The 115343-nt window shown below is 57.0% G+C and carries 98 protein-coding genes and 2 tRNA genes (1 of these 100 running past the window's edge); 57 read left to right on the top strand and 43 right to left on the bottom strand.

Going from position 1 to position 115343, the window contains the following annotated elements; translation table 11 throughout:
• Positions 1-1509 (bottom strand): RelA/SpoT family protein (locus J4D97_RS14300; protein ID WP_208308138.1); only part of this gene is annotated, 1509 nt, incomplete at its 3' end.
• A 204-nt stretch (positions 1510-1713) separates the two neighbouring features.
• On the opposite strand from J4D97_RS14300, the gene J4D97_RS14305 reads away from it, so the two are divergent.
• The 4 genes from J4D97_RS14305 to clpX all read left to right on the top strand — a co-directional run bounded on the left by J4D97_RS14305 (position 1714) and on the right by clpX (position 5587).
• Positions 1714-1795: transfer RNA gene (locus J4D97_RS14305), tRNA-Leu, on the top strand.
• A gap of 162 nt (positions 1796-1957) precedes the next feature.
• On the top strand, positions 1958-3295 hold the full coding sequence (tig, locus tag J4D97_RS14310; protein WP_185280764.1) for a trigger factor: 1338 nt from the start codon (positions 1958-1960) through the stop codon (positions 3293-3295).
• Positions 3296-3400: 105 nt separating this feature from the next.
• Complete coding sequence (locus J4D97_RS14315; protein WP_258048881.1) at positions 3401-4108, top strand: ClpP family protease; 708 nt, start codon at positions 3401-3403, stop codon at positions 4106-4108.
• A gap of 255 nt (positions 4109-4363) precedes the next feature.
• Positions 4364-5587 (top strand): ATP-dependent Clp protease ATP-binding subunit ClpX, encoded by a 1224-nt coding sequence (clpX, locus tag J4D97_RS14320; RefSeq protein ID WP_185280765.1) that lies wholly within the window; start codon positions 4364-4366, stop codon positions 5585-5587.
• 124 nt (positions 5588-5711) lie between these two features.
• Here the strand turns inward: clpX and lpxB are convergent, their stop codons facing one another.
• From lpxB to J4D97_RS14340, 4 genes are all read right to left on the bottom strand, one after another.
• Positions 5712-6824, bottom strand: coding sequence for a lipid-A-disaccharide synthase (lpxB, locus tag J4D97_RS14325; protein WP_208308139.1), 1113 nt, complete (start codon positions 6822-6824; stop codon positions 5712-5714).
• Positions 6825-6931: 107 nt separating this feature from the next.
• Positions 6932-7354 (bottom strand): 6-pyruvoyl trahydropterin synthase family protein, encoded by a 423-nt coding sequence (locus J4D97_RS14330; protein ID WP_185280767.1) that lies wholly within the window; start codon positions 7352-7354, stop codon positions 6932-6934.
• Between the two features lie 113 nt (positions 7355-7467).
• Positions 7468-8466, bottom strand: a complete 999-nt coding sequence (locus J4D97_RS14335) for a FecCD family ABC transporter permease (RefSeq protein ID WP_208308140.1) — start codon at positions 8464-8466, stop codon at positions 7468-7470.
• Complete coding sequence (locus tag J4D97_RS14340; protein ID WP_208308141.1) at positions 8463-9359, bottom strand: ABC transporter substrate-binding protein; 897 nt, start codon at positions 9357-9359, stop codon at positions 8463-8465. The genes J4D97_RS14335 and J4D97_RS14340 overlap by 4 nt, the downstream gene beginning before the upstream one ends.
• Positions 9360-9464: 105 nt before the next feature.
• On the opposite strand from J4D97_RS14340, the gene rfaD reads away from it, so the two are divergent.
• Entirely contained in the window at positions 9465-10430 is a 966-nt protein-coding gene (gene rfaD, locus J4D97_RS14345; RefSeq protein ID WP_208308142.1) for an ADP-glyceromanno-heptose 6-epimerase, read from the top strand.
• 68 nt (positions 10431-10498) lie between these two features.
• Here the strand turns inward: rfaD and J4D97_RS14350 are convergent, their stop codons facing one another.
• The 3 genes from J4D97_RS14350 to J4D97_RS14360 form a co-directional block, all read right to left on the bottom strand.
• A complete protein-coding gene (locus J4D97_RS14350; protein ID WP_208308143.1) occupies positions 10499-10765 on the bottom strand; it encodes a hypothetical protein in 267 nt (88 codons plus the stop codon).
• 140 nt (positions 10766-10905) lie between these two features.
• Positions 10906-11913: a zinc-binding dehydrogenase gene (locus J4D97_RS14355; protein ID WP_208308144.1), complete on the bottom strand. Its 1008-nt coding sequence runs from the start codon at positions 11911-11913 to the stop codon at positions 10906-10908.
• Positions 11914-11960: 47 nt separating this feature from the next.
• On the bottom strand, positions 11961-12365 hold the full coding sequence (locus J4D97_RS14360; RefSeq protein ID WP_208308145.1) for a thiol-disulfide oxidoreductase DCC family protein: 405 nt from the start codon (positions 12363-12365) through the stop codon (positions 11961-11963).
• A gap of 295 nt (positions 12366-12660) precedes the next feature.
• On the opposite strand from J4D97_RS14360, the gene J4D97_RS14365 reads away from it, so the two are divergent.
• Positions 12661-13059 carry a hypothetical protein gene (locus tag J4D97_RS14365; RefSeq protein ID WP_208308146.1) on the top strand — a complete coding sequence of 133 codons (399 nt, stop codon included), beginning with the start codon at positions 12661-12663 and terminating at the stop codon, positions 13057-13059.
• Positions 13060-13221: 162 nt separating this feature from the next.
• Positions 13222-14739 carry an HTTM domain-containing protein gene (locus J4D97_RS14370; RefSeq protein WP_208308147.1) on the top strand — a complete coding sequence of 506 codons (1518 nt, stop codon included), beginning with the start codon at positions 13222-13224 and terminating at the stop codon, positions 14737-14739.
• Positions 14740-14898: 159 nt separating this feature from the next.
• On the opposite strand, the gene J4D97_RS14375 is transcribed toward J4D97_RS14370, so the two are convergent.
• Entirely contained in the window at positions 14899-15612 is a 714-nt protein-coding gene (locus tag J4D97_RS14375) for an adenine nucleotide alpha hydrolase (RefSeq protein WP_243900324.1), read from the bottom strand.
• 101 nt (positions 15613-15713) lie between these two features.
• On the opposite strand from J4D97_RS14375, the gene J4D97_RS14380 reads away from it, so the two are divergent.
• On the top strand, positions 15714-16016 hold the full coding sequence (locus J4D97_RS14380; RefSeq protein WP_208308148.1) for a hypothetical protein: 303 nt from the start codon (positions 15714-15716) through the stop codon (positions 16014-16016).
• Between the two features lie 79 nt (positions 16017-16095).
• On the opposite strand, the gene J4D97_RS14385 is transcribed toward J4D97_RS14380, so the two are convergent.
• From J4D97_RS14385 to J4D97_RS14400, 4 genes are all read right to left on the bottom strand, one after another.
• A complete protein-coding gene (locus tag J4D97_RS14385; protein ID WP_185280777.1) occupies positions 16096-16644 on the bottom strand; it encodes a DUF4126 family protein in 549 nt (182 codons plus the stop codon).
• Between the two features lie 91 nt (positions 16645-16735).
• Entirely contained in the window at positions 16736-17374 is a 639-nt protein-coding gene (locus J4D97_RS14390) for a flavin reductase family protein (RefSeq protein WP_208308149.1), read from the bottom strand.
• Between the two features lie 120 nt (positions 17375-17494).
• Positions 17495-19339: a DUF885 domain-containing protein gene (locus tag J4D97_RS14395; RefSeq protein ID WP_208308150.1), complete on the bottom strand. Its 1845-nt coding sequence runs from the start codon at positions 19337-19339 to the stop codon at positions 17495-17497.
• An 83-nt stretch (positions 19340-19422) separates the two neighbouring features.
• A complete protein-coding gene (locus J4D97_RS14400; RefSeq protein WP_243900325.1) occupies positions 19423-19989 on the bottom strand; it encodes a glutathione peroxidase in 567 nt (188 codons plus the stop codon).
• A gap of 399 nt (positions 19990-20388) precedes the next feature.
• On the opposite strand from J4D97_RS14400, the gene J4D97_RS14405 reads away from it, so the two are divergent.
• From J4D97_RS14405 to ureG, 6 genes are all read left to right on the top strand, one after another.
• On the top strand, positions 20389-20997 hold the full coding sequence (locus J4D97_RS14405; RefSeq protein ID WP_208308152.1) for an urease accessory protein: 609 nt from the start codon (positions 20389-20391) through the stop codon (positions 20995-20997).
• Positions 20998-21187: 190 nt separating this feature from the next.
• Positions 21188-21934, top strand: a complete 747-nt coding sequence (locus J4D97_RS14410; protein WP_208308153.1) for an urease subunit beta — start codon at positions 21188-21190, stop codon at positions 21932-21934.
• A gap of 7 nt (positions 21935-21941) precedes the next feature.
• Positions 21942-22397 (top strand): hypothetical protein, encoded by a 456-nt coding sequence (locus J4D97_RS14415; RefSeq protein WP_208308154.1) that lies wholly within the window; start codon positions 21942-21944, stop codon positions 22395-22397.
• Positions 22398-22399: 2 nt separating this feature from the next.
• Positions 22400-24115, top strand: a complete 1716-nt coding sequence (gene ureC / locus J4D97_RS14420) for an urease subunit alpha (protein ID WP_208308155.1) — start codon at positions 22400-22402, stop codon at positions 24113-24115.
• Positions 24116-24283: 168 nt separating this feature from the next.
• Positions 24284-24949: an urease accessory protein UreF gene (locus J4D97_RS14425; protein WP_208308156.1), complete on the top strand. Its 666-nt coding sequence runs from the start codon at positions 24284-24286 to the stop codon at positions 24947-24949.
• Positions 24950-25055: 106 nt separating this feature from the next.
• On the top strand, positions 25056-25856 hold the full coding sequence (ureG, locus tag J4D97_RS14430) for an urease accessory protein UreG (protein ID WP_243900326.1): 801 nt from the start codon (positions 25056-25058) through the stop codon (positions 25854-25856).
• Between the two features lie 31 nt (positions 25857-25887).
• Here ureG and J4D97_RS14435 read toward each other — a convergent pair whose 3' ends face one another.
• The 3 genes from J4D97_RS14435 to J4D97_RS14445 form a co-directional block, all read right to left on the bottom strand.
• Positions 25888-26631 carry a YqjF family protein gene (locus J4D97_RS14435; RefSeq protein ID WP_208308157.1) on the bottom strand — a complete coding sequence of 248 codons (744 nt, stop codon included), beginning with the start codon at positions 26629-26631 and terminating at the stop codon, positions 25888-25890.
• Positions 26632-26840: 209 nt separating this feature from the next.
• The gene (locus tag J4D97_RS14440; RefSeq protein ID WP_208308158.1) at positions 26841-27695 is read right to left on the bottom strand and encodes an urease accessory protein UreD; all 855 of its coding nucleotides are present in this window, start codon (positions 27693-27695) and stop codon (positions 26841-26843) included.
• 53 nt (positions 27696-27748) lie between these two features.
• Positions 27749-28435 (bottom strand): HAD family hydrolase, encoded by a 687-nt coding sequence (locus tag J4D97_RS14445; protein WP_208308159.1) that lies wholly within the window; start codon positions 28433-28435, stop codon positions 27749-27751.
• Between the two features lie 302 nt (positions 28436-28737).
• Here J4D97_RS14445 and J4D97_RS14450 point away from each other — a divergent pair, with 302 nt between their 5' ends.
• Positions 28738-29100 carry a hypothetical protein gene (locus tag J4D97_RS14450; RefSeq protein WP_185280789.1) on the top strand — a complete coding sequence of 121 codons (363 nt, stop codon included), beginning with the start codon at positions 28738-28740 and terminating at the stop codon, positions 29098-29100.
• A gap of 77 nt (positions 29101-29177) precedes the next feature.
• Here J4D97_RS14450 and J4D97_RS14455 read toward each other — a convergent pair whose 3' ends face one another.
• From J4D97_RS14455 to J4D97_RS14465, 3 genes are all read right to left on the bottom strand, one after another.
• Positions 29178-29846, bottom strand: coding sequence for a phosphatase PAP2 family protein (locus J4D97_RS14455; RefSeq protein WP_208308160.1), 669 nt, complete (start codon positions 29844-29846; stop codon positions 29178-29180).
• 101 nt (positions 29847-29947) lie between these two features.
• Positions 29948-30029, bottom strand: a tRNA-Leu gene (locus J4D97_RS14460).
• A 119-nt stretch (positions 30030-30148) separates the two neighbouring features.
• Positions 30149-30865: a phosphatase PAP2 family protein gene (locus J4D97_RS14465; RefSeq protein WP_208308161.1), complete on the bottom strand. Its 717-nt coding sequence runs from the start codon at positions 30863-30865 to the stop codon at positions 30149-30151.
• A gap of 171 nt (positions 30866-31036) precedes the next feature.
• Here J4D97_RS14465 and J4D97_RS14470 point away from each other — a divergent pair, with 171 nt between their 5' ends.
• The 3 genes from J4D97_RS14470 to J4D97_RS14480 are packed head-to-tail and all read left to right on the top strand — an operon-like array spanning position 31037 to position 34799.
• Positions 31037-31660, top strand: a complete 624-nt coding sequence (locus tag J4D97_RS14470) for a class I SAM-dependent methyltransferase (RefSeq protein WP_208308162.1) — start codon at positions 31037-31039, stop codon at positions 31658-31660.
• Between the two features lie 60 nt (positions 31661-31720).
• Positions 31721-33580 carry a M61 family metallopeptidase gene (locus tag J4D97_RS14475; protein ID WP_208308163.1) on the top strand — a complete coding sequence of 620 codons (1860 nt, stop codon included), beginning with the start codon at positions 31721-31723 and terminating at the stop codon, positions 33578-33580.
• Between the two features lie 52 nt (positions 33581-33632).
• Positions 33633-34799: a glycosyltransferase family 4 protein gene (locus J4D97_RS14480; protein WP_208308164.1), complete on the top strand. Its 1167-nt coding sequence runs from the start codon at positions 33633-33635 to the stop codon at positions 34797-34799.
• 276 nt (positions 34800-35075) lie between these two features.
• On the opposite strand, the gene J4D97_RS14485 is transcribed toward J4D97_RS14480, so the two are convergent.
• The gene (locus J4D97_RS14485; protein ID WP_208308165.1) at positions 35076-36554 is read right to left on the bottom strand and encodes a PA14 domain-containing protein; all 1479 of its coding nucleotides are present in this window, start codon (positions 36552-36554) and stop codon (positions 35076-35078) included.
• Between the two features lie 301 nt (positions 36555-36855).
• Positions 36856-38247: a PA14 domain-containing protein gene (locus J4D97_RS14490; RefSeq protein ID WP_208308166.1), complete on the bottom strand. Its 1392-nt coding sequence runs from the start codon at positions 38245-38247 to the stop codon at positions 36856-36858.
• 402 nt (positions 38248-38649) lie between these two features.
• On the opposite strand from J4D97_RS14490, the gene J4D97_RS14495 reads away from it, so the two are divergent.
• The 11 genes from J4D97_RS14495 (at position 38650) to J4D97_RS14545 (ending at position 52164) form a co-directional block, all read left to right on the top strand.
• Positions 38650-40077, top strand: a complete 1428-nt coding sequence (locus tag J4D97_RS14495; protein WP_208308167.1) for a Glu/Leu/Phe/Val family dehydrogenase — start codon at positions 38650-38652, stop codon at positions 40075-40077.
• Between the two features lie 157 nt (positions 40078-40234).
• Positions 40235-40819: a hypothetical protein gene (locus J4D97_RS14500; protein ID WP_208308168.1), complete on the top strand. Its 585-nt coding sequence runs from the start codon at positions 40235-40237 to the stop codon at positions 40817-40819.
• Between the two features lie 126 nt (positions 40820-40945).
• Complete coding sequence (locus J4D97_RS14505) at positions 40946-41965, top strand: MBL fold metallo-hydrolase (RefSeq protein ID WP_208308169.1); 1020 nt, start codon at positions 40946-40948, stop codon at positions 41963-41965.
• A gap of 311 nt (positions 41966-42276) precedes the next feature.
• A complete protein-coding gene (locus tag J4D97_RS14510) occupies positions 42277-43296 on the top strand; it encodes an ABC transporter transmembrane domain-containing protein (protein ID WP_208308170.1) in 1020 nt (339 codons plus the stop codon).
• Entirely contained in the window at positions 43289-44671 is a 1383-nt protein-coding gene (locus J4D97_RS14515; protein WP_208308171.1) for an HlyD family secretion protein, read from the top strand. The genes J4D97_RS14510 and J4D97_RS14515 overlap by 8 nt, the downstream gene beginning before the upstream one ends.
• 3 nt (positions 44672-44674) lie before the next feature.
• Complete coding sequence (locus J4D97_RS14520; RefSeq protein WP_243900327.1) at positions 44675-46198, top strand: TolC family protein; 1524 nt, start codon at positions 44675-44677, stop codon at positions 46196-46198.
• Between the two features lie 115 nt (positions 46199-46313).
• Complete coding sequence (locus J4D97_RS14525) at positions 46314-47798, top strand: sodium:solute symporter (RefSeq protein ID WP_208308172.1); 1485 nt, start codon at positions 46314-46316, stop codon at positions 47796-47798.
• A 67-nt stretch (positions 47799-47865) separates the two neighbouring features.
• Complete coding sequence (locus J4D97_RS14530; RefSeq protein ID WP_208308173.1) at positions 47866-48345, top strand: energy transducer TonB; 480 nt, start codon at positions 47866-47868, stop codon at positions 48343-48345.
• A 211-nt stretch (positions 48346-48556) separates the two neighbouring features.
• Positions 48557-50383 (top strand): ABC transporter ATP-binding protein, encoded by a 1827-nt coding sequence (locus J4D97_RS14535; protein ID WP_185280804.1) that lies wholly within the window; start codon positions 48557-48559, stop codon positions 50381-50383.
• Between the two features lie 188 nt (positions 50384-50571).
• Entirely contained in the window at positions 50572-51105 is a 534-nt protein-coding gene (locus tag J4D97_RS14540) for a hypothetical protein (RefSeq protein WP_208308174.1), read from the top strand.
• 180 nt (positions 51106-51285) lie between these two features.
• Positions 51286-52164, top strand: coding sequence for a DUF2911 domain-containing protein (locus J4D97_RS14545; protein ID WP_185280806.1), 879 nt, complete (start codon positions 51286-51288; stop codon positions 52162-52164).
• A gap of 216 nt (positions 52165-52380) precedes the next feature.
• Here the strand turns inward: J4D97_RS14545 and J4D97_RS14550 are convergent, their stop codons facing one another.
• The 4 genes from J4D97_RS14550 to J4D97_RS14565 form a co-directional block, all read right to left on the bottom strand.
• A complete protein-coding gene (locus tag J4D97_RS14550; RefSeq protein ID WP_208308175.1) occupies positions 52381-54087 on the bottom strand; it encodes a sodium:solute symporter in 1707 nt (568 codons plus the stop codon).
• A 242-nt stretch (positions 54088-54329) separates the two neighbouring features.
• Positions 54330-55631, bottom strand: coding sequence for a hypothetical protein (locus J4D97_RS14555; protein WP_208308176.1), 1302 nt, complete (start codon positions 55629-55631; stop codon positions 54330-54332).
• Between the two features lie 15 nt (positions 55632-55646).
• On the bottom strand, positions 55647-56186 hold the full coding sequence (locus tag J4D97_RS14560) for a hypothetical protein (RefSeq protein ID WP_208308177.1): 540 nt from the start codon (positions 56184-56186) through the stop codon (positions 55647-55649).
• Between the two features lie 143 nt (positions 56187-56329).
• Positions 56330-58897: a PIG-L family deacetylase gene (locus J4D97_RS14565; RefSeq protein WP_208308178.1), complete on the bottom strand. Its 2568-nt coding sequence runs from the start codon at positions 58895-58897 to the stop codon at positions 56330-56332.
• A 324-nt stretch (positions 58898-59221) separates the two neighbouring features.
• Here J4D97_RS14565 and J4D97_RS14570 point away from each other — a divergent pair, with 324 nt between their 5' ends.
• Both J4D97_RS14570 and J4D97_RS14575 read left to right on the top strand, forming a co-directional pair.
• Positions 59222-59605, top strand: a complete 384-nt coding sequence (locus tag J4D97_RS14570; RefSeq protein ID WP_208308179.1) for a DUF6660 family protein — start codon at positions 59222-59224, stop codon at positions 59603-59605.
• 72 nt (positions 59606-59677) lie between these two features.
• A complete protein-coding gene (locus J4D97_RS14575) occupies positions 59678-61873 on the top strand; it encodes a TonB-dependent receptor (RefSeq protein WP_208308180.1) in 2196 nt (731 codons plus the stop codon).
• A 191-nt stretch (positions 61874-62064) separates the two neighbouring features.
• Here J4D97_RS14575 and J4D97_RS14580 read toward each other — a convergent pair whose 3' ends face one another.
• The 4 genes from J4D97_RS14580 to J4D97_RS14595 all read right to left on the bottom strand — a co-directional run bounded on the left by J4D97_RS14580 (position 62065) and on the right by J4D97_RS14595 (position 64384).
• Positions 62065-63312, bottom strand: coding sequence for a serine hydrolase (locus tag J4D97_RS14580; protein ID WP_208308181.1), 1248 nt, complete (start codon positions 63310-63312; stop codon positions 62065-62067).
• An 87-nt stretch (positions 63313-63399) separates the two neighbouring features.
• Positions 63400-63651, bottom strand: a complete 252-nt coding sequence (locus J4D97_RS14585) for a hypothetical protein (RefSeq protein ID WP_185280813.1) — start codon at positions 63649-63651, stop codon at positions 63400-63402.
• Between the two features lie 12 nt (positions 63652-63663).
• Entirely contained in the window at positions 63664-64044 is a 381-nt protein-coding gene (locus tag J4D97_RS14590) for a hypothetical protein (protein ID WP_185280814.1), read from the bottom strand.
• 31 nt (positions 64045-64075) lie between these two features.
• Positions 64076-64384, bottom strand: a complete 309-nt coding sequence (locus J4D97_RS14595; protein WP_185280815.1) for a hypothetical protein — start codon at positions 64382-64384, stop codon at positions 64076-64078.
• 159 nt (positions 64385-64543) lie between these two features.
• Here J4D97_RS14595 and J4D97_RS14600 point away from each other — a divergent pair, with 159 nt between their 5' ends.
• From J4D97_RS14600 to J4D97_RS14610, 3 genes are all read left to right on the top strand, one after another.
• Entirely contained in the window at positions 64544-65638 is a 1095-nt protein-coding gene (locus tag J4D97_RS14600) for a hypothetical protein (RefSeq protein ID WP_208308182.1), read from the top strand.
• 9 nt (positions 65639-65647) lie between these two features.
• Positions 65648-66499 carry a rhomboid family intramembrane serine protease gene (locus J4D97_RS14605; protein ID WP_208308183.1) on the top strand — a complete coding sequence of 284 codons (852 nt, stop codon included), beginning with the start codon at positions 65648-65650 and terminating at the stop codon, positions 66497-66499.
• 112 nt (positions 66500-66611) lie between these two features.
• Positions 66612-67577, top strand: coding sequence for a T9SS type A sorting domain-containing protein (locus tag J4D97_RS14610; RefSeq protein WP_208308184.1), 966 nt, complete (start codon positions 66612-66614; stop codon positions 67575-67577).
• Positions 67578-67736: 159 nt separating this feature from the next.
• Here the strand turns inward: J4D97_RS14610 and J4D97_RS14615 are convergent, their stop codons facing one another.
• Positions 67737-68600: an aldo/keto reductase gene (locus J4D97_RS14615; RefSeq protein WP_208308185.1), complete on the bottom strand. Its 864-nt coding sequence runs from the start codon at positions 68598-68600 to the stop codon at positions 67737-67739.
• 208 nt (positions 68601-68808) lie between these two features.
• Here J4D97_RS14615 and J4D97_RS14620 point away from each other — a divergent pair, with 208 nt between their 5' ends.
• Positions 68809-71022: a xanthine dehydrogenase family protein molybdopterin-binding subunit gene (locus J4D97_RS14620; RefSeq protein ID WP_208308186.1), complete on the top strand. Its 2214-nt coding sequence runs from the start codon at positions 68809-68811 to the stop codon at positions 71020-71022.
• 169 nt (positions 71023-71191) lie between these two features.
• Here J4D97_RS14620 and J4D97_RS14625 read toward each other — a convergent pair whose 3' ends face one another.
• Positions 71192-71512, bottom strand: a complete 321-nt coding sequence (locus tag J4D97_RS14625) for a DUF2809 domain-containing protein (RefSeq protein ID WP_347879348.1) — start codon at positions 71510-71512, stop codon at positions 71192-71194.
• A 152-nt stretch (positions 71513-71664) separates the two neighbouring features.
• On the opposite strand from J4D97_RS14625, the gene J4D97_RS14630 reads away from it, so the two are divergent.
• Entirely contained in the window at positions 71665-72483 is an 819-nt protein-coding gene (locus tag J4D97_RS14630) for an oxygenase MpaB family protein (RefSeq protein WP_208308188.1), read from the top strand.
• A gap of 52 nt (positions 72484-72535) precedes the next feature.
• Here J4D97_RS14630 and J4D97_RS14635 read toward each other — a convergent pair whose 3' ends face one another.
• A complete protein-coding gene (locus J4D97_RS14635; RefSeq protein WP_243900328.1) occupies positions 72536-74971 on the bottom strand; it encodes a glycoside hydrolase family 31 protein in 2436 nt (811 codons plus the stop codon).
• Between the two features lie 199 nt (positions 74972-75170).
• Here J4D97_RS14635 and J4D97_RS14640 point away from each other — a divergent pair, with 199 nt between their 5' ends.
• Positions 75171-76094 carry a glycosyltransferase gene (locus tag J4D97_RS14640; RefSeq protein ID WP_208308189.1) on the top strand — a complete coding sequence of 308 codons (924 nt, stop codon included), beginning with the start codon at positions 75171-75173 and terminating at the stop codon, positions 76092-76094.
• 73 nt (positions 76095-76167) lie between these two features.
• Here J4D97_RS14640 and J4D97_RS14645 read toward each other — a convergent pair whose 3' ends face one another.
• Complete coding sequence (locus tag J4D97_RS14645) at positions 76168-76566, bottom strand: hypothetical protein (RefSeq protein WP_208308190.1); 399 nt, start codon at positions 76564-76566, stop codon at positions 76168-76170.
• Between the two features lie 301 nt (positions 76567-76867).
• Between J4D97_RS14645 and J4D97_RS14650 the strand changes: the two genes are divergently transcribed.
• Positions 76868-78469: a family 43 glycosylhydrolase gene (locus tag J4D97_RS14650; RefSeq protein WP_347879349.1), complete on the top strand. Its 1602-nt coding sequence runs from the start codon at positions 76868-76870 to the stop codon at positions 78467-78469.
• A gap of 49 nt (positions 78470-78518) precedes the next feature.
• Positions 78519-78971, top strand: coding sequence for a YdeI/OmpD-associated family protein (locus tag J4D97_RS14655; protein ID WP_208308191.1), 453 nt, complete (start codon positions 78519-78521; stop codon positions 78969-78971).
• 166 nt (positions 78972-79137) lie between these two features.
• Here the strand turns inward: J4D97_RS14655 and J4D97_RS14660 are convergent, their stop codons facing one another.
• Together J4D97_RS14660 and J4D97_RS14665 are read right to left on the bottom strand one after the other, a co-directional pair.
• Entirely contained in the window at positions 79138-81195 is a 2058-nt protein-coding gene (locus tag J4D97_RS14660; RefSeq protein WP_208308192.1) for an alpha amylase C-terminal domain-containing protein, read from the bottom strand.
• A 73-nt stretch (positions 81196-81268) separates the two neighbouring features.
• On the bottom strand, positions 81269-81697 hold the full coding sequence (locus tag J4D97_RS14665; protein WP_208308193.1) for a hypothetical protein: 429 nt from the start codon (positions 81695-81697) through the stop codon (positions 81269-81271).
• A 143-nt stretch (positions 81698-81840) separates the two neighbouring features.
• Here J4D97_RS14665 and ggt point away from each other — a divergent pair, with 143 nt between their 5' ends.
• Positions 81841-83586 carry a gamma-glutamyltransferase gene (gene ggt / locus J4D97_RS14670; protein ID WP_243900329.1) on the top strand — a complete coding sequence of 582 codons (1746 nt, stop codon included), beginning with the start codon at positions 81841-81843 and terminating at the stop codon, positions 83584-83586.
• Positions 83587-83622: 36 nt separating this feature from the next.
• Complete coding sequence (locus J4D97_RS14675; protein ID WP_208308194.1) at positions 83623-84096, top strand: hypothetical protein; 474 nt, start codon at positions 83623-83625, stop codon at positions 84094-84096.
• Between the two features lie 82 nt (positions 84097-84178).
• Here the strand turns inward: J4D97_RS14675 and J4D97_RS14680 are convergent, their stop codons facing one another.
• From J4D97_RS14680 to J4D97_RS14695, 4 genes are all read right to left on the bottom strand, one after another.
• Positions 84179-84745 (bottom strand): hypothetical protein, encoded by a 567-nt coding sequence (locus tag J4D97_RS14680; protein ID WP_208308195.1) that lies wholly within the window; start codon positions 84743-84745, stop codon positions 84179-84181.
• 78 nt (positions 84746-84823) lie between these two features.
• Positions 84824-85354, bottom strand: coding sequence for a hypothetical protein (locus J4D97_RS14685; RefSeq protein ID WP_208308196.1), 531 nt, complete (start codon positions 85352-85354; stop codon positions 84824-84826).
• A gap of 59 nt (positions 85355-85413) precedes the next feature.
• Entirely contained in the window at positions 85414-87009 is a 1596-nt protein-coding gene (locus tag J4D97_RS14690; protein ID WP_208308197.1) for a hypothetical protein, read from the bottom strand.
• Between the two features lie 281 nt (positions 87010-87290).
• Complete coding sequence (locus tag J4D97_RS14695) at positions 87291-87626, bottom strand: hypothetical protein (RefSeq protein ID WP_185280830.1); 336 nt, start codon at positions 87624-87626, stop codon at positions 87291-87293.
• 158 nt (positions 87627-87784) lie between these two features.
• Here J4D97_RS14695 and J4D97_RS14700 point away from each other — a divergent pair, with 158 nt between their 5' ends.
• The gene (locus tag J4D97_RS14700) at positions 87785-88225 is read left to right on the top strand and encodes a hypothetical protein (RefSeq protein WP_208308198.1); all 441 of its coding nucleotides are present in this window, start codon (positions 87785-87787) and stop codon (positions 88223-88225) included.
• A 72-nt stretch (positions 88226-88297) separates the two neighbouring features.
• Here the strand turns inward: J4D97_RS14700 and J4D97_RS14705 are convergent, their stop codons facing one another.
• Complete coding sequence (locus tag J4D97_RS14705; RefSeq protein ID WP_208308199.1) at positions 88298-90295, bottom strand: M1 family metallopeptidase; 1998 nt, start codon at positions 90293-90295, stop codon at positions 88298-88300.
• 193 nt (positions 90296-90488) lie between these two features.
• Between J4D97_RS14705 and J4D97_RS14710 the strand changes: the two genes are divergently transcribed.
• From J4D97_RS14710 to J4D97_RS14750, 9 genes are all read left to right on the top strand, one after another.
• Positions 90489-91979, top strand: a complete 1491-nt coding sequence (locus J4D97_RS14710) for an alpha-amylase family glycosyl hydrolase (protein ID WP_208308200.1) — start codon at positions 90489-90491, stop codon at positions 91977-91979.
• 225 nt (positions 91980-92204) lie between these two features.
• Positions 92205-93554 carry an alpha-amylase family glycosyl hydrolase gene (locus J4D97_RS14715; protein ID WP_208308201.1) on the top strand — a complete coding sequence of 450 codons (1350 nt, stop codon included), beginning with the start codon at positions 92205-92207 and terminating at the stop codon, positions 93552-93554.
• Between the two features lie 141 nt (positions 93555-93695).
• Positions 93696-93983: a barstar family protein gene (locus J4D97_RS14720; RefSeq protein WP_208308202.1), complete on the top strand. Its 288-nt coding sequence runs from the start codon at positions 93696-93698 to the stop codon at positions 93981-93983.
• Between the two features lie 77 nt (positions 93984-94060).
• Positions 94061-95014 carry an aldo/keto reductase gene (locus tag J4D97_RS14725; protein ID WP_208308203.1) on the top strand — a complete coding sequence of 318 codons (954 nt, stop codon included), beginning with the start codon at positions 94061-94063 and terminating at the stop codon, positions 95012-95014.
• 89 nt (positions 95015-95103) lie between these two features.
• Positions 95104-95808 carry a DUF421 domain-containing protein gene (locus J4D97_RS14730; protein WP_208308204.1) on the top strand — a complete coding sequence of 235 codons (705 nt, stop codon included), beginning with the start codon at positions 95104-95106 and terminating at the stop codon, positions 95806-95808.
• A gap of 49 nt (positions 95809-95857) precedes the next feature.
• Entirely contained in the window at positions 95858-96727 is an 870-nt protein-coding gene (locus tag J4D97_RS14735; RefSeq protein ID WP_208308205.1) for an AraC family transcriptional regulator, read from the top strand.
• Positions 96728-96880: 153 nt separating this feature from the next.
• Positions 96881-97291, top strand: coding sequence for a DUF983 domain-containing protein (locus tag J4D97_RS14740; protein WP_243900330.1), 411 nt, complete (start codon positions 96881-96883; stop codon positions 97289-97291).
• A 57-nt stretch (positions 97292-97348) separates the two neighbouring features.
• Complete coding sequence (locus J4D97_RS14745; protein WP_185280839.1) at positions 97349-97738, top strand: VOC family protein; 390 nt, start codon at positions 97349-97351, stop codon at positions 97736-97738.
• A 393-nt stretch (positions 97739-98131) separates the two neighbouring features.
• Positions 98132-99469, top strand: coding sequence for a discoidin domain-containing protein (locus tag J4D97_RS14750; RefSeq protein WP_208308206.1), 1338 nt, complete (start codon positions 98132-98134; stop codon positions 99467-99469).
• A gap of 80 nt (positions 99470-99549) precedes the next feature.
• Here J4D97_RS14750 and J4D97_RS14755 read toward each other — a convergent pair whose 3' ends face one another.
• Positions 99550-103041: a carbohydrate-binding protein gene (locus J4D97_RS14755; RefSeq protein ID WP_208308207.1), complete on the bottom strand. Its 3492-nt coding sequence runs from the start codon at positions 103039-103041 to the stop codon at positions 99550-99552.
• 298 nt (positions 103042-103339) lie between these two features.
• Here J4D97_RS14755 and serA point away from each other — a divergent pair, with 298 nt between their 5' ends.
• The 4 genes from serA to J4D97_RS14775 all read left to right on the top strand — a co-directional run bounded on the left by serA (position 103340) and on the right by J4D97_RS14775 (position 109237).
• The gene (gene serA, locus J4D97_RS14760; protein ID WP_208308208.1) at positions 103340-105244 is read left to right on the top strand and encodes a phosphoglycerate dehydrogenase; all 1905 of its coding nucleotides are present in this window, start codon (positions 103340-103342) and stop codon (positions 105242-105244) included.
• A 140-nt stretch (positions 105245-105384) separates the two neighbouring features.
• Positions 105385-106863, top strand: coding sequence for a TlpA disulfide reductase family protein (locus J4D97_RS14765; protein ID WP_208308209.1), 1479 nt, complete (start codon positions 105385-105387; stop codon positions 106861-106863).
• 42 nt (positions 106864-106905) lie between these two features.
• Positions 106906-108027: a TlpA disulfide reductase family protein gene (locus J4D97_RS14770; RefSeq protein WP_208308210.1), complete on the top strand. Its 1122-nt coding sequence runs from the start codon at positions 106906-106908 to the stop codon at positions 108025-108027.
• Between the two features lie 76 nt (positions 108028-108103).
• Positions 108104-109237, top strand: a complete 1134-nt coding sequence (locus J4D97_RS14775) for an AhpC/TSA family protein (RefSeq protein WP_208308211.1) — start codon at positions 108104-108106, stop codon at positions 109235-109237.
• Between the two features lie 169 nt (positions 109238-109406).
• On the opposite strand, the gene J4D97_RS14780 is transcribed toward J4D97_RS14775, so the two are convergent.
• Together J4D97_RS14780 and J4D97_RS14785 are read right to left on the bottom strand one after the other, a co-directional pair.
• Positions 109407-110756 (bottom strand): D-alanyl-D-alanine carboxypeptidase/D-alanyl-D-alanine-endopeptidase, encoded by a 1350-nt coding sequence (locus tag J4D97_RS14780; RefSeq protein ID WP_208308212.1) that lies wholly within the window; start codon positions 110754-110756, stop codon positions 109407-109409.
• A gap of 366 nt (positions 110757-111122) precedes the next feature.
• Positions 111123-111533, bottom strand: a complete 411-nt coding sequence (locus J4D97_RS14785) for a VOC family protein (RefSeq protein WP_208308213.1) — start codon at positions 111531-111533, stop codon at positions 111123-111125.
• An 854-nt stretch (positions 111534-112387) separates the two neighbouring features.
• Between J4D97_RS14785 and J4D97_RS14790 the strand changes: the two genes are divergently transcribed.
• A complete protein-coding gene (locus tag J4D97_RS14790; protein WP_208308214.1) occupies positions 112388-114034 on the top strand; it encodes a CTP synthase in 1647 nt (548 codons plus the stop codon).
• 194 nt (positions 114035-114228) lie between these two features.
• On the top strand, positions 114229-115343 hold the 5' portion of the coding sequence (gene yidC / locus J4D97_RS14795; RefSeq protein ID WP_208308215.1) for a membrane protein insertase YidC. Its footprint extends 712 nt past the window's final position; 1115 of the gene's 1827 nt are visible here — the first part of the coding sequence; it begins with the start codon at positions 114229-114231; the stop codon falls past the right edge of the window.

The raw sequence follows: 115343 nt of genomic DNA on the forward strand, positions 1-115343 counted from the left end.
CCCGTCTTCCGACTTGGCTTTTTTATCATCGCGCAAGTATTCTTTGATGCGGGAGCGCGCCTTGGAAGTCGTCACATATTGCAGCCACTCCTCGGTAGGACGCTGCTTGTGTGAGGTAAGTATCTCTACCTGGTCGCCGTTGCGGAGCTGGTAGCTGAGCGGTTGCAGCTTTTGGTTGACTTTGGCACCGAGACACTGTAAGCCAATATGCGTGTGAATCTCGAAGGCAAAGTCCAGCGCCGTTGATTTGTCGGGTAGGATAATGAGCTTGCCCTTCGGCGTGAAGGCGTAAACCTCCTTCACAAACAGATTCTGCCGGAACTCGTCCATGAACTCCAAGGCGCTGGAGTTGTTGGTTTCGAGCATTTCGCGCACTTTGTTTATCCAAGCCTCCAAGCTCGATTCAGCCTGTGAGGTAGCGGCGTCTTTGTATTTCCAGTGGGCGGCATAGCCTTTCTCAGCAATTTCGTCCATGCGCTTGGTGCGTACTTGCACCTCTACCCATTGCCCGGAGCGCGACATCACGGTGGTGTGCAACGACTCGTAGCCGTTGGTTTTGGGTGTGCTCACCCAGTCGCGCAGGCGGTCGGGATTGGGTTGGTAGAAGTCCGTGACGATGGAATACACCTGCCAGCACGCCGCTTTTTCCTGCTCATAGGGTACATCGAGAATCACGCGGATAGCAAACAAATCATACACCTCCTCAAAGGAGACATTCTGTTTGCGCATCTTCCGCAGAATGGAATAGATGGATTTGGGTCTACCCTTGATTTCGTAATGAAAGCCCTGAGCATCCAGTTCCTCATCAATAGGCGCTACAAATTCTTTGATGAAGCGGTTGCGGACACTTTGGCTCTGGCGCACTTTCGTGCGCAACTCATTATAAATATCGGTATCCGTGTATTTCAGGTACAGATCCTCCAACTCGCTCTTGATGGCATAAAGGCCTAGGCGGTGCGCCAGCGGCGCGTAGAGGTAAATGGTTTCAGAAGCAATCTTGAGCTGTTTGTGGCGCGGCATCGAGTCGAGCGTGCGCATGTTGTGCAAACGGTCGGCGAGCTTGATGAGAATGACACGCACATCTTCCGAGAGCGTGAGCAGCATCTTGCGGAAATTCTCGGCCTGCTCAGACGTACCATAGTCGAACACGCCCGAAATCTTGGTTAGCCCGTCTACAATGCGCGCCACTTTGAAGCCAAACTCGCGCTCTACGTCGCTGATTTCCCACGGCGTGTCCTCTACCACATCGTGCAGCAGCGCCGACACGATACTGGTAGTACCCAGGCCAATTTCCTCTACCACAATCTGCGCCACGGCCAGTGGATGCAGAATGTATGGCTCGCCAGACTTACGGCGCATGTTTTTGTGCGCTTCCAGCGAAGTATTGAATGCTTTTTTAATCAGCTTGGCATCGCCTTCCTTAAGAATAGGCTTTGCCGTGCGTAATAGCCGACGGTAGTGACGCAGAATCTCATTACGTTCTGCTTCGGGGTCGATAGGGGTAGCCATAGATGCAAGTGGAGCACCGCTCCGGGTAGGCAGAGTAAGAAACGAAGGTACAACATAGACCAACAGCGGAGAGCCTGTAAAAGGTTGTCTTTTCGGCTTGCGATGCTTTTGTCTGCACTCGTATTACACAAACACTTTATTTTGCTTTTGGATTTTCAAAACAGTTGCGTAGCTTTGCGCCCCCAAGGCAGAAGGCCGAGGTACGCGGATGTGGCGAAATTGGTAGACGTGCCAGACTTAGGATCTGGTGCCGCAAGGCGTGTGGGTTCGAGTCCCTCCATCCGCACTTATTTTATAGTATTCGTTTCTAGTTTGCACTAGAAACAACAACAGAAGCCCTCAACCCACCCGTTGGGGGCTTTTCTTTTTCAACCACGTATTCATCCGCCGTGGGGAAAGGGCCGGGCATACTACGGCTTCCTACCCCACTTCTAACCGACGACCTGTTTTGGACATTACCCTCGACAAGAAAGACGACCAGCTGAGTGCCATCCTGACAGTAAACCTGACGGAAGCCGATTATGCTGCCAACGTAGACCAAAAGATTAAGGACTACGCTAAAAAAGCGCAAATCAAAGGTTTCCGGCCGGGTAAGGTGCCTGCTGGCTTGGTGCGCAAAATGTACGGCAAAGGCTTGCTGGCCGATGAAATCAACGAGCGGTTGGGCAAATCGGTAGACGCGTATATTAAGGAGAATAACCTGCGCATTCTGGGCGAGCCGATTCCGGTGCCGACGGATGTTGACTTCGACAACCAAAAAGACTTCAGCTTCCAGTTTGAGCTGGGCCTGCTGCCCGAGATTGAGCTGCCTGCTGATCAGAGCATTACGGTAGACCGCAACCAAGTGTCGCTCGACGAGGCTACCCTCACTGAGACCTACGACCAGATTGGTCGCCAGTTTGGCGAGAGCACCAACCCCGAGGTTTCGGAAGCTAACGATTACCTCTATGGCCGCCTGAAAAAGGCTGACGCTGAGGAAGAAGGCAATGTGGTATTGCTACCCATCAACAAGGTGAAGAATGGTGTGGAGCGCTTCATCGGTGTGAAGCCAGAAGACAGCATCACTTTCGATCTGAAGGATGCTTTTGACGGTGACGTATCGGCTGTTGCCAACTTCTCGGGTCTGAGCAAGGACGAAGCTGCTGAGGTAAGCGGTGACTATACGCTAACGGTAGAGAAAATCAACCGCACCGACGCTGCTGAGTTCAACCAGGAGCTGTTTGATAAAGTGTTCGGCAAAGACGTTGTGACTTCGAAAGAAGAGTTCGACGAGAAGGTGCGTACTACCATTCAGGAGAACTACGACCGTGAATCCGACAACCTGGTGAACCGTCAGATTATCGACAAAGTAATTGATAGCCTGCAAGTTGAGCTACCCAAAGAATTCTTCAAGAAGTGGCTGGTGCGTGCCAACCAGGGCAAATTGACGGCTGAGCAAGTAGAAGAGCACTACAACGACTACGAGCGCGAGCTGAAGTGGTCGATGGTGCGCAACAAGGTAGTGGAGACGGAAGGCTTGAAGGTGTCGAACGACGAAATCGTAGACCGTACCATTCAGAAAATCATGGGCCAGTTCAACCTGCCCGAGGTGAACGAGGAGTTGCAAGCTTCGATGCGCAGCTTTGCTGATAACTACCTGCGCCAAGACAACGGTAAAAACTACGTGGACGAGTATGAAGCCATTCTGGCAGAGAAAGTACTCGAAAACCTGCGCGGCAAAGTTGTTGTTAACGAAACACCGATTACGGCCGAGGACTTCCGCAATCAAAACCAACAAGCGAGCTAATTTGCCGCTCTAGGTTTTCAGGTCAACAAAAAAGCCCTTACTTGCCGTGAGGGCTTTTTTGTTGACCCTTAGTTTTCGTTGAACTCATACTACCTTATTTTTCCCATGCTGAATAAACAAGAATTCCGCAAGTTTGCTGTGAAAGGCCAAGGCATGAGCAGCCTGGGCGTTGACCAATACATCCAGCACGTAGAGGGCCAAACCCGCAACGGGCTGATGTTGCCTACCGGCATGACGCGCTCAGTAATTGAAGAGCGTCCTACCCGCTTCGCTGAAATTGACGTTTTCTCGCGCCTGATTATGGACCGCATCGTGTTCTTGGGCACGGGCGTAGACGATTATATTGCCAACATCATCACGGCGCAGTTGCTGTTCTTGGAGTCGGCCGATGCGAAGAAGGATATCCTGCTATACATCAACTCGCCCGGCGGCTCGGTGTATGCCGGCCTGGGTATCTACGATACGATGCAGTATGTGAATCCTGATGTGGCTACCATCTGCACCGGCTTGGCGGCTTCGATGGGTGCCGTATTGCTGGCTGGTGGTGCCAAAGACAAGCGTTCGGCCCTACCCCACGCCCGCGTAATGATTCACCAGCCTTCGGGTGGCGCGCAAGGTCAGTCGTCGGACATTGAAATCACGGCCCGTGAGATTCTGAAGCTGCGCAAGGAGCTGTACGACATCCTGGCCATGCACACTGGCAAAACCTACCAGGAAATCCACGATAACTCGGACCGCGACTACTGGATGCGCGCCGATGAGGCCAAAGAATACGGCCTGATTGACGAAGTGTTGGAAAAGAAGAAAGACTAACTTTTCCGGTTCGCACTACATAGAAAGTCATGGTCCGACACGTATGCCATGACTTTCTACCAACCTGACGTTCTATTGGCGTCATGAAATAAAAGCCCGCTATTGGCCTCAGGGTCAATCGGCGGGCTTTTTGCTTCGGGCAGATTTCCTTTTTGCGGCAACTTTTTTTTGCTCGCTAGGCGTTGGCCTTTTCGTACCTTTGATAACCGGTTGCATTTCTACCGGTTCTACCCCCCTATTTCTGAGAGTCCTACAATGGCAGATATAACGTGCTCCTTCTGCGGCAAAGCCAAAAAAGAAGTTTCGGTCATGATTTCCGGCATCAATGCGCACATCTGTGAGCGGTGCGTGGGTCAGGCCCAGCAGATATTGAACGAGGAAAATAAGATTCGCTCGAACAGCAAAGCGCCCAAGTTCAATCTGGTGAAGCCGCGCGAGATGAAGGACTATCTCGATCAGTACGTGGTAGGGCAGGATGAGGCCAAAAAGGTGATGTCGGTAGCAGTGTACAACCACTATAAGCGCCTGATGCAGAAACCGCAGAAGGATGATGTGGTGATTGAGAAGTCGAACATCATCATGGTAGGCGAAACCGGTACCGGCAAAACCTTCTTGACGCGCATGCTGGCCAACATTCTGCAAGTGCCCTTCTGCATTGCCGATGCTACGGTGCTAACCGAAGCCGGCTACGTAGGCGAGGATGTAGAAAGCATTCTGACGCGTCTGTTGCAAGCCGCTGACTATAACGTGGAGGCAGCCGAGCGCGGTATTGTCTACATCGACGAAATCGACAAGATTGCCCGCAAGAGCGACAACCCCAGCATCACGCGCGATGTGAGCGGCGAGGGTGTACAGCAGGCCATGCTGAAGCTGCTGGAAGGCACCACCGTGAACGTGCCCCCGCATGGCGGCCGCAAGCACCCCGAGCAGAAGATGATTACGGTGAACACCGAGAATATTCTGTTCATCTGCGGCGGTGCCTTCGTGGGTATTGAGCGCATCATCAAAAACCGCTTGAATACCAAGCCGATTGGCTTTGCCAAAACGCAGCTAGAAGAGAATATCGACACGCAGAACTTCCTGCGCTACGTAACGGCTCAGGACTTAAAAGCATTCGGTTTGATTCCCGAGCTGATTGGTCGCCTACCCGTGCTCACGCACCTCAACCCACTGGACCACGCTACCCTGCGCAAAATCCTGACGGAGCCCAAGAACTCTATCGTGAAGCAGTACCAGCGTCTATTTGAGATGGAAGGTATTCAGCTAAGCTTTTCGGAAGATGCCTTGGAATATATTGTAGTGAAAGCCGACGAGTACCGCCTTGGTGCCCGCGGCCTGCGCAGCATCTGCGAAAGCATCATGACGGATGCTATGTTTGACATGCCATCGGATGCGGATGCAAGCGAGCTGGTAATTGACGCAGATTATGCACGCAGCAAGTTTGAGCAGTCGCCGTTGAAGCAATTGCGGGCGGCTTAACACGCCACCTGACAAAGAAAAAGCGAAGGTCGGAAAACAAGCTGTTTTCCGACCTTCGCTTTTTCTTTGTCAGGTGTTTTTTGAACCTGAAGCGCTACTGTTTTAGTAACGAATATGGTTTAGCTTATTTCTGGCTCAAATACCCTACCATCAACTTTGCTGCTTTTGCTGCTGCGTTGTTCCTGCCTAGTTTCTCACGTAATTCGGCGTAGCCGGCTTTCTGCTGAGCAATAAATTCCTCATCTGCCGTAATTTTCTTTAATTCAGTGACGAGGTTTCGAGAGTTGAATTCGCCTTGGATTAATTCTTTTACTACCTCGCGGTCTGCAATAAGGTTGACTAACGAGATGTAACGCACTTTAATAAGGGCTTTGCTGATAGCATACGTTACCGCACTGGTACGGTAGCAAACCACCTGTGGCACGCCGAAAAGAGCTGTTTCTAGCGTGGCCGTGCCGCTGGTAACAAGGGCAGCAGTGGCATGCGCCAGCAGATCGTACGTTTGGTCGAAGAGGATGCGGACGTTGTTGCGCTCGAAGTGGGCGTAGTAATTGGGGTCGAGGTTATCAACCCCAGCCACAATGAATTGGTAGTTGAGGAAAGGCGGTAGAATAGCCACCATCTCGTAAAGCATTTCCTCAATCTCCTGCTTGCGCGAACCGGGTAGTACGGCAATGATTTGCTTCTGCGGATCGAGGTTATTGCGCTGGTAAAAGTCGGGGGCGGCAGGATGCTCGGCTACGGCATCGGCCGTTGGGTTGCCAATGTAGTCGACCTTGTATCCGAAGCGTTGGTAGAACTCCTCCTCGAAGGGTAGGATAACAAACATCCGGTCGACCAAGGCTTTCACCTTGTGCACGCGGCCTTGGTTCCAGGCCCATATCTTGGGCGAGATATAATAGAACACCTTAATGCCTTGCTCCTTCGCAAACTTCGCCACGCGCATATTGAACCCCGCATAGTCGACTAGGATTACTACGTCGGGTTTGTATTCGAGCATATCGCGCTGGCACTCCTTGAGGTAGCCTCGAAACTTAAGCAGACTGGTAGCGGCCTCCCAAAAGCCCATAATGGCCATCTCCTGGTAATGATGCACCATCGTGCCACCCGCGGCCTGCATCAGGTCGCCGCCCCAAAAGCGGAAGTCTGCGGCACTGTCTTGCTGTTGCAATTGCCGCATTAGGTTGGAGGCGTGAAAATCGCCGGAACGCTCACCCGCAATTAGGTAGTACTTCATGTTTTAATTAACGATTAGGCATTATTAATTAGGAACTGTTAATTAAAATCCGACCGTAATTGAAAAGACAATAGCTCGATTTTTAATTAGTAATTCTTAATTAAAAATTACTCGGACTCGCCGTAGTATTCGACGAAGTTGCGGGGCGTTTCGTAGAGTTTGAGGCAATGTAGCTGAGCCGTAGTGATACGAGGTAGCTCACGGGCCAGAATTTCCCAAAAGGCTATTACCAAGTTCTCAGTGCTAGCCATTTTGTCGGCCATGAAGGGAACATCCAGGTTGAGGTTTTTATGATCGACCTGGTCGATAATGTGCTGCTTGATGAGCGTGCTCAGGGCTTTCAGGTCTACTACGAAACCTGTATCGGGGTCGGGGTTGCCGCGTACCGTCACAATCAATTCGTAGTTGTGGCCGTGCCAGTTTACGTTGGCGCAGGGGCCGAATACCTCGTGGTTGCGCTCGTCGCTCCACTTAGGGTTGTACAGTTTATGAGCGGCGTTGAAGTGCTCCTGGCGGCTGATGTATATCATGGGTTTGGGTTCTTGGAAGCTTAGGGTCTTGGACGCGGTGTAACTGGGCGCACGGTTTTTCTGACGTATCCGAAGCGCAATACACGCAATAGAATATTCGTAACAAGACTCTACTACCCTTTTTTTCGCAGCAAATATACGAAGAACGGTACGCCGAACAGGGCCGTGACTAACCCAACAGGTAGGCCAGCGGGTGGGTAGAGCAAGCGGGCTAGCAAGTCGCAGGCCAGCAGAAAATCAGCCCCTATGATGGCACAGAATAGGAGGTTTAAAGGCCCCGTGACGCCCAGCACCCAGCGCGTGATATGCGGAACCATCAGCCCAACAAAGCCAATAGGCCCGCAAAGCGCTACCACACAGCCGGTAAGCCCTGAGGCTGTGAGTAGCAGCAACCAACGCGTGCGAGCCACCGGGACACCCAACGCCTCGGCGCGCTCCTCCCCTAGCAGCAGAATATTCAGCTCGTGGCGGCGGAACGAGAACAGCAGCAAGGCCCCGGCCAATGCCACCGCCGGGTAGGGAAGCAGTTCCCAACCCGCCCGCTCGAAGCTGCCCATCGCCCAGAAAACAACGGTACGTAGCTTTTCCTGGCTGCTGGCCATAAACGTGAGTACGCCCCCAATAGCCGTCGTAAGCGAACCCACTGCTACGCCCGCCAGCAGCAGTTGTGCGGGTAGCAGCTGTCCGCGGCGGGTACCCAGCAGCACCACTACCAGGGTGGCCGCCAGAGCGCCTACTAGAGCCGCCAGCGGTGGCAGATAAACTCCAGCTACCGTGAGGGTAGGCACCAGCACATAACACAAAATAGCTCCCAGCGAAGCCCCCGAGGCCGTGCCCAACAGGTAGGGATCAGCCAAGGGGTTGTTGACCATGGCCTGCATGAGGTAGCCACTAAAGGCCAGACCACCACCGGCTAGCAGAGCCAGCAACATACGAGGCAGGCGCAGCTGTACCAGCACCAACTGGGCGGGGTCGGTGGGGTCGTAGTGGAGTAGGGTGCGGCCGATGAGGGCGTAGCTGGTATCGTAGCTGCCAATGCGTAGGCCGACGGTGAGCAACGCCAGCAACAGCAGCAGGCTACCCAGCAGCCAGGGCGCGGGGTGGCGGCTCATACGGCGGGCGGCGCCCAGATCAGCCGACGAAGCTCCCGCACCGATTCTACGACGCGCGGGCCGGGCCGACTCATCAGGTCGTCGGTGGCGTCGTATACGCGGCCTTGCTGGTAGGCCCGGATGCGGCGCAGCTCGGGATAATTTTTGAAAAAGGTGCTGTCCATTTTCCCGAATCGGCCGCCCAGCAACATAGCGGGATTCAGCTTCAGAATGTACTCGCGGGTGAGGGCTGGGTAGGGCTGCGCAAACTTTTCCTGTACCGCATTCTGCCCGCCCGCTAGTCGAATTTTATCCGTGAATAGCGTATTCTGGCCATACACGTAGATGGGGTCTTGCCAGGTGATGGCCAGCACGGCCGGGCGCGGGGTAGGCGCGGGCAACTGTTGCACGGCTTGCAGGGCGGCCGACAGCGAATCAGTGAGGTGGCGGGCGGCGGCGTCGCGGTGCAGGATGTGGCCCAGGTCGCGCAGGCCGCGCAGAATGTCGTCTACTTTCTCGTAGCGCTGGTAGTACACGGGAATGCCCAGCTTTTCCAAGCGGGCCGCGTCGTCGAGCGAGGTGATGCCTTCCACGGTAAACACTACGTCGGGCTTCAGGCTGACCAGCCGTTCCAGATCCAGGGGGTAGCTGTTGACGATGGGTTTGCTCAGTGCCGCGGCGGGGTAGTCGCACACCTGCGTGCGGGCCACGATGGTAGCTGTATCGGCTACGGCAAACAGCATCTCGGTCATGGACGCGGCCAGGGACATGATGCGGCGCGGCTGGGCCGGCACTGTAACGGGGCGGCCTAGGTCGTCGTGAAGTTGCTGGGGTGCAGCAGCGGTAGTGGCTGGTGGCCGGTCGGGCTGGCAGGCCAGCAGAAACAGAAGCGAAAGCAGGAAGCAGCGGGACATACGGTAAAAGTAAGGAGCCTGCGGCGGAGGTCAACTTCGGGACGCCGATTCCGTTACGGTAGCACTCTGCGCTACTTTCTTACTTTTGTCGCAAATCCTACTCTTATGATCGTAGTTACTGGCGCAGCCGGCTTCATTGCCAGCTGCCTCGTCACCCGCCTCAACGCCGCCAACTTCAACGACATTGTGGTGGTCGACAATTTTGCCGTGGAGCACAAGCTGCCTAACCTGAGCGGCAAGCGCTTAAAGCAGTATGTGGACCGCAACGAGTTTTTCGACTGGCTAGACGAGAACTACGAGCAAGTGGAATTTATCTTCCACCTTGGCGCCCGCACCGATACCACCGAGCAAAGCCGCGACGTGCTGAATTTGCTGAACCTCGACTACTCCAAGCAGATGTGGCAAGCGTGCTGCCGCTACCAACTGCCGTTGGTATACGCTTCCTCGGCGGCTACTTACGGCCTGGGCACGGTGGGCTACGATGATGATGAAGCGCTACTGCACCTGTTGCAACCGCTGAACGCCTACGGCGACTCCAAAAACGACTTTGACAAGTGGGCCGTAGCGCAACCCGAAAAGCCGTTTTTCTGGGCTGGGCTGAAATTCTTCAACGTGTATGGCCCCAACGAATACCACAAGGGCCGCATGGCCTCGGTGATTCAGCACGCCTACCAGCAGATTCAGCAAACGGGCTCCATGACGCTGTTCCGCTCCCACAACCCCGACTATGCCGATGGCGAGCAAAAGCGCGATTTCGTTTATGTGAAAGACGTGGTGGAGGTTTGCTACTTCCTGATGCAGACCCGCCAGCACTCCGGCATCTACAACCTGGGCACCGGCGAAGCGCGCACCTTCCTCGATCTGGCCTTAAACACCTTCGCAGCCCTCGGTCGTACTGCCGACATCCAGTTTCAGGATACGCCTGAGGTAATTCGCGACAAGTACCAGTACTTCACCCAGGCCAATATGGAGAAGCTGCGCAGCATCGGCTACGACCCTCCTTTCACGCGGCTGGAGGATGGCATTGCCGACTATGTGCAGAACTACCTAGTGCCCAACCAGTATATGTAACCCTGCTGCCTACCTACTTTCAATAGCAAAGGCCCTGGCGATACGCTTATCGCCGGGGCCTTTTGTAGTTATGCGGCCAACTCCTGGTTGTCGTCTGTTGGAAATAAGGGGCGCACGGTAGCTTCGGTAGCGGGTGCTATTTCGGCTTCGGGCGTCACTTGCCGGCGCAGCGCACGCAGCAACAAATATTTGTACTCTGCCGCGTCGGCCAGGGCGGCTTCTATGGCGCGCACGGCTTCTTCGTAGGCTACTACCGGTACGTTTTCGGCTTCTTCGCCAGTAGGGTAGGTCAGATAGAAAACTGGTGCTTCGAGGTACTCAGCAGCTGATTTCATACGGTATAGTAAGTGGAATGTGTGTACGTTTTCTGGGTTGCTTATAAAACAAATGCCTTAGCCAAATCATTCGATTTTGCTAAGGCATTTAGTAGTATTTTTTACATAAAACAAACGCACCGTTTGCTGCTGGCTACCAGTTACTCTGATATGATTTGCAGAGCAATTTTGCCGAATTGGGCGCCGTCGTCCATGTGGCGCAGGGCGGCTTCGCCTTCCGCCAGCGGAAAGGTTTTGTCGATGATGGGCTCTAGCTCTTTGTCATTTACTAACTGCAACAGCCCGGCAAAGTCTTGCTCCGTGCCCATGGTAGAGCCCAGTATCGACAGCTGTTTCCAGAAAATCTTGCGGGCTGGCACTTCTGGAATATCGCCCTGGGTAGCGCCGTAGAATACGATGCGCCCGCCGGGCGCGGCGGCATCAATCAGGTTATTGAAACCCGGCCCGGCCGCACTATCGATGATAACGTCGAAACCGCCGTTGGCTTGCTTGGTGAGGGTAGCGGGCCAGTTTTCGTCCTGGTAGTTGATGCCGCCCTTGGCACCCAAGGACTTGGCTTGCTCTATTTTCTCGGCTGAGCTAGATGTTACCCACACCTCGGCGCCACTGGCCACGGCCATTTGCAGGGCCAGCAGGGCCACTCCCCCGCCTACCCCCGACACCAGCACCCGCTCGCCAGCCTGTAAGTTGGAGCGGGTGAAAAGTGCCCGGTAGGCCGTAAGGCCGCCTAACGGCAGCGCCGCGGCTTGCGCAAAACTTAGATGCTCGGGCAAGGAATGCACGTAGCGGGCCGGCACGCACACGTACTCGGCAAAGGTGCCATCGTGTGGTAGACCCAAAATCTGGAAGTCTTTGGCCTGCGCGGCGGGATTATCGCCCCACTGCATGCCAGGGTTGATGAGCATGGATTGGTTGCGTAGCTTCTCATCGGTGCCTTCGCCTAGTTCCGCAACAGTACCGGCACCATCGGAGCCTAAGATGCAGGGAAACTTCAGGCCGGCGTACTGGCCTTTCTGAATCCAGACATCGCGGTGGTTGAGGGCGGCGGCGTGCAGCCGAATGAGCACCTCGCCGGGGCCGGGGGTAGGGGTAGGAACTTCACGAAGTTGTAGGGGCTGATTGACCCCATCCAAGACAAGAGCTTGCATAAACTGGATTGTGGTGAGCTATGAGAACAAAAAAATAGCAGAAATGCCTACAGAAAGCGGGCTTGCAGCGCCGGGGTAGGGAGCCAACAAGCTTCTTCCTGCTGGCCAAACCACTGGTAGCGGTGGCGGGCCACCCACCGGTAGGCCGCATCGCGCAGCCAGCGTGGCACTATCCGAAAAGCATACACCCACCGCCAACCGGGCAGCTGCCGCAGGATGCGCAGCACGGCCTGTGAGTGCGTGTAGGCGCGCTCATCTTCTACCAATACCACCGACTCAGGTGTGGCCACCACCACGATGCCGTGCGCGGCCAGCAACGTCTGCCCTACCTCCGATTGCAAGGAGGCGAACTGAAAGCGAGCCTGCGCGTCGCGGGCAATAACGAACTGCACGAAGCCATTGCACAGGTTGCAGACTCCATCAAACAGAATAACGGCGGGTGGTTGAGGCATGGCTGGCGCAGGGTCTTCCTAAGTGTACTTCCTGACACGGTTAAACGCAACTTTGGTTACTTCCGCTCATCAGCAAACGCTGTTTATTACACAATATGGGTAGTATGTCTGCTTGTGAAACGGCGCAACCTCATCAGTAAGCACTCCTTGAAATTTATCTTTGTCATATTACAAAATGTATAAAATATCTGCTTTTTCTACCATTTATGTAACCTCTATTCCACTACTAAGCGTACAAGGGAGCTATTTGCCTTGAATGGCACCGCACGCACTCTTTCACCAATTCACCAAAAAGATGATCAAGAAGAATCGCTTCGCTTTGTTGGCAGCTACTGTGCTGGCTAGCGGCCTGGGCTTAGGTGCCTGCAACACGACCTCGGAAATGGGTACGACGGATGGCACTACCACCACCGGCACTGAGTCTACCACCACAGGTACGGATGCCACTACCTCGGGCACGATGAGCACGACGACCGGCACCACGGATGCTACCACCACCGGTACGATGAGCACCACCACGGGCACAACGACTACCGGTACCACTACGGGTATGACTACCACAGGCACAACCACGACGGGTACCACCACAGGTACTACGATGGGCACCACAGCTGGTACGACCACCACGGGCACCACAACGGGTACAACTACTGCCACAACCGGCACGATGACGACGACTGGCACTCCCCAGTAGTCCCCGACGCGATGCAACCTTTGTGGGCCTAACGGCCTACAAGCGGCCGAGAGCTTTATCCCTTGGATAGCGCTTTCGGCCGCTTTTGCGTATGGTAGGGCCGGCCCTGCGTGGTAGCAGCTACGCATGTGGTCGGTGGTGTTGATTAGCCTTACTCCCCTTATGAATCGTGTAGTAGCTGTTATTCGGCAGCCGTTTGTGTTGGATCTGCGGGCATTGGCGCTATTGCGGGTAGCGTTGGCGGCTGTGGTAGTAGTAGACTTAGCCATTCGCGCAACTGATTTGGAGGCGCATTATTCCAACATGGGCGTGCTGCCGCTGCACGTCCTCTACGAGCACAACTGGAACCCCTACGAGTTTTCGTTTCATACCAGTAGTGGGCTGTGGCAGGTGCAGGCGGTGTTGTTTCTGCTGGCGGCCGCGGCCGCCGTGGCCATGCTGCTGGGCTACCGCACCCGGCTAGTGACCATCATCTCGTGGGTGCTGCTGGTATCGGTGCAGAATCGCAACCCGCTAATTGGGCAGGGCGGCGACGATTTGCTGCGGATGCTGCTGTTTTGGGGCATTTTCCTGCCCTTGGGGCGCGTATACTCCTTGGATAGCCGCCGGCAGCCGCCACCTACCAGCCTTACCACGTGCAGCGCCGCCACCGTTGCCTACATCGTGCAGTTGGCTTTGCTCTACTGGTGCACGGCCCTACTCAAAAGCGGGGCCGAATGGACGCAGACCGGCACCGCGCTCTACTACGCCCTCAGCCTCGACCAAATGCTGCTCCCGGTTGGCCGGCTGCTCTACCCCTACCCCGAGCTGATGCGTGGGCTAACGTTTGCCACCTACTACACCGAGCTATTGCTGCCCTTCGCGCTGTTTATTCCGTGGCGCGTGGCGTGGTGGCGCGGGTTGTTCATTGGGGTGCTCGTGTTTTTTCATCTCGGAATCAGCCTCACGCTTTTTGTGGGCTTGTTTTTCCTGATTAACTGGGCCTCCCTACCCGGCCTGCTCCCGCCCGCGGCAATGGATTGGCTGGAGCAAAAGCTGGTGCCGCATGCCCAGCGCCTCGGCACGCGTTTCGGGCAATGGCGCACCGGCTGGCGGTGGAAGGCTCCTACCTGGCGCAGCCCGGTGCGGGTGCATCTAGCCGCCCACATCGAACACGCGCCACAAAGCGTAACGCTGCTTCGGGCCGTGCGCAACACCGTGGTAGGCGTGCTGCTGGTGTATATCTGCTGGTGGAATTTCGATACTGTTACGTCCAAGCGCTGGGCCATGCCGGAGCGAATGCAGTGGCTGGGCTACCTGTTTCGCATCGATCAGCACTGGGGCATGTTTGCGCCGGCTGTGTTCAAGGATGATGGCTGGTATATTCTGGAAGGCACTACCACTACGGGCCGGAAGATAGACCTGAACCGGGATGGGGCACCACTCACCTACGCCAAGCCGCCTTCCGTTGTGAGTCTATTCCCCAATGACCGGTGGCGCAAGTATTCTGAGAACTATCTGTTTGTCAGCAACGCGTTTATGCGACCGTATTACTGCAATTATCTGCTGCGTATCTGGGGCGAAAATCCTAAGCATCCACGGCTTAAGCAACTGGAAGTTATCTATATGAAGGAGGTAAGCTTACCCGATTATAAAACCACCAAGCCCAGCCGCGAGGTGCTGTGCGGCTGCGCGCCGTAGTGGTGGAATGGTGAGTTAAAAAGCCGTCTGTCATCCTGAGCTTGCGAAGGACCTTATGCCCGTTGAACGAGTCGTTGTTACGCTTGTCGTTCTAGCGTGATAAGGTCCTTCGCAAGCTCAGGATGACAGACGCTTTTGCTCACTCACCATTTTACTATCTCACAACTTCACCATTTCTCCCAACAAAATATCACAATACCAAAACGCACTCAGCGGCGCTTCGCCAACCGGCGCGGGGTAGGTGCGGCGCACGATGTCGCCGCGTTGAAAGGGAATGGGGTGCTTAAAGTAAGGCGCGTCGAAGAGGAAGGTATGATACTCGCCGTTTTCGCCGCAGGGGTCTACGCCGGCGGGTAGGGCGCGGAGGAAGTCGGCGTCGAGCAGGCGGCCGCAGAAGCTGCGGTCGAGGTAGGCTTCGTTTACGCACACCACCACGGCCCGGAAGCCCAGCGTCAGGTACTCGTGGAGCAGCTCGGCGGTAGGGCGTTGCCACAGCGGGAACAGTGCCTGCATAGCCAGCTGGGTAAGCTGCTGCTCGCGGTAGACGCGCAAATCTTCCAGAAAAATATCCCCGAACGCCACGTGCGTCGTGCCTTGCGCCTGCAATTCCTGCAAGGCCGTTTGCGTCTGGTGCTCATACTCGGCCATGCTGGGCGCCTCGGGTAGGCGCACCTGGTGTAGGGGTAAGGCCAGGCGTTGGGCTTGCGCCTCTAGCAATTCTACACGCACGCCGTGCATGGATACGCGGCCGTAGTGCGCGTTTACGTTGGTGAGCAGGTGAGTTACCTGATAGCGGCCATCGCGCAGCAGGTGGTAGAGCGCGAGGGCCGAATCTTTACCCCCACTCCAGCTCATGGTTATCGAAATTGCCATTGGCCGAAGATACGCGCCCGCCAATTCTACTGGCTAAGCCGGCCGTTTCGTAGGTAGTTTACGTATAGCGTTTCTGACTCCACTTATATTACCAACTCCCGATGAAACGCTCTTTCTTTCTAAGCGCGGCCTTGGTAGCCGCTACCTTGTCTTTCTCTTCCTGCGACTACAGCAAAGGCCCCGGCAACGAAACCCAGCGCGAAGGCACCTTCGCAGAAGCCCCCGAAGCCCGCGCCACCGACACCGATATTGACAGCGTGAATGCCGAGCAAACCGTAACCACGCCGCAAGGCCTGGACTCGCCCGCCGACCAAGCTACCAAAGACACGCCGCCTACCAGCAACAACGGCGCTATGAACGCACCAGGCGGTCAGAACCCACCCGCCATGAACGGCAGTAACTAGCTGCCTTCATCTATAACAGCAGAACGCCCCTCGGAACTGGTTCCGAGGGGCATTCTGCTGTTATAGAATTACAGTGTTTTTAAGCCATCTGCCTGGCCTTTGCGGCTTGCTTGGCTTCTTTGTTGGCTTTCTTATCAGCCTTGGTGAGTTTGGTGCCTTTGCGACCTTTCAGGATGGCTAAGCCGCTGGTTACAGCAATACCATCTTCAATAATACCAGCCAAAATGGGCTGATTAGTGCTTTCGATGAGCTGCTTGCGGAAAGCCAGGGTTGCATAGTTAGTGGCTACCGCTGCTACGCTACCAATCAGGGCACCGACAAGGGCACTGCCCTGTTGTGATTTGTACAACGTAGCGCCCAGCAAGGCACCCGCTACAGCCCGGCTGGGCATTACAGTGGCAGAAGTGCGGTCGGCGGCATCGGGCTGCTTGTCGCCAATCAGCTCAGCCCCAGCCAGTACCGACAGCACATTGGCCGTAATGGGAGACTGCATGAAGCGTAGGGGCGAATTGCCGAGGTAGGGCGAGTTGTGCTTCACCAACGATTTGCTCAACAAGGCCGGAGCCAACATGCTGCGCATACTAGCCACGGTAGCCAGCCCCAGCGTTTGCCAGAATTTATTTTTCATGATTCAGTAGAAAGATGGAGGGAGTTATTTCCTACCTTCTTTAACGGCGCAACTTCTTACCCGGACGAATATCCTGCCCAAAGAATTGTGGCTACTTCTCTTTCGGCTGCGGGCCCTGCCCGGCGCGGGCGTAGGCAAAGGCTGCCAGCGGCGTCACGCTGTGGTAGCCGTCGAGGCCGGAAATGCAGATGTCGGCGGCAGCGACCAAGTGCAAGGAGCCGTCGGGCTGTAGCACCTCGTCGGGCAGGTAGATGTGCTCTACTGCCCCCACCAGTAACCGCGTGCCGTTGGCTTTTATTTCGATTTCTTCCTGCAAGCGCAGGCCAATGCTAATCTGACTTTCCTGCACGTAGGGCGCCGGAAAATCGTCGCGGTACAGGGGTGTAAATCCGCACGCGTCAAACTCCGATTCTTCGGCCGGGAAGTTGGCCGACGTGTAATGCGCCTGCGCCACGTAGGCGGCCGGCACGTGGTTGATGGTGTAGCAGCCCGTATCCTGAATATTAGAATAGGTATGGCGCGGCACCGAGGTAGGGCGCGTGACCATACCCAGTAGCGGTGGGTTGGAGCCCAAATGCACCACCGAGCTGAAAATAGCCAAGTTGGTCTGCCCATCGGGCGAGGCCGTACCAATGAGGTTGGCGGGCTTGTAGCCCGTAATGGCATTGATGAGGTTGAGCCGGTAGATCTTCTCGTACGATTCGATATCGGCGGCGGTGATGTGGGGCATGGGTAGAAAGGTTAAAAAAGAACGTCATGTTTCGACCACGGCTACGCCTTCGCTCAACATGACGTTCTGATTGGTCAGAATAATGTTCTGGTTGGCGTGCTGTACTCCTTCACCCCTACCCTACCGCTCGTCTTCGGCCCAGGCGTCCATTTTGCGCTCCAGTACGGAGAGCGGCATCACGCCGTCTTTCAGCAACTCATCGTGGAAGGCGCTGAGGCTGAAATGGCTGGTTTGCTCGCGGCGGTTGCGGGCGCGCAGCTTCTGCGTCGCGCCTAGTAGACTCTGGTACTTGGCGCGCAACTCCTGAATTTTCAACGCCCCTACCTTATAGGAAAGCGCCTGGCCCGGAATGGCCATGTAGCGCTCAATTTCGGCGGTGGCGCCCTGCTCGCTGATGGCCTCGTTTTCCATCATGTATTGAATAGCTTCTTCGCGGGTCATACCCTTGGTGTGCATGCCCACATCAACCACCAGCCGGATAGCGCGGTGAATCTCGTCGCCCAGGGCGCCCATGCGCTGGTAGGGGTCGGTGTAGAGGCCCAGCTCTTTGCCTAGGCTTTCGGTGTAGAGCGCCCAACCCTCGCCCATGGCGCCGTACCAGGCAAAACGCCGGAACTTGGGTAGGCTGTCGTTTTCCTGTTGCAACGAAATCTGATAGTGGTGGCCCGGAATGGCCTCGTGCAGAAACAGCGACTCCATGCCCGAGGTGATGTTGAACTCGCGAGCGTTCAGAATCGGAATGTAGAAAATGCCCGGCCGCGCGCCGTCGGGGCTACCCTGGTTGTATTCAGCCGAGGCCGACTCAGCCCGAAAAGCCTCCGTCTGCCGAATCTCGAACGGCGTTTTGGGCGTGCGCCCGAACATCTTTTTCAGGTTGGGCTCAATGCGCGCCTGAATGCCCCGGAAAGCGTCGAGTACCTGTTCGGAGTTCTGGTAGGGCGTGAATTGCTTGTCGGTTTTTAGATGTTCAAAAAACGCCGCCAAATCGCCTTTGAAGCCCACTTTGCGCTTGATATCCTCCATCTCGCCCCGAATGCGGCTCACCTCGGCGCGACCAGTCTGGTAGATTTCCTCCGGCGTTTTGTCGGTAGTGGTCCAGTACTTCACGTAGTAGCGGTACGTGTCGGCACCGTCCGGAATTTCGGAAATGCCGGTGGTGGTGCGGGATACGGGCAGGTACTCGTTTTTCAGAAAATCGGCCAGCTTGCGGTAGGTAGGCACCAGCTGCGTGAGAATAGCCGCCTTGTACGAATCCACCAGCCGCTGCTGATCTACCTCCGACACGCCCGCCGGAAACTGCTTCACCGGCGCAAAAAACAGGCTTTTGGTGGGGTCGCTCACCACAAAGGCCTGCATTTGCGGAATCATCTTCTCAACCAATGGCCGGGGCAGCACCACGCCCGTGCGCATCCCTACCCGGAAGTTAGCAATGGCCGAGTCGGCCCACACCGCAAAGCCCTTGGTACGGCCCAGCCAATTATCGTAGTCCTGGGCGGTTTTGAAAGGTTGGTTACCAGTGCCCGCACCCAGCTGGCCCATCGTGAGGGGTAGGCCCCAAAACTGCTGAAAGGGCATCTGCCAGGTGTTCAGTTTCAACCCACCGAGGCGGGTTTGCATCTCATATTCAAAGATGTCGTAGCTGATTTTGTCGTTCTCGGCCAGCGAATCGCGCTGGAACAAATGCAGCTGGTCGAGGGAGGTTTGGTAGAACGTGCGCAGCGAGTCGCGGAAGGCGTGCGTCTGGTCGTTGGGTAGGCGGTTGTTGAAGCGGTTGTCGCCCTGGCCTGTGGCCTCCAGCGGGAAAAAGCGCGACTGTTGCTCCCAGTAATTACTGTAGAGCGCCCGTAGGCTGGCCGGTTTGGGTACAGAGGTAGAGGCATCGGCCGTTTCAGCCGGTTTCTTGTTTTGCTCCGAGCAGCTGAATAAGAGGCAGGCCGCTGCACCAGCCAGGAAAAAATTCTTCATATACTAAGGTAGGGAAGCTGAACAAGCAAGGGCCAAAAGATACGCGGTTTTGCGTGGGCCACCGCGGTCGGCCCACCACGCCGCTAGCCCCGAATGCTACCGGTAACGTCGTCGCTCAGCGGTGATACGGCCGGCCCAAAATAACCTAGCAAGCGGCCGTCTTCACTGACGAGGTATTTTGAGAAATTCCAGTCGGGCGCCTGCTCGTTCCAGCCGTTTTGCTGGGCCTGGCTCAACCACTGATACACCGGGTTTTGCGCACTATTTTTTACTACTACGCTTTTCTTCATCAAGGGGAACGATACGCCAAAGTTCATCTGGCAAAACTGCTCAATGGCTTTGTCGTCGGCTTTTTCCTGCTCGGCGAAGTCGTTGGCCGGAAAGCCCAGCACCACCAGCTCGTCGGCAAACTGCTCCGAGAGCTGTTGCAGCTCCTCGTACTGGTTGGTGAAACCGCAGTTGGAAGCCGTGTTCACCAGCAATACCTTCTTACCCTTCAGTTCCTCGAAGGGTAGGGCCTGACCGTTGTTGCGCTGCCCCGCCAGCTTGTAAAATGACACCGGCGCGCCGGCTTGTTGCTTACTGGTCAGCACCTTCCCCTTGCTGCTCGACTTCGACAGCCGCATAATCAGCGGGTACAGGAATTTCATGAGTTTCTGACGGAACGAGGCCATAGAGCTGTTGAGTAACGGGAGGATGCATCCGGGACTATTCGGATTTATAGGTAAAGATACTCCGTTGGGGCGGTGCTGGTTTTCCCGCTGTATGGTCGCGCTGTCTATATTTGGCTCCAGGTGCTTGCCCAGAGGCTAGAAAGCTAGTTCCCCTTATTTTTTAAGAGGGGTGCCCGTAGGGCGGAGTGGTAAACGTCGTTGAACGGCATCTAGAGCTAGTTTTTCTAGTTCTTAGATTTCTAGTTCTAGCCGTCGTTCTCACGGTTTCGCCACCCCGCCCTGCGGGCACCCACACTCGCTTGATGCGCGACATTTAAAAAAGAGGAGAACTAGCTTTCTCGCTCTAGCTCTAGATTTTCAAGTCATCCATTGCCTATGCAGGCTTTCCTACCCATTCTGTTTGCCTTCCTCATTGGTATCGGCCACGCCTTCGAGCCCGACCACCTACTAGCCGTCAGCCAACTCGTAGCCCGCCGCGACTCTACCCTACTCGCCGTGAAAGACGGGCTATATTGGGGCTTGGGCCACACCACCACGCTGGTGGTGTTTGGGGGGCTTATCCTGCTGGGCAAGGTCACGTTTCTATCCAGCGGCTATTTTGAAGCGGCCGTAGGCGTGCTGCTGATTACAATGGGGGTAGGCCGCCTCGTAAATAAGCAGAACTATACCCTCCCTACCCTGGTAACGCGCAACCGTCACCAACTGGCCTACGCTATCGGCCTACTGCACGGCCTGGCGGGTAGCGGCGCGCTGGTACTGCTAGTGATGAGCGAGCTGCGCGACCCGCTCCACAGCTTAGCCTACATCCTGCTGTTCGGGCTGGGTTCGGTGGTTGGCATGTTCGGCGCGGCGGCTCTCATGAACATTCCCTTCACGCCCCGCATGCGCATCAGCCGCGTGCTCACGAGTTCGGTGGTCGTCGTCACGTCGCTGCTGAGTATTGGGTATGGGGGGTGGATGATATATTCGAACGTGCTGACGTAGTTTGGCTTGCTGCCATCCGTCAGTATCTTGTCATCCTGCGCTTGCCTGTCATCCTGAGCAGCGCGAAGGACCTTCTCACGTGCGGACGACTAACGTCTCAACGACTCGTTCTGCGGGCATAAGGTCCTTCGCAAGCTCAGGATGACAATACTTCACAACTTCACAATCTCACCATTTCTCCCCTTACCGTATGCACCTCGCCCCCAAAGACCTCGATAAGCTGGTGCTGCACCAAGCCGGCTTCGTGGCCCAGAAGCGCTACGCCCGCGGTCTGCGCCTGAACTACCCCGAAGCCACAGCGCTACTTGCTACTCAGCTACTAGAGTTCATCCGCGACGGCGAGAGCGTGGCCGTGCTCATGGACAAAGGCAAGCAGCTTCTCGGCCACGCCGACGTGCTGCCCGGCGTGGCCGAACTGCTCCCCGAGGTGCAAATCGAAGGCACCTTCCCCGATGGCACCAAGCTCGTGACGGTGCACTACCCCATCTGCCGCGAGCATGGCTCGCCGGAGCTGGCGCTCTACGGCTCCGGCCTCACCCGCCGCCCTACCGTCCCCAGCCTCGATACCGTCATCAACGCCCGGCCCGGCGAGTACCTGCTGGCCAAAGACGACCTCATCCTCAACGAAGGCCGCGACACCATCGACCTCGACGTGCTCAACCAGGGCGACCGGCCGGTGCAGGTGGGCTCGCACTACCCCTTCTTCGAAACCAACGCCGCGCTGGAGTTCGACCGCACCGCCTCCTTTGGCTACCGCCTCAACATCCCGGCCGGCACCGCCGTGCGCTTCGAGCCCGGCGAACGGAAGCGCGTGACGCTGGTAGCATTGGCTGGGGAAAGAATCGTGTATGGCGGCAATGGGTGGACGGATGGGAAGGTGGAGGAGGAGAATAAGGGGAGGGCGTTGGGGATATTTGATTCAAATTACTCTCATTAATTCAGTAATGACATCAGAAATTCATAGCATCGTAGCCGAAATTGACAAAGAGATTAGGCAACATCCTTGGTTTGACTTTCATGTCTTCTCCTACAATGGTTCAGAATTAGTTATTGCAGGAAGTGAAGATTTAAGCTGTTACCACACTTTAGAAATTGTCTTTGAGGATGTGTTCTTTATGTCAGGCTTTTATCAAGGATGGCATTCTGATACTAAGGCACCTGTATTTATATTACCCCAAAATGAATCCGATTTAAATCAGCAGTTCGAGATTGAGCAAGGTTATATAGCTTTTATTTTTAAAGCGGAAGATTATAAAAATGACATTGTAGTAGCAGCAAAGCACATTTCATATAATACTGATACTATCTTCTATTATGAACGAGAAGGTCTGAAGGAAAAAGAACGTCTGGCTTCTTTTGTGAAGAAGAAAAGTGTTGCATCCACTATAAAACCTATTTGAAGATGCCCTACCCCCTCTCCCGGCGCGCGTACGCCGATATGTATGGCCCGACCACCGGCGACCGGGTGCGCCTGGGCGACACCGATTTGCTGATTGAAGTAGAGAAAGACTACTGCACCTACGGCGAGGAATGCAAGTTTGGCGGCGGCAAGGTGCTGCGCGACGGCATGGGCCAGGCCGCTGGCATTCCGCAGGCCGAGGCGCTGGATCTGCTCATCACCAACGCCCTAGTGCTGGACTACACCGGCATCTACAAGGCCGATATCGGCATCAAAAACGGCCGGATTGTGGGTATCGGCAAGGCTGGTAACCCCCACATTATGCCCAACGTGACGCCCGGCATGACCGTGGGCGTGACGACGGAGGTGGTGGCCGGCGAGGGCAAAATCCTTACGGCTGGCGGCATCGACTGCCACATTCATTTCATCAGCCCCCAGCAGATTCCGGAGGCGCTGGCCTCGGGCCTGACCACGATGGTAGGCGGCGGCACCGGTCCGGCGGCGGGCACCACGGCCACCACCTGCACGCCCGGCGCGTTCTACATCGAGATGATGCTGAAGGCGACGGAAGCCTACCCGCTCAACTTCGGGTTTCTGGGTAAGGGCAACTCGTCCAAACCCGAAGGGCTGCGCGAGCAGATTGAGGCCGGGGCGTTGGGCTTCAAGCTGCACGAGGACTGGGGCACTACCCCCGCCGCCATCGACCAATGCCTCTCGGTGGCCGAGGAGTACGACGTGCAGGTGTGCATCCACACGGATACGCTGAACGAGAGCGGCTTCGTGGAAAACTCGGTGGGTGCGTTCAAGGGGCGTACCATTCACTCCTACCACACCGAGGGCGCGGGCGGTGGCCACGCCCCCGACATCATCAAAATTTGCGGGGAGCCGAACGTGATTCCGTCGAGCACCAACCCCACGCGGCCCTACACCGTGAATACCATCGATGAACACCTGGATATGCTGATGGTGTGCCATCACTTGGACCGCAACATCCCGGAGGACGTGGCCTTTGCCGAAAGCCGCATCCGAAACGAAACCATTGCCGCCGAGGATGTTCTGCACGACATGGGTGCCCTCAGCATCATCAGCAGCGACTCGCAGGCCATGGGCCGGGTAGGCGAGGTGATTACGCGCACCTGGCAAACGGCTCACAAAATGAAGCAGCAGCGCGGCCCCCTCCCCGAAGACGCGCCCGGCCGTCACGACAATTTCCGCGCCCGGCGCTACGTGGCCAAGTACACCATCAACCCCGCCCGCGCCCACGGTTTCGCCGACGAAATTGGCTCCGTAGAGGTAGGCAAGCTGGCTGATTTGGTGCTCTGGAAATCCGCCCTGTTCGGCTCCCGCCCCGAAACCATCCTGAAGGGCGGCATCATTGTACAGAACCAGATGGGCGATGCCAACGCCTCTATTCCTACCCCGCAGCCCTCCTTTTCGCGGCCGATGTTCGGGGCGCTGGGTGGGGCCGTGGGCCAGTCGTCGGTGGTGTTTGTGTCGCAGGCCTCGGCCGAGCACGTAGCGGCCAACTACGGCTTGCAGAAGCGCGTGGTGCCTGTGCGTGGCTGCCGTACCGTCACAAAGCACGACATGGCCTTGAACGACTACTTACCCAACATTGAGGTAGACCCGGAGACGTACAAAGTGACGGTAGACGGCGTGCATCTGACCTGCGAGCCTGCCACCAAGCTGCCGCTGGGGCAGCTGTATAATTTGTTTTAACAGCACCCCACCCCCCGGCCCCCTCCCCTCCGGGAGAGGGGGAGCCTAATGGAAATTATGAAATATGAATGACCGTTGAACAACATTCAATAGTTAACGCTCAACATCCCCTACCGTCAGGCTCCCCCTCTCCCGGAGGGGAGGGGGCCGGGGGGGTGGGGTACCCATATGCACCTCGCCCGCTTGCTCCACCTCACCGACTCGGCCCTGCCAACGGGTTCATTTGCCTACTCCTACGGGTTGGAGAGCAGCGCCACATTTGGGCTGCTACCCGATTCCGGCGCCTTGCGCAACTACCTGTACTCATTTCTGCAACAGGTAGTCAGCCTGGAGTTTCCGTTTCTCAACTCCTGCTTTTACCTACCCGAAAACACGCAGGCATTATACGATCTGGCCGCCGAATACGATGCTCAAATGCTGGTGCCGCCGCTGCACCGCGCCAGCCTGGTGCAGGCCAGCAACTGGCTGCGGCTACTGGTGTCGTTCTACCCCACAGCCGGCCTGGCGGAATTGAGCAGCTGGTTTGCTGGGCTGCCGCTGCATTTCGTACCGGCGTTTGCGTTGTCGTTGCGGCGGGTAGGGTTTGGGCTGGACGAAGCACGGACGGCCTACCTGCACATGGCCCTACGCGACCAAATCAGCGCGGCTATCCGGCTGGGCGTGCTGGGGCCGATGGAAGGTCATCGACTACAACATGATTTCTACGCTATTTTTGAAGAGTTGCTGGCTGCGCCTACGTCCGTTTCTTACCAGGAGGCCACGCGTTCCGGCTTTTTGCTGGAGGTAACGCAACTGTTTCACGAGGATATTTACTCTAAATTATTTCAGAACTAGGGGTTATGAATGTCATCCTGAGTGGAGCGAAGAACCTTCTCACGCGTGAACGACAGCCGCAACAACGACTTGTTCACACGTGAGAAGGTTCTTCGCTCCACTCAGGATGACAGACTTCCCACTCTCCTACCCTCACACCCAGCCCCTCACCATGGCTTTTGTTGATAAACTCGCTCTTCTCCTCCACGGTCACAACCCGCACGAAGCCTATGAGTCGCCGGGCGACTACAACGAGCGGGAGACGCGCCGCTTACCCTCCTACCGCAACTTCCGCAAGCGAGCCTTCACGGTGGGCATTGGTGGGCCGGTGGGCACGGGCAAAACGGCGCTGCTGAAAGCCCTGTGCGAACAGCTGCGCCACGAGTTGGAGCTGGCCGTAGTCACCAACGATATCTTCACCCGCGAAGACGCCGACTTTCTCATTCGCCACAGCGCCCTCACCGAAGACCGCATTGTGGGGGTAGAAACCGGCGGCTGCCCCCACGCCGCCATCCGGGAAGATATTTCCCTGAACATGAACGCGCTGGAAGGCCTGATGCAGCGCTTCAACGGCAAGCTCGACTTCCTGTTCGTGGAAAGTGGCGGTGACAACCTAGCCGCGCACTTCAGCCGCGAGTTGGTTGATTACTCTATCTACGTTATCGATGTATCGGGCGGCGACAAGATTCCGCGCAAAGGCGGCCCCGGTATCACGCAAGCCGATCTATTGGTTATCAACAAGATAGATATTGCACACTTAGTGCGCGCCGATCTGGGCGTGATGGAGCGCGACTCGAAGAAGATGCGCGGCGACGGCCCCTTCGTATTTGCCCGCGCCTTGGATGGCTACAATCTCGATGTTATCATCGACCACATCAAAGAGGCCAAAACCAAAGCGCTAGCCTCCGTGCGGGAAGACCGACGGTAGACTGACTACCTTTGCGCGGAAGTCTTTTCAGCTACACCCGCCGGAGTGTCTGCACCCACACGTCGAGCGGGTCGGCGGCGTAGAGCACCGGCTGGCCGGTAGGGGTAGGAAGGCCGTGGCTTTCCACTACCGTTGACTGCCAGCTATTTATCGTAGCCTCGCGGAGTGGCCAAGGTGCGTGCAGCAGTTGGCCGCGCCACAAGTTGGGGCTGTGGATATCAGATTGCAGATCGGGGCCGGCGGTGTAGAGGTAGTAGCGCTCAGTGAGAAAATGTGCCAGGGAACCCGGCTGCGCGGGCGGCAGTGGTGCTCCTACCGTCCAGGTGGCGGCAAACATGGCGGGCGCGGTGCCGGCGTGGGTGCGCTCGGCCACCGCTTGGAGCGTGTTGCCCTGCTGCGTGAGGCGCATCCGAGCGTGGAGGTAGGGCAGGTGAAACAGCGTGCGGGCCGCCCACACGCCCAGCAGCTGGGTGGCATCAAGGGAAAGGAACCACACGCCCGGCACCCCATTGAGGGTAGCGTAAGTGCGCACGTTCAGCTCGTGCAAGTGGTTGAATCCTGGCACGGCGGGTAGCCCCAACGGCCGGATGTTGCTCATGGTGAACGGCACTACGCCCAACCACGCCTGACCCTCAAACAGATCCAGCTCTAGGCGCGGCGGCAGGTAGGGTCGCAGCATTTCCGGCGCTACCGGCCAGTGCGCAAATAGCAGTTGGCTCCACCCCTGCCGCATCAGGTAGGGCCAACGGTAGAAAGGGGTAGGGAACTCGGACACAGAAAAAGTGAGAAGATGAAATAGGAATCCACTCGAAGCTGGACTGTTGCTACGTATACGTGCTGGTTCTGCTAGGGGCGGGTGAGCCGTTGAAAAGGATGTAGAGACGCATACTTGCGTCTCATCGTTGAACGATTTTGTCCACACGGCGCACGTGTAGAGACGCAAATATGCGTCTCTACACGTGCATAGTTCACTACTTCACCTCCTCAAAACTTCCTCGTCCACGGGTTGAAGCCCAGCAGCTCCGGGGAGACCAGCACGCGCATTAATTCCTCGCAAAGTGGCTGCATATCGGTCCGACTTAGGCCCAGGGCGCGCAGCACGTACACATCTTCGCGGGCTTGCGCCACGGATACTATATAAGAACGGGCCGCCAGCGTGAAATGCGGGTCGCGGCGCTCGGGCAGCTGCAAAGCCAGTAACGCTTCGGCCAGCCGTTGGAAACGCGGCTCGTTGGGCGGGCCTACCAGATAGAGCGAGAGCATGGTTTGGTAGGGACCGAAATGCGCGGGTGAGACAGCAATGTGCTCCTCAGGCCGAAACTGAAAGCGGTCCAGCAGCACCAGCTTGCCCAGTCGCTCTACCCGTAGTTCTGTGTGCAACGACGTGAAGGCGAATCGTTCGCCGCTGTCGGTGCGGCCGGCGTGGAACCAGTCGGCCAATAGGAGCACAGCGCCGGCTTGTAGTTGCCAGTGCTGCTGCTGGCGGTAGCGGCTGCCGGCCTGGGGCACCAAGGGGTCGGGAAACACCACCGCCAGCGCGTTTTCGGCTAGGGCGCCGGTGGTGTGTTGCAGGGTTTCCTGCGTGCCTACTGCCTTGTATACTCTGGTGTTGGCCTGAGTACCCAAAAACAACTGTGCACCCTCCCCTACCCTCACCCGCAGCCGAATGGCATCGCCGGAAACCAAGCCGCCGCCATAGCTCGACAGCACCACGTAGCAGGCCCGAGCGGCCGAACGAGGCTGCAAAATCTTGAGCGGCTGTACGCTACGGCACGTCGTCAGCACCGACTGGCCGCGCACTACAGCTACTTCCAGCGCACTTTCTTCGGGTAGAGGCATCAAGTAGAATACAGGCAGTGATGAACGCAACAGGAGAAAACAGACTGGTTTCGCTACTTCGCTTTCTCACGCACCATCAGGCCCAGCACGTCGCGCAGGCTGTCAATCTGGTGCTTGGGTTCCAGAGCCCGGCACGCGTCGGCATCGCCGAAGCCGTAGCGCGCCCAGCAGGCATCGATACCGCAGTTCCGGGCAAACAGCAGGTCGGCGGCCGTATCGCCAATCATGAGGGTAGCGGCGGGCAGCACCGGCGCGAAGTAGGGCCGCACAACTTGCTCGTAAAGCACGGGGCTAGGCTTTAGAGGCAGTTGCTGGTCGGGGTAGCTGCCATCGCCGACTAGCAGTTGCACATCGGCGCGCAAGCCCAGGCGCGTCAGGGAGGTTTCCAACGTAAAGGCGCCTTTGTTGCTTACTACGGCTACGGCAATGTTTCGGGCGCGGGCGGCAGCCAGCACCTCACGGGCGCCCGCAAACGGCTTTACCAACTCTTCTCCTTCGTTGGTATAGATGCTCCGATAGGTGAGCAGCCACGCCGCTAGCTCGGCCCCGGCCAATTGCGGGTGCAATGCCTGTAGGGCGTCGGGTGAGGGTAGGCCCAGTCCTACCACCCGCTCCAGCTCGGCTTGAGGCGGCACCGGCACTTGGTAATGCGTAAATACTTGGTGCAGACTATGAAGGATAGCCGCCTCTGAGTTGCAGAGCGTACCATCGTAATCAAACAAAAGCAGAGAGTAGGACATGGGCGAAAATAAATTACTCCGCATGGTGCAGAGGAAGTTGTAAAGCTACTGGCTGAAACGCCGATAATGCTCTTAGAATAGGCAGGAAACGTATTTTCACGGCATGTAGCTCAACAACAAATTCATAATGAAGTAATTATGTACTTCAAATGAGTAACCGAATTACCTGCCAGCCGTTAAGATTACGGATTTGCACGGCTACAAAAGCCAGCGCCTTGCAACCTGCCAGACTACTGGCCGTTGTAGGCCACTTAGTTTTGTTACCCGCTATCATCTACTCTTTCACCAGAAACTCTCTTTTCATGAAACGCTCATTCTTTTTCGCTGCCGCGGCTCTTACTGCTGCTACCCTGTCGCTCTCTAGCTGTGGCAACGATTCAACTACTACCGACACCTCGACTACTGCCGGCGGCGCAATGGATTCCAACCCGACCATGAACTCGGATACGGGCATGAATGCCGATACTACCATGTCGACGATGCCATCTGACGGCACTTCTACCATGTCGGATGCTGGCGCGGCCACTACCACTGCTGGCATGTCTACTGGCAGCAGCGGTACCATGAACGGCGCTACCACCGGCACCACGGCTGGCACTACCACAACTGGCACGGCTACTACCACCGCCGGCACAGCTGGTACGACAGGTGCTACCACTATGTAAGTGAACGGCGCTGCCGTTTTAGAAACGAAAGCCACCCCGAACACATATCGGGGTGGCTTTTTTACGCCTTTTTCTTCCTACCCAGGCTGCCCCAGCCCTTGGCGCCAGCGCAGGATAATACGCAGAACCAGCATCCAGACCACGCCCGCTGCAAAACCAGCCGTCACATCAGTGGCATAGTGCACATGCAGGTACACACGCGTGAGGCCAATGAGGGCGGCCCATACCAAAAGCCCCACGGCAAGGCCGCGCTGACCGTGGCGCCACGCCAGCCATGCCAGCGCCGCGTACAAGGAACTGCCAATCATGGCGTGGCCACTGGGAAAGCTCAGGCCCGGCTGCGGAATTAAGGCCGAACCGGGGCGAGTGCGTTGGAAATGGAGCTTCAGCAATTGGTTGAACACCGTAGCACCTACCACGGCCAGAAAGACCATCAGGGCCTCGCGCCGCTGTTGCCGCCACAGCAAAAAGCTCGGTATAAGCAGCGCAGCTGCTATCAAAAAGGGCATAGAGGCGAAAAACGTGATGCCGCGTACCCAGGCTGTGAGCCACGGCGCGGCCGCCCGCAAGGCATCCATTTGAGCAAACGCCCAATCGTCAAACGCAGCGGAATGCTGCACAAACACGATGCGCGTGAGGTAAAAAAACACCCCGAAGGCTAGTAGAAAGAACAACCCAGCCAGGGCCACTTCCAACGTAATTAGCTCGGCCAGCGTAGTCAGGCGCTCATGCAGACGTTTTCTCATATCGCCTATCCTACGCACCACTCACCGCACTTGATACTTTGGGGCGCAATCACTTTGGCCTGAAAACAAAAAAGCCGACCCGGTGAGGGGTCGGCTTTCAGTGCGCTCGGAGAGACTCGAACTCTCACACCTTGCGGAACTGCCGCCTGAAGACAGCGCGTCTACCAATTTCGCCACAAGCGCAACACGTTTATCAGAAAACCACCCTGTTGGTGGTCGTTTGATGGTGCAAAGATACAACGGTGAATTTGCTTTGCGCAACATTTTCTTCAAAATAATTCATCAAAAACCGTGTTTTCGCATCACATAAGCTGTTTTTCAACGAGTTGCGGATCATGTTTAAAGCGTTTTTTTACAATTTTTTCCAAGCGTTTCAGCAAGGGAATGGCAACAAGCAACCACACAATACCGGCTGCATAGCCCGCCAGCACATCGGTGGCGTAGTGCACACGCAAGTACACACGGGTAAGGCCAATAAGCAGAATCAGCACCGCTAACCCCGTCATCAGCCCCCAACGTAGGGCAGGCCGCGCTATGTGAGTATAGGTTAGGTAGATCAGCAAGCCGTAAAAAGAAGCCGAAATCATGGCGTGGCCGCTGGGAAAGCTGAGGCCCGAAGCCGATACCAGCGGCAACAGCGGCCGCGGACGGTGGTAGAAATTTTTGAGCAACAAGTTGAGCGTGATGCTACCCAGGGCCACCACCGGTACCAGCAACGAATACCACCGGTGCCGCCGCACCAACAGAAAATACCCAATCAGCCCCAGCGCCGCCGCCACAATGAAGTTGCGCGAGGCAAAAAACGTCAGCACCTCTACCCATTGCTGGTGGGTAGGACCAAATAAGTCGCGCGTCCAGCGGAAAGCTGCCTCGTCGAAGGGCGCAGCGTGCTCGTTGAACACCTCGCGCCCAATCGCCAGAAACGCCACAGTGCCCAGCGCGCCCAGTCCCAGAGTAAGCGTAAACTCGGTGATAAACAGTGTAATGCCCGCCAGCAGGCGCCGGAGTGAAGTAGTCATTCAAATAGAATTAAACCCTATCGAAGATAGTAACGCTTCTTCGAACCATCTTTACAGGGTAGCCCTTGGCATTGCCCATAGCTTATTGCAGATACGGGCACTCGCCAATCGTTGGTCGGAAACCGCCTTCTTTCACCTTCAACCTCTACCCTTCTGAAAGGCTTCGATTTCGTGGCGCCGTTTTATGATGCGCTGGCGCAGCTGGTATTTGGTAGGGCATTGCGCCGCACCCAGCAAGCAGCTCTGGCGGGGCTTCCAGTGGGCACGCCGCGGGTACTCATCATCGGGGGCGGCACGGGCTGGATTCTGGGTGACATCTGGCGGCAGTGTCCACAGGCCCACGTGCTCTACCTAGAGGCCTCAAGCCAGATGCTGGCGCAGGCCCAGGCGTGGCAGCACCGCCATCAGCCGCAGCGGGCCATACAAGTTGAATTTCGGCTGGGCACTGAAGCCGCATTGCGTCCAGCGGAGCAGTTTGATGCGGTACTCACCTTTTTCTTTCTCGACCTGTTTGCACCCAACCAGTTGCAGCGGGTAGTGCAACAGCTTAACGCAGTCCGGCGCTCCGGCGCGCCCTGGCTGCTTGCCGATTTCACGACCCCTACCCGCTGGTGGCACCACGGGCTGCTGGCTTTAATGTACCGCTTCTTTCAGCTCACTACGGGTATTTCAGCCCGGGCCCTACCCTCTGTACACGAGGCACTGGCGCAGGTGGGGCTGCGGCCACAACATAAGGCCTTCTTCTTTGGGCGGATGATGGAGGCAACGGTATTTTCGGAGCCGGTTGCTGATTGAGAAAGCGGCGTTCTGAGCGGAACACTTACTTTTACTTCCTCCACTCCTGACTGTTCGTTCATGCAAAAACACGTTACTCTCCTATTGGCACTGGCTTTTCCGCTGGCGCTGTGCCAGTCTGCGGCGGCTCAAACTGCCTCGGTCCCCGTGCGCTACACGGTGGCTTTCCCAAACGCTGTGCACCACGAAGCCCAGGTAACCGCTACGTTTACCAACCTACCTACTACACCCTTGCAGGTACGGATGGCTCGCTCCTCGCCGGGACGCTACGCCTTGCACGAGTTTGCTAAGAACGTGTACGATGTGCGCGCCACCAACTCCAAAGGCCAGCCGCTGACCGTGACTCACCCCGATCCCTACGGGTGGAATGTAGCCGGCCACGATGGCACCGTCACGTTCACCTACACCCTGTTCGGCGACCGGACCGATGGCACCTACGCCGGCATCGACTGGCGCCACGCCCACCTGAACATGCCCGCTACCCTGGCGTTTGCCCGAGGCCTGGAGCAACGCCCGGTGGAAGTGAAGTTTGACGCGCCCGCTGACTGGAAGGCCGCTACCCAGCTGCGTCCTGAGCCAACCGGCAACACCTACTATGCGCCTCATTTGCAGTACCTCATGGATTCGCCTACCTCCCTGGGGGCGCAGCAGGTGCGCAGCTGGCAGGAGCAAGGCAAGACCATTGAAATGCAGGTACTGCATGATGGCACCGCCGCCGAACTAGATGATTTTGTAACCAAAACTAAAGGTGTAGTGAAGGAAGCCGCCGCCGTATTTGGCACGCTGCCAGACTACGACTTTGGGCGTTATACCTTCATTGCCAACTACCTACCCCAAACTAGCGGCGACGGTATGGAGCACCGCAACTCCACTTCGCTCACCAGCAACCGTCCATTGCGCGGGCAGGGAGCATTGGATAACCTGGGCACGGTGTCGCACGAGTTTTTCCATAGCTGGAACGTGGAGCGCCTGCGCCCGCAGGACCTGGAGCCGTTCAATTTTGAACAGGCCAATATGAGCAGTAACCTGTGGTTTGCCGAGGGCTTTACGCAGTACTACGGCGACTTACTCCTGCGCCGCTCCGGTGCCTTCAGCACCGACCAGCAGTATTGCGAGGAGGCGTTGTCGGGTGTGGTGAATGCCATGCTGAACTCGCCGGGGGCAGCGCGCTACTCGCCGGTATACATGAGCCAACAGGCACCCTTTGTGGATGCCGCCGTTAGCATCGACCCCAACAACCGCGCAAATACCTACCTCTCTTACTACTACATTGGTGCGGCCAATGCCTTGGTGTTGGATATGATGCTGCGCCAGGACCACAAAACCGACCTCGATACCTACATGCGGGCGTTGTGGCAGCACTATGGAAGCAAGCAGCAGAATTATGCCCCTGCCCGCCCCTACACCACCGCCGACCTGCAACGCGTGCTGGGCGAAGTAGCCCGCGATACGGCTTTTGCCGGACAGTTTTTCCGCCAGCATATCTACGGGCATACCCTGCCTGATTTTGAAAAGCTGCTGGCTCCGGCTGGCCTCTTGGTGCGCAAAGCCCACGCCAGCCAAGCCAGCCTGGGCGCCAATCGGCTGTCGTTCAACGCTGATAGCACACTCACTATCCCAGTTACTCCTCTGATAGGTAGTCCGCTCTACCAAGCCGGCCTCGACCGCGAGGACGTCATCACGAAATTGGATGGTCAGCCCGTTGCCAACCGTACGGCCTACGGCGCCCTACTGGCCCGTCACAAGCCCGGCGACGTGGTGCCAGTAGTGTACCGTTCGCGGGGGCAACAGCGCACTGCTCAACTAACCCTCACCGAAGATCCTATCTTGGAGGTCCTACCCTACGAAGCCGACAAGCGCACCGTCACGAAGAAGATGAAAGCCTACCGCAACGCGTGGCTGGGTAGCAAAGCCAAATAAGCAACTACAACGTCTAACACTTACCAGGAAAGCGTACGCTGCCTGTATTTTCATGGATAGTAAGCGTGTTGCTATCCTAGTCTTTTTCCCCTGCGGTATGCGGATTGGATATGATGCAAAACGCCTGTTTGGCAATTTTACTGGCTTAGGAAACTACAGCCGGACTCTGGTGCAGGATGTGGCGTGTTTTCATCCCGAACACGATTACCATTTATACACGCCTGCCATCCGGCAACATCCAGCAACACAACCCTTTCTGGAAAGCACTCAGTATACCACGTTTGTGCCCCCCAGTGGCTTCTTCCAGTCCTTATGGCGCAGCTACGGCGTAGTAAAACAATTGAAACGAGACGGTATTGAACTGTACCACGGGCTAAGCCACGAATTACCCGTAGGCCTTATGCGTGCGGGTATTCCGGGCGTGGTCACCATGCACGATGTCATTTCCAAAGTTCATCCGGAGTGGTACGGTGCTGTAGAGCGCATTATCTACGACCAGAAGGTACGTTACAGCTGTCGGCACGCGGCTAAAATAGTTGCCATCAGCGAGCATACGAAGCGTGATTTGATAGAGTATTACCGGGTAGAGCCAGACAAAATCAAAGTCATTTATCAAGCCTGTGACCCTGTATACTATCAGCGGCAACCCACTGAACAGGCGGCTCGCACGGTGGCACAATTGGGCGTAACAACGCCTTATGTCTTAGGGGTAGGAAGCTTAGAGCCCCGTAAGAATATTGCCACACTGCTTCGCGCTTACCAACACTTGCCAGTCGATTTGCGGGTACCGCTTGTTTTGGTGGGTAAGGGGAAGCGTCATAAACAGCAGTTGCAACAGCTATTAGCTCAAGCAAACCTGGAAGATGTAGTGTACTGGTTGGAAAACGTAGTGGATATTCGGCAACTCCAGGCGCTGTACCAAGAGGCTTCGGCTCTCATCTACCCTTCACTGTACGAGGGATTTGGGCTACCCATAGCCGAGGCACTGTTGTGCAAAACGCCTGTTATTGCCTCCTCTACCTCTGCTCTACCAGAAGCAGGCGGTCCAGCCTCGTGCTATATAGATCCCACTAGTCCTGAGCAGCTCGCGCACGCTATAGAGAAAGTCCTGACCGATTCAGCACATGCGAATCACATGCGGGAACAGGGCTACCAATACGCCCACACGCAATTTGCACCCGCACGCCTTGCTACTCAGTTAGTAGATTACTACAGCTAATAGACCTGTTTCCAAATCAGAAATGGGCGCTAGAATCTGCCGGTCATGCTTTGGCAAGCGGACGCCAGATCAAGCATGACGTTATTTTTTCGTTTTTCTTTATTCGGACTTCCGCACGAATCGTATGCCGGTTGGACGCCTACGGCATCGGACCGGCACACGATTTTCTAAACAACTTCAATAAAACCCAGCAGTCCGCAAACGCTTGGAGGGGTAGCAATGGTCACGCATATTGTGACCATTGCTACCCCTCCAAGCGTTTGCGGACTATTAGACTTACCGGCTAGCCTGCATCTGTACAATTTGCATCGGTTCTGCTGTTTGGACCCGTGCTTCGCCCTGGGGCTCTGCTTTGGGATGACGAATCATGACGGGCTGCGTGGTAGTTACGCCATTCACCGTGAGGTGCAGTTGGTAGTTACCGTTGGGCAGTTCCAGGAAGGGCAGCGTCTGGTTATGCACCCCGTCGGTCAATTGGCGAGCGTCGGAAGAGCGCACGGCCACGCCGCGGGTATCGTAAAGCACCCAGCCCACGGGCATATTGCCAGGCAGCTGATAGCGTAGCTGTGAGATGCCATTGGAGGGGTTGGGGTACACGTGCACTTTATAATCGCCATTACCCACGAGCGGGGTAGCTTTGGTGCTAACCTTGGCACCCACTACGGGCTCCAGTTTCCACTGCTGATCGGCGCCGCCATTGTAGCGCCACTGCTGCAAACCACCTTCCGACGTTTCTTTCGCAGTTAGGGCTTTGCTGCTGTGCTTGGCTACCAGCGAGTAGTAGCCATCTTCCGCCTCGTGAATCAGCCATAGCTGGTTGTCGCTCTTATAGGCAGGCCATAGGTCGAGGGCGGCCCCGTTAGAAGAGGAGTTGCCGAGCACTTCCAGTGCTTTGTTGCTACCCTGCACAAACACACGGTAGTAGCCATTGCCTGCCGACTCAATCATCCATTCGGGTGCGGCGGCATCGGCGGCGGCTTTGCCGGTCGCTTGCTGCTCTGCCACGGCCAGCGTTTGGCCATCGTTGCGGGCCTTCAAACGATACACTCCCGACATGGAGGCTACCGCTGGAGCGGCTACGGCGCCTTTGGGTAGGCGCATGCCAGATTTACGCGCTACAGTTTGCTTAGGAGCTTCTACTGCTGCTTTTGGTTGCGCTACTGCTGGTGCGGGCGCCGGAGCAGCGGCCATCACAAATCCTTCGGCCGAGAAGGCTTCAGCCGGAATAGCCTGACGTGCTTGCTTCGGCGATGTCCACTGCAACTGCACGTGCGCGTCGCCTTCTTCGCTGTGATATTCCAGCTTAATCGGCGTTGATTCGCCGGCAGCCAGGTTCACGTAAATATCCGACTCGGTGAGGCTCTGGCCATCCCAAGTATCCAGAATTTTCTGTCCGTTGATCCACAACCGCACTTGTTCCCCAGCGCGCACGGCAAACGAGTAGGAGCCAGTGGTAGGAGCCGTCAGGAAGCCTTCCCAACGTACCGAGAAATAATCGGCTGGTATGGTAGGGGCTGGTGCGTCTTTTCCCCACTGGAAATTGGGTGCGGCGTCCTGCTGCTGACGGATGGGTTTACCAGCCAGCGTGCTGTTACCGAAATACCACCCCGTGAGGCCCGGCGTTCCGTTTTGCGCTGGCGCTACCAACTGCTGAAATTCTTTGCCTGGCGCTCCTTTAGCAGAAGCAAACGCACCTTCGGTATGGCTAAATAGGTGCATCCCCACCAAGGAACAGTAGAGTAAGTGTCGCATCATAGGAGAAGAATGTACGGAATTTGGTTAAAATAGTATTTTATTAATAAATACTATTTCTGTTAAGTCTATTTCAAAGCTTATCAAACACAATAAAAACCAAGCCAAAGTAGCATATAACAATACAATGCTTATAATTTTACTATTAATTACGAATACGCTTGATATAGCTTATTTAATAATATAATGCTATACTTATTCCAGCGGCATATGGCTCATATAAGCTGGATAGCATCCAGTGAAACGCTACTCTACTTCTGCTACCCAGCTACGGTTGTGACCAGTTGGCCTTTTCTTGGGCTGCTTATTCGGCCTGAGCTTGTGTTTCGGCCAATGGATGGCGCACCAGGATAGGTTGAGTGGTGGTGATGGTCCCCACAGTGAGGTGCAATTGGTAATTACCGTTGGGTAAGGCTGATAACATTAGCGTTTGCTGATGCACACCGCTGATTGTCCGGCGGTAATCGGAGGTACGCACCACAATACCACGCGCATCGTAGAGTACCCAGCCCACTGGTATAGCATCTGGCAGTTGGTAGCGCAGCTGTGAGAGGCTGTTGGCAGGGTTAGGCGACAAGCTCACGTTGTAGGTACCATTGCCCATAAGCGGTGTGCTGGTGGTAGCCGGTTGGGTTACCTTCTCTTTCACGGGATCCAGCCGCCACTGTTGGTCTTCGTGGCCGTTTGCACGCCACTGCTGCACGCCACCCTCGGCAGGCGCTTTGGCCGTGAGGGCTTTCTGGCTATGCTTAGCCACCAGCGTGTAGTAGCCGTCGCCTACCTCCTTGATTTGCCACAGCTGATTATTGCCACTGTAGTAAGGCCATAGGTTGAGGGCAGCACCGTTGGAAGACGAGCTACCTAGCACCTCCAACACTTTAGTGCCACCTTGCACTGCTATCCGGTAGTAGCCTTGGCCGGCTGGCTCGATACGCCAGTGCGGAGCCGCCGCCGCATCGGTACTAGGCTGGTGCTCATCGGCAACGGCCAGCGGCTGACCGGTGGTGCGAGCTTTCAGCGTGAATATACCTGCTAGCTCTGCGGGAGCCGGCATGGTGGTAGGCACGGCTTTAGCTTGGGCCGTCTTTGCTGGCTGAGTCGTAGCGGGGGCTGGTTTGCGTTTGGCAGCGGCATTCTGCTGCTTGGCGCCGGTGCCCGGTGCCGTTGCGGCTACAACATCACCGCTCTCTGAAGAAAAAAATTGGCCTGGAATAGCCTGCCGTGCCTGGCCAGGAGGTAGCCATTGCAGCTGCACGTGCGCGTTGCCTTCTTCGCTGTGGTATTCCATCTTCACTGTTGTGGTTTCGCCGGCGGCCAGCGTTATATAGGCCGGTGGCTGTAGCTGGCCAGTACCGTCCCAGGTGTCGAGCACCTTTTGCCCCCCTATCCACAATCGCACTCGCTCGTCGGCACGTACGGAAAACGAGTAGGAGCCGGTGGTAGGGGCTATAAGCCAGCCCAGCCACCGCACCGAGAAGTAGTCGGCTGATATGGTGGGGGCCGCTGCATCTTTGCCCCAATCAAAGTTGGGGGCAGCATCGCGGCGTTGGAGCACTGGTTTGCCCGCCAGCGTACTGCTGTTGAAGTACAGCGCTGTGAGCCCGGTCTGATTGCCTGGCACCACAAGCGAGGTTTTTTCTGCTTCATCTGCCGGTAGCCAGGGCTGGGGATGTGCGTTCCCAGTGGCAGCTAACATACAGATACTTAAAAGCGAACAACAAAATATACGTTGTGTCATACCAACTTCACCAAAAAGTACATTTATAGTATTTTACCAACAAAATAATGCATCTTATCCCTGGCAATCAGCTTAAAAATATTCAATTAATATTCCATAAAAAATAATTCATAGACGATTACTTGTATTTAAATACAATTTAACTATTTAGTGCAAACCCCAGCCGGTTTCTTCAATTATTGGCTTCTTGATTCCTTTGGGAGAAACTATTCGTGTCGGAAGCGCTGAACCGCACTATGATTGCCTATATCCGGCAACTCCCGACCTTTGCGCCGGGCAGCCACACAACGCAAGGTGCTGATCGGCCGTTTGCGAGTATACTGTCTTCTTATTTTATCTTCCCACCAACTAACACTTACCATGAGCAACCACTTGGTGAAGGGCAAGGACTTTTACGAAAGTGTCCTGCACTTCTACGACCACGCGGCGAGCTTCTCGAAGCTCGATCCTGGCATCATAAGCCAGATTCGGACCTGCAACAGCATCTACAAAGTAAATTTCCCGGTGGAGGTAGACGGGCACGTGCAGGTGTTCGAGGGCATTCGGGTGCAGCACAGCCACCACAAGCTGCCCAGCAAAGGCGGTATTCGCTACAGCATCCACGTGGACGAGGAAGAAGTGATGGCCCTGGCCACACTCATGACTTTTAAGTGCGCTCTGGTAGACGTGCCGTTTGGTGGTGCCAAGGGTGGTGTGAAGATCAACCCGCGTACTAGCTCCGTGCAAACGCTGGAGCGCGTGACGCGCCGCTACGCCAGTGAGCTGATCAAGAAGAACCTGATTGGGCCGGGTATGGACGTGCCAGCGCCCGACTATGGTACCAGCAGCCGCGAAATGGCCTGGATTGCTGATACCTACCTCACCTTTAAGTATGGCGACACCAGCGCGCTAGGCTGCGTAACGGGTAAGCCCGTGGGCCAGGGCGGTATTAGGGGTAGGACGGAAGCTACGGGCCTGGGTATTTTCTACGGCCTGCGGGAGCTGCTCGAAGATGAGCCGTTGCTGAAAAAGCTGGGCATGACCAGCGGTATGGCAGGCAAGCGCATCATCGTGCAGGGCTTGGGCAACGTGGGCTACCACGCGGCGCATTTCTGCCAGCGCGAAGGTGCTCTGATTGTGGGCATTGCGGAGCGCGAAGGCGGCCTGTACAATCCGGCGGGTCTGGATGTGGAGGAAGTGTTCAAGCACCGTTCCGTAACTGGCTCCATTCTCGATTTCCACCCCGATGCGCAGAACTTCGAGGACTCTTTGCAACTCCTGGAGTACGAGTGCGACGTGCTGCTGCCGGCTGCGCTGGAAAACCAGATTCATGAGGGCAATGCTAAGAACATCAAGGCCAAGATAATTGCCGAAGGTGCCAACGGCCCTACCACCCAGGAGGCCGAAAAGATTCTGCTGGACCGCGGCGTGGTGATCCTACCCGACCTCTACCTGAACGCCGGCGGCGTAACGGTTTCGTATTTCGAGTGGCTGAAAAACCTGTCGAACGTGCGTTTTGGGCGCATGGGCAAGCGGGCCGAAGAAGCCTCGCTGAAGCGCCTGGTGATGACCATTGAGCAAACCACCGGCAAAACGGTGAGCGAGCGGGAACGCGCCCTCATCATCCACGGGGCCGACGAAATTGACTTAGTGCACTCGGGGCTGGAAGACACCATGATTACCGCTTACCGCGAAATTCGGGCGGTGATGGACGAGGTGCCAGGCATTACGGACCTGCGCACAGCGGCCTTCTACGCAGCTATCGAGAAGATTGGCGTGAGCTATCAGGCACTCGGCATCTTCCCATAACCAAAAGGGATTTGCCCACTTACCTTGTGCTACTTACTTGAAAAACAGGCTGTCATGCTGTGCGTGGCGGCCTGTTTTGCGTAAAATATTCGCCGGTTTGCACCGCAGTTGCGTATCTTGTCGAAACTAAACATACGGGCTTTCCCTTCTACTATCGATGCTACGTACCCTACCCTTCGCTATAGCTTTTTTATCGGCTGGCCCGCTGCTGGCTCAAACGCCTATGGTTGTTCCGATGGCCGCCGAGGTAGAAGCACCGATAATCGGCTTGCAGGCCAAACGCACTTCCTATCAGCTAAATATCGGTACTACCTTCGCGGGTGGGTGGGGCTCGGCTATGCACATCAGCCCGCGAGTGACGCACCAGTTGGGTAAGCGTTTTTTCGCGTTTGGCGGGATGACGTACATGCGTTCGTTTATTAACCCGGCTTATTATGCGGGAGTTACGCAACCTGCTACCCCTGCCGATGCCCTGTCTACTACCCGTTTCGCCGCCAGCAACCGCTACCTGATCTACGGCGGCGGCACTTACCTCGTGAGCCCGCGTCTGGCTCTCACGGGCACAGCCTGGAAAGATATGTCGCCTACTGTCAACCCCTATGCGGGCTTTGGCAACATGGGCCAGGGCATGAGCATGCGCGCCGACTACCGCCTCACCGAAAACCTGATGGTTTCGGGCGGGGTGCGCGTGGCAAATGGTGTGGGCTACGCACCGTTGTACGGTCCTGGCTTTGGTTTCTAATACACAAGGACTTCACTAAAGGCGACGTAAGCCTTCGAGGTTTAGTTTTATCTTCCACCGCCGCGCTCCGGGAACATTCCGGGGCGCGGCGGTTGTGTTTACTCTCGCTTTCTCTACCATCCTCTCATGTCCTCGCGCCCTACCTATCATCGAAACGAAAAGCTACTGACCGTTCTACCCAACTACCCTGGCAATAAGATGATTGGCCGGGAATACTGCAATGGCGAGGAGCTGTACGAGCCTAGTTTTTCCAACGTATTTCGGTGGAAATTCCTGACCGAAAACCCGCAAAAAGCCGAGAAGAAAGCCGACACCTGGGCACCGGCCGTGGTGGACTGCGCGGAGTTTCTGCGCAGTGACGCCGACGGGCTGGTGTGGCTGGGGCACGCCTCCTTTGTGCTGCGGATAGGCGGCGTCACGCTGCTCACCGATCCAGTGCTGTTTTCTTCCTTCGGACTACAACGTCGTCACCCCCTACCCTGCCGCCCCGAGGACCTGACGAACATCGACTACCTGCTGCTCAGCCACGGCCACCGCGACCATCTCGATGAGGCTTCCGTGAAACTGCTGGCCCGCCAAAACCCGCAGATGCAGGTGCTCTCGTCCTTGAGCATGGCGCCGCTGCTGCGCGGTATGGCCCCTACTCTGGCGGTGCAGGAAGCCGGCTGGTGGCAGCAGTATGACCTGGGCACCGAGGCGCCGCTGGAAATCTTTTACCTGCCCGCTTCGCACTGGCACCGCCGGGGCGCGTTCGACCTAAACAAGGTGCTGTGGGGTTCCTTTCTCATTCGGATGCCCGGAGGTAGTACTCTGTATTTCGCCGGCGACACGTCGCTTGCCGGTCATTTTGAGGCCATCGAGAAGCAGTTTGGTCCGCTGGACATTGTGCTTATGCCCATTGGCGCCTACAAGCCACCCTTTATGATGGAGATGAGCCATACCAATCCCCATGAGGCGGCCAAGGCTACCAATATAGTCCGCGCTGGCCACGTGGTGCCCATGCACTACGGCACCTTCGATCTGAGCGACGAGCCGGCTTCAGAGCCCCTGCGCCTGCTGGAGGAAATAGCCGCGGGCGGCATGCTCCGCGCCGAGCTGCACGCACCCGCAGTGGGAGAGGTGATGCCCTGGCAGGATTGGCTTTAAGCTGCTTACCGTTGCGCTTGTTAAGCATTAAACACTATTGTACCAAGACAAGTAGAAAATACAATATTTATAACTAATCATAGCTTTTAATATCATTTTAATGCAAATTAATATGACTTTTCCCAATACGCACCGTAAATTTGGCATTCGTAAGTGAGCAAGCTCCTACCTAGTGCCTGTTAAAGCATAAGTTGCTGGGTAGCGGCTGTAATAGAATACTCATTGCCGGCTGTGGCGCAGCCAACCATGCGGAGACTGTGCCGCACCAGCTACGTGTTTTCAGGTAGCCCGCTCTTTTCTTAATTTTTTCCATGGCTTCTAAGTCCCATTCCACCAGCCTCCCACCTCCTACCCCCTGGCAGCGCCTCACGCGCATGCTCGACACAGAACGTGACACGATTCGTTACATTCTGTTTTTTGCCATTCTAACAGGCCTTATTGGCCTTACCCTACCCCTGGGCACCCAAGCGGTGTTCAACCTTGTTTCGACAGGAGCCGTGTTCAGCTCTACCTACATCCTGATTGGGGTAGTGGTGCTGGGCGTATTACTAGGTGGCATTTTGCTGATTGGGCAAATGACCTTGGTAGAGGCCATCGAGCAACGGCTCTATGCGAAGGCTGCTATTGAGTTTGCGTATCGCCTACCCCGTATCAAGCCGGAAGCGCTGGAGGGTGAAAATCCGCCGGAGCTGGTGAACCGCTTTTTCGACATTTTGACGGTGCAGAAAAGCCTCACAAAGCTTCTGATTGACTTGATGTTTGCGGGCTTTCAGATTCTGTTTGGGGTGATTGTGTTGGCTTTCTACCACCCCATTTTTATTGCGTTTGGGCTGTTCACCATCATCATGCTGGTGTTCATCTACGTTATGAATTACCGCCGCGCCTTGCGCACCAGCATCGAAGAATCGGCGCATAAGTACGAAACGGTGGACTGGCTGGAGCAGGTGGCCCGCGATCTGCCCCAGTTTCGGCACAGTGAGGAAGAACAGCAGCGCGCCCTTACGCGCACCGACGAGCTGACGGCTGATTACCTGAATGCCCGCAATGACCACTTTCGGGTGCTGAAAAGCTACTACGGCTGGGGCGTGGCCCTGCGCACAGTGCTCACGGCTGGCTTGCTGATTGCCGGCACGCTGTTCGTGGTGTCGCGGCAAATGACGCTGGGCCAGTTTGTGGCGGCTGAGGTGCTGATTGTACAGATCAGCGGATCTATTGAAAAACTAATGACTGGTGTGAGTACCGTGTTTGACATGCTAACGGGGGTAGAGAAACTGGCCGCCGTGACCGACCTACCCATGGACGAGAAAAAGACGGAGGGAACCCATGCTTAATCTATCCAACCAAAACGTAGACGAGGCGGTATGGCTTGAGCAGCCCCAACGCTCTCAAAAAGAGCTACTGGTGCCCAAAGGCAGCCGTACGCTGGGCCGCGTGATGCTGGCTGTGGGTATTATCTTCCTGATTATCCTATTTTTACCCTGGCGCCAGACCATCGAGGGCACGGGCACCCTCACCACCCTACGCCCCCAGGACCGCCCCCAAACGGTACAAAACCAGATTGCGGGCCGTATAGAGCACTGGGCTGTGCGTGAGGGCGAATTTGTGCGCAGAGGCGACACGATTCTTACCATTTCTGAAATCAAAGACGAATATTTTGACCCCAACCTGCCCGAGCGCCTGAGCGAGCAACTGGTGGCCAAACGCGGCAACGTGCTAGCCAACACCGCCAAAATTGAAGCCACCGACCAGCAACTAGCCGCCCTGCGCACTACCCTGAACGTGCAACTGGAATCGGCCCGCAACAAGGTGGAACAGGCCCGCAACTACGTTGCCAGCGACAGCGCCGACCTGGTGGCCGTGACCAACTCCTATGACATTGCCAAAGCCCGCCTGGCCCGCTACGAGAATGGCTACCAAAACGGCTTGTTTTCCCTCACCGACATTGAAACGCGCCGCCTGAAATTACAGGAAGACCTAGCCAAGGTAACGGCCCAGCGCAACAAGCTGCTGAACTCCCGCCAATCGCTGGCGAATGCTATTATCGAGTTGAGTAACCTGCGCGCCAAGTACGGACAGGACCTAGCCAAAACCTTGTCGGATCGTAGCTCGGCTGTGTCGAGCCGGGCGTCGTCGGAGGGGGAAGTAGCTTCCTTGCGCAACAAGATTGCCAACGTAGAGGTACGCCGTGGCTTATACGTAGTGCGCGCCCCGCAAACTGGCTATGTGGTGCGTACGCTCAAGGCGGGCATCGGCGAAACTATCAAGGAAGGCGAGTCTATTGCTACGTTGCAGCCCGAAGCGCCGGTATTGGCCGCCGAGCTGTATGTGCGCCCCATGGATGTGCCGCTAATACAGCGGGGCAGACAGGTGCGAATTCAGTTTGATGGCTGGCCGGCAGTGCAGTTTTCGGGCTGGCCCTCGGTGGCTGTAGGTACCTTTGGCGGCGTGGTGACGGTGATTGACGTGGTAAGCAGCACCAACGGCAAGTACCGCCTGCTGGTGCGCCCCGAGCCTCACCCCGAACACCGCAACGACGACGACCATAAGTGGCCTACCCAGCTACGCCTGGGCTCGGGCGTATACGGTTGGGTGATTCTGGATTCGGTGCCCGTATGGTACGAAATCTGGCGACAGCTCAACGGCTTCCCACCTAGCTTACAGGCTGAGCCACAACCCGACTCGCCTGTAAAAGTCGAAAAGAAGTAGGAAATGAGGATGCGTTTTTTTGTGCTGACTAGTTGGCTCACGCCCCTAGCTATCCTGCTGCCTACCCTTGCCGCGCTGGCCCAGACGCCCCGCCTCCCTACCCAGGCGCCGGGACTGGAGCCTGCGCCCCTGCAAACCAAACAACTAGCGCAGGACCGGCCACCCGTGGATACGGCCCGTATTTTCTCGCTGCAAGATTTGGCGGAGCTGGTGTTTGCCTACCATCCCGTGGTGAAGCAGGCCGCGCTGCTCAGCGAAGATGCCCGCTCGCAGGTGCAGCAGGCCCGCGGCGGCTTCGACCCCAAGCTGGGCTCGGGCTTTGACCGCAAGCTGTTTGGCGGCACCGATTACTACAACAACTGGGCAAACGAGCTGAAGGTACCCCTATGGCCGGGCGGTATCGACCTGAAGGTAGGCTACGACCGCATGGTGGGCACCTACGTGAACCCCGAGCACCGCACGCCGCTCAATGGCCTGGCCGTTGCCGGCCTGTCGGTGCCGTTGGGGCAGGGCCTGTTGATAGACGCACGCCGCAGCACACTGCGCCAGGCCAAAATTATGGTGGATGCCGCCGAGGCCGATCAGGTGAAGCAGATCAACGCTATCTGGTTGGAGGCAACGCAGGCGTACTGGAACTGGTACTTCAACTACCAGCAAATGCTGCTCATTCAGGAGGGGGTAGAGCTGGCCGAAACCCGCTTCCAGGGTACCAGCCGCCGCGCCCAATTGGGCGACCAAGCGCCCATCGACTCGGTAGAGGCGCAGATTACGGTGCAGGACCGCCTGGTGCAGTTCACGCAGTTGCAGGTGGAGCAGCAAAACGCTGGCCTGATCTTATCGAACTACCTCTGGACCAAAGACGGCCAGCCTGCGGAGCTGCCGGCCTACGCCGTGCCACAACTGCCTACCATGCGCACAGTCGACAGCCTGACGTATGAGCAGCTCCAGGATTTTGCGGCCAACCGCCACCCTACCCTACTCAAGCTCGACGCCAAAATCCGGCAGTTGGGCGTGGAGGTACGCTACCGCCGCGAGCTGCTGAAGCCCACCGTGAACGTGAGCGGCTACCTGCTCAGCCGCGGCGACTTCTACCGTCCCGAGGTGCCCGGCTACTACGACTTCGGCCGCGACAACTACAAGGTAGGGGTAGACTTCGCCTTCCCGCTGTTTTTGCGCAAGGAGCGCGGCAAGCTCTGGCAAACCCGCATCAAGGTGCAGGATGCCACGCTAGAGCAGCAAAACAGCCGCCGCATGATTGCCAACCAGGTCAGCGCCAAGTACAACACCCTCAAGGCCTACGAGCGTCAATTGGCCGTGCAGGAGCAAGCCATTGTCAATCAGCGGATTTTGCTGCAGGCTGAGCTGCAAAAGTTTGAGTTGGGCGAAAGCACGATTTTCCTCATCAACGCCCGCGAAAGCAAGCTCATTGAGTTGCGTCTCAAGCAGGAAAGCATGCGCGCCAACTACGAAAAGTCGCTGGCCGAGCTGTATTATTATGCCGGCACGCGCACACTGGGCAATGAGTAGGATGAGTAGCTGTTAGCTTTTGGCTGCTAGCTGTTAGCTTTGAGGTTCTTGTTGTAGCTGTCGACCTTCACATCGGCGCTATCAGCTAACAGCCAAAAGCTAACAGCTAAAGTCCATGTCCCCTACCCTCATCCTGAGCCTGATTGCGGGCTACTTCGTGGTGCTCGTCATCATCTCGATCCTCACATCGCAGAAGGCCACTAGCGAGTCGTTTTTCATTGCCAACCGCAACGCCCCCTGGTACATGGTGGCGTTTGCCATGATTGGCACCTCGCTGTCGGGCGTCACGTTCATCTCCATTCCGGGCATGGTGCAGGGGCAGGCCTGGAGCTATATGGCCGTGGTATTGGGCTATACGATAGGTTACCTGGTAATTGGCACCGTGCTGATGCCACTCTACTACCGCTTGCAGTTGGTATCTATCTACACCTACCTGGAGCAGCGGTTTGGGTTCTGGAGCTACAAGACGGGCGCGTTTTTCTTCTTGATTTCCAGAGCAGTAGGCGCGGCGTTCCGGCTGTTTCTGGTGGCGGGCGTGCTGCAATTTGCCGTGTTCGATGGGCTGGGCGTGCCGTTTGCCGTTACCGTATCGGTTAGCATTCTGCTGATTTACCTGTATACCTTCCGCGGCGGCCTCAAAACCATTCTCTGGACTGATACCTTCCAAACCCTGGCCATGCTGGTGTGCGTGGGCGTGAGCATCTACCTGATGGCCGACGAGCTGAACCTGGGCTTTGCCGGCCTGGTGAAAACGGTGAAGGAAAGCGCCATGTCGCAGATCTACTTCTCCGACCCCAAAGACGACAAGTTTTTCTGGAAGCAGTTTGCCTCGGGCGCCTTCATCACCATCGTGATGACTGGCCTCGACCAGGACCTGATGCAGAAAAACCTGAGCTGCCGCAACCTCCAAGACGCCCAGAAAAACATGTTCTGGTTCACGATTGCCATTGTCATTGTGAACGTGTTTTTCCTGTCGCTGGGCGTGCTGCTCTACCAGTTTGCCGCCGCCAAGGGCATTGCCCTACCCACCAACCCGGCTACCGGCAAAGTCATCGGCGACAACGTGTTTCCGCTGCTGGCTACCAACCATTTCTCCCTGTTTGCAGGCGTCGTGTTCATCCTGGGCATCATTGCCGTTACCTACGCCTCCGCCGACTCGGCCCTGACGGCCCTCACGACCTCCTTTTGCGTGGACATGCTGGATATCAAGCAGTACGACGAGCGCAAGCAGAAGCAGGTGCGCCAGCTCACGCACTTTGGCTTCTCGCTGGTATTGATTGTCATTATCCTGATTTTCCGGGCCATCAACGACCAAAGCGTCATTACGGCCGTGTTTAAGGCGGCGGGCTACACGTACGGCCCACTGCTGGGACTCTACTCTTTCGGTATCTTCACCAGCCGCGGCCTGCACGACCGGCTGGTACTGCCCGTATGCTTCGCGGCCCCGCTCGTCACGTGGTTTATCAACGCTAATTCCAAAGCGTGGTGGGACTACGAGTTTGGCTTTGAAATCCTGATACTCAACGGTATCCTCACGTTTATCGGCCTGCTGCTAATTTCCCGGCCCGCCGCTACTCGCGAATTGAACCCTGCGGTGTAGAGGTTGTTGAGGGGTAGCGTACCTTTGTGCGCTGGTCTGAAGCTATATTTTGGACTACCCCTCCGCTATGAAACATCTGTTCTTCATCTGCCTGCTGTTTCTTGCGGGTATTATGGCGCAGGCCCAAACTCCTACCCCGCCGGCCAAGCAGCCCACTGAGTTGCGCGCTGGTCGGATGCAGGCTCAGCGCGCCCCCGCCGCTAACCGCCCCGATGTGGCCCCACAGTTTCCGGGCGGCACCGAGGCCCTAAGTGCTTTTTTTCAGCAACAGGTAAAGTATCCGGAGGCGGCACGCGTCAGCAACGTGGCGGGCGATGTGGTGGTACAGGCCACTGTGGCGGCCGATGGTAAGCTGCAAAACACAACCGTGGTGCAAAGTCTCTCGCCCGCCTGCGACGCCGAGGCCCTGCGCGTGTTGGCCCTTATGCCCGCCTGGCAGCCGGCCACTCGCAAGGGCCAGCCGGTAGCAGTGTTGGTGCGTGTGCCTGTGCCCTTCGGCAACTCCAAGAACCTGAAGGTAGAGCAGGGCAAAACGAAATTTGAATAAGCAATTAAGATGATTAACGCTAAAGGAAACTACCTGTAATGCTACGCCTCCTTGTCATCCTGAGCTTGCGAAGGACCTTGTCACGGTAGAATGACAGACGTACCAACGACTCGTTCTCGCGTGAGAAGGTCCTTCGCAAGCTCAGGATGACAGGAGGTGTAGCACGCACGACAACACTTTTCTTTGGCTCTCTGATAGTAATACATACACAATGGCTCGAAGTGGATTGAATACCAGCGGCAACGACGTCGGCAGCGATGCGCCGAAGGTGAAACTGAATAAGGAGAGCTTTCGGCAGGGGCTGCGCATTTTCCGTTTCACGTTGCCCTACCGCACCAAGTTCATCATTGGTCTGGTGCTGCTCACGCTGTCCAGTGCCACCACCATGGCTTTCCCCTGGATTATCGGTAAGCTAGCCGATACCGCCAGCGGCCACCCGGTGACTCTTCCCAACGGCACCGTGGTTTCCATCAACCAGATTGCCCTGGGATTTGCGGCGCTGATTCTGTTACAGGGAATGTTCTCGTTCGGGCGCATCTGGTTTTTCACGCAGGTGAGCGAGTTCACGGTGCGCGACATCCGGCAGGCGCTCTACCAGAAGTTCGTAACCCTACCCATTCCCTACTTCGAGCGCAACCGGGTAGGGGCCATCACCTCGCGCATCACTTCCGACGTGAGCGTGATTCAGGATTCCTTTTCGCTGACGCTGGCCGAGTTGTTTCGGCAAGTGACGACGCTGCTGGCAGGCATCGTGTTTATCATGGTGGTATCGGTGAAGCTGTCGATGTTTATGCTGCTCACGTTTCCGCCCATTGTGGTGCTGGCGATGGTGTTTGGGCGTAAAATCCGGGTATTGGCTAAGGTGACGCAGGACGAGTTGGCCAAAACCAACGTGATTGTGGAGGAAACCTTGCAGGGCATCAACACGGTGAAGGCCTTCACCAACGAACAGTTTGAAACTGGCCGCTATACCAGCTCGCTTACGCGCACGGTGAAGGCCGCTTTGCAGAGCAACCTCTACCGCGGCGGGTTTGTGTCATTTGTTATTGTGGGGCTGTTTGGTGGTATTGTGCTAGTGCTATGGCGCGCGGCCACGCTGGTGCAATCGGGCCAGATGACCATTGGCGACCTCACGCAGTTTGCCCTCTACACCATCTTCATCGGTGCTTCGGTGGCCGGGCTGGGCGAGCTATACGGCAAGGTGCAAAGCACGCTGGGCTCCTCGGAGCGCATCCTCGAAATTCTGGACGAGCCCGCCGAGCCTACCCACCTCCCCGGTGCCACGCCCCTCCAGATTCGCGGCGACATCGAGTACCAGCACGTGGCTTTCCGCTACCCTACCCGCCCCGACCTGGCCGTACTCAAGGACATCAGTTTCGACATTCAGGCCGGCGAGAAAGTGGCGCTGGTAGGCCCCTCGGGCGCCGGCAAGAGCACTATTGTGCAGCTACTGATGCAGTTTTATGAGTTGAGCGGCGGCAAAATCCTCATCGACGGCCGCGATGCTGCCCTACTCGACCTCACGGAGCTGCGCCGCCACATTGGCATTGTGCCCCAGGAAACCATCCTGTTCGGCGGTACCATCCGCGAAAACATTGCCTACGGCGACACCTCGGCTACCGACGCAGAAATCATCCGGGCGGCCAAGCAGGCCAATGCGTGGATGTTCATCGAGTCGTTCCCGGAGGGGCTGGATACGTTGGTAGGCGAGCGGGGCATCAAGCTCTCGGGCGGGCAGCGCCAGCGCATTGCTATTGCCCGCGCCATCCTGAAAAACCCGGCTATCCTCATCCTAGACGAAGCCACTTCCGCCCTCGACTCCGAAAGCGAGAAGCTAGTGCAAAGCGCCATGGACGAGCTGATGGTAGGCCGCACTAGCATCATCATCGCCCACCGCCTCTCCACCATCCGCAAAGCCGACAAAATCCTGGTCATCGACGGTGGCCAGATTGTGGAACAAGGCACACACGAGGAACTGGCTCATTATGATAATGGCCTGTATGCTAACTTGTTGAAGTTGCAGTTTGAGTTGAGCTAGCTCATTTAATCTGAAACGTCATTTCGAACGCAGTGAGAAATCTCGCGTGCTAGTAGTGGTTCGTGATTCCGACTATCAGTAAGAATCTCGTGCGCTCATGTGAGTTAGTACCTTTCGTCAGCACGCGAGACTCCTCAACCAGTTCGGAGTGACGCTCTATCTTGCCGCTCTCTCCCTACCCTGCCCTCATGCCACCCATCCAGTTCTCCCACGTCACCATGTCGGCCGATGAGTTTGTGGCGGTGAACTTTCGGCTGTGGCGAGCAGCGCCTGCTACCCGGCGCAACCACTGGATTCTGGGGGTAGGGCTGGCGTTGCTGACGGCAAGTTTGGTGATGGAGCTAATGAACACGCGGGGCCACATCACCACCTGGTCGACGCCGGCTCTATTGGTAGTGGGTGTGGCGTATGGGCTGCTACGGGCTGCGCTAGTGCGCCGGCAACTACGGCGCGGTTACACGCAAAACCCGGTGCTGCAACAACCAGCAGACTTTACGCTAACCGATGAAGCCTTGCAAGGCAATAGCGCGGTCGGCGAGTTTCGGACGCCCTGGAATGCTATACGCCGCGCCGTGCGGGTAGGTCCCGATTGGCTCTTGCTCTATCCTACCCAAGCCGCCTGCTACTACCTCGATCTGCGCTGCCTGATAGCACCCGCTACCCTAGCAGCTGTGGAAGCGCTATTGGTGCAGCACAGTATATCCTTGCGGCAACTGACCTAACGCAGCGTGGAGGCACAACAGTTTATATCGCGTTGTTGAACGACCAACAGTAGTCTGGTTACCCAACGTCAGAAACGAAGAAACACAATATACTGTGTCTCTACTTATTCTGCTACCACGCAGCCGGATGCGCTCGTTTTCGCTACTTTTGCCCCATTCCAATTTGCTTTTCATTTCTCTATGATTGCCACTACTCTTTCAAAAGCTACCCGCGTGGCGGGCGCCACGTTTTTTGCCACGGGTTTACTGCTGAGCGCTGCTGCTCAAGCCCAGATTAGCACACCTGCTGCTAGCCCTACTAGCACCATTACCCAGCGCGTAGGCCTTACGGATGTTACCATCACTTACTCGCGCCCCGGCGTGAAAGGCCGTTCCATTTACGGTACGCTGCTACCCTACGGTCAGCGCTGGCGCACGGGCGCTAATGCCACCACTAAAATTAAGTTTTCGGACGATGTGACTGTGGAAGGCAAAAAGGTGGCCGCTGGCGAATACGGCATTTACTCGGTGCCTGGTAAAGACTCCTGGACCATTGTACTGAGCAAGGACATCAAGCGCGGTGCCGATGTGGCCGGCTTCAAGGATGAGGACGATGTGGCCAAGTTTATGGTGAAGCCCTACCGCCTTGGTACTAAGCAGGAAACCTTCACAATGAACTTCGTGGACCTGACGCCTGCCACTGCCAACGTGGATATGCAGTGGGAATCGGTAGGCGTGAAGTTCGGCATCAAGACTGATGTGGATACCAAGGTGATGGCTCAGATCAATGACAAGGTCATCAACAACGCTACCCCCTCGGCCGGTGACCTCGCCGCTGCTGCTGTTTACTACATCGACAACAACAAGGACAACAAGCAGGCTCTCACGTGGCTGAAGAAGGCCAACGCCACCGACCCTAAGTTCTGGAACCTGCACACGCAAGCCAAGCTGGAGCTAAAGATGAAGGATAAGAAAGCTGCCCTCGCCTCCGCCGAGCAGTCGAAAAAGTTGGCCGCCGAAGCTAAAAACACGGAATACGTAAAAATGAATGACGCCCTGATTGCTGAGGCGAAAAAGTAGGGCCTCACCCCGCGGCTCCCTCCCTAAGGAGAGAGGAAGTCAGACATAGATCATTCAACCCAGTTGCTTCGGCTTGTTTCGTCGTGACTGCTACTGGAAACATTCAAAGAGAAGCCAACCGCTCGCGCAGTTGGCTTCTCTTTTATTTTGATTAACTGGCAATTAGCGACGCATTAGCTGAGGTGGCTGCGTTTAACGGCTCATGTCTAGCTCCTCCTACCCGTGGGAGAGAGGAACGGGAGGTGAGGCCATCCGTTGCACCACCAAGGCTACCAGCACCACCAACCCGCACCCAATTATGTTAAACCACAGATACCCGATATCGGTGGTATTGAACAGCACCAGCACGGCTATCTGGCCTACCACCGTAGCCCAGAAGGCCGCCTTTGCCTGAATCTTCGGCAGAAAAAATGCGACCATAAATAGCCCCAGCATCGCGCCATAAAACAGAGAGCCCAGGATATTCACGGCTTGAATCAGGTTTTCGAGGCGGGCGGCGAACAGGGCGAAGCCGATGCCCAACACGCCCCACCCCACCGTAGCCCAGCGCGATACGCGCACACACCGTACCTCATTGGCGCCGGGGTAGGCGGGGCGGTAGAGGTCTACCACGGTGGTAGACGCCAGCGCATTAAGGCCACCCGCCGCCGAACCCATAGCCGCCGATAGCACAACGGCCAGCAACAAACCCACCAGCCCGTGCGGCAAGTAGTTCAGCACGAAGGTGATAAATACGAAGTCTGCTTCCTGCGCTTTGGCAGCGGGTGCCGCTTGTTTCAGTAGGGTTTGGGTGCGGCTCTGTAGCCCCTGCACAGCGGCATCTACGGCCTGGCGGTGGGTTTCGGCAGCGGCTATTTGCTCGAGGTTGCGAGTGGTGTAGGCGCGCACGAGTTGCTGGGAAGCCTTGTGCCGGGCCGTGGCCAGTTGGGTGCGCTCGGTTTGCAGCTGGCGCAGGGCGGGCGCGTAGGTAGGGTTGCGGGCAGCCTCATCCAGCACGGGGCGGTTGAAGGTGAGCGGCGCCGGGTTGAACTGGTAGAACACAAACAATAGCACGCCGATCAGCAGGATGCCAAACTGCATGGGCACTTTCACGAGGCCGTTGAGGAGCAGGCCCAGGCGGCTTTCGCGCTGGCTGCGGCCGGCCAGGTAGCGTTGCACCTGGCTTTGGTCGGTGCCGAAGTAGGACAGGGCCAGAAACAAACCGCCCGTCATCCCCGACCAGAAATTATAGCGGTCTTTGAAGTCGAAGCTAAAATCAACCAGGTTCAGCTTGCCCTGGTGGCCGGCCAGCTGCATGGCTTCCGAAAAACCTACCTCCGCTGGTAGGTAGTGCACCAGCAGGTAGCCCGCCACCACCATGCCCGTGAAGATAACGCCCACCTGAAACTGCTGCGTGACGGCCACCGCCCGGCTACCACCCGTTACGGTGTAGAGAATCATCATGCCGCCAATCATCCACACCGTCAAAGAGATATCCCAGCCCAGCACCGCCGATAGCACCAGCGCAGGCGCGTAGAGCGAAAGGCCGTTGCTGAGACCACGCTGCACCAGAAACAGCACTGCGGCCAAGGTGCGCGTGCGCCTGTCGAAGCGGCCTTCCAGGTACTCGTAGGCCGTGAACACCTGCAATCGGTGGAAGATGGGCACCGCGAAAATGGCGATGAGCACCATGGCTACCGGCAGCCCAAAGTAGAACTGGATGAAGCGCATGCCGTCGGCGTAGGCCTGGCCGGGCGTGCTAAGAAACGTAATGGCCGAAGCCTGCGTGGCAATGATACTCAGCCCGATACCCCACCAACTGGCCTGTCGCCCGCCCAGCAAATAGCCGTCGAGGGTGCGGCCGGCCGTGCGCGTGCGCCAGGTGCCGTAGCCCACAATAAACAGCAAGGTGCCGCCTAGCACCAACCAATCGAGCAGACTCAAGCGAAGAGGTTAGTTAAGTAGGCGAAAAAGCCGATTTCGACCGCCAGGGCGCCTAGTACCAGCCAGTACCAGGTTTGCCAACTCACCTTATTTTTTACCCTATCCTCGGTAAGAAAAGTAGATGAAGCGTTCAACTGTTCTGGCTTTGGCTTCATACTGATGGCAGTAATTAATAGTGGAAATCAAAGTTTATTTATAAAATATATATACAATACAAAATATTTAAATCAATTATTATATTTTTACTGAACAACAAATGACTGTAAAAAACTCTCCAAAAGGTGTAATTGCATCACTAGATTAAATACATATAATATCATCGTTATTTCTCGGCGAAAGGGTAGTTGTCTCCAACCTACATAAGAAAATATATAAATAGTTAACAATCCAAAATACCATAAAGATTCACCTAAATTAAAATTATCAAAATCATCAGTATAAATACCAAACATTTGCCAAAAAACCATAGTAAATAGTGTTCCTATCGCATACTGTTTAAAAGACCACGCGGGCTGACGGCTTACATGCCAAACCAATACAACGAAAAAAGGAGTTGCTATTGTGTAACGACTAGCATTCCAGATACTATATCCTTGAAATAATAAGATAAAAGAAAAAGTACACACGCAGTATCCTAGTGCAAAGACTACAATGCTTGGTACTGCAGGTAATTGTCTCTGAGCTAATATTCTCTGCAGCAAGCGCACGAATAGCCAGCAACAAATGCCAATAGACAATAATCCCAGCCACATAGCAGCACCATCTAGCCAAAGCATGTTGATTCCTGAAGCTGTGCGCCAAGGATAAGCTGGCCATTGCAAAACGTGGTGCCAGTGCTGCTGTGCCAGCACAAAGCCCCATGGCTCCCCTGTTTGGTACCATTGTATGTAGGCTACAATGCCTAAGGAGAGTAACAAAGTAAGTAAGCCAGTAACTCCCCAACGAATTGCTACCCACAACTGACCCGGTTGTGCTGCCCATAGAAATGTCATAAACAGTAACCCTGGTGTAAAAATAGTACTAGCTGAACGTGTGAGACCACATCCAAGTAGCCCTAAAATAAACCATAGCATTTGCCGACGGTGCAAACCAATTAGTAGCAACGAGGCAAACAGAAAAAACAAAGCCTCTGTGTATGGCACTATCATAAATAGCAACACAGGAGTAGATAACAATAATAGTGTTTGGTGGGGGAATAGTCGAATATTTTGTGCAAGCAGGGTGAATGCCACTAAAAAAATACTAACGTTAAATACTGCTATACCTAGCGCTCCGAAACCGGTAGCTCGCCATAAATAGGGAAATAAGGGAAAGAAAGCTGCATTGCTCATTCCTGTACTGGAATAAGTATAGCCGTCTCTCACGATTTGACTATACCAATACACATCCATCTGAGACAGATTGTGCTCAAGTGGTATATAACGAATTATTCCAAAACAATACAAAGCAGATACTAAAGCCAACAATAAAAAAGCATGTATTGCCACTAGGAACCATGCTGCATAACGCGTTCCATGAAACACAGAGTAAAAATATGTACGCATGTGGAAATTCATTTATTATTCGTAACCCTTTATTTTAAAGTCATCAAAATAGGTGGGTTCGGCCGTTGCGTCCATATGCCATACATAGACTTGCACTTCGTCTGTAGGAAGAGCATCCGCCGGAATCTCAATAGTTTTCTTGAGATCAACCCATGTTTGAAAACGCTTTACTGCTTCGTTTATAGTCAAAGCTGCCCAAACATCCGGCCGACGACCGTGGCACTGCAGCGATACCACTAGCATGGTTGTACCAACACGACCGCTCATCACATAGGCTTGGGCGCTAGCACGAATTTTTCGCGGAATTTTTCCGCAACTACTCAATGGCGCTTTAAATACTTTACTACCAAACTGTGATCCATGAGGCAACACGTAAGAATAATGACCCGAATGAGCGTGTTTGGTTGTGAGGCCGGTAGTATCCTGCTCACTTTCCAGATCATTTTTTAGGAGTGCACACGAAGAAGAAGACCTCCGACACGCACTTCCCGTGAGTAGAACTACAGCAAATACAATATACTTTAAGCGCATATTGCATAAAAAGTTAATAAGCATTCAGTAAGAGTGTATAGTGAATTCGCTTGAAGCTATCAACGCTTGACTTAAGGGCTGTCTAGGCAAAAGTAGCGCCTACCTTGTATTATTATGTGCCACTTCCTATTGAACCTGCTTTAGTGGTGATTCGATAGGAAGTGTTTCTACTTGCCCAACGAAATCATGTTGGCCAGGATGCGGTAGGCGCCAGGTACGCCGGCGGGCAACTCGCGGAACAGCGAGAGGCCAGTGTAGATGTAGTGGCCCTTGCCGTAGTCGGCGACGAGGATGGCGCTTTCCTTGTCCGTCTCGCCGGGGTCGTGGCTGCTGATGACAGTTTGGTAGTGGCTGTCCCACTTGCTGGGGTAGTAGAGGCCCTGCTCCTGCACCCAGCCTTCAAAATCTTTCGCGGTGATTTTGTTGGGCGTGTTGAGGATGGGCGCTTTGGGGTTGAGGAACTTAACGGGAGCGTTTTCTACCGTCACGCGGTCGTTGGAGAGTGTGAGGGGGTAAGGGCCGATTTCGGGCAGCAGCACGCCGCGGCTCACTACGTACTGCACGATGAGGTTGCCGCCATTTTTCACGTAATCGAGCAGCGTAGGCTGGGCCACGCGCAGGCGCTCCACGGTGTTGTAGGCGCGCACGCCCAGCAGCACCGCATCGAAGCGGCGTAGGGTTTCGGGCGTCACCTCATCGGCATTGAGTAGGGAAACGGTGTAGCCAATCTGCCGCAGCGCCTCGGGCACTTCGTCGCCGGCGCCCATGATGTAGCCGATGTTGTTGCCTTTCTTCGCCAAGTCTACCCGCACCAGCGGGGCCACAGCCTCGGGGAACAGCGTTTGGGTAGGGATGTGCGGGTAGGCAATCGTCTGCAAACCGCGGGTGTACGTCTGGCCGTCGACGGAAGCAGTGGCGCGGAGCTGACCTTCGCTGTTTGTGCTGCTGGTAGGCTTCACCTGAAACTGTACCAACTGCTCAGCGCCTTTTGCTTTCAACTCGAAGGGCACGCTGGCCGGCTCCACCTGCCAGCCGGCGGGTACTTGCAGCGTAAGGTTACCGCGCACGTTGTCTTTGCCGGCAACGAGCGTTACGGGCACTGTTTTGGGCTGGTTATCAGCGAAAACGTAGGCTTTGCCGGCAATGTTTACCGCTACAGGCGGCACCACGGCCAGCGGCTGGTACCGCTCGCCGAGGACGGGGTCGGTGTGTTTGTACTGGACGGGAACGGTTATATAAAAAGGTACACTTTGCAACACCAATTCTAACGTCACATTAGGAGAAATCGGATTTTCTGGGCGCCCAATCAGGTGTTGGCGGTCAACTGTTAACCAGTTTTCGGTTTTTGATTTCTTGCGAACTGCCAGGTCTGCCTGTGCCAGTGGCAGTTCGGCGGGCACGGTGTACATGCCGATGGTGCCGGGCTCGCGTAGCCAATAAGGCTGAGAGGGTGGCACCTGCTTGCTCACTGGCAGCCGCAAGACTACCCGCATAGTTTGGCCTGTCCGTAGCTCTTTGGCAACCAGTGTGTCACGGCCAAAGCCCTCAGCCCATACCTGCCGTACCGTGATAGGCACAGCACCCTGGTTGACTGCTTCCACCACTACCTCAGCTGTTTGGCTGGCCGCAATTGACGCCGTTGGCGCATTGGCCTCAATGTGTAGTCCTAAGCAGGCTTGAAGCAGCACATCTACCTGCTGCATTTTTTCCAGATACCAGAATTGTTCTTTCGCGGCACTTTGTAACTGACTGCGCACCTTCAGCAACCCCGCCACGCTCGCCGCCGGATTTGCCGCGTCATACTCCTTAATCACCTTATCCACCAGCTTGCCTACCGCCGCGCCGCCAGGCACACGGTTCCAGGTCTGATCGATGCCCTCGAAGGGGTCGGTTTTGGCCTTGTCGCCCTTCACGGGTTGCAGGTATTCTAGCGCCTCACCGCGCTGGGCGGCCGAGCCGAAGCCCTGGCTGCGGTGCTGGGAGCGGCTTTCGGCGGCGATTTCGCCGTAGCTCCTACCCAGCAGGGCGTTGTAGCCGCCGGCATCCACTTTTAAGTAGCCGCTCAGGTCCTCGCCGGGGCGCGTGAAGTAGCTGCCGGTATTCCAGAGCAGGCGCTTGGGCTGCCAGGGCTGCACGTATTTCAGCTGCTCGGGGAAGCGTTTGGGGTCGCCGGCCGCGTCGAAGGCTTCGGCGGCCAGGATGGCGCTGGCCTGGTGGTGGCCGTGGCCAGCGCGGGCGTCGGGGGGAAAGCGGGTGAACAGCACGTCGGGCCGGCGCTGCCGAATCACCCACACCATATCGGCCAATACCTGCTCCTTGTCCCAGATGGTGAAGGTTTCCTGTGAGGTTTTGGAGAAGCCGAAATCATTGGCGCGGGTAAAAAACTGGTGCGCCCCGTCGATGCGGCGGGCGGCCAGCAACTCCTGCGTCCGAATAAGGCCCAGTTGCTCTCGAATTTCAGGGCCGATGAGGTCCTGGCCGCCGTCGCCGCGGGTGCAGCTGAGGTAGCTGGTTTCCAGCAGGCGGCCGTTGGCGAGGTAGGCCAGGAAACGCGTATTTTCGTCGTCGGGGTGGGCAGCGATGTACATGGCCGAACCGAGGACGTTCAGCTTTTTCAGACCCAGCAGGATTTCCGAGGAAGACCAGGTTTTGGGGGCTTGGGCTTTCGCACTAGGCGCTGCACCAGAAGCAAGAAGAACTGCAAGCAGCGCGGCGCGAAATCGGGATAGAAGCATAGAGAGGAATCAGGAACTTGGCCTTAAAGATACCGGTCAACACGAAAGCCGGCTGTGGGGTTATGTGGCTGCAAGCTGCTGAGGGACGCAGGTTGACCATAAGAAGCTGCTTATAACAGGTAACAACCCAGTGTAGAGACGCATACTTGCGTCTTATCGTCGAACAATCGATAGCAGCAACGACATCGTGCCGATAATCTCGTTGTTGGATAACCAATGAAGCTGTTTGGAGAGTCGTCAGGCGGTCATGCTTAATCTGGCGTTCAATAGTTAATCTTTTAACTTTCTAAACAGCTTCAATAGCAGCAACGACGAGACGCAAATATGCGTCTCTACATCGTGCTGACAGCTTCTGACATAACTAACCTACCTAACGACTACCTTTGCTGCATGAAGCTGTGGGCCTTTTTCCTGGCGATGTATGTGTTGGTGCTGGCTGGCCTACCCTGTGGGGATGTCTGCCAAGACGAGCCAACCACCACCGCCCAGGCTTCTGCCCCCGACCACGACGACCACACGCACACGGAGAGTTGCTCGCCGTTTTGTCTGTGTACGGCGTGCCCTGGCTTCACAGTGCCGCAGCTTGTACCGCCTGTGGCTGCACGCCCCCTACCCTCTCCGCTTGCTGAAGCGGTGCGGTCTACCTACCAAGCGCCACACGCGCTGGAAGTGCCGGGGCGCATCTGGCAACCGCCCCGCGTAGCGTAGTTTTTCCGATGGTTGCCGCCCAGTCTTTTTGATGGCTTGGGTGGCTATTGGCTACGCTATTCTCTTGTTTTCATGAAATTTCTACCTGTGTCGCTGGGGCTGACACTCTTCACTATGCCCATTGCCTGGGGGCAAGGCACCCTCCGGGTTTCTATTCGGGATGCCGAAACCGGCAAACCGCTCATCGGGGCCACGGCCCGACTCATGCCGGGCAACGTGGGTGCCGCGGCCGATACGGACGGGCGACTGGCCCTACCCGTGCCGGCGCCGGGACGCTACGCGCTTACCTACTCTTCCATTGGCTACCAATCCCAAACCGATAGCCTGGCCCTCCCCCTGCCCGGCGACTCGCTGGTGGTGCAACTGGTGGCCGTGGAGGGCGAGGTGCTGGAAGAAGTGGTGGTGACCTCTACCCGCAGCAACCGCAGCATCGACGATATCCCTACCCGTATTGAGGCCATTACGGGCGAGGAGTTGGAAGAGAAAGCCAACATGCGGCCCGGCGATATTCGCATGCAGCTCAACGAAAGCACCGGCATTCAGGTGCAGCAAACCTCAGCTGTATCGGCCAGCGCTACTATTCGCATTCAGGGGCTGGATGGGCGCTACACGCAGTTGTTGCAGGATGGCTTTCCGCTGTACTCGGGCTTCGCAGCGGGCCTGAGCATCTTGCAGATTCCGCCGCTGAACCTGCGGCAGATTGAGGTAATCAAAGGGTCGGCGTCTACGCTCTATGGCGGCGGGGCCATTGCGGGACTGGTCAACCTGATTACCAAGCGCCCTACCGCCGAGCGGGAGCTAAGCTTTATGGCCAACGGCACCACCGCCGGCGGCCTCGACCTCAGTGGCTTCTGGGCGCAGAAAGGCCAGAAGGTAGGCGTCACGCTGTTTGCCGCCCGCAACACGCAGCAGGAATACGACCCCGGCAACACCGGCTTTTCGGCCATTCCGCACTACGAGCGGTACACGTTCAACCCGCGGCTGTATTTCTACCTCACGCCCACGGCTACCCTAACGGTAGGCGCGATGGGCAACTGGGAAAACCGTATCGGCGGCGACATGCAGGTGCTGACTATCGGCGACGCCGATAGTCAGCACCGTTACTTCGAGCGCAACCGCTCCGACCGGGCCTCCTCGCAGCTGCAATTCGACAAGCGCTTTGCCCGCTCCATACTCACGGTGAAAAACAGCGTGAGCTACTTCAACCGCACCATCACGCAGCCGGGGTACCGCTTTGCCGGGCAGCAGGTGGCCAGTTTCAGCGAAGCCAGCTACACGCACACCGGCGAGCGGGCCGAGTGGATTGGCGGCGGCAACCTCTGGACGGAGCAATTCACAGAGCGCGGGGCCGCGCTGGGGCGCAACTATCAGTACACCACGGTAGGCGCCTTTCTGCAAAACAACTACCGCGTGCGGCCCTGGCTGACGCTGGAAACCGGCCTGCGTGGCGATTATCACAACCGCTTTGGCTTCTTCGCCCTACCCCGCGTGTCGGCGCTGTTCCGACTATCGGAACACCTGACTTCTCGCCTCGGCGGCGGATTGGGTTATAAAGCCCCTACCCTATTCACTGAAGATGCCGAAAGCGTGGGCTTCCGCAACGTGCTGCCCATCAACCAAAACGCCGCCCAAGCCGAAACTTCCCGCGGCGGCAACTTCGATGTAAACTACCACACTACTCTGTTTGAAGTGCTGGACGTGTCCATCAATCAACTGTTCTTTTACACCCAGCTCAACCACGCGCTAGTACTTGATATTCCGGCCATTATCACGCCGGGAGCGGGTACGGCTACCTACCAGTTCGCCAACGCCGACGGCCCGATTAGCAGCCGGGGGCTGGAAACTAACGTCCACATCGGCTACGAGGATTTCCAGCTCTACGCCGGGTACAGCTTGGTAGACACCCGCCGCCGGTACAGCGGCGCCGACTACAACAGCGCCGTTCCACTAACAGCCAAGCACCGCGTGAATTTGGTGGGCGTGTACGAGCAGGAAGGCAAGTTCAGGGTAGGGCTGGAAGCCTACTACATCGGCCGCAAACCGCTGTCGACGGGCGAGGAGTCGCCTTCCTACTGGCTGCTGGGCGCCATGGGCGAGCGGCGCTGGAAGCATTTCAGCGTGTTTCTCAACTTTGAAAACCTGCTTAACATTCGGCAGAACCGCTACGAGTCCGTTGTGCTACCGCCCGTCAACCAGCCGTCTTTCCGGGAGGTGTGGGCACCGCTAGAAGGGCTGGTGGCGAATGGCGGCATCAAGCTATTTTTGTAGAAGGCATGACGACGCTTCCTTTTGCGGTTGAGGCACTGGAGGCAATGCAGCTGTTTAGGAAATAGGCTAGGCCGTTATGCTTCGACAGACTCAGCATGACGGCCTAGCCTATTTCCTAAACAGCTTCAACAAGTGTTTTCAGGCGGCGCAGAACCGTAGGAAGGGCTTTCGTAAGGAAAGCGACGGCGCAGCTACGGGCGTGCTGTTTGCTTCCGCCGTACTTCCCACTCGTATACTGCCCTACCCAGGTCGCGCAGAAAAGGAAAGCCGATGGTATCGTAGTCGTAGTGGTCGTCGTTGAGCACGCCGTCGGCGTTGACGTAGATGACGGCGCTGAGCAGGAATTCCACGCCGTGCGCTTCGTCGGTGATGTAGGCGTTGTCGATCAGAAAGCCGTATGCCTGTCCTATTTTGTTGTAGATGCGCACGCCTGCCGGCAGCGCAGCGGGTGGGTCACCGGCCAGCAGAAATTTCGCGTAGTTGTCGGGGTAAACCAGAGAGTCGTAGGTAGGATACCGACTCTGCCGGGGCAGCAGCGACAGGTAGCGCCGCAGAAATTGGTAGTCGGCGGCGCGCAGCCCATTGAAGCGCTGGCGGCGGGGCACGGCCTCCGGAAACAGCAAGGCACGCAGCACCTGCTGCTGCTCGCGCAGGGGAAAAAAGTTTTTGTTGGTGAAGTTGAAGGGCTGGTTGATGCGCTGGTTGCCGTTCTGCCAGGCGTGGCCTACATGCAGGCGCGTGGCTCGCAACGGGGGCAACGCCCCCGAATGGTAGGCAGCAGGTTGGCGGTACAGCACCTGGAGCTGAGTGCTGTCGGTGAAAAACGTGAATGGGTTGGTATGCCGCGAGCCGGGCTCCTGGTCGCCCACCGCCAGCCGGCTAATGATGCGCGTATGGCGCAACCCGTGGTTGCGCAAGGCTCGGATTACCTCTCCCTGCCCTACGAATTCATACAACCGATTGTATGCCTCGTTATCACTCACCAACAGCACCTTACGCATGTAATTACCCAGGGTAGGTTGGCCGTTACGGGCGCTGCTGTCGGCTACTACCCGCGTTTGCCCCGCAAAAGCAGAATCAATCTGTAAGGGCGATTCGCGGGTGAGCGGACGGGCGAGATGCCTTTCCTGTATGTGGTTGATACCGTTGATTTTCTCCAGTGCCACAGCTACCACCGGCAGCTTCACGGTGCTGGCCGGGTAAAAGTATTCCCGCGGCCGCACGCGGTAGCCGTAGCTGCGGAAGTGCGGCCGTCCACGTGCATCGCGCCGAATCTGGGTGTAGAGCACCTGCACCCGGTAGGCGGCCGGGTTGCGCAGTATGCGGCCAAACCGCACCGTATCGGCCCGCAATAGGTGGCGCAGGGGGTTACCGGGCTGCGCAAAGGCTACCCTACCCGTCAGCAGCGTACAAAACAAGTATAAAAAAACAGCGCGCATCGAGCCGGAAGATACACTTCCGCGCTGGATGCGCGCTGTTTTGTAGAGCTATCTATTCGAGCGTATGCGCTCGAACGACACTCAGTTTCAGCCTTCTTTGCCGTTGGTTTGGCTGCTGTCGCCGTAGTCGCCGCGGATACCGCTGCCGTCGCCCATGTTTTCCTGGGTGCTTTCGGTTGCCGCTTCGGGGCTATTTTTGGCGAGTTCAGAGGAGTTCATGTTTTGTTGGGCACCGTCGCCGGAACCGTCCGCAATAGTCGCATCAGCGTTTTTGGCGTTTGAAGAATCGATGCGGCCTTTTTCTTCGTCTTGTTCGGAAGGAATGGATGGAGTATTCATAGGGAGAGTGAGTTAGCTGTTGTTTTCGTCGTCGATGGTGCCACCGTCGTTGGCGGGGCTAGGGGCGGCATTGCCAGTACCGTAGTCCGACTTGTAGTCAGTGGTGTTCTGGGTTTGATCAGCTTCTTCAGCATCAGAGCCGCCACCTTGGTTTTTTTGGTCAGCGCTGAGTTGAGCACCGGCGCCACTGCTGCCTTTGGCACCGCTGGTATCGGCATGTTGGTCGCCGCCACGGTTACCACCGTGGTTGCCGCTGCTATCCGAAGCCGGCGAAGTCTGGGGCGCGTTGCCCTGCTGTTGCGAGCCTACGCCACGCTCGTTTTCTGGGCGCTCGGCACGGGTGCCATCGTTGGGCTTCTGATTATCGGGCTGGTTATTTTGGTTGTCGCTCATGGGGTGGAAAGGGTGACAGAATGAGTGGGAATTACAGGTTGACTTGCCCGATACCGGTGCCGGCGCTGCCGGAAGCGGAGCCGCTGCTAGTGGTGCTGCCGCCTACATCGCCTTCGTCGGCGTTGCCGGGTTTGTCGTACTCGGTGCTGGTGGCTACCTTTTTACCAGTGATTTCGTGGCCACCTTCGGTGCCGCCGCTGCCGGAGTTGTCGTCGCCGTTGTTGCCGGTGAGGGCCTCGCTGCTGTTACCGGCCGCCATGCGGCTATCGGGCTGAAATTCGCGGGCGCGGAGGGCGTCTTCGGTTTCTTCGTCGAGCGGGGGCGTGGGATGCTGAGCCATAAGGGTAGGAAAGTCTGAGTGGAAAGAAGTGCAGGCGGCCGCAGCTGCCTACCCTTGGCTATACGGGTGGCAGGCCGGGCGGTTGAGGCATGGTTTTTCTTGCGCGTTTTCCAGACCTTGCTTTTCTTCTAGCCTTTTACGTTTCGCTATTCTGGTTTTATGTCTACCGGCTCCGATTCCTTTACCGAGAAAACCGACGACGCTCTGCGCTTTCTCGCCAGCCATCCTGCCCTTTACCATCCCGATATTGTGCGTACGGCCCAGCAAGAATTGCGGCGACGCGGCCTGACCTTGCCAGAAATATCCCAGGGTGCTACCCCGGCGTCGCTTTTGGAGTACGCCCCGGAACCGGAGCGCTCAAACTCGGCTCGCGGGCTGCTACTTGGTGGCGCACTAGTAGCGGTTGTGCTGCTTGGCGCGTGGGCGCTACAGTCTACCGATGCCGATGCCGCCGACCCTACTCTTTCGACGGAGCGCCCTATATCGCTGCCCGCCAGCGTGGTAGAGCAGCCAGCTACCAACGACGATATGATGCCTAACTTCGAGTCGCTGGCGCAGGAGCGGGTGCGGGAAGCCGCCACCACGGTGCCCGCCGCCGAGTGGCGCGACTCCATCGCCCGCAACAACTACCAACAGATGGTAGCGCGCTATTGGACGGCCGAGTACCAAACGGCCTGGCTGCTCACCCGCACCAGTCAGCGCCCTACCCCCGATCCTACCCTGCTGGGTAAGATCAATCTGATTCAGGAGCAGTGGGGCCGCCTGACGCACGCAGCTGAGTACGACTTGAAGCTTCGGCCCGTAATGCAGCAACGGCTGGAAGCCATGCTGCTGGGGCACAAGCGCCGCAATGCAGTCCTTGGTTTGCTGACGTATGGTTTCAATGGGGGCGATTCTCTCATCACCCGCGAAATTCAGCAAGGCGATACCGCCGCCTACGCCGTGCGCTACCAAGTGCTGGCCTCTCGCCTCCCCAAACAACTGCCCCTACTGCCACTGCGCTCCTCCCCCGATGTAGTGCGCAGCCAGACCGTGCCTACGCGCTATCCCAACACCAACCCGCTTTATCTGTTACACAACAGGCCACTCGCCAGCGACCCACTCTCCGACGGGCTACCCGCGCCGGTAGCCGAGCTGTCGTCCGCGGAGATTGACTCGGTGCTGGTGTTACGGCCGCGGGTAGCCACGCAGGCTTACGGTCCCCGCGCCCACGATGGCGCGGTGCTCATTTTCACCCACGCTCCTCACCCTTAGCGCTTTCTTATGTCTGATACGCCGCCTGCTGATTCTCCTACCCCGCTGGCGGCGACTTCCGAGGCGGAGCTGTTTTACCTGGCCCAGCACCCCGAGCGCTACCCCGCCGCCCTGGTGCACGCCGCCACCCAGGAGCTGCAACGCCGTGGCCTGGTACCAACCGAAACGCCAACATCGGCGCGGCGCCGCCCATCCCTACCCCCTGCCTTACCCGAAGCGCCGGTAGCGCTGCGGCTGCTACGGGCCGTATTCTGGCCCACGCGCAGCCACTGGGCCACGCCAGCACTGCTGGATTTAAACTTGCTGGTCTTTCTGCTGATGGTGCTAGCTGGTGTGTCGATGGTGCACCCGGGCGGGGCGGCGCTGGTGGCCTGGGGTAGCAATTACTCGCCGCTCACGCTGCCGGGCCAGCCGTGGCGGCTGCTCACCAGTTGTTTCGTACACAGCGGCCCCGGCCACTTGCTGCTTAATGCCAGCTCGTTGCTGCTGCTGGGCACGTTGGCAGAGCCGCTGCTGGGCGGCCGTCGGCTGTTGCTGGCCTATCTGGTATGCGGGGTAGGCGGCAGCCTGGGTAGCCTGGCGTGGCACACGGGCGGCGTCAATTCGGTGGGGGCGTCGGGGTCGATATTTGGGCTGTATGGGGTGCAGTTGGCGCTGCTGCTCACGCAGGCGTTGCCGCTGGAGCGCCGCGAGCGACTCACCATGCTGTTCTTTCTGCTCTATTTTCTGGTGAGTAGCGTGGCCGGCAGCACCGACGCCCACATCGACCACGCGGCCCACGCGGGTGGTTTGCTAACGGGATTGTTGCTGGGTGGGCTATACGCCGTGGGATTCTCGCGTCAGCGCCAACAGAAGACGTAATTCGTTCATTTGCAGCAATTAAACACTATATATTACTTTTCTATATAGTATGTTTAGCTATATTTGACGAACTATCTTTCTGTTTACTCACTCCCTACCCCAACACCTTTTTATGAAAACATTCCTACCCTTCTTGCCGCTTGCGCTCGGCCTTACCCTTGGGCAGGCATCGGCACAAACCATCCCCAACGGCAACCTCGACACCTGGGCCACGCGCAACACCGTGGAAGCGCCCACCAACTGGCTGAATACCGACGATGCTGTTGCGGCCTCGCCCCTTGGGGCCCTCATATCCGTTAAAACCGGTACTGTCACGAAAAGCACCGATTTCCAGCAGGGTACTTTTGCGGCCAGACTAGAGTCGAAGACGGTGAACGTTCCTGTGCTAGGTAACATCGTCGCGCCGGGCATACTGGCTCTCGGCAACAAACTCAACGCCAATTCTATGTATCCGGGCGGCCTGCCCTTCACGAGCCGGCCGGCCAACATGCAATTCTACTACAAGCTCGCGGGCACCAACATTGCTGGCGACAAACCCACCGCCCGCGTGCAACTCACCCGCACCGTAAGTGGTCGGCAAGAGCCTATTGCTGCTGGCGAACTGACGTTTACAACCACCGCCGACAACTACACGCTGGCTACGGTGCCGCTGGTGTACACTTCATCTGCTGCGCCCGACTCCATTCACATTGGCTTTGCATCGGGCAGTAACGTTTCCATCACGACCGTTCCTCCCACCTCGTCGCTCACGGCGGGCACTACCTTACTCATCGACAACATAGCTATGGTAGGCGTGGCCACCTCCAACCGCACGGCCCTAGACACGCGCAGCCTGAACGTGTACCCCAACCCCAGCGCCAGCGGTGTGTTTGCGCTGCAAGCTGATGAGCCGGCGCTCCGGGCTGCGCCTTATTCGGTGCTGGATATAACCGGCCGTGTGGTACGTACGGCCGCCGCGGGCGCCCCCACCGCCGCCCCGCGCACCATTGACCTGCGTGGGCAAGCCGCCGGCCTCTACACGCTCCGCCTCGACACCTCCGACGGCCGCACGGTGGTGCAGAAGCTGGTGGTGGAGTAGTGGTAAAATTGTGAAGTTGTGAAATGGTGAGTTGAAAAACCCACCTGTCATCCTGAACGCAGTGAAGGACCTTCTCACGCTAGAACGATTGTCGAAACAACGACTTGTTCTAGCGTGAGAAGGTCCTTCACTGCGTTCAGGATGACAGGTAAGTTCGTTTTACTCAGCCGTGCCTAGCTTATTCAATTCCTGCATATCTGCTTCCGACAGCTTGATGTCGGCGGCTTTCACGTTTTCTTCCAGGTGATTCACTTTGGAGGTGCCCGGAATTAGGAGGATGTTGGGGGCGCGGTGTAGCAGCCAGCTTAGGGCCACTTGTTGTGGGGTAGCGTCATACTGCTTGCCGATGCCGGTGAGCTTATCCATCACCTCTATGTTGCCACCGTTGAGTGGGTACCACGGAATGAAGGCAATGTTCTGCTCCTGGCAGTACTCCAACTCCTTCTCCCACTTGCGGTTGTCGACACTGTACATGTTTTGTACCGATACGATCTTGACCGCATTCTGGGCCTGCTTGATCTGCTCTACCGTCACCTCCGAGAGGCCAATGTGCTTGATCAAGCCGTCTTCCTGGGCTTTTTTCAGGAAGGCCAGCGTGTCTTCAAACGGTACTTCTGGGTCGATGCGGTGCAGCTGATATAGCTCAATCTGCTCCAGGCGCAGGCGTTTCAGGCTGCCTTCCAGCGCCTCGCGCAGGTGGTCGGGGTGGGCATTCACGGGCCATTGGTTGGGGCCGGTGCGCAGCAGGCCGCCCTTGGTGGCAATCACCAGGTCGGCGGGGTAGGGATATAGAGCCTCGGCAATTAGTTCCTCCGATACGTTGGGGCCGTAGCTGTCGGCTGTGTCAATGAAGTTGATGCCCAACTCCACAGTCTTTTTCAGAACACGAATGGCTTCATCGTGGTCCTGGGGTGGTCCCCAAATGCCTTCGCCCGTGATGCGCATGGCGCCGTAGCCCATGCGGTTAATGGTTTTGTCGCCGGCCAGCGAGAAGGTAGCCGGGGAAGTGGTGTCGTTTGCCATGAGAAAGGTAGTAGGTGGAAAGGATGGAACGTGTGCCCGCCGCAGAGCGGGGTAGTCTGATAACAGGAGAAGGTGCTAATGGTTGAAATAGAGCGGGAAAGCCCGAAATCCTGTTCAACGTGCTGAGTGCCCTGCCGTACACAGGGCAACGGTGCCCACCTTCGGCAGAAGTAGCTGCGGCTAGTAATCGGGCACTTGTCTGTTGAATATGGAAGCGCAACTTTCCCCCACCTACCTGGGCCTACCCCACCGCCGCGTGGACGCCCGCCTGAAAGTAACCGGAGCCGCCCGCTACGCCGCCGAGCATATAGTGCCCGATTGCCTGCACGGCGTGCTGGTCACCAGCGCCATTGCCAAGGGTCGCATTCAGGAAATCGATACCCGGCAAGCGGCTCGGGTACCGGGCGTGCGGGCCATCATGACGCACCAGAACGCGCCCACCGTGCCGGGCTACCTCAGCAAAGAGCACAATCACAACCCGCGGGTGGAAGGCCAGGAGGTACGGGTGTTTTACAATGACCAGATTCAGTTCAGCAATCAGCCCGTGGCCCTGGTCATGGCCGATACGCTGGAACAGGCACAGTGCGCCGCCGCACTGGTGCGCGTGACTTACGCCGCCGAACCTGCCGAAACTGACCTGACGGAGCACCTACCCCACGGCATCACGCCTGAGCAGGAACCCGACTATACCCGCGGCCAACGCCACGCCTACCGCACCGCGCCCGTGCAGGTGGAGCAGACGTACCAAACGCCCATTCAGGTGCACAACCCCATGGAAACGCACGCGGCCATTGCCGTGTGGCGGGGCGATGAGCTGACTGTGTACAACAAAACCCAGGGCGCCAAGCTGGCGCAGAAGGATCTGATGCGCATGTTTCAGCTGCCCATCGAGAAAGTGCATGTACACTCGCCGTTTGTATGCGGGGCGTTTGGAGGGTCGTCGCGGATCTGGCCGCATGAGGTAGCCGCCATTCTGGGTGCCCGATTGATTGATCGTCCGGTGAAGGTGATGCTGGCCCGGAACCAGGAGTTCAACATGGTAGGCTACCGGCCACAGTCGGTACAGAAGGTAGGGCTGGGCGCCCTACCCGACGGCACGCTGGTAGGCATCACCCACGAAGGTCACGGCATGACGTCACGCTACGAGACGTTTGCCGAGCGCATGGTACACCCCACCAAAGCCGCCTACCGCTGCCCCAACCTGGACGCCACCTACCGAGTGGTGCCGCTGGATATGAGCACGCCCTGCTGGACCCGCGGCCCCGGCGAAACCAGCGGCTCCTTCGCCCTGGAATCGGCCATGGACGAGCTGGCCTACAAGTTGGGCATGGACCCGCTGGCCCTGCGCCTGCACAACTTCGCCGAAACCGACCCCGAAAAAGACAAGCCGTGGTCGAGCAATGGCCTGCGCGCTTGCTACCAGCAGGGTGCCGAGCGGTTTGGATGGGAGCAGCGCAACCCGCAGCCGCGTAGCATGCGCCAAGGCGAATGGCTGGTGGGCTGGGGCATGAGCATGGGCATCTACCACGCTTCGCGGGCGGCTGCATCGGCCCACGCCCGCCTTAGCGCCGATGGCTCTTTGCTGGTGCAAAGCGGCACCGCCGACGTAGGCCCCGGCACGGCTACCATCATGACGCAGATTGCCGCCGAAGCCCTGGGCCTGGCCCCGGAGCACATTCGGTTTGAGCTGGGCGACGCGGCTTTTCCCAATGCGCCGGGGCAGTTTGGCTCGCTCACGGCGGTGTCGGTGGGCTCGGCGGTGCATGAGGTGTGCATGGCCCTGAAGCTACAGTTACAAGGGTTACTCATGCAACTTCCCGACCCTACCTTCCAACAGCTTACGCCGGCTGAGTTGGTCTTTGCGGAGGGTTGCATCCGCCATGTGCATGATCCGACCGTTCGTATTTCCTACCCTGAGTTGTTGCAGCGAAGCCATTTGCCAGCCATTGAGGCTACTTTGGAATCGAAGCCCAAGCAGCCGACCCACTCCGACAAGTTCTTCGCGGCGCATTTTGTGGAGGTGCATGTGCACCCACACACCGGCGAAGTGCGGGTAGTGCGGGTGGTGTCGGCGCTGGATACGGGGCGGGTGCTCAACCACCGCACGGCCCTCAGTCAGGCCTACGGTGCCGTGGTGTGGGGCATTGGGCTAGCGCTGCTGGAAGAGGCTGTGCTCGACCACCGATTAGGCCGTTTTGTGAACCATAACCTGGCCGAGTACCACGTGCCCACCAACGCCGACATCCCGGATATCGACGTTATCCTGCTCAACCAACCCGACCCCTACCTGACGCCTACCGGCGCCAAAGGCATGGGCGAAATTGGCTTGGTAGGCTTTACCGCCGCCATAGCCAATGCCGTATTTCACGCAACCGGCACGCGCGTGCGGGAGTTGCCCATCACGGCTGATAAGCTGCTGTGATGGTGCGGATGGCGCGGGGTTGTGCCCCGTGCCGACTATGGGCAGACCTCTGGCCTGCTGTCGTCCGCGCCGTTGGGATTAGCTTAGTAAATTGTTCTGACGGGCAGGCCAGAGGCCTGCGCATAGTCGGCACGGGGCACAGCCCCGCGCCATCCACTACCTGTTTTGTTTAGCTTTTGGCAGATAACAATTCTCTTCTTTCCAACAGGTAGCCTACCAATATACCCACACTATAACACACCAAATCGCTCCACAAGAAGCTATGGCCTAGCACCAGACTGCCCAGCGTAGTAGCCCGAACAGCGTTTAACCAAGGTGCCTGATAGAGCTGACTGATTTCGATGCCGAATGCAAACCCTAACGCTACGGCAGCCACTCGCTCACTGGGCCAGTTAGGCCGGAGTAGTCCTACCAGCCAGAAAACCAGTAGCGCCCATAGCGTGTCGCCCGCGTAGGCCGCTATCCAGGTTGGTAGCGAGGAAGAAAACACGCGGGAACTTAACCCGAGCACAAGGGTAAAAAATAGGATCAACAGATAAATCGGCCAACGGCGGGCAGCTTTCATAACCACTACGTAGTGAGGTTCTCACAAATGCAACTTAACTTTGCATTACAAAGTACTTTAAATATCAGAAATACGCTATGGATTATTTTGTTGCGCCGGATTCCATTGTGCGCCGCATCTGGGGAAAAGGCGACACGATTCTGTTCATTTTTGCCGGGGCAGCAGCCGAGTTTGCGCTCAACAAGGCCGTAGATTGGCTGTACTTCACTGGCCGCCTACCCTCCGACCCGCTGGGCCGACTGTTTTCGACGGTGGAGTACGCCCGCAAGATTGTATTCGCGGAACGCCACGCCGCCGAGCGGGCCATCGACACCATTGCTGCCATCCACGGAGCGGTGGAGCAAAACCGGGGCATGGCCATTCCCGACTGGGCCTACCGCGACGTGCTCTTCATGCTGATTCATTACTCCATCCGGGCCTTTGAGGTGCTAGAGCGGCCACTAACGGAAACAGAAAAGGACGAGGTAGTGGCTGTGTTCTGCCGCGTGGGGCGTCGTATGGGCATCCCAGAGCTTCCGTATACCTATGCCTCCTGGCTCCCTACCCGCGAGTATCACCTAGCCAACGACTTGGCCCATAGCGCTTACACTACCGACCTGTACCGTCAATACCGCAAGCACCTCGGGACTTTTCGGTACCAATTGGTACTGGCTGGCCAACGCCTGGTAGTGCCGCCCCATGTGCGCACGCTACTATCGCTACCCAACGCGGCTTGGCTACGCATCTCCCTACCCGCTTACCGTCTGGCCCAACGGGTAGCGCTGGGGCGCTGGCTTCGGTCGTTGCTGCTGCCGGCCGCCTACCAAGCACAAATTCTGGCGCTTGATGCCGCACCTGTGGCCACCACGTTGTCGTTCCGACCGGCATCACACGCAACAAGGCCCGCCATCGGTTGATAGCGGGCCTTGCGATATAGATGACGCTTGCCGGTCCGGCAGATGCTAGGCGTTACTCCGCCGCCAGCTTCACCACGATTTCGCCGAAGCTGGCATCCACTATCACACTGGGTAGGGTAACGTTGGTTTCAGTTGCGTAGTCGTTCGCATCTAACATATTACCATCAGCCTCTACCTGCACGGCTGCCGTGGGCAGGCCGTGGAATACTACCTGGTAGGTAGTATAGCTGGGCTGGTAAGGGCCTTCGATGGCTTGCGTGAGCAGCAGGCCCTGTGCCGAGCCAGCTACTGTGAAGCGGCGCACGGTTTGCTGGCCGGCTTCCTGGTAGGCGTAGCCCTCGCCGCCATCGTCGTAGTGTACGCTTTCGGCAGTGCCGTTTTTGAAGTACACATGCAACGTCAGTTGCTCGATGGGCGCTTGGCCCACGTACTGCAATACGGGCGCCAACGGCACCACGGCACCGGCTTTCACAAACAGCGGAATCCGGTCGAGGTTTGCTACGGCCCACACTTCGGCGCCGCCAGCTTTTACTTCGTCGGTCCACCAGTAGTACCAGTCGCCGGTGGGGAGGTACATCCAGCGGCCGTCTACGCCGGGCGTGGTGATGGGGCACACCAGCAGGTTGTCGCCGAGGGCAAACTCGGCCATGCGCAGGTAGGTGTTGGTGTCATTCTGATCGAGGAATACCAACGGGCGTAACATGGGTGTGCCCTCCTGCACGTACTGCCAGAAGGCAGTATACATGTAAGGCAGCAAGCGGTAGCGCAATGAAATAAAGTGACGTGCCAGGTCCGTCACCTGGTCGCCGAAGCTCCAGGGCTCCTGGTCGCCGTGGTCGCCGGAACTGTGCGTGCGGAAGAACGGGTGGAAGGCCGCCAGCGCAATCCAGCGGGCGTACAACTCACCGTCGGGCGTATCAATAAAGCCGCCTACATCACTCCCAATAAACGAAAACCCGCTGATGCTCAGGCGCTGGCACTGAATATTAGCCAGCCACAGGTGCTCCCAGGAGGCAAGGTTGTCGCCGGTCCAGCCGGAGGAGTAGCGCTGCCCGCCAGAATAGGTGGAGCGCGTGATGGTGAAGGGCCGGTTGGGGTAGGCAAAGCGCTTCACGCCGGCGTTGGTGGCGCGGGCCATCTGCATGCCATACACGTTGTGCGCCTTGCGGTGCGAACCTGCGTGACCGTCGTAATCAAAGCGCACGTCGGCGGGGAAAGTGCCGGTTTCGAACACGGCCGGCTCGTTCATGTCGTTCCACACGCCCTTCACCCCAATGTCCTGAATCAGCCCTTTAAACAGGCCGGCCCACCACTCGCGCACAGCGGGGCGCGTGTAGTCTGGGAAGTTGCAGAGGCCAGGCCACACCGAGCCTTTCATCAGCGGCCCATCGGCGCGGCGGCAGAAGTAGTCCTTCTCCAGCGCCTCGGTGTACACCTCGTACTCCGGGTCGATTTTGATGCCAGGGTCGATGATAACCACGGTTTTGAAACCGTCCTCAGCCAGCTCCCGCACCATCTTAGCGGGCTCGGGGAAGTGGGTAGGCGACCAAGTGAAGCACCGGTAGCCATCCATGTAGTCAATATCGAGGTAGAGGGCGTCGCAGGGAATCTGCCGTTCCCGGAAGCCCTGCGCGATGTCGCGGAACTTCTGCTCGGGGAAGTAGCTCCATTTGCACTGGTGGTAGCCCAGCGCCCACAGCGGGGGCAGCTCGGGCGGCCCCGTGAGGCGCGTATACTCTTGGCTGACTTCCAAAAGGGTAGGTCCGTAGATGAAGTAGTAGTTCATCTCACCGCCATCGGCCCAGAAACTGGTTACATCGGCCCGCTCAGCGGCAAAGTCGAAGTAGCTCTTAAAAGTGTTGTCGAAGAAAATGCCGTGGGCGATTTTCTGTTGCAGCTCCAAGTAAAACGGAATGTTCTTGTAGAGCGGGTCGGAGCCCTTCACGTAGCCGTAGGTGTCGGTGCCCCAGTTGGTGAAGCGCGAGCCGCGCAGGTTCATGTTGGCGGGCTTGTCGCCGAGGCCGTAGTAGCACACGCCGCTTTGCACCTGCTTGCTCATGAGCACTAGGTCGTTGCCGGTGTCGTCGTTGTACTGCCAGTGAAATCCCTTATCGTCCTCGCAGAGCACCGTGCCGGAGCGGTCCAGGATGCGGGTGTGCAGGTTTTCTTTGCCTAGCACGCAAATCAGGCGGGCCGTGGTGATGCGGTAGTGGTCGGACTTCTCGCGGAACTCCAGCAGCTCGGGCGCCGTGCGAGCTTGGTCGGGTGGCAGGGCGTAGCTGAAATCGGGCGCAAACTGGCCGTCGGTGGCGTAGCGAAAGCGCAGAATTTTGTCATTAATAACGTGCAAGCGCAACCGTACGCCGTTGTCGCAGGTAAACAAAAAATCACTGCCTTGTTGCTCGCACGCTACTACCTGTCCCGGACGAAATTCCTGGCGCGCGCGTGCCGCCAGGTCGTTTACCATGTAATTATTTTCCTGAAACATAAAGGCCGTTGCGGGGTCGGGAGAAGAGAATCAAAAAAAAGCGTGGCAAAGCTGGTGCCATCTGCATAAGTTCGCAAGGTAAAACTGATTCCCCCGAATTTTATCTAACATTAGGCCAGGCCTGCCTAAAAGCAGGTCGATGGTCACCTGTACTGGCTTTATCTACCCTAGTGCCGGTCTAATCCGGTTTCTGCTGCTTATGAAAATGAACAATCTGAAGGTATTGCTGCTGGGCTGGGACAACGCCTATCCGACCGGAGATGTGGCTACTCCCGACACCCTGGAGCTGGCGCGGGCACTGGCCCCCTACACGCAATTGGCGGTGCTGCTGCCGCATTTGCCGGCCAGCGACACAGAATTGCCCGCCGAGGCACACGTCACCGGCATTGGCAACCTGACGTTGGCCGAGCTCAACGCCGCCGATGCCTACCTACCTTCTGAGCAGCTTACCCCGGTGGCCTACCCTAGCTTTCCATACGTGGGTGCCGAGCATTCTATTGATGAAGTAGCGCAGCCCTTTGCGCCCGCCACCGATTCGGCCCTTACCGACTCTGCATCGGCTTTGCTGGATGCCGATGCATTTGCCGCTACCGGTGGTGAGCCCGACGCCGCCGAAGCCAACGATTTGGATCAGGGAAAGGAAGATGTGGAAACAGCGCCCACTTCTGCGCCAGCATCTGCTGAGCGCTCGGCTCCCTCCGAGGCACTGGCCGTGCTGAGCGCCCACGCCGGCGACGGTGGTGACCTGAACTTTCGGGTGATTCAGTACGCCCGCTTTGCTACCCGTCTGGCGTTGCAGGAACAGTTTGCCGTGACCTATGCCGCCGACTGGCCCGCCTGGCTGGCTGGTTTGGAAATCCGGCAGCTCACGGGCCACCCGCTGGTGCTGCACGTGCACACGCTGGCCGCCGACCGCGACACCCCCCTCGATCGGGGCTGGATTATGGAGCTGGAGCGCCTGGCCCTGCGCCGCGCCGACTTGGTGCTGGCTGCTACTGCCGAGCTGCGGGAGCGTCTTATCACCAAGTACGGCCTCCCTACCCAGCGCGTACACCTCCAACCCGATAGCCTGACCGAAGGCCTACGCCAAGTATTGGAAGATGTGGTTCTAGCAACCGTATAACTTGTTTCTCTCCGCGCAAAAAGCCTGGCTGACATGCATCAGCCGGGCTTTTTGTGTATAGATAAGGTGTGTTTCACCGGATATTTTCCAGCCAGCGACAGGCCGCCACAGTATCATCAAAGGTATCGGCCAGGGGTTGAGACACATACTGCATGGCTTCGTTGATGGCAGCCTGGGCCGGCCAGTCTTCCGCCTTTACCCAAGCCACGGCCAGTACACCATGGTTAGCGAGCTCCTGAAAAAACGACTCTCCTACCCAACGGGTCACTTCATTCCAACCGTCTAGCACCTGGCTGCTGTCGTTCAGAATTTTTTGCGATTTGGTCAGCTCTATGTGCCGTAGAATAAGGATACAGCCCGTAATGACTGCCGTGAAGTCATATTCGCCGCGCCAAGATATGTAGAGCCAGTGGTGCAAATCATCGTGCGCAATTGTAAAATTAGGGGTTTCGAATAAGGGTTGTAATTCCATGGTGCACAGTCATAATATATACAATTCTTAATACGCCTTGCAGGGTCTGATGTTGCTTTCAATCTCATTAATTCACTTAGTATAACCTTTTTGCTATCTGCGTTTTAAGTAATGAAGATACCCAGCAGATCCACACTGGCCTTACTGCTGGTATAGGCTTTGCTATTACTAGCAGGGTAGACGCTATTGCCTGTGCGTACTACCTGCTCAACCCCTCCCTGAGCAGTCCTGATGCGGTTGGACTTTTTGAAGTTACCGGTTGCAGTCAGGTATATGGCTTCCACCCTAGCCTCCTCTCATCGTGTCTTTTGCTTTCGAAAATGAAGCCCGTTCGTTGGCTCTGCCATCCGATTATTCGGCGGAGTGCCGGGGGCAGGTGCCTACCGACTCTACCCCTACCCTCAGCGTAGCGCCACCCGTGGCCACCGAGCCGCGCACCACCTACGCCAACGTAGTACTCCCCGGCGACTTCCCGGACCCAACCGTTACTAAAATCGGGGACATGTACTGGGCCAGCGCTACCTCGGCCGAGTGGGGTCCTGTTTTTCCCTTATTCAAATCGACCAACTTAGTGGACTGGGAGTTGGTCAGCCACGTGTTTGCTGATAAGCCAGAGTGGGCCGAAGCCAGTTTCTGGGCACCCGAAATCAGCTACGAAGACGGTAAGACCTATATCTGCTATACTGCCCGCCAAAAGGGTGGCCCGCTGTGCGTAGCCATGGCCTCGGCCGACGACCCCGCCGGCCCCTACCTCGACCATGGCCCGCTGGTGGGCCAGGCACAGGGTTCTATCGACGGCTTTCCGATTCGGGATGAAAACGGCGAGTTGTACTTGGTGTGGAAGGAAGACGGCAACGCTTACGGCAACCCTACCCCCCTGTGGGCACAGCGCCTGAATGAGGAGCGCACGGCCCTGATGGGCGACGCGCCGGTGGAGCTGTTTCGCAACGATATGCCTTGGGAAGGCAACCTGGTAGAAGGCTCGGCCTTTGCCCAACACGATGGGTATTTTTATATGTTCTACGCCGGCAACGGCTGCTGCGGCAGCGGCTGCACCTACGCCACCGGCGTGGCGCGTGCCCGCCAGCTGCTGGGGCCGTGGGAGAAATGCCCGCAGAACCCTATTCTGAAGAAAAACAAGGTATGGAGCTGCCCCGGCCACGGCACCGTGGCCGAGTACGATGGTCGCTGGTTTCTGCTGCACCACGCCTACCATGCCAGCAGCCACGAGTTTGTGGGCCGGCAGGGCATTCTCAGCGAGTTCAGCTGGAATGCCGAAGGCTGGCCAGAGTTTGAGGGCAACAGCCCCCAAGCCGCTCCGCTACAAAACGTAAGCCGCCTAAATCTGACCGACACGTTTGCTGGCAACCACCTAGCCGAAAGCTGGCAATGGCCCATTGGCAAGAAGCCCGTGGTGGGCATCGGCGACGGGCAATTGCTGCTGCAAGCCTGCCCCGATGAGTTGGGCGCCCTAGTGGCCCAACGCACCTACGCGGCTACCTACAAGGCTACTACGGCTCTCAATGCGGCTGTGCTACCCATCGGTACGTTTGCCGGCCTTACGGCAGTAGGCGACCCGCACAATGCCCTGGCCTTGATGGCTAGTAACGACAAACTACAGCTCTGGCACGTTAAAAATGGCGTTTCGCAGTGCCTGACGGAAGTAGCTGTGGAGCCAAACCGCAACCTAGGGCTGCGCGTGGAGGCGTGGGGAGGACAGCGCTACCGCTTCTCCTACAGCCTGAATGGCGTGACCTGGGAGCCGATGCCTCTGGACAGCTTCGCTATCAACGGTACCTACCTGCCACCGTGGGACCGGGGCATCCGGGTAGGGCTGCTGGCGCAGGGACCTACCGATGTGACGGTGGCGTTCGATCATTTCACAATTCGTAATCAGCGCTAAGGAAAACGGGGGGCCGACTGGATTCAGTCGGCCCCCCGTATCTTTGTCCATGACTTCTTCCCTGGAACAATCCTTTGACGCCGCCCTGGAACTGCACGACACCGACGGCGGCGTATACTTGCTATTACCCTTTAGCGTGGCCGAGGTGTATGGCGCCAAAGGCCCATTTGCCATCATCGGCACCATCGACGGCTTCCCGATTCGCCTGTCGCTGACGCCCGCCGATGCTGGTCAGCATGAGTTGTGCGTACCCAAGGAAGTGCGCAGAGCCATCGACAAAAACTGGCCCGAAATCGTACACGTAGTACTCCGCCCCGACACGGAGGAAACCCTGGAACTTCCCAAACCCTTAGCTCAGGCACTCCGCAGCACGGGCCTGCAAGCGCAGTTCAACGAGCTGCCCTACCCCGAACGCAAGGAGCTAAGTCAGTGGGTAGGCCGGGCCAAATCGGCAGACGCCCGCCGCCAGCGCATCCAGGAAATCCTGGATCGGTTTGATTAAGGGTATGGGTGTGAGGATAGTAATAGAACGCCTGTCATCCTGAGCACAGCGAAGGACCTTATGTCCGCAGAACGAGTCGTTGTTACATCGGTCGTTCACGCGTGATAAGGTCCTTCGCTGTGCTCAGGATGACAGGCGTTCTATTACTACCCTCACATCCATACCTCTAATCCTCACGCTTGAAGACGAGCACGGCGCGGTTGATGGCGTAGATGCTGAGCTGCTGGCCGGTGCCTTCCTCATCGGGCTGGGTGAAGTAGACGCCGTCGTCGTTGATGCGGCTGAAGCCGTCGAAGCGAGCGTCGTCGGAGTTGAGTAGTAGGCGGTAGCGGCCGGGCTCGGGCACGTAGAAACGGTAGTCGGGCACGCTGTTGTTGATGTGGAAGTTGAACACGAATACCAATCCACCCCGCTCGAAGGCCAATACTTGGTTGGTGGTGTCGATGTTCAGCTCGCGGGCAGGACCGGCGGCTAGCAGGCGCTCGGTGCGGGCCAGCCCTACCATCGCCTCGTCGAAAGCTTGCAGGTATTGGAATTTCAGATCAGGATTATTAGCCAGCGACCATTGCCGGCGGGCGTAGTGGTGGCTCCAGTTGTTGCCGGCCCGCGGAAAATCGACCCACTCCGGGTGCCCAAACTCGTTGCCGATGAAGTTGAGGTAAGCCTCGCCACCCAAGGCTAGCGTAGTCATCCGAATGAGCTTATGCAGGGCCATGCCCCGCGCCACAACAGGATCAGGGTCGTCTTTCTGCATGTGGGTGTAGATAGCAGCATCCATCAGCCAGTGTGCCAGCGTTTTATCGCCTACTAGGGCTTGGTCGTGGCTTTCGGCATAAGCTACCGTTTTCTCGCCCAGACGACGGTTGGTGAGCGTGTACCAGAGGTCATGCAGATTCCAGTCCTCGTCGCGGGTGTGCTTGAGCAGCTTGATCCAGTAATCGGGAATGCCCATGGCCAGGCGGTAGTCGAACCCGATGCCACCCTCTGGAATGGGACGGCACAGGCCGGGCATGCCGCTCATGTCCTCGGCAATCAAAAGAGCGCTGCGCTTCTGCTCGCGCACCAGCGAGGCCGCCAGTTGCAGGTAGAGCACGGCATCATCGTCTACCTCTGGCCCGAAATACTGGCTGTAGTCACCAAAGCCTACCCCCTCGCCGTGATGGTGGTAGAGCATGCTGGTGACTCCATCGAATCGGAAACCGTCGAAGTGAAACTCCTCCAACCAATAGCGTAAGTTACTGAGCAAGAACTGCTGCACCTCGGGCTTGCCGTAGTCGAACAGGCGGGAGTCCCAGCCCGGATGCTCGCCCCGGCTGCCCTGGTGGAAGTACTGCCCACCGGAGCCATCGAAGTTCGCCAGGCCCTCGGCTTCGTTTTTCACGGCGTGGGAATGCACCACATCCAGCAGCACGGCAATGCCCCGGCGGTGCGCTTCGTTTACCAAATGCTTCAGCTCCTCGGGTGTACCAAACCGCGACGACACCCCAAAAAAGTTGGCCACATGATACCCAAACGAGCCGTAGTAGGGGTGCTCCATCACAGCCATCAGCTGAATGCAGTTATAGCCTAGCGCTTGCACACGAGGCAATACTGTATCAGCAAACTCTAGGTAGGTGCCAATGCGGCCTTCCTCGGTGGCCATGCCTACGTGGCATTCATAAATAAACGGCTCCCGCACGTAGTTCGACACCCGAAACTTTTGGTCAGTCCACTGGAAGGGCTGCTCGGGGCGCCATATTTGGGCAGCGAAATCCTTGGTTTCCTCGTCCTGCACGGCGCGGCGCAGGTAGGCGGGTAGTCGGTCTTTGGCCTCGCGCCAAGTGACCACGTGCACTTTATAGCGGCTGCCGTGGGTGAGCCGGTCGCGGTACTCGCGGTCGGGAAAGAACCGTTCCCACACACCATCTGGCCCTTTCTGTAGGGGTGTGGCCTGCCGGTCCCAGCCGTTGAAGTCGCCCACGAGGTAGAGCGCCTCGGCCGCGGGGGCCCACTCGCGGTACCAATACCCGCGGCGGCGGCCGTCGTAGTTGAGACCCAGGCGCTCGTGTGCCTGAGCAAACTTGCTCAGCGATTCGCACTGGGCCTCAATCTCGTGCAGGCGCTGGCGCAGGCGCTCCTGGCGAGCCAGCAGTACCGGCTCATAGGGCGTCAGCCAGGGGTCTTGCGCAACAATTGGCAGGGTAGGCGCAGCGGGCGTAGACTCGGTCGTTTCGGTGGTGGTCATGGCAGAAAGGGTTGAATAGCAAAGCTACGACTACCAACGAATTGCGGCGCGTACGGTTGGCCGCGTGCCTTTCTTACTCGCCTACTTGCTCCTTGGGAACCACTTGCCGAAGCAACCAGCTACACGCCGAAGCAAGGTCCGGGAACGTCACCACAAAGGGGCGGCCGCTGGAACGCAGCGCATTTTCACGCATCTGTTCGTCCATGGCTGACGTTGGGCTCACCCACACAAAATAGTACACCCCAGAGGCGTAGATGTCACGCATCCATTGCCAACCTACGTCCGTAATCCGAGCGGTACTGTGGGTGATGTTGGAATTATCGTTCAGGATTTTAGCGCAGCGCCTTTCCTGTGCCACTTCCAACATTAGCTGGCATGCAACGGCCGAAGACTCAGGGGTATGCTCGCCGTACCAATCGGCATACAGCCACTGGTTTGTTTGGTCATAACTTACTATTAGGCCCGGTACCTCCCGGATATATTCTAATTCATCAGAACACATATACCTATTCATTACTATGTAACTTATTTGACGCAATAAATATAGTTGGCAAACTATTTCTCTAGCAAGTTATCTGGTCGGCATTGCACCTTTTCCTACCTCCGTCAGTAGGACAACCTCTGGTCATCTCTTACCTTGCCTGCATGAAAATTCGTTTGCTCCCGTTGGCCCTGGCCGCGCTAACAGCTTGTTCTACCAGCCGTACTACCCCGTTTACTACGCCTACCGTGGCCATAGCGCCGCTGTCGTTGGCAGCTCGTCCGCCCGCTGTTTCGCCGGTTGTCACGGATAAAGCCATGGTGGTATCGGCACACCCGGAGGCCACGCGCATTGGGGTTGAGATTTTGCGGAAGGGAGGCAATGCCTACGATGCGGCTGTGGCCGTGCAGTTTGCCCTAGCTGTAGCCCTACCCGTGGCTGGCAACATTGGCGGCGGCGGCTTCCTGCTCTACCACGGAGCCGATGGCCAGGAAGGCGCCCTCGACTTCCGGGAAACCGCGCCGGCCGCCGCTACCCGCGACATGTATCTCGATGCGCAGGGCAACGTGGTGCCCAACCGCAGCACCTTGGGCCACCTGGCGGTAGGCGTGCCCGGCACGGTAGCTGGCATGGAGGCGCTGCACCAGAAGCTGGGCAAACTGCCCTGGCGCGAAGTAGTGCAGCCGGCTATCGATCTAGCCACCAACGGCCTGCGTCTGACTACTAAAGAAGCTGCTGGCCTCAACCGCACCCGCGCCGAGTTTGCGAAGTTCACGCCTAATGCGGCCTACATCAAAACCAGCGGTAATTGGGCTGAGGGAGACGTCGTCAAATACCCCGACCTAGCCCAGACGCTCACCCGCATCCGCGACCAGGGCCGCGCCGGTTTCTACCAAGGCCAGACCGCCGATTTGGTGGTGGCTGAAATGCAGCGCGGCAAGGGCCTAATCACCAAGCAAGACCTAGCCGATTATCAACCCAAGTGGCGCACGCCCCTGCACGGCCAGTACCGCGGCTACGACGTACTAACATTTCCGCCGCCCAGCAGCGGCGGTGTGGCGCTGCTCCAAATGCTGCAAATGCTACAGCCCTACGACTTGGGCCGTATGGGCTGGCACACGCCCCAAGAGGTGCACGTGGTAACAGAGGCCGAACGGCGCGTGTACGCCGACCGCGCCACCTACCTGGGCGACCCGGACTTCGGCCGCGTGCCCGTAACACAGCTTTTAGATTCCGCTTACAACCGGCAGCGCATGGCCACTACCCTACCCGTGCGGGCTACCCCCAGTGCCCAGGTGCAGGCCGGCGCGGGCCTACCCGGCTACGAGTCGGACCAGACTACGCACTACAATATTGTGGACGCCCAGGGCAACGCGGTATCCTGCACTACTACCCTCAATGGTGCCTATGGTAGCAAGGTGGTAGTAGCCGGTGCAGGCTTCATTCTGAACAACGAAATGGACGATTTCAGCAGCAAGGCCGGCACGCCCAACGCCTACGGCCTGGTGGGCGGCACGGCCAACGCCATTCAGCCCGGCAAGCGCATGTTGTCCAGCATGACGCCGGCCATTCTCACGCAGAACGGGCAGCTGAAGCTGGTGGTGGGTACCCCCGGTGGCAGCACTATCATTACCAGCGTGTTGCAAACTATTCTGAACGTGGTGGACTACGGTTTCAATCCGCAGCAGGCCGTGGCCGCGCCGCGCCTGCACCACCAGTGGCTCCCAGACCAGATAGATGTAGAGCAAGACGCCCTGATTCCGGCCGCGGCCGATACGCTCCGCGCCCACGGCTACAAACTGGCACCCCGCGCCGCTTGGGGCCGCGTGGAGGCCATTCGGGTGCTTCCCGACGGCCGCCTGGAAGGCGGTGCCGACCCGCGGGGCGATGATACGGCCGCGGGGTATTAGCCAAACTCTTTCATCTATCCTACTACCTGAAAAGCAATGAGTAAATGGATGTACCTGGGCTTCGGCCTCTGCTTGGCGGCGTGCAGCACAAATTCCAAAACCGCCACCGTACCAGCCGAAAACACCACCCCGCCGGCACCCGAAACGGCCTCTACCTCAGCTGTCATCGACGCCCGCGCCGATAGCACGGTTCAAGTTACGTTCCCGGCCAACGACAGCTCAGTGACCGTGTTGGGAGAGTTAAAAACGGTCAATCAGGAATTTATAGCCAGTATTCCGGTGCAGAGCAAACGCAAGCTTTCTGCCACGCTGCTGGCGCCAGACTCACTGCCGAATATCCGCTTCGCGCAGGTGATTCAGCCCGATGGAGAAGCAAATGGGCCATTTGGCACTACAGTTTCTGTTTCTACCCCGAAGGATGGAGTTTACAAGCTGCGCATCTCGCACAATCTGCGCACGGAAGCTGGCCTAACCAGAGAGTTCAAGCTGCGCGTGGTGTTGGGCCAGTAGAGCTAGTGGATAATTTCCACTAGTTGTTTTATCTATTCACACACCTCTGAACACTATAAGTTAACACGAAACAGTGTAGCCTTTAGGCGCCGGGTTCTACTGTCACGACTAAATCGTCGAAGTACACAGGTTGATTGCTTGCATAATTGCGCCACAGATAAAAACCGATGTTTGTGTAAGCATCAGCCGCCATAGGTATATCTAGCACTTTTGTTACGTGCACCCACTGATTGTATTTTCCCTGCACCTCCTTCACCATATTAAAACTGTCCCACAGTAACGGTTTGGTCTTCGGAATGGCGTCACCCACATGCGTAATCAGGCAGGCAGTAGCTTGCTCGCTCGGCACAAATACCCATCCACTGACCCTGATTTTCTTCACCCGTACGTCGTGCAAGGCACCAAGCGTGCTGTTGAAGCCAATGCTATATTCATTACTACCATCTACTTTGATGGAATACCAGCCTGAATGTGCTTTCTCCTCCGTCAATGTAAGAACAGGCGTTGCGCCCATCCATCCGGCTAGGGTTTCAAAATCATTGCTAACCAAGATATCCCCGGTAGGAGCTTTGTCTGCAGCAATACTACAAGCGGCTAATACACCTATCATTGCTAACACCCAGAACCGCAGAGAGGAAGAATGCGACATGTGTTTCGTAAAAACATTGATGCAAGGAACGCTCAATGTACCACATTGATGAGCCAGCTTGCCTTACCACAACGGCGGCTAATGGATTTCTATTAGCTTCCAGTCATCGGCAAACACCGGATTTTGAGCGGCGCAATGCCAGAGATAAATGACTATTTGGCTTTCTGATGAAAACTCAGGTGGCAGATCGATGTCGCGGCTGAGGTGAACCCAGCGTTTAAAAGGCCAATTGTCACCAATATAAATACGTGTTGTAAAGATAGGAGGAGTATTGGAAGTAGGCGAGTTCAGTGAAAACACTAGTTGTGCCTGGTCGCTGGACCTGGCCACCCACACCCAGGCACTGAGTCGTACCCGGTGAGGACGGGTCTTGAACGCTTTATTTAGAGTGAGACGGTAGGTAATGGAATACGGGTGCTCCTTATCTACCTTTACTGCATAACGTCCGGAGTGGGCCCGCTCCTTGGTAAGCGTTGGCGCAGGTTCTGTGAGCCAGCTACCCAGTTGTTCAAAGTCTTCGTCAAGTATTACGTACTCATGCACATCATCTTGGTGGGCAGGCCGTGATTTACAGGCCGTCATGGCTAGTACCAACCCAATACTAGCCATGAGGGTCCACCACAGCTGCGTTGGCCTCCTTTGCCGCTGCCAATAATTTTGTATCTGCTTCACCATGCTATCTTCTCTGGATGCCGGACCCGCAAGACAACCACAGGCTGTTCAATCACTGGTTCGAACGCCTCCAGAAGGGCCGTATGCTCCTGGGCTAGGAGGGCATAAGATTCGGTTTTCATAATTACATACTCTAAACCGAACGCCGACGCATATTCTACAATTGCCGCTAGCTTCGTATCGGGCAGGTAGGTAGCCATAATGCGGCCACGCCGATCAAAGAAGGTCAGCGCCATGTTAGGAGAATAGTCTCCAAGCACCAGCACGTGGGCTTCGTGGGGCACACCAGCACGTTTTAAGAGCGCCGCACCACCCCGCATCCAGCGGTGAGTATAGCCCACGCTAGCCGGTGGATGGTAGTCGCTCATGCGACCCGCTAGCTGACCAAAGCTGGTGTAGATAAAAGAGCCTGAGAGTAACAGCAGCCCGACAGTAATACCAATATGTATCCACTTCCTCTTGCGCAACGTGGTTGTGATGAGCAGTAAGGCCAGGATGAGGCATATGATCATGGGTGGCAGGAAGGAACAGATAATATAATAATCGTGTACCGCTAATTGGGCACCCATTAGCTGGTAGAACAGCGGAGCGATGGCAAGCGAAGCGAGCAGCAGCATGATCACCCGCGGAAACTGTTGCCAGCTTTTGTAAGCACCCGCGAGGCAAATCAGTACGCAGACAAATAGCACATCGTACTCGACGCGCGTAATGTACTCGTACCGCCACGTTTCCCTAAATACTCGCAGATACTCATGCCACGTTTCTACCCCATCGGGTGGCATGGGTTTAGCCAGAAATTGCTGCGATTGGTACTCGGCGTTTAAGTGTGCATTATGCACGTAAAACCCGGCAAGCAACGCTACCCCGAGCCCTAAAATACTCAGCAATTGAATCCGTTGGCGCTGGGTGAAGCGAGCAGGCTCGAAGAGAGCATATAGTACTGTAATACCTGCTACAGCCCCCAAATGCAGAGTACAGGTAGTTTTAATTAGTGATGCCAGAATAAGTATGGCAAAAGCCCTCAGTAAATCACGGAAGTTATCGGATGCGTCGAAGTACTGCAACCAGTAGTAAAAGGCAATGAACGTGAGGGAAAAACTAAATGGATCGGGCAGCGTGCTAAGTGCGTAGAACAGGTAGGTAGGCGCCGTGAGGAGGAAAGTTCCGGGCACTAAGCCAGCAACAAAGCTGCCGGTACGCTCAAAGACGATGCGAAACAGATACCAGAACCCCAGTAAAGCCATTAACCCATCAAGCAGGCGAAAGACAGTCAGAATATTCTGGCGTCCAAACACCAGCCCACCCAAGGATGCTATATAAGGCTGGATAGGAAACTCAACGCCAGTAATTCCTCCGATAGACTCAAAGGATGAAGTGCGAGGATGCCAGAAGTCAAATCCAAAATCGTAGAAATTTATTGCCAACGACAACCGATCCGTCTGGGGCCATACGTGCGCTCCCTCGGGCATCATCCCCAAGTAAGGCCAGTAAAGTAGCAGCCCGACAACCAAAAAGATCAGCGCCGCCGTAATGTGGTAAGGCCGCGAAATTTTTGTTAAATAACTCGTTATAACCGTTGTAAACGTAGACAAAGTAAGTTTTTATCTTAGCGTAAAACCTGCCAAAGGTAAATAATTATGTGCAAGCAGGATGGAGGCTGCTTCCCGGTTATCAGCACTTACTGGTTGTTGTAGATTAGCTACACACCTCTGTCGCATGATTACAGGTACGCTATGCTGAACTTATCCACTGAATTCAAAGGTGCTTACGATGCATGCAAACAGAAAACACCGACTGTCAGGTGAGCAAATGCTCTGGCTGACAGCCAGTGTTTGATGATGTTGAACACGAGCTTATCGTAATTTGCTCTTTCTTACAACCCGGTGCGGATTTGGCCGGCGGCGGAGGCCAGCTTCTGGTTGAGGTGGCGCAGGGCGTCGTACTCGAAGCCGTGGCCGTCGTAAGCAGCTTGGGCCGTGAGGTTGGAGAGGTTTTGCAGAGAATCAGCAATTTTGGTGATGTCGCTGCTGGTAGAGCCACCAATCATGCCGCGCAGGTGACGCATTTCGTCGACCATCGACGCGCTGATTTTGCCATCGAAACCTTGCAGGCGGTTGATCCACTGGTCGAGCAGACCGGTGGCGTCCACGCGGTGCAGATCGTTGTCCATGGCGGCAATGGTGTTTTCGATATCGGAGGTAACAGACATGAGCAGGGAAATTGAAGAAGGAAAAACGGTTTTTCTACGGGCGCTTTACGGTGGCTGTTGCCGGCCGCCCATTGAGCCGGCAAGATAGGAGCATTATCTTCGACCACCAATTCTGACCCGCCAGACAGCCTTTTCGGTGCTGGCCTACCTCCTACCATATGCGGCAGCACGTACGCGAGTGGTTGCGGCGCTACCTGCCGGCCGAGCTGGCCTCGGTGGCAGCCACGCTGCTGGGCGCGGCCCTGGCTTACGCCCTTACCCAACAGCGCCTCACAGCCGCTCTGGCTTCCACCTGGGCCGGCAACGTCGCCTATTTCGGGCTGATCCTGGCCCGCGACGTGCGCACCACCCAGCGCCGCTTGCAGGCCACCGGCCATACCTACACTACCTCGGATTTGCTACGCAACCTGCGGGCGCTGGTGATTGAGTTTGGTGTGGCCGAAGTGCTCGACAGCTTCCTGATTCGCCCTACCCTACTGTACTACGTGCCGCTGTGGGTAGGCAATTTTGCCGGAGGTGTATTGATGGCTAAGTTCGCGGCCGACGTCACGTTTTACGTGCCGGCCATTATCGGCTATGAGCTCAGTAAGAAAGGTTGATAGCTACTAGTTGTTGGCTGTTAGCTTCCCATCGAACAAAAAGCTAACAGCCAACAGCTAGTAGCTATCAGCTTATTTAAGCTCCATCGGCAGCCAGTAATTGTTGTTGGGGTTCGCGTCGGGCAGTAGGTTGTCGGGGTTGAGGAGCACCAGAGCCAGGGGCGAGGTGGAGGGGTAGCGGAACGTCCAGGTGCCGCCGCGTTGCCACACTTCCACGGGTAGCTTCACGCGCCCTACCTTGCCATTGCTTTCACGCACGGCCACAAACACCGGCATGGCGGCGCGGTCCTTGTTTTCGATGGTGATGAGGGCACCCTGGGCAGGGTCCTGGTTCACGTAGCTGACGGTGGTAACGGCCTGGTCGAGCAGCCAGTTTTCCAGGAACCACTCCTTCCAAAACCAGCCTAAATCTTCACCGCCCACGTCTTCCATGGTCCGGAAGAAGTCTTTGGGGGTAGGGTGCTTGAAAGCCCAGCGCTTGATGTACGTGCGAAACGCGTAATCAAACCGCTCCGGTCCCAGAATAGCTTCGCGCAGCAGCACCAGCCCGAAGGCCGGCTTGGAGTAGGCCGCAAAGCCCAGGTATTGGGATTGGGTGACGTCGGGTGCCGTGTAGGGCACATCGGCATCGGGCACCCGGAGCAGGTAGGGCAGAATGTACTTGGCGCTGTCGCTGTTAGGCTTGTACTCGCCGTTGTTGAAGTTGCGGGTGCTGTGAATGTTGATAAAGGTGTTGAAACCCTCGTCCATCCACGGGTACTTGCGCTCGTTGGAGCCCACAATCATTGGAAACCAGTTGTGGCCAAACTCGTGGTCGGTCACGCTCCACAGGCGCCCGCCCTTGGAGTTGGCGCTGCAAAACACGATGCCCGGATACTCCATGCCGCCCACAATGCCGGCCACGTTGGTAGCCACGGGGTAGGTATATTCAAACCACTGCTTGGAGTTGTATTCGATGCTGTGCTTCACGTACTCCGTGGAGCGCCCCCAGGCCGAATCGGCGGCCACCTCGGGCGGGTAGAGCGACATGGCCAGCGACTTTTTGCCGCTGGGCAGATTCATGCGGGCCGCGTCCCACACGAAGGCCGGCGAGGCGGCCCAGGCCACGTCGCGGGCCTGCTGGCAGCGGAAGTGCCACGTCAGACGGCCGTTTTTGCCGGCCGGACGCGAGCTGGGTTGCGTCACCTCGGCGGGCGTGCGCACCAGCACGGTTTTGTCGGAGTTGGCGGCCTGTTGCAGGCGCCGCTGCTGGGCCGAGGTCAGCACTTCTTTGGGGTTCACCAACTCGCCTGAGCCGCCCACGATGTAGTTGGCGGGCACGTTGATGGTGTAGTCGAAGTCACCGTATTCGAGGTAAAACTCGCCTGCCCCGAGGTAGGGAAGCGTGTTCCAGCCCTCCACATCGTCGTACACGGCCATGCGCGGGTACCACTGCGCTATTTCGTAAATCTGGCCGTTGGGCGTCTGCTTACGGCCCAGACGGTCGGAGCCGTACTCCGGGATGTAGAACGAGTAGTCGATGCTGATGCGCAGTTTGTCGCCGTTGGGCTTCAGGGATTCGGGCAGCTGAATCTGCATGCGCGTGTCCGTCACCACATACTTGGCGGTGCTTTTCTTGCCGTGCAGCTCAATGCGCACCGTTTGGAGGCTGTCGCCACCAGCGGGCTCATCGGCAGCGTTGCCGAAGCGCGCCCCGTTACGGGCCCCGCGGATGGGCGTCGTCAGGGCGCCGCGGGAGGTGCGCTTAAACAAGTTCTGATCGAGCTGCACCCACACGAAAGGTAGGGCGCTGGGGCTGTTGTTGGTATAGGTGATGGTGACGGAGCCATTCACGCGCTCCTGCTTTTCGTCCAGCGTAGCGCTGATCTGGTAGCTGGCCGCGTTTTGCCAGTAAGAAGCACCGGGCTGGCCGCCGCCCGTGCGGTAGGCCGTGCCGGGGTCGTTCTGAAACAGCGGCGAAAACAGCGTGTGGGCGTCGTAGGTGCCGGCGTTGGGGATTTGGACCTGGGCCTGGGCAGAGGCAGCCGTGAGGCCAACGGCAGCGGCTAATAGAAAACGAAGTTTACGCATTCAGCTAAAAGATGGGAATGGAGGGTGGTGAAAAGGTCAAGGCTAGTATGAAGGCGCCGACGAAGGTGCATCGGCATCCTGTTGTTTTTACGAACGACTCACATCTGGCCTCCAGATTGCACGGGAGACATAAAAGTTTTGTTTGCGCCTCCCGCTATTACCATATAACATCCGAAAAGCACTATTTTTCGGCATGCGTTTCTGCCTTCTGCTGTTTGTAAGCCTGTTTTTCGCGGCTTGTCAGTCCAACCCTACCTGCCCGCCGCTGTCGGCGCCCTACACCATTCAGCACCCGGCCTGGGCGGCCCACGCCAGCATCTACCAGGTGAATGTGCGGCAATACACGCCTGCGGGCACATTTCGGGCGTTTGAGGCGCATTTGCCCCGCTTGCAGCAAATGGGGGTAGGGATTTTGTGGCTGATGCCAGTGCAGCCCATCGGGGTGGAAAAACGCAAGGGCACGTTGGGCAGCCCCTACTCTATCCAGGACTACCGCGCCGTGAACTCCGAATTGGGTACGATGGCTGATTTGCAGCACCTGATTCAGGAAGCGCACAAGTTGGGTTTGCACGTGATTCTAGACTGGGTAGCCAACCATACCAGTTGGGACAGCGAGCTGGCCCAGCAGCATCCCGAGTGGTTCACCAAAGATGCGCAAGGCCAGTTTGTAGCTCCCGTAGCCGACTGGCAGGACGTTATCGACCTCGACTATAGCAAGCCGGCGCTGCGCCAGTATATGACCGAAACCATGACTTACTGGGTGAAAACCGCCGGGTTCGACGGCTTCCGATGCGATGTGGCTGGCATGGTGCCCACCGATTTCTGGAACGACACGCGCCGGGAGCTGGAGAAAATTCAGCCCGTATTTATGCTGGCCGAGTGGGACGAGCTGCACCACCCGCCCTTCCTGAAAGCCGGCGAGTTCACGCCCAACACCCACCTGCTCGAACAGGCTTTCGATGCCACCTACGCCCTGCGCCTGCACTACTTGCTCGACAGCATCGCCCAGGGCAAACAGCCCGTGGCGGCCATCGACGCCTACCGACAAGCGGAGCGCGCCAAATACCCGGCGGGCATCTACCTGATGAATTTCACCAGCAGTCATGACGTGAACAGCTGGGACGGCACCGAGTATGAACGCCTGGGCGAAAACGCGCTGGCTATGGCTGTGCTCACCACTACCCTACCCGGCATTCCGATGGTGTATAGCGGGCAGGAAGCGGGCTTTGAACGGCGCCTGAAGTTCTTCGACAAAGACCAGATCGACTGGAACGCCTACCCTCTGGGCGACTTCTACACCAAGCTATTGCAACTCAAAAAGCGTAGCGCAGCCCTCACCAACGGTGACGCGTGCGCTACCTTCGAGCGCCTGTCCACGCCGGCTGGCGTGTATGCGTTCTACCGCCAGGGCCAGACGGTCCCTACCGACTCGGCCACTACAACGCCAGATACGCCCGCTACTGCGCGTCGCACCGGCAGCCGTGCACCAAGCACCGCCACGGTGGTGGTCTGCGTGAATCCCTCCGACCAGGAGCAGGCGTTTGGCCTACCCCAGGTGCCCGCAGGAACCTACCGCGAAATCTTCAGTGAGCGGACGTTGCGTCTGGGCGCTCGCAGCCGCGTCTTGCTCACGCCGCATGGGTACCAGGTATATGAGCTGATGGAAGCGGCAGCACAGGAGTAAAACGGTGTTGCCGGTCTGACGCCAACGGCGTCGGACCGGTTGCCGTTGCTGATGCCTGCGCCGCGGGGAGTAGGCGTCAGCAGGAGGTTGGAGCAACACAGCGACGACGACCGGTCGGACGCCTACGGCGTCGGACCGGCAGGCGCAAACAATCAGACCGAACCGGACCTCCGGGCTGCTCTTGCGTATAGGACGGTACGTTTCGTTTCCGTCAACGCTGTTTTCATGCACGATTTCACCCCGCATCCGCACGAGCATTTATTTCAGGTTCAACACCCCGATTGGGCTGCGCACGCCAGCATTTACGAAGTAAACGTGCGCCAGTACACGCCCGAAGGCACGTTTCGGGCGTTTGCCGAGCACCTGCCGCGCTTGGCGGCCATGGGCGTTGGCATTGTGTGGTTGATGCCGATTCACCCGATTGGGGAGCTGCACCGCAAGGGCACCCTGGGCAGCCAATACGCCGTGCGTGACTACTTCGCGGTGAATCCGGAGTTCGGCACGCTGGATGATCTGCGCTATGTGGTGGAAGAAGCGCACCGCCTGGACATGCACGTGATTCTGGACTGGGTAGCCAACCATACCAGTTGGGACAACCCGCTGGTAACCGAGCACCCCGAGTGGTTCACCAAAGACGAAAACGGCCAGATGGTGCCGCCCATTCCTGATTGGGAAGACGTGGTAGACCTGGACTACCACAGCCAGGAACTGCGCCGCTATATGACCGACGCCCTGCTCTATTGGGTGCGCGAGACCGACATCGACGGCTACCGCTGCGATGTGGCCGGGCTAGTGCCTACCGATTTCTGGGATGCTGCCCGCCAGGAGTTGGACCAGGTGAAACCCGTATTTATGCTGGCCGAGTGGGACGAGCTGTACCCCTCGGGCGGGCAAACCTGGGAGAACTTCAACAGCAACACCCGCCTGCTAGAGCGCGCCTTTGACATGACCTTTGGTCTGCGCCTCCACTATTTCCTCGACCACGTGGCTGAGGGCAAGCAGCCGCTGCGCGAGGTAGATGCCTACCTCGCCGCCGAACGGGCCAAATACCCGCGCAGCGTGTACCTAATGCACTTCACCAGCAACCACGACGTGAACAGCTGGGACGGCACCGAGTACGAGCGCCTGGGCGAAAACGCCCTACCCTTTGCCGTGCTGTGCGCCCTGCTGCCAGGAATGCCGCTGGTGTATACCGGTCAAGAAGCCGCTCTGAATAAGCGCCTCGCCTTCTTCGACAGAGATACAATTGACTGGAACGACTACCCCTTGCAGGCCTTCTACACCACGCTACTCCAGCTCAAAAAGCGCCACGCGGCCCTGCACAATGGCGTCCGCGAAAGCCGATTCGAGCGGCTGCCGGCGCCGGATACGGCTTACGCTTTTGTGCGTCGGCATGGAGAAGCGGCTGTGCTGGTGGTGGTAAACAGCACCCCTACTCCGCTGGAATGGGAACTACCCGACACTGTAACCAATGCCTGGTACGACGTGTTCAGCGGCCTCACGGAGGAGCTGTTGCCGGGTAGGGCGCTGACGGTGGAAGCTCACGGCTGGCGGGTGCTGGAGTACGTAGCGTAAAAAGTCATTTGTATACCCTGTAGAGACGCATACTTGCGTCTCGTCGTTGAACGATCTGCGTCAGCACTGTTCTGGCGAACAACATCAGCAACGACGAGACGCAAGTATGCGTCTCTACATCCTGAAACTACCCACCCGCCCATGCCCGTTCCCCACCTCACCCTCGACCTCCGCGGCCTCACCACCAAGGCCGATTTGCATATGTTTTTCAAGCGGGAATTGGCGTTTGAGGACTGGTACGGTGTCAGCTGGGATGCCTTCTGGGACAGTATTGTGGCCATTGCTGATATGCCTATCATACTCACCTTGCAGCACTGGCAGGACTTCGCCGCGGCCTGCCCGCGGGACATGGAAATCCTGCGGCAGGTAGTGGCCGATTACAACGACTACATGCCAGGCAAGCGCATCGAGCTGGACCCGCCGGCTTAAACTTATTGCCCGCCTATCGGGTACTACTACCCGGAGCCCTACCCGGTTCCTACCCACTTATTCTTTCAATCTTTCTCATGGAAAAACGCGAACTGGGCCGCTCTGGCCTGTATATCGCCCCGCTGGTGCTGGGCAGCAACGTATTTGGCTGGACCGCCGATGAACAAACTTCTTTCCGCGTACTCGACACGTTTGTGGGCGAGGGTGGCAACGCCATCGACACGGCCAACGTGTACTCGGCGTGGGTGCCTGGCCACCAGGGCGGCGAGTCGGAAACCATACTTGGCAAGTGGCTGCAACAACGCCACCGCCGCGACGACATCATTATCGCCACCAAGGTAGGGATGCAGATGGGCGATGGCTCCCAGGGCCTGGCCAAAGACTACATTAAGAAGTCGGTGGAAGCCTCGCTGCGCCGCCTCCAAACCGACTACATCGACCTGTACCAGTCACACAAAGACGACGAGACGCTGCCCGTAGAGGAGCCCTTGCAGGCCTACGCCGAGCTGATTCAGGAAGGAAAAATCCGGGCCATTGGGGCCAGCAACTTCTCGGCCGAGCGCCTGCGTGCGGCCCTGCAAGCCAGCACCGACCAGGACCTACCCCGCTACGAGTCGCTGCAACCCGAGTACAACCTCTACGACCGGGAAGACTTCGAGAAGCAATTGCTGCCTGTGGTGCAAGAGTTCGGCATCGGCGTGATTCCGTATTACGGCCTGGCTTCGGGCTTCCTCACGGGCAAATACCGCTCAGAAGACGACTTGCAGAAAAGCCAGCGCGGTGGCGGCATCGGCAAGAAATACCTGAACGACCGGGGTTTCAAGGTGCTGGCCGCTCTGGATGAGGTAGCCGAACGCCACCACGCCACCCAGGCCCAGGTGGCCCTCGCCTGGATTATGGCCCAACCCGGCCTCACGGCCCCCATTGCCAGTGCTACCAACATGGAGCAGGTGCGTGACATTATGAAGGCGACCATCCTCACGCTCAGCCCCGACGACGTAAAAATCCTGACCGACGCCAGCGCTTACTGAGGAGTTTACGTAGTAGCCCTACCCAACGGCCCGAATCCGCACGTGCGTGGTTCGGGCCGTTGGGTTTTGTAGCTATTTGCTTGTTTATTATGGAGCAGATTACTCCTTTCGATTGGCACCGCATGTTGTGGTCCGAGGATGCGCCGCCGGCTTTTTTGTGGGAAGTTGTGTTGCGCTGCGTCATCACCTACCTGCTGGTGCTGGGTGCTCTGCGCGTAACGGGTAGGCGCGGCGTGCGGCAGTTGTCCATCTTCGAGCTGAGCATCATTCTGGCCCTGGGCTCGGCTGGCGGCGACGCCATGTTTTACCAAGATGTGCCCCTGCTGCACGTGGCGGTGGTGTTCGTGGTAGTACCCACATTGTACCTGATTTTCAACCGGATAACCGAGAAGTCGGTAAAGTTCAGCAACTGGCTGGAAGGTGCTACCATCTGCCTGATTGAGGACGGTGTGATTGACATAGAGGAGTTTCGCAAGCACAACCTTACCTATAAGGAGCTGTTTGGTGAGCTGCGCCAGCGGCAGGTAGAGCACCTGGGGCAGGTGCGCAAAATGTATATGGAGGCCACCGGCGAAATCAGCGTCTTTTTCTATCCCACCACCGAACCCGTGCGCCCTGGCCTACCTATTTGGCCCGAGGTGCTGAAAACAGCGCAAGCACACGTAACGGAGCCCGGCAGCTATGCCTGCACCGAATGCGGCCGTGTTGTGGAGCTGCCGGCGGCTACGTCCGTTTGCACCGGCTGCCACCAGCACTGCTGGGTACCCGCCTGCACCCGCCAGCGAGAGACATAGGCAATTAGGCCGCTACGTTACTATAGCGCCGCCAGTCTACCTTGCACCCATGAAATTGTCGACAACGCTTCCCGTGCTGGGGTTGGCTTCTTTTCCAGGCATACCTGTGCAGCGACCCTATTATGCAGAGCACCTACAGACACACGTTGCCAACTTTCCCCACGTTGCCACGGCCCATGCCCACGATTTCTACCTGCTGCTATACGTAACGGCCGGCCATGGCACGCACACCATCGATTTGGTTACGTACGACCTGCGGCCGGGGAGTCTGTTTTTTATAGCGCCCGGCCAAGTGCACCGCTGGCACCTATCTGCCGATGTGCAGGGCATCATTGTTTTTTTCACGGCTGATTTCTACCTGTTTCGGTATCCGGAGAATCAACTGTTTAATTACCCTTTTTTCACTCCCGCACAGCTGCCCGTTCTCTACCTGGTTCCCAACGAAACCGAGCTATACCCGCTGTTTGCCCGGCTGCTGGCAGAAAATACCACTGCCCATTCCAATCAGGCTGAAGTAGTTCGTTCCTACCTGCACTTGTTGCTAGAACTGGCTACCCGCTACTACGCCCAGCCCGATACCGCGCTGCCTACCCTCAGCCACAGCGAAGCACAAATTCGGGAATTTGGCCGCCTACTCAACCAGCACTTTCGCACGCACCGCACCGTGCACGCCTACGCTCACTTGCTGCACCTCACGGCCAACCACCTGAACGCCGTGTGCCGACAGCGACTCAATAAAACAGCCAGCTCTCTCATTCACGAACGGGTAGTGATGGAAGCACAGCGCTTACTCACGCACTCGGCGCAGTCGGTGGCACAGGTAGCAGCAGCCTTGGGCTTCGAAGATGCCTCTTACTTCAGCCGATACTTCCGCAAATACAGCGGCCAAACGCCCGAAGTCTTTCGGCGGACCCGTTGATTTGTCCTGTAGTTGCCCGCAAGTAGTCCGTGCAGACTCGGGCCGGGCAAGGTACTTTTGCACCTGTTGTGGGGTACTCTTCTTACAAGAACCAGCCACAGCTTCTTATTGCGCGTAGAATGGCTATTGCGCGTTCTTTTTTCCTGCTGCCCTATGCAACCTATCCAATCGTCTGTTCTTGCTTCGCTTGCTCAGCGCTGCCCACGCTGCCACCAGGGGCCGCTGTTTACGCACGGCGCCTACAATCTTTCGCACTTCACCGATATGCCCGAACGCTGCCCCGTGTGTGGGCAGGCCTACGAACCAGAAACTGGTTTCTACTGGGGCGCTATGTACATCAGCTTTGCCTTCAGCACGGGCATTATGTTGATAGTGGGCGTGCTGCTCTACTACCTCGCCGGCGACCCCGACACGTGGGTATATGTGTCGGCGGTGGCTTTGGTGACGGTGGTGCTGTCTCCGCTCAGCCTGCGCTACTCCCGCACCTTTATGCTCTACCTGTTTGGCGGCATCAGCTACGACCCTGATTGGGCCAACCACGCGCCCGTGCGGCGGCGCGGCTAGCAAAACGTTTCACTAGCAGTTACTTAAACAAAACCCTACCGTAAAAAAGCACAGCCTATGCTTGCGCTGCAACGCGTCCATCACATTGCCATTATCTGCACCAATTACCCCGTCTCGAAGCACTTTTATACGCAGGTGCTAGGCTTGCAGGTAGAGCGCGAGGTGTACCGCGAGGCGCGCGACTCCTGGAAGCTGGATTTGCTGCTGGATGGGCAATACATTATCGAGTTGTTTTCGTTTCCTACCCCGCCGCCCCGCCCCAGTCGGCCCGAGGCGGCGGGCCTGCGCCACTTGGCCTTCGCCGTAGCCGATCTGGATGCAGCCGTGGCGCACCTGATGCAGCACAACGTCCAGACCGAGCCCATTCGGGTAGACGAGTTTACCGGCCGGCGCTTCACGTTCTTCGCCGACCCCGACGGCCTACCTCTGGAGCTATACGAGGGGTAGATTTTCCACTACTGGTCTTAGCAGCAGAAGCCAACAGCCGCGCGCTCGTTGGCTTTTTTGCGTGGGGTGATATAGCAATATTTCATTGTAATACTCTTGTCTCAGCGCAGGCTAAGACAATGCTCCGCTCTACTATATTTCTATTTCTCTTTTTAGGAATAATGGCGTATAGATAGTCTATTATTGATTATATCGTGCACAACTGAACATTCGCCGAAATAGATGTACATACATTAATACGCATTCTACCTTTGCTGCATCCAATTAGTGTTTCTTCTACCCGTTGTTATGCAGCATTTCACCCAGCGTTTACTAGCAGTACTTTTCTTTGTTATCCTAGCTGGAAGCACCCGTGCTCAGACTGTAGTAAACATTGCTCTGAATCAGCCTACTATGGCTTCGTCTTTCGAAAACGAAGCTAGCTACCCCGCTTCTGCGGCCACCGATGGCAAGTTAAATACGCGGTGGTCGAGCCAGTTTAAGCACGATCCGGAATGGATTTATGTAGACCTGGGCTCTATCGTTTCATTTGATCGGGTGAAATTGAATTGGGAAGGAGCCTATGCTAAAGACTACCTTCTTCAGATATCCAATAATGGGACTAACTGGACAACAATCCGTACTATCACCGGCAATACGGAACTGGTAAACGACTTTTCGGCGCTGCATGCCATGGCCCGTTACGTGCGGGTATACGGCACCGCCCGCAGCCAAGAGCTATATGGCTATTCGCTGTTTGAGATTGGGGTGTATAACGTATCCAATCTAGCCTTTGGGAAGCCCGGCACTGCTTCCTCTACCCTCGGCAACAACACCACAGCCAACGCATTTGATGAGAAAGACAACACACGTTGGGAAAGTACCCACGGCATCGACCCAGGCTGGCTGTACGTGGACTTGGGCCAAGTATATACCATCAACGAAATCAAGCTAATCTGGGAAACTGCAGCCGGCAAAGACTTTCTGGTGCAGGTATCCAACGATGCCACCACCTGGACTACCGTACGGAAGGTGACCGGCAACACCAGCCTCCTCAACGATTATGCTGGCCTCAGCGTGCAGGGCCGCTACGTACGGATGTACGGCACCGCCCGCACCACTCAGTATGGCTATTCGCTCTACGAGTTTGCGGTATATGGTTCCGGTAACGGCGCCGCCTTGGTTCCCCTACCCGTCACGCTAACGTCTTTCACGGCGGCGGCAAGCCACAACGGCGTGCAGCTGCGCTGGACCACGGCCACCGAGAAAGACAACCAGGGTTTTGAGGTGCAACGCTCCGTGGATGGTGCTGCCTTTGAGCGTGTTGCTTACCAGCGCGGTGCTGGCACCAGCACCAGCACACGCTCCTACCACTACCTGGATGCCAACGCACCCACCGGCCTGGTGTACTATCGCCTGCTCCAAACCGACACCGACGGCACCACTACGTACAGCCCAGTAATAGCCACGCAAGTAACTCGTCAGGAAGCTGTTGTAGCTGTTACCTACAGCGTTTACCCCAACCCTGCCACGGAAGAAGCCCACCTGGCCTGGACTACTACCGCCCCCACACCGGTTGTACTGCACGTATACGATGCCCAAGGCAAAGCCGTAGCCCAGCGTACGTTGACAGAGGAATACGGCCAGAATAGCCTGGTCCTCGATCTGCGCTCCTACCCTACTGGTATCTACTTCCTAGCCCTGCGCAATGCTACCGGCGTAGTGTATCAAACCAGAGTGGTGAAACAGTAAGCTGCTGGTCTAGCAAACAGAAAAGCCCGCTACCATTGGTTGGTAGCGGGCTTTTCTGTGTTTCATTGGCAAGAGGTAGCTTACTCTACTATCAATTTCTGCACTACGCTGCGGTTCGGCAGCTCAGCTTCGAGCAGGTATACTCCCTTCGCGAGGGTGTGCCACACGGTCATTTCGGTGGCATTTTTGGGAGGAACCTGCACAAGCACTTCCCTACCCGTGAGGTCGCGCACCACCACGCGGGTAGGCTGCTGCCGGCCGTCTTCGAACCGCACCCGGAAGCTGCCGCGGCTGGGATTGGGATACACTGACAGGATAGCCGCAGCCTGTGCGGTTTTGTTGCTAAGTGTTGATTGATACTTGAATTCCAGCCAGTTCAGGTTGAAAGAGCTGGTCTGCATCAGCACGCGCAGCACGTGGCGCCCAGCGGTGAGCGGCACCAGGGTAGGCGCCGTGAAAGTGCGCCAGGTTTGCCAGCCTCCCGTGACGGCAAACGTAGCCGTGTGCAGGTCTTGCGCCGTGCCGCTGTCCATCAACTGGAGCTTCACCGCCCCCGCCGTCGACTCGCTGGCCACGCGGTAGTCTACCTGGTACATGCCCGACTGGTTTACGCGCACCACGTACTCCAGGTAGTCGCCGGGGTCAGCGTGGCCCACGTTGAGGCCGCCGTCGGTGTCGGAGCTGTTTTCGGTTTCGAGGCCACTGTTGACGGTGAAGTTGGCCGCCTTGATTTTGCCCGGAATCAGGTTAGTAATAACTTCTACTTTATTGATGATAAACTGAGCATCAAAAGCTTGCAGCGCCTCGCCGGTGGTGGCTTTCACGTCGCCCGTCCCGTCGTAGCTCACCTTCACCACGGTGGTAGGCGTGGCGGATTGCGGCAGCGTAAGTACCAGTTGCTGAGCAGCATTCAGCGAAGCAGCACCAATGGTAGCAGCCGTGCCGTTCAGCAGCAGGCTGAACCCTTTGTTGCTGACGGAGGTAGGGGCCACGGGCCGGTTCAGCGTCAACAGCACGGCCGTGCCATCTGCATTAGTCTCACCCGACACCACACGCAGCGGCGTACCGGCTGGCACGCTGGTCAGGCGGAACTGCATCCAGTTCAGATTGAACTCGCCCGATACCACATCGATGCGCAGCTGCTGGTCGCCAGCAGTCAGGCTAAAGGGCTTGCCCGACACGGTTTGCCAGGTTTGCCAGCCGTTGGTGCGGGCCACCGTGAGGGTTTCCAGCAGCGTCGTCTGCCCATTCACCACGCTCGACACGTTGATGACGTTGGGGCCGGCGTTGTCGCTGGCTACGCGGTAGTCTACCTGGTAGGTGCCGGTTTCCTTCACCGTCACGTTGTAGCCGAAATAGTCGCCGGGGTTGAGGTAGCCCACCTGCGAGCCGCCGTCCACGTCGGCCGCGCCGCCAATGCTCACGCCTTCATTCACGTCGAGGTTCTCGGCCTCCAGGCGCCCCGGAATGATTTTCTGCGTGGCCGGATTCACCAAATCCACCGTCACGGGCTGGTTGGTGAAAGCGGCCAGCGCCACGCCGGCGTCGTTGGCGACGGCAGTGCCAGCGTAGCTCACCGTCACTACGTCGCCGTAGGTGACGGGCCGGGCCAGCGTGAGCGTCAGCCGCTGCGGGCTACCCGCGGGCTGCGCTGCCGCGCTGACGGTTGCATTCGTGCCGTTCACCTGCACCGAGAAGCCCGCGGGCGTCGTCACGGCCGCCAGCGCTTGGTTGAATGTCAGCACAATGCTTTTACCTACCTCAGCCGTGGTGGCTGCCAGCAGCTGCGGCGCGGTCGTGGCCGCGTGCGGCGCACTGAATTGCAGGTAGTTGAGGTTGAAACCACCATTCACCACGTACAGGCGCAACTGGTTGGTGCCGGCTGTCAGGTACAGGTCCTTGATGTCGGCTGAGGTCCATTTCGACCAGTCGCCGGAACTGGGTAGGGTTACGGTTTTGGTGAGCGGCACGCCGTTGCTGGTCAACCGAATCTGCCCGCCGCCGCTGGCCGAGGCAATGCGCACCTGCACATCATAGAGGCCGGTAGTAGGCACTTGCACGGTGTATTGCAGCCATTCGCCGGTCGAAATCCAACCCACACCGTAACCCGTGCTCACGGCGTCGGAGTTGCCTTCAATATCCACCCCGTCGTTGCGGTAGCTCCAGCCTTGGTTCCAGGCCTGATAGGTGTTGGTATTGGTATGGTACGTGGCCGTGTCGAGGTCGTAGTAGGCGGCGCCGTTGCGGCCTAGATCGTAATCGACGGCAAACAGTGGCATGCTGGTATTCAGGGCGTAGCGCTTAAAGGCCTTGGTAGCGCCAGGCGTTTGCACCTGCCGGAACATCGCGTCGATGTAGTCGGGGTGGTAGAAGCAGTTTTCTACCTTGTAGTTAGTGGCCAGCGCCAGCAGCGCAGCCGAGGCCTCGGCTGCCGAAGGCTGCGTGCCGGTGCCCTTCCAGTAGTCCAGCAGGCGCTGGTAGCTGGCGGGCTTGCGCACTTCCAGCGGCGTGTTCAGTCCTACCTTCTTATACGTCCACCACGACCAGCCAATGTGGTTGTCTTCCAGCAGCTTAATGGCGGCGCGGTGCCAGGGATTGGAGTTCTCGCCCGACTCGCCCATCCACAGCGGCACGTTGTAGCGGCTGCTCAGATCCAGCATTCCCTGGATAGAAGCCTTGTCGTTGTAGTTCCAATACTTATGAAAGCTCAGCACCACGTTGTTGTCGCTCATGGGCCACAAGCCGTTGTGGTTGTTGGCGAAGCAGTTGCCTTCGATGTAGATAATATGCTGCTTATCCACCTCCCGGATAGCGGCGGTGATGTCGGTGAGCAGGGCTTTGAGCGGGGCGTTGGTCTGCTCGTCGCAGCCCTGGGCGCCGGCGCCAGCCGTGAAGTTCCAGTTAGTTTCGTTGATGAGGTCGTAGCCGCCAATCCAGGGCTCGTTGGCGTAGTGCTCGGCAATGCGCCGCCACAGGGCCACCGTTTTTTGGCGGTTGGCCGCGCTTTCCCACAGGGCGGGCTTGCTGGGGTCGTAGTCCGATATGGCGGCATCCTTACCCTGGCCGCCGGGGGTAGCGTGCAGGTCCAGAATCAAATACACGCGGTTGGCCTTGCACCACTCCAACAAGCGGTCAGTCAGCTCGAATCCCTTCGGCCGCCAGGTGTTTTGCCCCGCTACCGGCTCCTCCTCAATGGGCGCCGTGAACAGGTTGTAGTGCAGGGGTAGGCGGATAGAGTTGAAGCCCCAGCGCGCCAGCGAATCCACGTCGCGCTTGGTGATGTAGTTATCGAGCCAGGCGTCGTAGAACGCTTGGGTTTGCGCGTCGCCTACTAGGCCCTTGATCTTGGCGCGCAGCTCGTGCTGGGTGTTGGCAACGCTCTCCGTTTGTAGCATATAGCCTTCTTGCAGCATCCAGCCGCCCAGGCCCATGCCGCGTAGCAGTACCTCCTGCCCTTGGTCGTTCACGATGCGGCGGCCGTCGGCGCGCAGTAGTTGGCCGTAGCCGGGAGCAGCGCCCAGCAGCAATAATAGCAAGAGCCAGACGGCCCGTGCGGGTAGCATTTTTTTCATGCGAATGGTGGGGTTTGGAAAGGTTAGGGGTCGGAAGGGTAGGCGGCACGCACGAGGGCACCACGGGGTAGCAAGCGGCGCATACAGCAGCCGCACTTACTGGATAATAGCCTGAATAAAAGATAAAAATCAGGTACTTGAAAGCGCTGCTTTGCGTAAATCGCCCCATCTTTCCGGGCAGAATCCGGTTGCGTGTGTTGTAAGCGTATAGCCCATAACCGTAAAAAATTGCGCAACACAGCGTGTTCTACCTTTCAGATGCGCTTGTTCCGTCATTCTGTTCTACCTTGCTTTTTCTATGTCTTCTCCTCCTACTGCTCCCCTCCCCTACCTCATCATCGACTTCGACAGCACGTTCACGCAAGTGGAAGGCCTCGACGAGCTAGCCGACATTGCCCTCACTGGCGACCCCAGCCGGGAGAAAATTGTGGGCGAAATCCGCGCCCTCACCGACCAGGGCATGAATGGCAGTATTAATTTTTCGGAGTCGTTGCGGCGGCGGTTAGCGCTGCTGCCGGCCCGGCGTGAGCACCTGCCGCTGCTGGTAGAACGCCTGAAGGGCAAAGTATCGGACAGCATCCGGCGCAACGGCGACTTTTTCCGGCAGTTTCCGGGCCGGGTATATATTATCAGCAGTGGCTTCCGGGAGTTTATTGAGCCAGTGGTGGCCGATTTTGGCATCACCGCCGATTACGTGCTGGCCAACACCTTCACGTATGACGACGAAGGCCGCATCACCGGCTTTGATACAGACAACGTGCTCAGCCGCGACGGTGGCAAGATTGAGCAACTGCGCCGCCTCGACCTGAGCGGCGACGTGTACGCCCTCGGCGACGGCTACACCGACTACCAAATCCGCGAGGCCGGTCTGGCCAACCGCTTCTACGCCTTCACCGAAAACGTGTCGCGCGAGGCCGTAGTGGCCCGCGCCGACGAGATTCTCCCTTCTTTCGACGAGTTTTTGTACCAGAACAAACTACCCATGTCGCTTTCTTACCCCAAAAATCGCATCCGCGTCCTGCTACTCGAAAATGTTGAAGCCTCGGCCGAAAAGCTGTTCCGCGACGAAGGCTACCAGGTAGAGATTGTGGCCGGCGGGCTGGATGAGGACGAGTTGGTGGAGCGCATTCAGGGCGTGAGCATCCTGGGTATTCGTTCCAAAACCAACGTTACGCAGCGCGTGTTGGATGCCGCCAACCGCCTGATTGCGGTAGGCGCCTTCTGCATCGGCACCAACCAGATCGACCTCACAGGCTGCATGAAAAAGGGCGTGGCCGTGTTCAACGCCCCGTTCAGCAACACCCGCTCGGTGGTGGAACTGACGCTGGCCGAAATCATCATGCTAGCCCGCCGCATTCCGGAAAAAAACCCCAAGATGCACCAGGGCGAGTGGGACAAGTCGGCGAAGGGTGCATTTGAGATTCGCGGCAAAAAGCTGGGTATTGTGGGTTACGGCAACATTGGAGCGCAGCTCTCGGTGGTAGCCGAGGCCGTGGGCCTGCAAGTGCTGTACTACGATGTGGCCGAGAAGCTGCAACTCGGCAACGCCACCAAGTGCCGCACCCTCGACGAGCTGCTGCAACAAGCCGACATCGTGACCCTGCACATCGACGGCCGGCCCGAGAACAAGAACTTCATCGGGGCCGAGCACTTTGCCCAGATGCAGCCCGGTGCGCTGTTCATCAACAACGCCCGCGGCCACGTGGTAGACGTGCCCGCCCTGGCCGAAGCTCTGCGCTCGGGCCACCTGGGCGGTGCGGCCATCGACGTTTTCCCGCACGAGCCCAAGACCAACGACGAAAGCTTTGAAAGCGAGCTGCGCGGCCTACCCAACGTGCTGCTTACCCCCCACATTGGCGGCAGCACGGCCGAGGCTCAGCGCAACATTGCGCACTTCGTGCCCGAACGCATCATGGACTACATCAACAGCGGCAACACCCAGCAGAGCGTCAATTTCCCCAACATCCAACTGCCCGAGCAGCAGGCGCACCGCCTCATCCACATTCACGCCAACGTACCCGGCGTGCTGGCCCACATCAACAACGTGCTGGCTACCCGCCACGTGAACATTCTGGGGCAGTACCTGAAAACCAACGAGCACATCGGCTACGTGATTACCGATGTAGACAAGCAATACGAGCCCGAGCTGCTGGACGAATTGCGCCAGGTAGAGCACACCATTAAGTTTCGGGTGCTATATTAGGCTGTCTTTCAGCCACCTGTCGTGCTAAGCGCCGCGCAGAACCCAGGGAGACGCCGCCCGGGTTTTGCGCGGCGCTTGGCGTTTAGGCTAGGTAAAATTATATGTGTAGTACCTGTTCTTTCACTTATAACTCTATTTCAATGAAAAAGTATCTGCTTGTTTTATTGCTCGCGGCGCCTTGGGTAGCAAAGGCGCAAACACCTATTCCTTTCACCGTGAAAGGCACTATTGGCAAGCTAAATCCACCAGATAAGGTGTATATGTTGTGCGATGGTGATTTTATCGCTTCTGTCTCGCCCATCAACGGTGTATTTGAAATAACAGGCACTGTTGACACGCCCCGTTGGGCGTGGCTATTGTTGGCGCGGGATGGTAAAAGTGTTTACACAGTGGGAGCTGAACGATTATCGTTGTTCTTGAGCAAAGGCACTATCACAGTAAGCAGCACCGATTCAATACACAAAGCCATCATCAAGGGACCAAAGCCCATGATGGAGTATCAGGCGCTGCAAGCATCTATTAAACAGGCATATGCTAAACACAAGCGCCAACTACCACCCCAAACTACCGACACGCTGGCTATCAAAGAATGGCAAGCGGCGCAGGACTCTATCTTTACTAAAAAGCGTACACAAATACTGAAAGCATACGCCCAGGCTAATCCTACCTCCTTTGTAAGTTTAGATGCGCTTCAACAGGCTGGCGGCTTGTTTGTGCCCAATTACGCAGAAGTAGGAACGCTTTACCAGGCGCTCAGCCCGGAGGTGCGCAATAGCCCCGAAGGCCGGAAATACGGCGAACTGCTACAGGTGGTCAAGAAGGCGAGTAGTCCACCAGCCAGTGCCTACCGCGTTACGGCGAAGATGCCCAACCAGGTAGCCAGCGCGAAACCGCAAGCTCTTCCAGTTGTCCCGGATTCGGTGATAAGGAAGGCGGTTGTGCAGTACCAAGAATCGCAGGCAGCCACTTATCAGGCCGTACATGAGCAGCGCCGCAAGGCACGTAATCAACAACTGGCCGCCTACGTCAAAGCTCATCCCGATTCCTACGTCAGCTTGGACGCTGTGATGCAGATTGGTGGCCCGGTACCAGACTACGCCGAAGTAGCTCCGCTTTACAAAGCGCTGTCACCTGCAATAAAAAACACATCAGAAGGTAAGAAATACGGCGAGAAGTTATCCGTTTTGGCTGCTACTGCCGTGGGTGCGCAGGCCCCTGGCTTCACCCAGCCAACGCCCGAGGGCAAACCAGTATCGTTGGCTGACTACCGCGGCAAATATGTATTAATTGATTTCTGGGCCTCGTGGTGCGGGCCGTGCCGGGCCGAAAATCCTAACGTTGTAAAACTTTATAATGAGTTCAAGCACAAGAAGTTCGATGTTTTGAGCGTTTCACTTGACAGTGAAGAAGACCGCGAAAAATGGCTAAAGGCTGTGCAAACGGACCAACTCGCCTGGACGCAGGTATCGGACCTGAAAGGCTGGGACAATCAGGCGGCCAAGCTCTACCACATACAAGCCATTCCACAGAACTTCCTGGTAGATCCTAGTGGCAAAATAGTAGCCACTAACCTGCGCGGCGACGAGTTGCAGGCGGCTTTAGACAAGTATATCAAGTAGCACACAAACGCTTTATTCTTTCACCTGCTTACTTCTATTTTCATGAAAAAGTATCTGCTTACCCTATTAGTCGCAGCGCCCTACCTAGTGCAGGCGCAAACGTCCTTTCCCTACACCGTGAAAGGCACCGTTGGCAAGCTCAATGCGCCAGCGAAAATCTATTTGGTGCGGGGTATTCAACCACTGGATTCCACTGTGTTGAAAGATGGTGCGTTTGAGTTTAAAGGCTCCACTGACCGCCCCATGGAGGTGGATATTGTGGTGCAGCGCAATGGCAAGCTGAAAGATGGTTTCTCACTTTCCCGCAACCGTACCAGACTTTTTCTAGAGCCCGGCCCCGTGATAGTTGCTACCCCCGATTCACTGCCGAATGCCACGTTTACGGGTACGCAAATGACAGCGGACTATAACAAAATGAAGGCTTCTTTTGCGCCTATCGTAGCCAAAACAAAGGCTTTCGGCGCAGAAGCCCAGAAAGCCTCGCCGCAGGAACAGAAGGACCCAGCGTTCCGGGAGCGTATGCAGGAAAAATTTAATGACATCAACAAGGAATATCAGCAAGCCTACGCAGCCTTCATTAAAGCCAACCCTGCTTCCTGGGTGAGCCTAGACGTGATGCAGTTTGCAGCGGGCAACGTGCCCCAATATGCAGAGCTGGCATCGCTTTATAATGCGCTGTCGCCTACCCTTCAAAACACTCCTGAAGGGCAACGTTACAAAGCAATATTGCCAGGGTTGCAAGCTATTGCTATTGGCGCGCAGGCGCCCAACTTCACCCAGCACACCCCCGAGGGCAAACAGGTATCGTTGGCCGACTATCGCGGTAAGTACGTGCTGGTCGACTTCTGGGCGTCGTGGTGCGGCCCTTGCCGCCAGGAAAATCCCAACGTTACGAAGGCTTATATTGCTTATAAAGGCAAGAATTTCGATATCCTGGCCGTATCATTGGACGATGAAAAAGCAAGGTGGGTGAAAGCCGTACAGGAAGATAAGTTGGCTTGGACGCAGGTATCGGACCTACAAGGCACGAAAGGTGACGTTGCAACTCGCTACCACATACAAGCCATTCCGCAGAACTTCTTGGTTGACCCCAGCGGCAAAATAGTAGCCGTGAATCTGCGCGGCGCCGATCTGCAAACGACCTTGGCCAAGTATATTAAGTAATGCAACCCGCTGAACGTAATACTCTACTTCAGTACAGCTTACCTCCAAATCCCTACCTTATCTCTACTCTGCTCTCATGAAAAAACACCTGCTTGGTTTTCTATTGCTGGCGCCCTGGCTGGCGCAGGCGCAAACCCCTACCCCCTACACCCTGAAAGGCAAAATTGGGAAGCTCAACGCGCCGGCCAAGGTATATATGCTGCGCGACGGCAAGTTTACTGACTCCACCGCCCTCACCAACGGCGCCTTTGAGCTGAAAGGCACCGTGGAAGCACCGCAGCAAGTGATGCTGGTGCTGGCCCGCGACGGCAAGCTGAAGCAAACGCTCGCGAATTTCATGAAGGCCGACCGCACGACGTTGTTCCTGGAAAAAGGTCCGGTAATGCTCACCAGCGCCGATTCACTGACCACCGCCAAAATCACCGGCTCCAAGCTCACGGCGGAGCACCAGAAGCTACAAGCCACTCTGAAACCCGCCAACGACAAAATGAAGGCGCTGATGGTCGACTACCGCGCCGCCTCGCCCGAGCAGCGCAAAGATCCAGCCTTTATGAAGCAGCTGGACGAGCGCGAAGAAGCCATTTCGGCCGAGAGCAAGCAGCACTACCTGGCTTTTGTGAAGGCCAACCCCAACTCGCCCGTGAGCCTGGGCGCGGTGAAGCAGGTAGGCGGAGCCGTACCCAGCTATGCCGAGGTAGCGCCGCTGTACGAGTCGTTGTCGCCGGCAGTGAAGAATAGCCCCGAAGGCAAGAAATACGGGGAAATGCTGCAAGCCATCAAAGCCGTTTCAATCGGCGCTACAGCTCCTAACTTCACCCAGCAAACCCCCGACGGCAAGCAAGTTTCCCTGGCCGACTACCGTGGCAAATACGTGCTGGTCGATTTCTGGGCGTCATGGTGCGGCCCCTGCCGCCAGGAAAACCCCAACGTCACCAAAGTCTACAACGACTACAAAACCAAGAACTTCGACATCCTGGGCGTGTCGCTCGACAACGAAAAGGCCCGCGAGAAATGGCTGAAAGCCATTGCCGACGACCAACTGGCCTGGACGCAGGTTTCAGACCTAAAAGGCTGGCAGAACGACGTGGCTGTGCAATACCACGTGCAGGCTATTCCACAGAACTTCTTGGTAGACCCCACCGGCAAAATTGTAGCCACCAACCTGCGCGGCGACGACTTGCGCGCAACGCTAGCCAAGTACATCAAGTAGGTTATCGTCCGATAGTTGTTGTCATGCTGAGCGGAGTCGAAGCATCTCTACCGCTTCACTGCAATTAGGGAGGATTACTCACGGTAGAGATGCTCCGACTCCGCTCAGCATGACGTTCTGAAAAGCGCCTTTCTCACCTGAGAAGGCGCTTTTTTGCTTGTCCCCTACCCTACCAACGTGCTCGTACCTGCGTAAGCACGCGCTCCATCTCGGCGCGCACGGCGCTGGTGGGCACCACATAATTGTTGTTGAGAAAGCTGAACGCCACCAGCCTACCCGACTTGGTACGCAGGTAGCCGCAGAGGTTATGCGTGTTACTGAGCGTGCCGGTTTTGCCCCACAGCCACGGACCCTTCGGGTCGCGGTACACGCGGCGCAGGGTGCCGTGGCCACCGCCAGCCGCCAGCAGGCTCAATAGGCGCGCTTCCGTTACTTCCTGGTGCAGCTTGAGTAGCAGTACCGTCAGGTCGCGGGGCGTGACGAGGTTTTGGCGCGAAAGGCCCGAGCCGTCTACCCAATGCGGCGCGTCGGGCAGGTCGCGGAGGTAGTTGGCCAGCGTGACTTTGATGGGTAGGGCCGAGTTGAGTGAATCGGGGCGAAGCTGGCCGGCGCACATCAGCAGCAGCTGCTCGGCCAGAAAGTTGTCCGACACCTGCAACATGCGCCGGTAGAGCGAGTCGGCGGGGAGGCCGCGCAGGGTGTACACGGTTTCGGCGGCGTGCGAGCGGAAGGGCACGGCCGTCACGGGGCGGTGCAGGGTATCCTGCAACAGCAGGCGCGTCAGCTCCGGCCCTACCCGGAAGGGTGTTTCGTCAATCCAGTTCTTGGCCCACGGCAACACGAAGAAGCGGTTTTCCAGCACGGCCCGGCGCACGTGGTCGTCGGAGGCGGCGGGGTAGTTGGCGGGCATGGGCTCTACCACCGGCGCGAAGTAGTGCGGCACCAAGCGCAGGTGTGGCGTAGGGCCGGTGCGGGCGTAGAACCGCACGGTGTGCCCATACAGCGGAAACGGCCCACGCTCGGGCTGGTAGTAATAGTTGTAGTCGTCCCAGCTCCAGCTAGGGCCGAACGCCGGCACGCAGGGCACGGAGGCGTAGTACAGCTTCTCGGGGCGGCTGGCCAGAAAGTCGAAGGCGCGGCGCGAGGGCACGTCGCCGTGTAGCAGGGTAGGGTCGCCGGTGCCCCAGAAAATCAGCGAATCCTGGTGGCGCACGTAGCGCAGGCTGGGAAGGGAGTCGCCCAGCAGGTGCAGGCCGGCGTAGAGCGAAAACAGCTTCATGGTGCTGGCCGGTAGAAAGTAGCGGTCGGCCTGCTGCTCGTAGAGCGTTTCGCCCGTCGTTGCATCCACCAGGCTCACGCCCACGTGGTGCTGCCGCAGCACCGCCGATTCGGTGAGCAGCTTGGTGAGCCACGCCGTATCGGGCGGGCGCGGGGTAGGCGGGTTGGCGGCAACAGCCGCCAGGGTAGGCAGCAACAGAAACGCCAGTAACGCGGCGCGGCGGCAAAAAGCAGTCAGCATAGACACGCAAGATGCGGAAGCTGCGCAGGAGAACAAAACGGGGTGGGTGGATTTTAGGGCTTTAAACTCTGCGTCCTCGCTCGGCTGTGCCGAGTGAGCCCTACGCCTGAGAGGCTGCGCCCCGAATCCGTTTGCGCCGTTTGGGTAAAATTGACCTGACGTTAGTGCAGACGCGCGCAGCAAAGCTGCTGGGGCCTACTGCTCACTCGGCAGAGCCAAGCGAGTGCGGAGGGCGGAAAGAACACTGTAACGCGAAGCGCTGCTTCGCGACCGGTAGAACAACTCTGCTAGGCTAGTGCGGCGCTGGCGAAGCAAACGGCCACGAAGCAGCGCTTCACGTTACTGTGCACACTGGCTACGCCGCCTCTACAAAATCTGGCAAAACTCCAGCCGCTCGTCATCGGGCCCTAGGATATTGAGGTATTTGCAGCCATTTTTCCAGAAACCCAGATACACCGGCGCCTCTTCTACAATGCGAAAACCGTTTGCTTTCAGCGTGGCGAAGGTTTCATCAATATCATCCACATCGAATGCAATGTGGTCGATTTTGCCATTTGCTCGCTTTCTAATTTCCGTTAGCTCGGGCTCGGGCATCTGATACAGTTCGATGATCATATTCCCGTGCTGCATCATCATCACCCTACCCTCGTCCCTATCGTGCTTAAATGTGGAAGTCATCACATTTTCGAAACCCAGGCGCTGGTAGAATTTTTCCGACGATTCGATATCCGTTACTGGAATACCAACGTGTTGCAGGTGATTTATTTTCAGGTTCATACAAGATGGTTTGTACGTGATAGGTACAACATAACTTCTATCTCTATCTCGACTTTGTTCCTATCTGTTATCAATATATTGCTCCTATAACGTTATAACTTGAATATAACAAACTACTTGAGCGTAGTACTCACTCAGCACCACCTAATGCGAGCAAAAGGCATAAGGCTTAATTCTGCTAAACGAGCAAAATAGATATAATATATTATGTAATTTTTTACTAAACTTTATCTTTCATAATAACAAATATTTCAAACAAATAAAATATAATAGGAAGAGCAAAAATAATCAAATAACTCATAAAATCAATAATATTTTTACCTAATTTAATATTTTTATCTTGAAATCCCAAAACTATTCTTATCATATATTTGAAAACGAATTTCGAGATTATTAATAACAAACTGAATAATATTATTACAAACATTTTATTTCCAATATACAAATTAATATTAAAAACATCTCTGCTATATATTCCAATGCAAAATAAAACTACGCCAATAAACACTATAATTAATATATTGATTATATTTATAATATTTTTTCTTTTAAAATAAATAAATATGTGATAATTTATCAATCCTGAAAGGATCAAAAGCAGCATTTTTGAAACAAGCAACATTCTATCTTTTTTTTATAGAAACCGGAATCAAACTACGTTTATTATTCTGTTTCCTGCAAGTAAATATCATGATTTCATCTATTGCTAACTGCCCTACTCGTCTAGATTTGTAATCAGCTCTCGTAGGAGACTTACATTATATGATCTACCCTCCTACCCCCTCCCCTACGCCAGAAATACCCGAAAAGCAACACTCGCCCGCCCGGTTCTTTTCGTACCTTTGTTTCCCGTTATGCCAGACCGAAATTCCACGTCCGCGGCTCCAACGGCCAAGTATATTTTTGTCACCGGCGGGGTGACATCCTCTCTCGGAAAAGGAATCATTTCCGCTTCCCTTGCCAAGTTGCTGCAAGCGCGGGGCTTCCGGGTCACCATCCAGAAGTTCGACCCCTACATCAACATCGACCCCGGCACACTGAACCCGTACGAGCACGGCGAGTGCTTCGTGACCGACGACGGCGCCGAAACCGACCTCGACCTGGGCCACTACGAGCGTTTTCTGAATACCCCAACCTCCCAGGCCAACAACGTAACCACGGGCCGCATCTACGACCACGTGATTACCAAGGAGCGCGAGGGCGCCTACCTCGGCAAAACCGTGCAGGTAGTACCACACATCACCGACGAGATTAAGCGTCGCATGCTGCTGTTGGGCGAAACCGGCCAGTTCGATGTGGTGATTACGGAAATCGGTGGTTCCATTGGCGACATAGAAAGCCTACCCTTCGTGGAGTCGGTGCGGCAGTTGCGCTGGGAGTTACCGGAAAGTAGTTCCCTGGTCATTCACCTCACCCTCCTACCCTACCTGAAAGCGGCAGGTGAGCTGAAGACCAAGCCTACCCAGCACTCGGTGCGCGACCTGCGCAGCGCCGGCTTGCAACCCGACATTTTGGTATGCCGCTCCGAGCACCCCATTCCGCCGGAGATGCGCCGCAAGATTGCGCTGTTCTGCAACGTCAACATCAACTCCGTTATCGAAAGCCTCGATGCCGACACCATTTACTCGGTGCCGCTGCTGATGCTAAAGGAGCACCTCGACGAGCGTGTAATCAAGAAGCTGCGCTTAAACGGTGGCACGCATCCCGATCTGGAAAACTGGAAGGATTTCTTGGGCCGGCTGAAAAACCCTACCGAGGAAGTGACGATTGCGCTGGTAGGCAAGTACGTGGAGCTGCCCGACGCTTACAAGTCCATCAACGAGGCCTTCGTGCACGCCGGCGCGCAAAACGAGTGTAAAGTGCACCTGCGCAGCATTCAGTCGGAGCATATCACGGCCGAGAACGTGGCCCAGCTGCTGCACGGCGTGGATGGCGTGCTGGTGGCGCCGGGCTTTGGCGAACGGGGCTTCGAGGGCAAGATTGCGGCCGTGAAATACGTGCGCGAGAACAAGATTCCGTTCTTCGGGATTTGCCTGGGTATGCAGGTGGCCGTGGTGGAATTTGCCCGCCACGTGCTGCAATTGGAAGGCGCCAACTCCACGGAGATGGACCCGATGTCGCCGAACCCCGTCATTTCGATGATGGAGGCGCAAAAAGCTATTACGCAGAAAGGCGGCACCATGCGCCTGGGCGCCTACGACTGCGAGCTGCGCCGCAACTCCAAGGCCGCCAAGGCCTACGGCCGCAACCACATCAGCGAGCGGCATCGCCACCGCTACGAGTTCAACAACGACTACCTCCAGCAGTTCGAAAACGGCGGTATGGTGGCCTCGGGCACCAACCCCGATACGGGCCTGGTGGAAGTAGTGGAAATCCCGAACCATCCGTGGTTTGTGGCCGGGCAGTTTCACCCAGAGCTGAAAAGCACTGTGCAGAATCCCCACCCGCTGTTTGTGCGCTTCGTGAAAGCCGCTATTCAGCGGCATAAGAACGAGTTGTAATTTAGCTAGCTGTTAGCTATTAGCTCCTGTTGAACAAGAAGCTAATAGCTATCAGCCAATAGCTAACAGCTAAACACCCCCTGCCAAAACTACCGGGCTAGGAAAAATCACCTGACAACCACGACCTTTGTAGGAGTCGCGCCGGATTTTTGCGGCACGACTCCTACTTTTTATTTTTTCAGTACCCATTTTTCATGGATAGAAATTCAGCAACGGGCCTGTTTTTGATGGCAGCCATGCTTCTGGTGTATCTCTTCTTCTTTGCGCCCAAGGTAGAGGAAGAAGCCAAGCACGCAACCAAACCAGCCGCAACTACGGCTGTCGTGCGCGACACGGTCGCTACTGCCGCCGCTCCCGATTCGGCGATGATGGTGCGCCAGCTGGGCGCTTTTGCCGGCGCAGCACAGGGCACGGCCCAACAGGTGCAGCTGCAAAACGACAACCTCACCCTGACCTTCACCAGCAAAGGCGGCCTGATTGAAGCGGTGCGCTTGAACAACTACAAGACATTTTTTGGCAAGCCGCTGTTCTTGCTGGATGCGCAGAGCGCCAAACTGGACACCCGTTTCCGTACGCTGGATGGCCGCACGGTGCGCTTCTCCGATCTGTATTTTGAGTCGAGCGGCCCGCAGCCGTTTGCAGCTGATGGCAAAAACGGCCAGCGGCTGACTTTCACGGCCCAGGTAGCCGGCGGCAGCATCGAGCAGGTGTATACGCTGCTGCCCGGCAGCTACGAGGTAGGCTACAACCTGCGCATGCAGGGCCTAGACCGTGTGGTGGCGCAGGAGCCGCTCACGCTCACCTTCGTGGATAACGTGCGCCAGACTGAGCAGGACGCCAAGCAGAACCGCAACCACAGCACCATCAACTACTACTTGAAGGACGACCACGGCGCCCTGGCTGAAACCAGCGAAAATCCCGAGGAGCAAACTTTCAACGAGCCGCTGAAGTGGGCCGCGCACAAGCACGACTTTTTCGTGGCCGGCCTGATTGCCGACAACAACTTCTCGACCGGCAAATTCAACTCGACAGTAGATCTGAACGATTCCACATTCATCAAAACCCTTACTTCTTCGCTCACTATTCCGGTGGCTGATGCGCAGAGTGGCAAGGTAGGTATGCGGTATTTCTTCGGCCCGAACTCCTTTAGCTTACTCAAGCAGGTAGCGCCCGAGTTTGACCGCAACGTGTACCTGGGCTGGGGCTTTTTCCGCTGGGTGAACCGTTTTGTGATTATTCCGATTTTCCACTTTTTGGAGCAATTCATTGGTTCCTACGGTATTATCATCGCCATTCTGGTAGTGATTAT

It is taken from the genome of Hymenobacter defluvii (genome assembly GCF_017589435.1).
Classification (GTDB): Bacteria; Bacteroidota; Bacteroidia; order Cytophagales; family Hymenobacteraceae; genus Hymenobacter; species Hymenobacter profundi.

Bases quoted from the DNA above. Each gene is read 5' to 3' on its own strand.
- J4D97_RS14545 (WP_185280806.1), top strand. From the start codon at position 51,286: ATGATTGCCACTACTCTTTCAAAAGCTACCCGCGTGGCGGGCGCCACG.
- J4D97_RS14450 (WP_185280789.1), top strand. From the start codon at position 28,738: ATGAAACGCTCATTCTTTTTCGCTGCCGCGGCTCTTACTGCTGCTACC.
- J4D97_RS14785 (WP_208308213.1), bottom strand. From the start codon at position 111,533: ATGAACCTGAAAATAAATCACCTGCAACACGTTGGTATTCCAGTAACG.
- ureG (WP_243900326.1), top strand. From the start codon at position 25,056: ATGACAGACTTCCCACTCTCCTACCCTCACACCCAGCCCCTCACCATG.
- J4D97_RS14405 (WP_208308152.1), top strand. From the start codon at position 20,389: ATGCAGGCTTTCCTACCCATTCTGTTTGCCTTCCTCATTGGTATCGGC.
- J4D97_RS14620 (WP_208308186.1), top strand. From the start codon at position 68,809: ATGGAAGCGCAACTTTCCCCCACCTACCTGGGCCTACCCCACCGCCGC.
- J4D97_RS14755 (WP_208308207.1), bottom strand. From the start codon at position 103,041: ATGAAAAAAATGCTACCCGCACGGGCCGTCTGGCTCTTGCTATTATTG.
- J4D97_RS14500 (WP_208308168.1), top strand. From the start codon at position 40,235: ATGCTACGTACCCTACCCTTCGCTATAGCTTTTTTATCGGCTGGCCCG.
- rfaD (WP_208308142.1), top strand. From the start codon at position 9,465: ATGATCGTAGTTACTGGCGCAGCCGGCTTCATTGCCAGCTGCCTCGTC.
- J4D97_RS14605 (WP_208308183.1), top strand. From the start codon at position 65,648: ATGTCTGATACGCCGCCTGCTGATTCTCCTACCCCGCTGGCGGCGACT.
- J4D97_RS14735 (WP_208308205.1), top strand. From the start codon at position 95,858: ATGAAATTGTCGACAACGCTTCCCGTGCTGGGGTTGGCTTCTTTTCCA.
- J4D97_RS14365 (WP_208308146.1), top strand. From the start codon at position 12,661: ATGATCAAGAAGAATCGCTTCGCTTTGTTGGCAGCTACTGTGCTGGCT.
- J4D97_RS14725 (WP_208308203.1), top strand. From the start codon at position 94,061: ATGGAAAAACGCGAACTGGGCCGCTCTGGCCTGTATATCGCCCCGCTG.
- J4D97_RS14385 (WP_185280777.1), bottom strand. From the start codon at position 16,644: ATGAAAAATAAATTCTGGCAAACGCTGGGGCTGGCTACCGTGGCTAGT.
- J4D97_RS14390 (WP_208308149.1), bottom strand. From the start codon at position 17,374: ATGCCCCACATCACCGCCGCCGATATCGAATCGTACGAGAAGATCTAC.
- J4D97_RS14765 (WP_208308209.1), top strand. From the start codon at position 105,385: ATGAAAAAGTATCTGCTTGTTTTATTGCTCGCGGCGCCTTGGGTAGCA.
- J4D97_RS14745 (WP_185280839.1), top strand. From the start codon at position 97,349: ATGCTTGCGCTGCAACGCGTCCATCACATTGCCATTATCTGCACCAAT.
- J4D97_RS14655 (WP_208308191.1), top strand. From the start codon at position 78,519: ATGACTTCTTCCCTGGAACAATCCTTTGACGCCGCCCTGGAACTGCAC.
- J4D97_RS14380 (WP_208308148.1), top strand. From the start codon at position 15,714: ATGAAACGCTCTTTCTTTCTAAGCGCGGCCTTGGTAGCCGCTACCTTG.
- J4D97_RS14710 (WP_208308200.1), top strand. From the start codon at position 90,489: ATGCGTTTCTGCCTTCTGCTGTTTGTAAGCCTGTTTTTCGCGGCTTGT.
- J4D97_RS14525 (WP_208308172.1), top strand. From the start codon at position 46,314: ATGTCCCCTACCCTCATCCTGAGCCTGATTGCGGGCTACTTCGTGGTG.
- J4D97_RS14700 (WP_208308198.1), top strand. From the start codon at position 87,785: ATGCGGCAGCACGTACGCGAGTGGTTGCGGCGCTACCTGCCGGCCGAG.
- J4D97_RS14640 (WP_208308189.1), top strand. From the start codon at position 75,171: ATGAAAATGAACAATCTGAAGGTATTGCTGCTGGGCTGGGACAACGCC.
- J4D97_RS14445 (WP_208308159.1), bottom strand. From the start codon at position 28,435: ATGTCCTACTCTCTGCTTTTGTTTGATTACGATGGTACGCTCTGCAAC.
- J4D97_RS14730 (WP_208308204.1), top strand. From the start codon at position 95,104: ATGGAGCAGATTACTCCTTTCGATTGGCACCGCATGTTGTGGTCCGAG.
- J4D97_RS14425 (WP_208308156.1), top strand. From the start codon at position 24,284: ATGCACCTCGCCCGCTTGCTCCACCTCACCGACTCGGCCCTGCCAACG.
- J4D97_RS14350 (WP_208308143.1), bottom strand. From the start codon at position 10,765: ATGAAATCAGCTGCTGAGTACCTCGAAGCACCAGTTTTCTATCTGACC.
- ggt (WP_243900329.1), top strand. From the start codon at position 81,841: ATGAAAATTCGTTTGCTCCCGTTGGCCCTGGCCGCGCTAACAGCTTGT.
- J4D97_RS14740 (WP_243900330.1), top strand. From the start codon at position 96,881: ATGCAACCTATCCAATCGTCTGTTCTTGCTTCGCTTGCTCAGCGCTGC.
- J4D97_RS14675 (WP_208308194.1), top strand. From the start codon at position 83,623: ATGAGTAAATGGATGTACCTGGGCTTCGGCCTCTGCTTGGCGGCGTGC.
- J4D97_RS14510 (WP_208308170.1), top strand. From the start codon at position 42,277: ATGGCTTCTAAGTCCCATTCCACCAGCCTCCCACCTCCTACCCCCTGG.
- J4D97_RS14535 (WP_185280804.1), top strand. From the start codon at position 48,557: ATGGCTCGAAGTGGATTGAATACCAGCGGCAACGACGTCGGCAGCGAT.
- serA (WP_208308208.1), top strand. From the start codon at position 103,340: ATGTCTTCTCCTCCTACTGCTCCCCTCCCCTACCTCATCATCGACTTC.
- J4D97_RS14375 (WP_243900324.1), bottom strand. From the start codon at position 15,612: ATGGCAATTTCGATAACCATGAGCTGGAGTGGGGGTAAAGATTCGGCC.
- J4D97_RS14780 (WP_208308212.1), bottom strand. From the start codon at position 110,756: ATGCTGACTGCTTTTTGCCGCCGCGCCGCGTTACTGGCGTTTCTGTTG.
- J4D97_RS14560 (WP_208308177.1), bottom strand. From the start codon at position 56,186: ATGCTTATTAACTTTTTATGCAATATGCGCTTAAAGTATATTGTATTT.
- J4D97_RS14400 (WP_243900325.1), bottom strand. From the start codon at position 19,989: ATGAAATTCCTGTACCCGCTGATTATGCGGCTGTCGAAGTCGAGCAGC.
- J4D97_RS14615 (WP_208308185.1), bottom strand. From the start codon at position 68,600: ATGGCAAACGACACCACTTCCCCGGCTACCTTCTCGCTGGCCGGCGAC.
- J4D97_RS14790 (WP_208308214.1), top strand. From the start codon at position 112,388: ATGCCAGACCGAAATTCCACGTCCGCGGCTCCAACGGCCAAGTATATT.
- J4D97_RS14315 (WP_258048881.1), top strand. From the start codon at position 3,401: ATGCTGAATAAACAAGAATTCCGCAAGTTTGCTGTGAAAGGCCAAGGC.
- J4D97_RS14335 (WP_208308140.1), bottom strand. From the start codon at position 8,466: ATGAGCCGCCACCCCGCGCCCTGGCTGCTGGGTAGCCTGCTGCTGTTG.
- J4D97_RS14395 (WP_208308150.1), bottom strand. From the start codon at position 19,339: ATGAAGAATTTTTTCCTGGCTGGTGCAGCGGCCTGCCTCTTATTCAGC.
- J4D97_RS14665 (WP_208308193.1), bottom strand. From the start codon at position 81,697: ATGTGTTCTGATGAATTAGAATATATCCGGGAGGTACCGGGCCTAATA.
- J4D97_RS14715 (WP_208308201.1), top strand. From the start codon at position 92,205: ATGCACGATTTCACCCCGCATCCGCACGAGCATTTATTTCAGGTTCAA.
- J4D97_RS14495 (WP_208308167.1), top strand. From the start codon at position 38,650: ATGAGCAACCACTTGGTGAAGGGCAAGGACTTTTACGAAAGTGTCCTG.
- J4D97_RS14585 (WP_185280813.1), bottom strand. From the start codon at position 63,651: ATGAATACTCCATCCATTCCTTCCGAACAAGACGAAGAAAAAGGCCGC.
- J4D97_RS14600 (WP_208308182.1), top strand. From the start codon at position 64,544: ATGTCTACCGGCTCCGATTCCTTTACCGAGAAAACCGACGACGCTCTG.
- J4D97_RS14695 (WP_185280830.1), bottom strand. From the start codon at position 87,626: ATGTCTGTTACCTCCGATATCGAAAACACCATTGCCGCCATGGACAAC.
- J4D97_RS14775 (WP_208308211.1), top strand. From the start codon at position 108,104: ATGAAAAAACACCTGCTTGGTTTTCTATTGCTGGCGCCCTGGCTGGCG.
- J4D97_RS14590 (WP_185280814.1), bottom strand. From the start codon at position 64,044: ATGAGCGACAACCAAAATAACCAGCCCGATAATCAGAAGCCCAACGAT.
- J4D97_RS14580 (WP_208308181.1), bottom strand. From the start codon at position 63,312: ATGCGCGCTGTTTTTTTATACTTGTTTTGTACGCTGCTGACGGGTAGG.
- J4D97_RS14530 (WP_208308173.1), top strand. From the start codon at position 47,866: ATGAAACATCTGTTCTTCATCTGCCTGCTGTTTCTTGCGGGTATTATG.
- J4D97_RS14570 (WP_208308179.1), top strand. From the start codon at position 59,222: ATGCGTCTCTACATCGTGCTGACAGCTTCTGACATAACTAACCTACCT.
- J4D97_RS14440 (WP_208308158.1), bottom strand. From the start codon at position 27,695: ATGCCTCTACCCGAAGAAAGTGCGCTGGAAGTAGCTGTAGTGCGCGGC.
- J4D97_RS14770 (WP_208308210.1), top strand. From the start codon at position 106,906: ATGAAAAAGTATCTGCTTACCCTATTAGTCGCAGCGCCCTACCTAGTG.
- J4D97_RS14465 (WP_208308161.1), bottom strand. From the start codon at position 30,865: ATGACTACTTCACTCCGGCGCCTGCTGGCGGGCATTACACTGTTTATC.
- J4D97_RS14475 (WP_208308163.1), top strand. From the start codon at position 31,721: ATGCAAAAACACGTTACTCTCCTATTGGCACTGGCTTTTCCGCTGGCG.
- J4D97_RS14455 (WP_208308160.1), bottom strand. From the start codon at position 29,846: ATGAGAAAACGTCTGCATGAGCGCCTGACTACGCTGGCCGAGCTAATT.
- J4D97_RS14630 (WP_208308188.1), top strand. From the start codon at position 71,665: ATGGATTATTTTGTTGCGCCGGATTCCATTGTGCGCCGCATCTGGGGA.
- J4D97_RS14555 (WP_208308176.1), bottom strand. From the start codon at position 55,631: ATGCGTACATATTTTTACTCTGTGTTTCATGGAACGCGTTATGCAGCA.
- J4D97_RS14480 (WP_208308164.1), top strand. From the start codon at position 33,633: ATGGATAGTAAGCGTGTTGCTATCCTAGTCTTTTTCCCCTGCGGTATG.
- J4D97_RS14520 (WP_243900327.1), top strand. From the start codon at position 44,675: ATGAGGATGCGTTTTTTTGTGCTGACTAGTTGGCTCACGCCCCTAGCT.
- J4D97_RS14505 (WP_208308169.1), top strand. From the start codon at position 40,946: ATGTCCTCGCGCCCTACCTATCATCGAAACGAAAAGCTACTGACCGTT.
- clpX (WP_185280765.1), top strand. From the start codon at position 4,364: ATGGCAGATATAACGTGCTCCTTCTGCGGCAAAGCCAAAAAAGAAGTT.
- J4D97_RS14575 (WP_208308180.1), top strand. From the start codon at position 59,678: ATGAAATTTCTACCTGTGTCGCTGGGGCTGACACTCTTCACTATGCCC.
- J4D97_RS14415 (WP_208308154.1), top strand. From the start codon at position 21,942: ATGACATCAGAAATTCATAGCATCGTAGCCGAAATTGACAAAGAGATT.
- J4D97_RS14635 (WP_243900328.1), bottom strand. From the start codon at position 74,971: ATGTTTCAGGAAAATAATTACATGGTAAACGACCTGGCGGCACGCGCG.
- J4D97_RS14680 (WP_208308195.1), bottom strand. From the start codon at position 84,745: ATGTCGCATTCTTCCTCTCTGCGGTTCTGGGTGTTAGCAATGATAGGT.
- J4D97_RS14720 (WP_208308202.1), top strand. From the start codon at position 93,696: ATGCCCGTTCCCCACCTCACCCTCGACCTCCGCGGCCTCACCACCAAG.
- J4D97_RS14515 (WP_208308171.1), top strand. From the start codon at position 43,289: ATGCTTAATCTATCCAACCAAAACGTAGACGAGGCGGTATGGCTTGAG.
- J4D97_RS14685 (WP_208308196.1), bottom strand. From the start codon at position 85,354: ATGGCTAGTATTGGGTTGGTACTAGCCATGACGGCCTGTAAATCACGG.
- J4D97_RS14705 (WP_208308199.1), bottom strand. From the start codon at position 90,295: ATGCGTAAACTTCGTTTTCTATTAGCCGCTGCCGTTGGCCTCACGGCT.
- J4D97_RS14565 (WP_208308178.1), bottom strand. From the start codon at position 58,897: ATGCTTCTATCCCGATTTCGCGCCGCGCTGCTTGCAGTTCTTCTTGCT.
- J4D97_RS14610 (WP_208308184.1), top strand. From the start codon at position 66,612: ATGAAAACATTCCTACCCTTCTTGCCGCTTGCGCTCGGCCTTACCCTT.
- J4D97_RS14485 (WP_208308165.1), bottom strand. From the start codon at position 36,554: ATGATGCGACACTTACTCTACTGTTCCTTGGTGGGGATGCACCTATTT.
- J4D97_RS14660 (WP_208308192.1), bottom strand. From the start codon at position 81,195: ATGACCACCACCGAAACGACCGAGTCTACGCCCGCTGCGCCTACCCTG.
- ureC (WP_208308155.1), top strand. From the start codon at position 22,400: ATGCCCTACCCCCTCTCCCGGCGCGCGTACGCCGATATGTATGGCCCG.
- J4D97_RS14410 (WP_208308153.1), top strand. From the start codon at position 21,188: ATGCACCTCGCCCCCAAAGACCTCGATAAGCTGGTGCTGCACCAAGCC.
- lpxB (WP_208308139.1), bottom strand. From the start codon at position 6,824: ATGAAGTACTACCTAATTGCGGGTGAGCGTTCCGGCGATTTTCACGCC.
- J4D97_RS14340 (WP_208308141.1), bottom strand. From the start codon at position 9,359: ATGTCCCGCTGCTTCCTGCTTTCGCTTCTGTTTCTGCTGGCCTGCCAG.
- J4D97_RS14645 (WP_208308190.1), bottom strand. From the start codon at position 76,566: ATGGAATTACAACCCTTATTCGAAACCCCTAATTTTACAATTGCGCAC.
- J4D97_RS14540 (WP_208308174.1), top strand. From the start codon at position 50,572: ATGCCACCCATCCAGTTCTCCCACGTCACCATGTCGGCCGATGAGTTT.
- J4D97_RS14595 (WP_185280815.1), bottom strand. From the start codon at position 64,384: ATGGCTCAGCATCCCACGCCCCCGCTCGACGAAGAAACCGAAGACGCC.
- J4D97_RS14490 (WP_208308166.1), bottom strand. From the start codon at position 38,247: ATGTTAGCTGCCACTGGGAACGCACATCCCCAGCCCTGGCTACCGGCA.
- J4D97_RS14370 (WP_208308147.1), top strand. From the start codon at position 13,222: ATGAATCGTGTAGTAGCTGTTATTCGGCAGCCGTTTGTGTTGGATCTG.
- J4D97_RS14355 (WP_208308144.1), bottom strand. From the start codon at position 11,913: ATGCAAGCTCTTGTCTTGGATGGGGTCAATCAGCCCCTACAACTTCGT.
- J4D97_RS14360 (WP_208308145.1), bottom strand. From the start codon at position 12,365: ATGCCTCAACCACCCGCCGTTATTCTGTTTGATGGAGTCTGCAACCTG.
- J4D97_RS14330 (WP_185280767.1), bottom strand. From the start codon at position 7,354: ATGATATACATCAGCCGCCAGGAGCACTTCAACGCCGCTCATAAACTG.
- J4D97_RS14750 (WP_208308206.1), top strand. From the start codon at position 98,132: ATGGCTTCGTCTTTCGAAAACGAAGCTAGCTACCCCGCTTCTGCGGCC.